Raw genomic sequence first — 115,343 nt, 5'->3', positions numbered from 1 at the left:
GACGCCTACGCCCAGCCCCTGGCCTCGGCAGGGTGGTGTGCTGTGACCACGCAGACCTCGTTCCCCGGCGCCGGTGCGCTGCGGGAGACCGGGAAGCTGTGCCAGCTCGGGATCGACGTCGTGCGGACGACCTTCCGGCGGCCGTTCCAGCTGCGGGAGTTCATTCAGCAGAGCTGGTTCATCGTCAGCGTGACGGTGTTGCCGACCGCGCTGGTGTCCATTCCGTTCGGCGCGGTCATCGCGTTGCAGCTGGGCAGTCTCACGCGGCAGATCGGTGCGCAGTCGTTCACGGGTGCGGCCAGTGTGCTCGCGATCATCCAGCAGGCCAGTCCGATCGTGACGGCGTTGCTGATCGCTGGAGCCGGCGGCTCTGCCATCTGTGCGGACCTCGGGTCGCGGAAGATCCGTGAAGAGATCGACGCGATGGAAGTGCTCGGCGTGTCGCCGATCCATCGGCTCGTGGTGCCGCGGGTGCTGGCGGCGATGCTGGTGTCCGTGCTGCTCAACGGCATGGTGAGCGTCGTCGGTGTGCTCGGTGGCTACTTCTTCAACGTGATCATGCAGGACGGCACGCCGGGTGCGTACCTCGCGAGCTTCAGCGCGCTGGCTCAGCTGCCGGACCTGTGGATCAGTGAGCTCAAGGCGCTGATCTTCGGGTTCATCGCGGGCATCGTCGCTGCGTATCGAGGCCTCAACCCCGCCGGCGGACCCAAGGGCGTGGGTGACGCGGTGAACCAGGCCGTGGTCATCACGTTCCTGCTGCTGTTCTTCGTCAACTTCGTCCTCACCACGATCTACCTGCAGGTCGTGCCCGCGAAGGGGAGCTGATGGCGAACAAGGTGCTGTCCACCCTGGACGGGTTCGGCGACCAGCTGGCGTTCTACATCAAGGCGCTGGCCTGGACGCCTCGTGCGCTCAAGCGGTACTCCAAGGAGACGTTGCGGCTGCTGGCCGAGGTCAGCTTCGGGTCGGGGGCGCTCGCGGTCATCGGCGGCACGATCGGCGTGATGGTCGGGCTGTCCGTGTTCACGGGCACCGTGGTCGGGTTGCAGGGCTTCACGGCGCTCAACCAGATCGGCACGTCCGCCTTCGCCGGGTTCGTGTCCGCGTACTTCAACACCCGCGAGATCGCGCCGTTGGTCGCCGGGCTGGCGCTGAGTGCGACGGTCGGGTCCGGTTTCACGGCTCAGCTCGGCGCGATGCGGATCTCCGAGGAGATCGACGCGCTGGAGGTCATGGGCATCCCCAGCCTGCCGTTCCTGGTCACCACGCGGATCATCGCCGGGTTCGTCGCGATCATCCCGCTGTACGTGATCGGGTTGCTGACGAGTTACCTCGCGGCGAGAACGATCACCGTGGAGTTCTACGGGCAGTCAGCGGGTACGTACGACCACTACTTCAACCTGTTCCTACCGCCGATCGACGTGCTCTGGTCGTTCGGCAAGGTGCTGGTCTTCGCGGTCGTGATCATCATGACCCACTGCTACTACGGCTACCGCGCGTCCGGCGGTCCGGCCGGCGTCGGTGTGGCGGTCGGGCGCGCGGTGCGGACCGCGATCGTCACGACGGCCCTGCTCGACTTCTTCCTCAGCCTCGCGATCTGGGGCGCGACGACGACGGTGAGGATCGCCGGATGAAGAAACGCGTGCTGGGCATCGCCTTTCTTCTCGCGATCGCCATGTTCCTGTCGCTCACGGTGGCGCTCTACAAGGACGCCTTCAGCGACTACGTGAAGGTCACTCTCAAGACCGACCACATCGGCAACCAGCTGCTGGCCGCGAGCGACGTCAAGGTGCGCGGGCTGATCGTCGGGTCGGTGAAGGCCATCCGCACCAGCGGCGACGGCGCCGAGCTGGAGCTGGCGCTGGAGCCGGACAAGGTCGACCAGATCCCGGCGAACGTCAGCGCGCGGCTGCTGCCCAAGACGTTGTTCGGTGAGCGGTACGTGAACCTCGTGCTGCCGCAGCAGAAGAGCGCGGCCATCACGCAGGGCGCCGTCATCGAGCAGGACCGGACGAGCAGCGCGATCGAGCTCGAACGCGTGCTGGACAACCTGATGCCGGTGCTGCAGGCGATCCAGCCGGAGAAGCTCGCCACCACGCTGACCGCGTTGTCGCAGGCGCTCGACGGCCGCGGCAAGCCGCTCGGCGAGACGCTGGTGTCGCTCGACTCCTACCTCGGTGAGCTCAACCCGCAGCTGCCCGCGTTGAAGGAGAACATCTCCAGGCTCGCGGACGTCTCGAACGTCTACGCGGACGCGGCGCCGGACCTGTTGCAGGCGCTCAACGACATGACCACGACGACCAAGACCGTCGTCGACCAGCGCGACAACCTGCTGGCGCTCTACGGGTCGCTGACCACGACGTCGCAGGACGTCACCAGCTTCGTCACGGTCAACAAGAACAACATCATCGCGCTTGCCGACACCAGCCGTCCGACGCTGGAGCTGCTCGCGAAGTACGCGCCCGAGTACCCGTGCCTGCTCAAGGGGCTCGCGGAGTTCGAACCGGTGATCAGCAAGGCGTTCGGCGAGGGCACCAACGAGCCTGGCCTGCACATCACGCTGGAGATCACCCAGAACCGCGGCAAGTACAAGCCGAACCTCGATGAGCCCGAGTACAAGGACAAGCGCGGGCCCCGTTGTTACGACCTGATCCCGCGGCCGAACCCGTTCCCGCAGTACCCGCCGGAGGGTCCGGTGCAGGACGGGTCGAGCTCGCCGCCGCCCGCCCGCGTTGCCAACGACGGGATCCTGCCGCCTGCCACCGCGGGCAACGTGACCGTGCCGCAGTCCGCTGACGTGCTGCGGCTCGCCAACTCGCCGGAGGAGGCCAGGTTGATCGCGGCGCTCTTCGGTCCGCGCATCGGCGTCGACCCGCAGGCGATGCCCGGCTGGTCGAGCCTGCTGCTCGGCCCACTCGTCCGCGGCACGGAGGTGACCGTCAAGTGAAGGGTCTGCTCTCCCCGCTGCTCAAGCTGATCGCCTTCGCGGTGGTCACGATCCTCGCCACGTCGCTGCTCGCGGTCACGATCGCCAACGTGAACCTGGCCAGCGCCACGGACTACAAGGCCCAGTTCACCGACGTCACCGCGCTGAACGAGGGTGACGACGTCCGCATCGCCGGCGTCCGCGTCGGGCAGGTCGACGACATCAAGGTCGTCGACCGCAAGACCGCGGAGGTGGCGTTCTCGATCGACGGCGACCGCAAGCTGCCGGAGGCCGTGACCGCGACGATCAAGTACCGCAACCTGGTGGGGCAGCGGTACATCGCGCTGGAGTCCGGCACCGGTGACACCAAGGCGGTGCTGGCCGAGGGCGGCACGATCCCGTTGGAGCGAACGAAGCCCGCGCTGGACCTGACGGTGCTGTTCAACGGCTTCAAGCCGCTCTTCCAGGCGCTCTCGCCCGACGACGTGAACAAGCTGTCGTTCGAGATCATCCAGGTGCTGCAGGGAGAAGGCAGCACGATCGACAGCCTGCTGCAGCACACGGCCTCGCTGACCAGCACGTTGGCCAGCAAGGACAAGGTGATCGGCGACGTCGTCGACAACCTCAACACCGCGCTGGAGACCGTGAACTCGCGCGACGAGGACTTCAACAACCTCGTGATCACGTTGCAGACGCTGGTCTCCGGGCTCGCGCAGGACCGCCAGCCGATCGGTGACGCGATCACCGCGCTCGGCGACCTGACGCAGGCCACCTCCGGGCTGCTGGAGCAGGGCCGCGAGCCGTTGAAGAACGACATCGCGCAGCTCGGCATCGTCTCGAAGACGCTGGGCGACAACGAGGTGCTCGTCGACCGCATGTTGCAGCGCCTGCCCAACAAGCTGGAGACGATCACGCGGACCGCGACCTACGGCTCGTGGTTCAACTTCTACCTGTGCGAGGCCAGCGGCCAGATCGCCGTCCCGCCGGTCATCAACAACCCGATCCCGATCACGGCGTTGCCGGTGACACAACAGAGGTGCCGCCGATGACCACGAGCAACCCGATCAGGACCGGCGCGGTCAGCCTGACGTTGATCGCCCTGCTGTTGCTGGCCGCGTTCTACTCCGACGACCTGCCGATCGTCGGTGGCGGCACGAGCTACGCCGCGGACTTCAGCGAGGCCGCGGGACTGGTGCCGGGCAACGAGGTCCGCGTCGCCGGCGTGAAGGTCGGCAAGGTCACCAAGGTCAAGCTCAACGGCGACAGGGTGCGGGTGACGTTCAAGGTCAAGGACGCCTGGGTGGGTGACCGGACGACCGCGATGATCCGCATCAAGACGTTGCTGGGCCAGAAGTTCGTGGCGCTGGACCCGCAGGGCACCCAGCCGCTCTCGCCAGGCGACCCGATCCCGAAGGAACGCACGCTCGCGCCGTACGACGTGAACGAGGCGTTCAACGGGCTCGCGACCACGGTCGGCCAGATCGACACGAAGCAGCTCGCGGACAGCTTCACGGTTCTCTCGGACACCTTCAAGAACTCGCCCGAGCACGTCAGGGGCGCGCTGGACGGACTGTCCGCGTTGTCCAAGACGATCTCCTCGCGCGACGAGCAGCTCGCGAAGCTCCTGGACAACACCAGGCAGCTGACCAAGACGCTCGCGGACCGCAACGCGGAGTTCGAGAAGCTGCTGTCGGACGGCAACCTGCTGCTCGGCGAGCTGCGCAAGCGCCGCGAGGCGATCAGCGCGCTGCTGACCGGCACGCGCGACCTGGCCCGTGAGCTGAGCGGTCTGGTGCAGGACAACCAGAACCAGCTCAAGCCTGCTCTGGAGCAGCTCGGCCGCGTCACCACGATCCTGCAGCGCAACCAGGACAACCTGGACCGAAGCCTCGCGCTGATGGCGCCGTTCTACCGGGTGTTCGCGAACACCCTGGGCAACGGCCGTTGGTTCGACACCTACATCTGCGGGCTGCTGCCGCCCTCGGTGAACCTCGGCGTCGTCGGGTTCAACGAGGAAGGCTGCCTGCCTCCGGGGGTGCAGCGATGACTACAGCAGCTCACAGCAAGGTCGGCCGGTTCATCGCGATCGCGTGCGTGCTGGCGCTGGTCGTGACGGCGGGCCTGTGGTGGGTCTTCGCCTCCATGAACGGGCGCAAGGTCACCGCGCACTTCGCGGCGGCCGTCGGCGTCTACCCCGGCGGTGACGTGCGGGTGCTGGGCGTGAAGGTCGGCACGATCGACGAGGTCACGCCGGAGGGCAAGACCGTGAAGGTCGTGTTCACCGTCGACCGCGACGTGCGGGTGCCGGAGAACGCGCAGGCCGTCGTGGTCTCGCCGAGCGTGGTCAGCGACCGGTACGTGCAGCTCGCGCCCGCCTACACCGGCGGGCCGACGATGGGCGACGACGCCGTGATCCCGCGCGAGCGCACCGCGACGCCGGTCGAGCTGGACGAGCTGTACTCGTCGCTCGACAAGCTCACGACGGCGCTGGGGCCGAACGGCGCGAACGCCGACGGGGCGTTGGCCGACCTGCTGAACTCAGCGGCGAAGAACCTCGAGGGCAACGGCCAGGCGCTCAACGACACGTTGCGCAACCTCGGCCAGGCCACCCGCACGCTGTCGGGGTCCAAAGAGGACCTGTTCGCGACCGTCGACAACCTGCAGAAGTTCACCGCGATGCTGGCGGCGAACGACAGCCAGGTGCGCGACTTCAACAGGCAGCTCGCGGACGTGTCGAAGATGCTCGCCGACGAACGCGGCGACCTGGGCGCGGCGTTGAACGAGCTCGCGACCGCGCTGGGGCTCGTGCAGGGGTTCATCAAGGACAACCGCGAGGTGCTCAAGTCCAATGTGGACAAGCTCGCCTCGATCACGCAGGTGCTGGTGAACCAGCGGGCGGCGCTGGCGGAGACGCTCGACGTCGCCCCGCTGGCCCTGGGCAACCTGCAGAACTCCTACAACGCGGCGTCCGGCACGCTCGACACCCGCGCGAACATCAACGAGCTGAACCAGCCGCCGATCGTGCTGATCTGCAAGCTGATCCAGCAGGCGACGCCGAACAACGTGCCGCCGGTGCTGTCGAGCACCTGCAAGCAGCTGGAGCCGCTGCTGACCGGCGCGATTCCGCTGAAGTCGCCGGCCGAGGTCATCAGCGACCTGAACGTGGGCAAGCTGCCGCTGCCCCTGCCGCTCGCGGGGGTGCCGCAGTGAGGAAGCTGGTCGTAGGGCTGACGGCGTTGTTGCTCGTGTCGGGCTGTGGTTCCGGCGGGTTCGACGGCGTCTACAACATGCCGTTGCCCGGTGGCGCCGACGTCGGTGATCACCCGTACCGGGTCAAGGCGCAGTTCAAGGACGTGCTGGACCTGGTGCCGCAGGCGGGCGTGAAGGTCAACGACGTGCCGGTCGGGCGGGTCGAGCGGATCGACCTCGGCTCCGACGGCTGGACGGCCGAGGTGACCATGCTGGTCAACGGCGACGTCCAGCTGCCGGCAAACGCTTTCGCCAAGCTGCGCCAGTCCGCGTTGCTGGGGGAGAAGTTCGTCGAGCTCGGGAAGCCTCCCAAAAATGATCAAACACAGGGGGATTCCGGGCGTCTGGCCGACAATGCCCTGATCCCGTTGGACAAGACCAACCGCAACCCCGAGGTCGAAGAGGTCTTCGGCGCGTTGTCGATGTTGCTCAACGGTGGTGGTGTCGCGCAGCTGCAGAACATCACCAAGGAGCTCAACGCGGCGATGGAGGGCAACGAGCAGGAGATCCGCTCGTTGCTGGGCAACCTCAACACGTTCGTCGGGGAGCTCGACAAGCACAAGGCGGAGATCGTCCGCGCGCTCGACTCGCTCAACCGCCTCGCCGGGACCCTGGCGCAGCAGCGGGAGAAGATCGCGGTCGCGCTGACGGACCTGGAGCCCGGCCTGAAGGTGCTGGCCGAGCAGCGCACCCAGCTCGTGACGCTGCTGCAGTCGCTGACCAAGCTCTCCGGCGTCGCGACGGACACGGTGAACAGGAGCCGTGACGACATCGTGGCGGACCTGAAGGCTTTGCAGCCGACGCTGACCAAGCTGGTCGAGTCGGGGCAGAACCTGCCGAAGTCGCTGGAGCTGCTGCTGACCTACCCGTTCCCGGACGAGGCGGTCGACGGCATCAAGGGCGACTACACCAACGCGTTCATCGATCTCGACCTGAACCTCGGCACGGTGCTGGACAACCTCGGGCGGTCGCGGCAGTCGCCGATCGACTCGCTGATCCCGTCGCAGGGCACGCCGTTGCCGATGCCGAACATCCCGCTGCCGAACCTCGGGCAGGGCACCGGGTCCGGGCTGGGCGACCTGCTCGGCGGGCTGCTGGGAGGTGGTCGCAAGTGATCCTGCGGTCGACGAAGCTCAAGATCGGCGCGTTCGTGCTGGTCGCGCTGCTGGGCATCTCCTACGTCAGTGCCACCTACGTCGGGCTGTTCAAGTCGGCGTCGACGGTCGTGACGATGCAGCTCGCGGATTCGGGCGGCATCTTCACCAACGCCGAGGTGACCTACCGCGGCGTGACGATCGGCCGGGTCGGGCAGCTGCGGCTGACGTCCGAGGGCGTCGAGGTCGACCTGGAGCTGGACGCGGACGCGCCGCGGGTGCCGTCCGCCCTGGAGGCCGTCGTGGCCAACCGGTCGGCCGTCGGTGAGCAGTACGTGGATCTTCGGCCGAAGAGCGACGGCGGGCCGTACCTGGAGGCAGGGGCGGTCATCCCTCGCTCGGCCACCAAGACGCCTCCGCCGGTCGACGGGCTGCTGTCCAATTTGGACGCCTTCGCGTCGTCGGTGCCGACGGACTCGTTGCGGACCGTCGTCGACGAGCTGCACACGGCGTTCAGCGGGACCGGCGGGGACCTGCAGGTGCTGATCGACAACACCGCGGCGTTCACGGCGGCCGCTCGCGAGCACCTGCCGCAGACCACGCAACTGCTCAAGGACGGGCGGATCGTGCTGGCCACGCAGGCCGCGTCCGGTGGCGCCATCCGGTCGTTCAGCGGTGACCTGCGGTTGCTCGCCGAGCAGCTCAAGGCCTCCGACGGCGACCTGCGGCGGTTGATCGTGGCGGTGCCGCCGGCGTCCGAGCAGGTGTCGGCGCTGCTCAAGGAGAGCGGGCCGAACCTCGGGGTGGTCTTCGCGAACCTGCTGACCACGTCGAACATCCTCGTGACCAGGCGTGATGGTTTGGAACAGATCGCGGTGACGTACCCCATCGCCGTCGGCGGCGGGTTCTCCGTGGCGCCGGGCGACGGATCGGCGCACTTCGGGCTCGCCCTGAACGTGTTCGACCCGATGCCGTGCACGGTCGGATACGAGGGCACGACCATCCGGCCGGGCGGCGACACGTCCGCCGCTCCGCTGAACACGCAGGCGTACTGCGCTCTCGCGCGCGGGTCCGCGACCTCGGTGCGAGGCTCGCAGAATGCGCCGTACGGCGGAACACCGACCACGCCCGTCGGCAACGCGACGACGCAGCCGGGCCAGGAACCGACCGGCCAGGCCGCTGCTCCCGAGTTGCCGTTGCTGACGTCGCTCGGTCAGCTGCTGGGTCTGCCAGAGGGGAAGAAGTAGTGCGGGTCTTCACGGTGGCCGCCACGGTCTTCGCGGTCGTGGCGTTCGTCTTCGCGGTGTTCAGCGGCTTCGTCTGGTACTCGTCGGCCAGTTCGTCGTCGGCCTCGTTCGCCGCGACCCGCGACGACGCCCTGCGCTCCGGCCAGGTGGGCATCACGAACTTCCTCACCCTCGACTACCAGAAGGTCGACGAGGACCTGCAGCGCTGGCTCAACTCGTCCACCGGCGACCTGCGCGCGGAGATCGACAAGGACAAGGACTCGCGCAAGAAGCAGCTGGTCGACGCCAAGTCCGTGACGACGTCGAAGGTCCTGGACGCCGCGATCACCGAGCTGGACGACCGTGCCGGCAGCGCGTCGATGATCGCCGTCGTGGAGAGCACCGTGACCCCCGCCGAGGGGCAGAAGGTCACCAAGATCAACCGGTACCTGACCAAGCTCACCCGCACCGAGGACGGCTGGAAGCTGAGCCAGCTCGGCCCGCTGCGGTAGGGCGTCTGAGTCCGCCAGAGCTGATTGGAACGAGTGCACGTGCCCCCATCCCGCCGCCGCCCCATCCCCACGCCGCCCGCAGGAGGCCGTCCCAAGGTCGCCGGGCTGAACCGGCGCGTCTCGTCGGAGCCCGCTGCCGAACCTGCGGTCGAGCCTGTCGTCGAGCCCGCGGCTGAGGACGTGGTCGAGGACGTGGCGCCGGAGGTCGTGCCGGAGGTCAGGCCGGAGCCGGAGGTCGGGGAGGCGAGGTTCAAGGCGCCGGATGCCATCGAGTGGACGCCGGCGGCCGCTTCGAAGAAGAAGGCCGCCGAGAAGCCTGCCGCCGCTGAGAAGGCCGAGCCGGTCGCTGAGACGGCCGCTGCGAAGCCCGGCGCCGCCTGGACGCTGCCGGTGGCCCTGGTGCTCGTGGGGCTCCTGATGGGCGGCCTGGGCACGTTCTTCCTGGTGAAGTCGCGCTCGGTGTCCTACGACGCCGCCCTGGTCGACACCGCCACCACCTCGGAGGTCAACGGCCAGATCCGCGAGGCCGTCGAGAAGTCGTTCTCGTACAACTTCGCCGACGTCGAGTCCACCGAGAAGGCCGCGAAGGAACTGCTCACCGGCAAGGCCCTGTGCCAGTACAACGCCGTGTTCGGCCCGGTGAAGGAGGTCGCGCCGCAGCAGAAGCTCGTCGTGACCGTCCGCGTCGTGTCCTCGGCCGTGTCGTCGCTCAGGGACGGCCGCGCCACCGTGCTGGTCTTCGCCGACCAGGTCACCACCCGCACCACCGACAACCAGTCGGGCGGCGGCACCGCCATGCTCCGCGTGAGCGCGGTCGACGACGGCGGCCGGTGGAAGATCGACAACATGGAGATGTTCGGGGCGACGGCGGAGCAGAACCGCCAGCTGCAGGACTGCTGACCGCACGCGGGGCCCTTTCGTACTGCATGTCAGTACGAAAGGGCCCCGCGTGCGGTCGGGGCATCCGCGGGGCAGGGGTCGTTTGGGGCAGGTCGGTGGCGGGTAACTGATCTCCGTCCCCTAAGATCAACTCCGCTGAGAGGTCGCAGAACCAGCCCCGGATGCACCGCTGAGACCCCCTCCGCCAGCCCCGACACGCGTGATCTCCGTCACAGCAAATCCTGTGGCGCTCTGTAAGTTCGCTTGAAGCCGCCAACTTCCCACCAAAACGGCCGCACACGTGTTTGTGCAGGTCAATTGGGTGACTTCGAGTGAACAGCGCTCCATCCAGAGGGTGGATCGGTCCGCAACATCTTGACTGCGCGCTCATGCAGGGTCACTCTGTCGGTGAGCAAGAGGAGGGTCCTTCCAGGTGCCTCTCGACAGTCGCCGTGCGCGTGGCTAGACTGCCCCTTTGCGCTGCCCATTTTCCGCTTGCCCTTCGCCGAGAGCGTGGATTATGCGGGCATCGCCGCACCCTTGACAGCCGTGCTAGTTCGCTCTAGCCAGCTACCTGTCCCTGGAAGGACGCATCTTGGCGATCTCTCGCGCGACCAAGGCCACTGCTGCGACCAACTCCACGTCGGGGATCCCTGGAGCGCCGAAGCGGGTCTCGTTCGCGAAGATTAACGAGCCGCTTTCGACGCCCAACCTGCTTGACCTGCAGATCCAGTCCTTTGAATGGCTCACCGGCGACGAGGCGTGGTTCCAGCGCCGCGTCGACGCCGGCGACGAGACTCCGACGGGCGGCCTCGAAGAGGTCCTCAACGAGATCTCGCCGATCGAGGACTTCTCCGGCTCCATGTCACTGTCCTTCTCCGACCCGCGCTTCGACGAGGTCAAGGCCTCGACCGAAGAGTGCAAGGACAAGGACATGACGTACGCGGCACCGTTGTTCGTCACGGCGGAGTTCACCAACCACACCACTGGCGAGATCAAGAGCCAGACGGTGTTCATGGGTGACTTCCCGATGATGACGAACAAGGGCACGTTCATCATCAACGGCACTGAGCGCGTGGTGGTCTCTCAGCTCGTGCGGTCCCCCGGTGTGTACTACGACACCGCGGTCGACAAGACGACCGACAAGGACGTCTTCAGCGTCAAGATCATCCCGTCCCGGGGTGCTTGGCTGGAGTTCGACGTCGACAAGCGCGACACCGTCGGTGTCCGCATCGACCGGAAGCGTCGCCAGCCGGTGACGGTGCTGTTGAAGGCTCTGGGCTGGAGCACGGAGCAGATTCGCGAGCGGTTCGCGTTCAGCGAGACGTTGCTGACCACGCTCGAGAAGGACCACACCGCGGGTACCGACGAGGCGTTGCTCGACATCTACCGCAAGCTGCGTCCGGGCGAGCCGCCGACGAAGGAGTCGGCGCAGGCCCTGTTGGAGAACCTGTTCTTCAAGGACAAGCGCTACGACCTGGCGAAGGTTGGCCGGTACAAGGTCAACAAGAAGCTGGGCCTGGACACCGAGATCAACACCGGTGTCCTGACCGAGGACGACATCGTCACGACGATCGAGTACCTCGTTCGCCTGCACGCCGGCGAGACGATGATGGACGCCGCCGCGGGTGGTGACGTGCCGGTCGAGGTCGACGACATCGACCACTTCGGCAACCGTCGTCTCCGCACGGTCGGCGAGCTGATCCAGAACCAGATCCGCGTCGGTCTGTCCCGCATGGAGCGCGTCGTCCGCGAGCGCATGACCACGCAGGACGTCGAGGCCATCACGCCGCAGACCCTGATCAACATCCGTCCCGTCGTGGCGGCGATCAAGGAGTTCTTCGGCACCTCGCAGCTGTCGCAGTTCATGGACCAGACCAACCCGCTCGCGGGTCTGACCCACAAGCGCCGCCTGTCGGCACTGGGTCCCGGCGGTCTGTCCCGTGAGCGCGCCGGCATGGAGGTCCGCGACGTCCACCCGTCGCACTACGGCCGCATGTGCCCGATCGAGACCCCGGAAGGCCCGAACATCGGCCTGATCGGTTCGCTCTCGAGCTACGCGCGGGTCAACCCGTTCGGCTTCATCGAGACGCCGTACCGCAAGGTCACCGACGGCCGGGTCACCGACCAGATCGACTACCTGACCGCGGACGAGGAAGACCGCTTCGTCAAGGCGCAGGCGAACTCGCCGACCGACGACGACGGCAACTTCACCGACGACCGCGTCCTGGTCCGCAAGAAGGGCGGCGAGGTCGAGTTCATCGACCCGACCGACGTCGACTACATGGACGTCTCGCCGCGCCAGATGGTGTCGGCCGCGACGGCCATGATCCCGTTCCTCGAGCACGACGACGCGAACCGCGCCCTGATGGGTGCGAACATGCAGCGTCAGGCCGTGCCGCTGCTCCGCTCCGAGTCGCCGCTCGTCGGCACCGGCATGGAGCTGCGTGCCGCCGTCGACGCCGGTGACGTCGTCGTCGCGAAGAAGACGGGTGTGGTCGAGGAGGTCTCCGCCGACTACATCACCGTCATGGCCGACGACGGTGCGCGCAACACCTACGCGCTGCACAAGTTCCGTCGCTCGAACCAGGGCACCTGCATCAACCAGAAGCCCATCGTCAACGAGGGCGACCGGATCGAGGCGGGTCAGGTCCTGGCCGACGGTCCTTGCACCGAGAACGCCGAGATGGCGCTCGGCAAGAACCTGCTCGTGGCGATCATGCCGTGGGAAGGCCACAACTACGAGGACGCGATCATCCTGTCGCAGCGCCTCGTGCAGGACGACGTTCTCACCTCGATCCACATCGAGGAGCACGAGATCGACGCCCGCGACACGAAGCTCGGCGCCGAGGAGATCACCCGGGACATCCCGAACGTCTCCGAAGAGGTCCTGGCCGACCTGGACGAGCGCGGCATCATCCGCATCGGTGCCGAGGTCCAGCCCGGCGACATCCTCGTCGGCAAGGTCACGCCCAAGGGCGAGACCGAGCTGACGCCGGAGGAGCGCCTGCTCCGCGCGATCTTCGGTGAGAAGGCGCGCGAGGTCCGCGACACGTCGCTCAAGGTGCCGCACGGTGAGTACGGCAAGGTCATCGGCATCCGCGTCTTCTCGCGTGAGGACGACGACGAGCTGCCTCCGGGCGTGAACGAGCTCGTCCGCGTCTACGTGGCCCAGAAGCGCAAGATCCAGGACGGCGACAAGCTCGCCGGCCGCCACGGCAACAAGGGCGTCATCGGCAAGATCCTCCCCGCGGAGGACATGCCGTTCCTCGAGGACGGCACGCCGGTCGACATCATCCTGAACACGCACGGTGTGCCGCGGCGTATGAACATCGGCCAGGTGCTGGAGACCCACCTCGGGTGGATCGCCAAGCAGGGCTGGAGCATCAACGGGGACCCGGACTGGGCGAAGAACCTGTCCGAGGACCTGATGGATGTCGAGCCCGGCACCAAGACCGCGACCCCCGTGTTCGACGGCGCGAAGGAAGAGGAGATCACGGGCCTGCTCGGCTCGACGATCCCGAACCGCGACGGCGAGCGCATGGTCAAGCAGAACGGGAAGGCGCAGCTCTTCGACGGCCGCTCCGGCGAGCCGTACCCGTTCCCCGTGTCGGTCGGCTACATGTACATCCTGAAGCTGCTGCACCTGGTGGACGACAAGATCCACGCGCGTTCGACCGGCCCGTACTCGATGATCACGCAGCAGCCGCTGGGTGGTAAGGCGCAGTTCGGTGGTCAGCGTTTCGGTGAGATGGAGTGCTGGGCGATGCAGGCGTACGGCGCCGCATACACCCTGCAGGAACTTCTCACCATCAAGTCCGACGACGTGCTCGGCCGCGTGAAGGTCTACGAGGCCATCGTCAAGGGCGAGAACATCCCGGAACCCGGTATCCCGGAGTCCTTCAAGGTGCTGCTCAAGGAGCTGCAGTCGCTCTGCCTCAACGTCGAGGTCCTGTCTTCGGACGGTGCCGCGATCGAGATGCGCGACGGCGACGACGAAGACCTGGAGCGCGCGGCCGCGAACCTCGGCATCAACCTGTCGAGGTCCGAGTCGCCCTCCGTGGACGACGTCGTCAACTAGTCACCTCGCCGGCCGGTGTTGGGGATGCCTCCCGCGTCCCCAACACCCGGCCCTCCGACCAGCTCCTTTGCCACCGATCTAAAAAGGGGAAGAGAGTAGACGTGCTCGACGTCAACTTCTTCGATGAGCTCCGCATCGGTCTCGCGACCGCGGACGACATCCGCCAGTGGTCTTTTGGCGAGGTCAAGAAGCCCGAGACCATCAACTACCGCACGCTCAAGCCTGAGAAGGACGGCTTGTTCTGCGAGAAGATCTTCGGTCCCACCCGGGACTGGGAGTGCTACTGCGGCAAGTACAAGCGCGTGCGCTTCAAGGGCATCATCTGTGAGCGCTGCGGCGTCGAGGTGACCCGCGCGAAGGTGCGTCGTGAGCGCATGGGCCACATCGAGCTCGCCGCTCCGGTCACGCACATCTGGTACTTCAAGGGCGTCCCCAGCCGGTTGGGCTACTTGCTCGACCTGGCCCCCAAGGACCTCGAGAAGATCATCTACTTCGCCGCCTACGTCATCGTGGGCGTGAACGCCGAGCTTCGCCACAACGACCTGCCGACGCTGGAAAGCGAGATGCAGGTCGAGCGCAAGCGCGTCGAGAACCGCCGCGACGCCGACGTGGAGGCCCGCGCCCAGAAGCTCGAGGCCGACCTGGCCGAGCTCGAGGCCGAGGGTGCCAAGTCCGACGTGCGCCGCAAGGTCAAGGAGGGTGGCGAACGTGAGATGCGCCAGCTCCGCGACCGCGCCCAGCGCGAGCTGGACCGCCTCGACGAGATCTGGTCCACGTTCACCAAGCTGGACAAGGCCCAGCTGATCGCGGACGAGCTGCTCTACCGCGAGCTCTACGACCGCTACGGCGACTACTTCACCGGTGCCATGGGCGCGGAGGCCATCCAGAAGCTGCTGGGTGACTACGACGTCGACGCCGAGTCCGAGGTGCTGCGCGAGACGATCCGCAGCGGCAAGGGCCAGAAGAAGCTGCGTGCGCTCAAGCGCCTCAAGGTCGTTGCCGCCTTCCAGGCGACCCGCAACAACCCGCAGGGCATGGTCCTGGACTGCGTCCCGGTCATCCCGCCGGACCTGCGCCCGATGGTGCAGCTCGACGGTGGCCGTTTCGCGACGTCCGACCTGAACGACCTGTACCGCCGCGTCATCAACCGCAACAACCGGTTGAAGCGACTGATCGACCTCGGCGCGCCCGAGATCATCGTCAACAACGAGAAGCGGATGCTGCAGGAGGCCGTCGACGCGCTGTTCGACAACGGCCGCCGCGGCCGTCCGGTCACCGGTCCCGGTAACCGCCCGCTGAAGTCGCTGTCCGACCTGCTCAAGGGCAAGCAGGGCCGGTTCCGTCAGAACCTGCTCGGCAAGCGCGTCGACTACTCCGGCCGTTCGGTCATCGTGGTCGGCCCGCAGCTCAAGCTGCACCAGTGCGGTCTGCCCAAGCAGATGGCGCTCGAGCTCTTCAAGCCGTTCGTGATGAAGCGGCTCGTGGACCTCAACCACGCGCAGAACATCAAGTCCGCCAAGCGGATGGTCGAGCGTGCGCGCCCGGCCGTGTGGGACGTGCTGGAAGAGGTCATCACCGAGCACCCGGTGCTGCTCAACCGCGCACCTACGCTGCACCGCCTCGGCATCCAGGCCTTCGAGCCCCAGTTGGTCGAGGGCAAGGCCATCCAGCTGCACCCGCTGGTCTGTGAAGCGTTCAACGCCGACTTCGACGGTGACCAGATGGCAGTCCACCTGCCGCTGTCCGCCGAGGCGCAGGCCGAGGCCCGCGTCCTGATGCTGTCGTCGAACAACATCCTGTCCCCGGCGTCCGGTAAGCCGCTGGCCATGCCGCGTCTGGACATGGTGACGGGCCTGTACCACCTGACGCGTCACAAGGTCGGCGACATCGGCGAGGGTCACTCGTACTCGTCGCCCGCCGAGGCGCTGATGGCGTTCGACCGCAAGGTCCTGGGCCTGCAGTCGATGGTGAAGATCCGCGTCTCCGACAAGAACCCGCCCAAGGGCCAGGAGCCCGAAGGCTGGGAGCCCGGTCAGCCGTGGCTTGCGGAGACCACGCTGGGTCGCGTGCTGTTCAACGAGATCCTGCCGCAGGACTACGCCTTCATCAACGAGGTCATGCCCAAGAAGCGGCAGGCCGTGATCATCAACGACCTGGCCGAGCGGTACCCGATGGTCACCGTCGCCCGGACGCTGGACAAGCTGAAGGACGCCGGTTTCCACTGGGCCACCCGCTCCGGCGTGACGGTCGCGATCTCGGACGTCCTCGTCCCCGCCGCGAAGCAGGACATCCTCGAGGAGCACGAGCGCCTCGCGGACGCGGTGGAGAAGCGCTACCAGCGCGGTCAGCTCTCGCACGACGAGCGCAACTCCGAGCTGGTCAAGGTGTGGACCAAGGCCACCGAGCAGGTCCACGAGATCATGGAAGACAACTTCCCCGAGGACAACTCGATCCGCGTCATCGTGCAGTCCGGCGCCGCCGGCAACATGACGCAGGTCCGTTCGCTCGCGGGTATGCGTGGTCTCGTCACCAACCCGAAGGGTGAGTACATCCCGCGCCCGATCAAGAACTCGTTCCGCGAGGGCTTGTCGGTGCTCGAGTACTTCATCGCGACGCACGGTGCCCGTAAGGGTCTGGCCGACACCGCGCTGCGTACCGCCGACTCGGGTTACCTGACCCGTCGTCTGGTGGACGTCTCGCAGGACGTCATCATCCGCGAGGTCGACTGCGGTACCACCCGTGGTGTGCAGATGGTCGTCGGCGAGCAGCTGGGCGACAAGGTCGGCATGCACGAGTTCGCGCAGACCTCGGTCTACGCCCGCACGGTGGCCGACGACATCACCGACGCCGCCGGCAACCTGGTGCTCAACCGCGGCGACGACCTCGGCGACCCGGCACTCGTGTCGCTGGTCGAGGCCGGCATCGTCCGCGTGAAGGTGCGCTCGGTGCTGACCTGCGAGTCCCCGGTCGGCGTGTGCGCGTCCTGCTACGGCCGCTCGATGGCCACCGGCCAGCTGGTCGACGTCGGCGAGGCCGTCGGCATCGTCGCCGCCCAGTCCATCGGTGAGCCCGGCACGCAGCTGACGATGCGTACGTTCCACCAGGGCGGTGTGGCCGGTGACGACATCACCACCGGTCTGCCCCGTGTCCAGGAGCTCTTCGAGGCCCGCGTCCCGAAGGGCAAGGCGCCGATCGCCGACGTCGACGGCCGCGTCCGCATCGAGGACGGCGACCGCTTCTGGAAGATCACGCTCATCCCGGACGACGGTTCCGAGGAGATCGTGTTCGAGAAGCTGTCCAAGCGTCAGCGTCTCGCCAACACGGCCACCGGCCCGCTGCAGGACGGCGACCACGTGTCCGTCGGCCAGCAGCTGCTGGAAGGTACTCCGGACCCGCACGAGGTCCTGCGCGTCATGGGCCCGCGCGAGGCGCAGCTGCACCTCGTGCAGGAAGTGCAGAAGGTGTACCGCGCCCAGGGTGTGGCGATCCACGACAAGCACATCGAGGTCATCGTCCGGCAGATGCTCCGCCGGGTCACGATCATCGACTCCGGCGCGACCGAGTTCCTGCCTGGTTCGCTGGTCGAGCGTGCGGACTTCGAGTCCGGCAACCGCGCGGTCGTCGCCGAGGGTGGCGAGCCGGCCGCTGGTCGTCCGGTGCTGATGGGTATCACGAAGGCTTCTCTCGCGACCGACTCGTGGCTGTCCGCGGCGTCGTTCCAGGAGACGACTCGTGTGCTGACCGACGCCGCCATCAACGGGCGTTCGGACAAGCTCATCGGTCTGAAGGAGAACGTGATCATCGGTAAGTTGATCCCGGCTGGTACCGGGATCAACCGCTACCGCAACATCCAGGTCCAGCCGACCGAGGAGGCGCGGGCTGCTGCCTACGCGATTCCTTCTTACGACGACGGGTACTACACGCCCGACGTCTTCGGGACTGGGACTGGTGCTGCGGTGCCGCTGGATGACTACGACTTCGGTCGGGACTACCGGTAGTTGATTTAGCTGAACGGCCCCTGGAGCTTTGGCTCTGGGGGCCGTTTTGTGTTTGTGGCGGGTTTCCCTGTTGCGCAGCGTTCCCCGGTTGCGTTGGCGGGGCTGTGGTTGCGTGCTTCCCCCTGGGGCTCTGCCCCCAGACCCCCGGCAATCTGATCGGGGGATAGCGCCACGCGCGGGTAGATGGCACGCCTGTTGCTTTGGGCGGCTGCCTGGTGCTTTGAGGGGTGCCGGTCTCGCCTGCTGAGGACGGCTCGCCTTCGGCTTCGCGGGACTGTCAGACCCGCTCTGTACGTTGAATCGCGGGGGACCCTGAACCCAAGGGGACGCCTGCCTTGGCCTGCCCTCGTCAGCGATTGGCGATGCCGTCCAGCCGGAGCGTTGCCGACTCGTCCCGGTGGCTGCCGGTGGTGCCCACGTGCTTCTCGCTGATCTGCACGCCGTTCTTCAGCACGTGGTAGAGCGCCATGCCGTGGCCTCGGCCCAGGTCGTAGTCGGTCTTCAGCCATTCCAGGAACACGCCTGCCTTGGTGGTGGCGTCGTATCCGCGGCCCGCCGCCTCCGCCAGCAGGTCGGCCGGGGTCTTGCCGGTCTTCTTCTCCGCGCCGTCGAGGTAGGCCTGGAAGGACATCGTGGTCTCCGTTCGTCTGGTGAACGAAGCGTAGGACAAGTCGAGCTGTCTTGACAATATTTTTTGTCGGTGAGGTCGCGGGGGACAGGGAGTCGCCGCGATCGTCGACGAGGGTCGCGCTCGGGGGCTAACGGCGGCGGGCTCTGGCCAGGGCTCTGGCGCGGATCACGAGGTCGTCCACCAGGTGTTCGTCGACCAGTGGTGGGATGCCGGACTCGTCGGTGCAGCAGCGGGGTTTGGTGCGCTTCTCCGACAGGCGGGGGCGGACGCCGGCCATCTCGTAGAGGGCCTCGTAGAGGTCCAGGCCCGGGTCGTCGTCGTGTGGGCCCACGAGGAGCACCCACACGACTTCGGGGGAGGGGAAGGCGACCACTACGCGGTCGGCGCCTCGCAGGTGTTTCACGCACAGGCGTGGAAGTGGTTCTGGGCCTGTCACGCGGTAGCCCAGGGCGGCGCAGCCGGAGTGTGCGAGTTCGTCCAGGAAGCGTTCGTAGGCCACGCGGGCACGGCCGCGCAGGCCGTTGGCCTGGGCGTGTGCGGTGTGGGTTTCTACTACCTCGATCAAACCGGGCGGACCACGCGTCCCTTGCCGCTGCGCATCTCGTCCAGGGAGTTGGCGAGGTCTTGGCGGTCCAGCAGTGACTGGTCGCTCAGGCGGCGGTGGACTTCGTCGATCAGGCCGCGGGTCTTGCCCGTGCGGCGGAGGTCGGAGACCAGGTGGAGGACCTCGTGCAGGCGCACGGTGTCGAGCAGCATGCGCGGTGCCTGGCTGTGGATGGCCAGCACGCCTTCCCTGGCCCAGGCCTTCACCGTCTTCTCGGTGAGGTCGAGGAGCTCGCCTGCCACCACGGGACGTACCGGCGGGGCCTGGCGGAGGGTCTTGGCCACGACGCCGTCGAGGCGGTGGCGGCGTTCGTCGTCTTCTGACAGGGATGACGCGACGGCTTCGAGTTCCTCGATCGTGTCGAAGAGGTCGCGGATGTGGGCGGCCTCGGTCGCGACAGACATGGCTACTCCTCCCGTTGACTACCGATTATCCACTACTTTTTCGGTAGTCGTCAACGGCCCCGGAGCAGGGATCCGGGGCCGTCGCACGATCAGGAGGAGAAGAAGAGGCCGGCCAGGCCGTGCTTCTTGCGGTGGCCGTAGCCGTACGGGGCGGCGTGGCCGCCGTGGTGGTGGTGGATCTGCTGCGGCGCGGCACCCCAGGCGGGCTGAGCCGGCTGCGGGTAGGCAGCGGGCGGCGGGGCGGCGACGGGCGGCGGAGCCTGCATCTGGGCCTCGAGGCGCGTGATCGACTCGAGCTCGCCGTAGTCGAGGAAGACCCCGCGGCAGCCGTCGCACTGCTCGATGTGGACGCCCATGCGGTCGAACGTGCGCATGTTCGCATGACACTTGGGACACTGCATCGTGGTGAGCCTCCTGCGGTGGGACCGGACAAATACGATATTAGCCGCGGTCACTGCTCTCGTGCGTCGTGGCGATCCGACGACAGGCTTCAACCAGCGGTTCCACTGCCTGCAACCCGGACACGAGTGCCCGCGCTGCCATCTGCACAACGTACGCCTGAGCGGGGATGTTGAGTGCTTCCCATTCCGATGTCGGCAGAGCCACACCTCCCGTTTCACGATAGGCGTTGAGGAACCTCGCCCAAAGATCACCAGGTAGCACCCCCGCGGCGAACAAAGCCGCAGGTCGCGCCAGGTCCCACACCGGATCGCCGACCCCGAGATCGTCCACGTCGATGAGCCGCCATGAACCCCGGTGCACGAGCTGTCCGAGATGCCAATCACCGTGGATCAACGCACGGCCGTTCATGTCGAGCGGCGGCAGGACTTCGAACGCGCGCAACACGACATCGGCGTGCGGCAACTCCGGCGGCAAGGCCCGAATAGCCCGAACAATCCGTTCTGGCGCACCCGCCGCAGGCCCTTGCACGGGCAATGCGTGCAGCTTTGCCAGCAGTGCCGCGCTCTCCTCCCACGGCGCCGCATCGGGATCGTCCTGACTCACCGGTGTCCCGTACGGCCACACGGTCACCGGCCGGTCGTCCACGAACTGCAACGGCTTCAACGGCGGCAGCAACAGCTCGGGATGGGCCTCCGCTATCTCCAGCCGTTGCCGCAGGGCCTCGACGTCGGTGTCCGCGGGCAGGGCCTTGGCCACCACGTCGCCCACACGCACCACGACGACGTCACCGCGGTCGCCGCCGAGCACCTCGGGGGTGGCGGAAGAACCGGTCAGCGAGGCCATCGCCGCGATCAGGTCGTCCACGCGCACAAGTGAATCAGGCGCGCTGCACAGAGAACCGAACGGCTCAGTCGGTGATGCAGATCGTCTTCACCGGCTGCGAGTACGTCCTCGAGTAGTCACCGTTGCACAGCGCCCGGTCGGACTTGCCGTCGACGACCTTCGTGACCCTGCGTGCCCCAGCCCCGCACTCCACCCGTTCGAAGTACTGGTTGACCGCCTTGAGGCAGTCGCCCTCCTGCACGTTGAGGACGTAGCAGAGCCGCGTCTTGCCGTTCGTGCGCGAACGCCCGGACGACTCGGTGAGGTAGTCGCCTTCCGGGCACATCGTGCGTCGCTCACGGGAAGACACGCGATATACGGCCTCCTGCGACGCACAGTCCACTTGGGTCATCTCGACGCTCGTGTTGTTGACGTCGACCTGTTTCGCGCACTCGCCGACGCCGGCCTGCTCCTGCCAGCCGGAGCAGCCGGACAGCACCAGGGCGAGCACGGCGGTCAGGGCGGCGACCACCCTGAGGTCACCGCCGCGGCACGCCCCCGACGTCTTCACGGCGACGGGCCCGGCCCTGTCGTCGTACTTCTGCGGCTTGACGCACATGTCCTTGCTCACATCCAGGAGGTAGCACGTCTTCTCGCCGGAGTCGGAGGTGACCAGGTAATCGCCCGGCGGGCACTCTGCGCCGGGCGCCGCCACCTCGAACATCGCCTGGCGGCTCGTGCATTTGAGCTCGTTCGGTTCCAGCTTGGCACTGCTCGCCCGCGGGGCGGCGCAGTCGCCGACATCGGGGCCTGCCAACAGATCCCGCGCGATGAAGACGCCGGCTCCCACGACGGTGAGGCCGTAGACCGGCAGGTTGAGCTTCAAGGCGCGTTCTCCGTCACACGAGTAGCCTGGGTGCCGAGGGCAATGTCTACTGCAGGCGCGGGTGCGGTACCCCCGTTTTGACCCAGGTAGACGTGGGCGGGTATCTTTGCTACTCGTGCCCGACCCATGTCGGGCCGCTCCGCGTGCCCTTGAGGCCGCGGTGTCCTCCACTCGCAGGGACAGTTGAGCTGTTGCTTGCGGACCTTGGGAGCGGGCGACACGCCCGACCTCGGGTGCAGAGAGGGATCAAGAAAAGCGTGGGTGCGCCGCGAGGAGCACCCGCAAAAGACGGAAGAAGCAGCCGGCGAATGCCAACGATCCAGCAGCTGGTCCGCAAGGGCCGCCAGGACAAGGTGGCCAAGCAGAAGACGGCGGCCCTCAAGGGCTCGCCGCAGCGACGCGGTGTGTGCACCCGCGTTTACACCACCACCCCCAAGAAGCCGAACTCCGCACTGCGCAAGGTCGCTCGCGTGAAGCTGACCAGCGGCATCGAGGTCACGGCCTACATCCCCGGTGAGGGTCACAACCTCCAGGAGCACTCGATGGTGCTCGTCCGCGGTGGTCGTGTGAAGGACCTGCCGGGTGTTCGCTACAAGATCATCCGTGGCTCTCTCGACACGCAGGGTGTCAAGAACCGCAAGCAGGCTCGCAGCCGCTACGGCGCGAAGAAGGAGAAGAGCTAATGCCCCGCAAGGGACCGGCCCCGAAGCGGCCGCTTATCTCTGACCCGGTCTACAGCTCGCCCCTCGTGACCCAGCTCATCAACAAGGTGCTGGTCGACGGCAAGCGCTCCGTGGCCGAGAAGATCGTGTACGAAGCCCTCGAGGGCGCTCGCGAGAAGACCGGCACCGACCCGGTCGTCACGCTGAAGCGCGCGCTGGACAACGTGAAGCCGTCGCTGGAGGTCAAGAGCCGCCGCGTCGGTGGTGCGACCTACCAGGTGCCGATCGAGGTCAAGCCGGGCCGCTCCACCACGCTGGCGCTGCGCTGGCTGATCACCTTCTCCCGGCAGCGCCGTGAGAAGACGATGGTCGAGCGTCTGATGAACGAGCTGCTCGATGCGAGCAACGGTCTCGGTGCGAGCGTCAAGCGCCGTGAGGACACTCACAAGATGGCCGAGTCCAACAAGGCCTTCGCCCACTACCGCTGGTGATGTGATGCCCGGCTCCGCGAGGAGCCGGGCTCTCCCAGCCCTAGTGAGCCCACAAGCTCAAGACAGGGGAAAGACCCGTGGCACAGGACGTGCTCACTGATCTTGCCAAGGTCCGCAACATCGGGATCATGGCCCACATCGACGCGGGCAAGACCACGACGACTGAGCGGATCCTCTTCTACACGGGGATCAGCTACAAGATCGGCGAGGTTCACGACGGCGCTGCCGTGATGGACTGGATGGAGCAGGAGCAGGAGCGCGGCATCACGATCACGTCGGCCGCGACGACCTGCTACTGGAAGAACCACCAGATCAACCTGATCGACACGCCGGGCCACGTCGACTTCACCGTCGAGGTCGAGCGCAACCTGCGCGTCCTCGACGGCGCCGTTGCCGTGTTCGACGGCAAGGAAGGCGTCGAGCCGCAGTCCGAGCAGGTCTGGCGGCAGGCGACCAAGTACGACGTCCCGCGCATCTGCTTCGTCAACAAGATGGACAAGCTCGGCGCGGACTTCTACTTCACGATCAAGACGATCCAGGACCGGCTCGGCGCCAAGCCGCTGCCGCTCCAGATCCCGATCGGCTCCGAGAGCGAGTTCATCGGTGTCGTCGACCTGATCGAGATGCGCGCGCTGACCTGGCGTGGCGAAGTCCAGAAGGGTGAGGACTACGCCATCGAGGAGATCCCCGCGGATCTGCTCGAGAAGGCCCAGGAGTTCCGCGAGCAGCTGCTCGAGGCCGTCGCCGAGACCGACGACGAGCTGACCGAGAAGTTCTTCGACCAGGGCGACCTGTCCGTCGAGGAGATCAAGGCCGGCCTCCGCAAGATCGTGGCCGCGGGCTCCGCGTACCCGATCCTGTGCGGCTCCGCGTTCAAGAACAAGGGCGTCCAGCCCATGCTCGACGCGGTGATCGACTACCTGCCGTCGCCGCTCGACCTCCCGCCGGTCGAGGGCACGCTGCAGGACGGCGAGACCGTCGTGAAGCGCAGCCCGTCCACGGACGAGCCGTTCTCCTCGCTGGCGTTCAAGATCGCCGTGCACCCGTTCTTCGGCAAGCTGACCTACATCCGGGTCTACTCGGGCAAGGTCGCTGCGGGCACCCAGGTCATCAACGCGACCAAGGACCGCAAGGAGCGCATCGGGAAGATCTTCCAGATGCACGCCAACAAGGAGAACCCGGTCACCGAGGCCATCGCGGGCCACATCTACGCCGTGATCGGTCTCAAGGACACCACGACCGGTGAGACCTTGTGCGACCCGCAGCACCCCATCGTGCTCGAGTCGATGACCTTCCCCGAGCCCGTCATCCAGGTGGCCATCGAGCCCAAGACGAAGGCGGACCAGGAGAAGCTCGGCACCGCGATCCAGAAGCTGGCCGAGGAGGACCCGACGTTCCGGGTCAACCTCGACCAGGAGACGGGCCAGACCATCATCGCCGGCATGGGCGAGCTCCACCTGGACATCCTGGTGGACCGCATGCGCCGCGAGTTCAAGGTCGAGGCCAACATCGGCAAGCCTCAGGTGGCGTACCGGGAGACCATCCGCCGTGCGGTGGAGAAGTACTCCTACACCCACAAGAAGCAGACCGGTGGCTCCGGCCAGTTCGCGAAGGTGCTCGTCACCGTCGAGCCGCTGGAGAAGAAGGAAGACGGAGCTCTCTACGAGTTCGTCAACGCCGTCACCGGTGGTCGCATCCCGCGTGAGTACATCCCGTCGGTCGACGCGGGTGCACAGGACGCGCTGCAGTACGGCGTGCTGGCGGGTTACCCGCTGGTCGGCGTGAAGGTGACGCTGCTCGACGGCGCCTACCACGAGGTCGACTCCTCGGAAATGGCGTTCAAGATCGCTGGTTCGATGGCCCTCAAGGAAGCCGCCCGTCAGGCGTCTCCCGCGATCCTCGAACCGCTGATGGCCGTCGAGGTCACGACGCCCGAGGAGTACATGGGCGACGTGATCGGCGACCTGAACTCCCGCCGTGGCCAGATCCAGGCCATGGAGGAGCGCAGCGGTATCCGTGTCGTCAAGGCACTGGTCCCGCTGTCGGAAATGTTCGGGTACGTGGGTGACCTGCGGTCCAAGACCCAGGGTCGTGCCAACTACTCGATGGTGTTCGACTCCTACGCAGAGGTTCCCGCGAACGTCTCGAAGGAGATCATCGCGAAGGCGACCGGGGAGTAGTCCCCAACCGGAGCACCGCAGTTCCACCGCGGGCTCTCCGGGGGTGAATCCCTGGGGTCCGCATTTTCCGACCCTGACGTGTAGTCCGGCGGGTGGCCACAGATACCCGCCGGACCAGCAAAAAAGAAGTCCAGGAGGACAATCCAGTGGCCAAGGCGAAGTTCGAGCGGACGAAGCCGCACGTCAACATCGGCACCATCGGTCACATCGACCATGGCAAGACCACGCTGACCGCGGCGATCTCCAAGGTTCTGCACGACGCGTTCCCCGATGTCAACGCTTCGTTCGCGTTCGACCAGATCGACAAGGCGCCGGAAGAGAAGCAGCGCGGCATCACGATCTCGATCGCGCACATCGAGTACCAGACGGAGAACCGTCACTACGCGCACGTCGACTGCCCCGGGCACGCCGACTACATCAAGAACATGATCACCGGTGCGGCGCAGATGGACGGCGCCATCCTCGTGGTCGCGGCGACCGACGGTCCCATGCCGCAGACGAAGGAGCACGTCCTCCTGGCCCGCCAGGTCGGCGTTCCCTACATCGTTGTCGCCCTGAACAAGGCCGACATGGTGGACGACGAGGAGATCCTGGAGCTCGTCGAGCTCGAGGTCCGCGAGCTGCTCTCCGAGTACGAGTTCCCGGGCGACGACCTGCCGGTCGTGCGCGTTTCGGCGCTGAAGGCGCTGGAGGGCGACGAGACCTGGGGCAAGTCCGTGCTCGAGCTCATGGCCGCCGTTGACTCGGCGATCCCGGAGCCGGAGCGCGACACCGAGAAGCCGTTCCTCATGCCCGTCGAGGACGTCTTCACGATCACCGGCCGCGGCACCGTGGTGACCGGTCGTATCGAGCGCGGCATCATCAACGTCAACTCGGAAATCGAGATCGTTGGTATCAAGGAGACGTCGAAGAAGACGACCGTCACCTCGATCGAGATGTTCAAGAAGTTCCTGGACGAGGGCCGCGCGGGCGACAACGCCGCGCTGCTGCTCCGTGGCATCAAGCGCGAGGAGGTGGAGCGCGGCATGGTCATCGTCAAGCCGGGCACCACGACCCCGCACACCGAGTTCACGGCGCAGGTCTACATCCTGTCCAAGGACGAGGGTGGCCGCCACACGCCGTTCTTCAACAACTACCGTCCCCAGTTCTACTTCCGGACGACGGACGTGACCGGCGTTGTGACGCTGCCCGAGGGCACCGAGATGGTCATGCCGGGTGACACCACCGGTATGGACGTCAAGCTGATCCAGCCGATCGCCATGGACGAGGGCCTCCGCTTCGCGATCCGCGAGGGTGGCCGCACCGTCGGCGCCGGCTCGGTCACCAAGATCATCAAGTGATCTAGCTCCACCAGTACGGCGTGAAGCCGGGCCAACGATCTTCGTTGGCCCGGCTTTCGTCGTCAAGAAGAAATTGTGCGACAGCTCACGTCGAACTGCCGCCGAAGTGCGAGTTCGGATTTGGCGCCGGGATTCTGTTGCTGGACAATGGAACCGGCGCGCCCGTCGCTCCACATGCGACGGACGACAGCGGCTCACCGGCCAAGATCCGCACGTGATCTGGGTCCGGATCGCCCACCCCGATTTGGATCGCCTCGCGCTCGTGTGGCATCCTTTACGGGTTGCTCGATGAAGGCCGGGTGCAGTTCGTGTGTGCCCGCGTTCTTCGATCGAGCGTCCGCGCCCTGTTAGTGAACGCCTCCTTGCGGAGATGGGCATCAGGGTGCATGGGCTGTGGTAGGCCCAATCCCACCGGGGAGACCTTGAGTGGGACCGGTATGCGCACCGGGCGCGACACGCCCGACCGCGTGGACCGGGCACCATGACACTTCAACAGGGGCGGAGCGCGCCAAGAGGCTGTAAAAGGCCTCATCCGAGGCACCGCACCGCAGCGGTTACGAGAAGCAGAGGAACGGCAAGCCATTATGGCGGGACAAAAGATCCGCATCCGGCTCAAGGCCTACGACCACGAGGCGATCGACGCGTCTGCGCGCAAGATCGTTGAGACCGTGACGCGCACCGGCGCTCGGGTTGTCGGGCCCGTGCCGCTGCCCACTGAGAAGAACGTGTACTGCGTCATCCGCTCGCCGCACAAGTACAAGGACTCGCGCGAGCACTTCGAGATGCGCACGCACAAGCGGCTGATCGACATCCTCGACCCGACGCCGAAGACGGTTGACGCGCTCATGCGCATCGACCTGCCGGCCAGCGTCGACGTCAACATCCAGTAAGCGTTGGGCGCGGAGAGTAACGGACCAATGTCTGACAGGCAGATGAAGGGCATCCTGGGCACCAAGCTCGGCATGACTCAGGTCTTCGACGAGAACAACCGGGTTGTCCCGGTGACGGTCGTCAAGGCTGAGCCCAATGTCGTGACCCAGGTACGCACCGAAGAGAAGGACGGCTACACCGCCGTCCAGCTGGCGGCCGGCGCGATTGACCCGCGCAAGGTCAACAAGCCCGTCGCGGGCCACTTCGCCAAGGCCGGGGTCACGCCCCGTCGCCACCTGGTGGAGCTGCGCACGGCGGACGCCAGCGAGTACACGGTCGGCCAGGAGATCACCGCTGAGGTGTTCGAGGCCGGCGCTGTTGTCGACATCACCGGCACCAGCAAGGGCAAGGGCACCGCAGGTGTCATGAAGCGCCACAACTTCAAGGGCCTCGGCTCCAGCCACGGCACCCAGCGCAAGCACCGCTCGCCGGGTTCCATCGGTGGCTGTGCCACGCCTGGTCGCGTCTTCAAGGGTCTGCGCATGGCTGGCCGCATGGGCCACGAGCGCGTCACGACCCAGAACCTGAAGGTGCACAAGATCGACGTGGAGAACGGGCTGCTGCTCATCAAGGGCGCGGTTCCCGGACCCAAGGGCGGTCTGGTGTTCGTCAAGACTGCTGCGAAGGGCGGTGCCTGATGTCGACTGTTGAGATCCGCACCCCGGACGGCAAGACCGCCGGCTCTGTCGAGCTGCCGGCTTCCGTGTTCGACGCGCAGGCCAACGTGGCGCTGCTGCACCAGGTCGTCGTGGCCCAGCAGGCCGCCGCGCGCCAGGGCACGCACTCCACGAAGACCCGCGGCGAGGTGTCCGGCGGTGGCAAGAAGCCTTACCGCCAGAAGGGCACCGGCCGTGCCCGCCAGGGTTCGACGCGTGCGCCGCAGTTCGCCGGCGGTGGCGTCGTCCACGGCCCGCAGCCGCGCGACTACTCGCAGCGGACGCCCAAGAAGATGAAGGCCGCCGCTCTGCGTGGCGCCCTCTCCGACCGGGCTCGCGCCAACCAGGTCCACGTCGTGTCCGGCCTGGTGGACGGGGACACCCCGTCGACCAAGACCGCGCGCAAGGTCCTGGAGTCGGTCACCCAGGCTCGTCGCGTTCTCGTGGTGCTCAACCGCACCGACGAGGTCGCGTGGGTCAGCGTGCGGAACCTTCAGCACGTGCACGTGATCGCGCCCGACCAGCTCAACACCTACGACGTGCTCGTCAATGACGACGTGGTGTTCACCAAGGACTCGCTCGACGTGTTCCTCGCCAGCAAGGCCCAGCAGGGTTCTGGCTCGGCTGAGGCCACGGCGACCGTCGTGGACGAGGAGGGTTCCAAGTGATCCCCGACCACAGGGACATCTTGCTCGCGCCGGTGATCTCGGAGAAGTCCTACGGGCTGCTCGAAGAGAACAAGTACACCTTCTTGGTGGCGCCGGGTTCGAACAAGACCCAGATCAAGATTGCCGTGGAGAAGGTCTTCGGCGTCAAGGTCGTCAGCGTCAACACCATCAACCGCCAGGGCAAGCGCAAGCGGACCAAGAGCGGTTTCGGCAAGCGCAAGGACACGAAGCGCGCGATCGTCACGTTGTCGGCTGACAGCAAGGCGATCGAGATCTTCGGCGGCCCTGCCGCCTGATGACGAGGACTGCGTAGAGATGGGCATTCGCAAGTACAAGCCGACGACGCCTGGTCGTCGCGGTGCGAGCGTCTCCGACTTCGCCGAGATCACTCGGTCGACTCCGGAGAAGTCGCTGATCCGCCCGCTGCACAAGCTGGGTGGGCGCAACGCGTCGGGCAAGATCACCACGCGTCACAAGGGCGGCGGTCACAAGCGGGCATACCGCCTGATCGACTTCCGTCGCAACGACAAGGACGGCGTGCCGGCCAAGGTCGCTCACATCGAGTACGACCCCAACCGCACCGCGCGCATCGCGCTGCTGCACTACGCAGACGGCGAGAAGCGCTACATCATCGCCCCGGAGAAGCTCAAGCAGGGTGACACGGTTGAGAACGGCCCCAAGGCCGACATCAAGCCGGGTAACAACCTGCCGCTGCGCAACATCCCGGTCGGTTCCGTGATCCACGCGATCGAGCTCCGCCCCGGTGGCGGCGCGAAGATGGCTCGCTCGGCTGGCGCCTCGGTCCAGCTCGTGGCGAAGGACGGTCCGTACGCCCAGCTGCGCTTGCCCTCGGGCGAGATCCGCAACGTGGACGTGCGCTGCCGCGCCACGCTCGGCGAGGTCGGCAACAAGGACCACCAGAACATCAACTGGGGCAAGGCCGGCCGCATGCGGTGGAAGGGCAAGAAGCCCACCGTCCGCGGTGTCGCCATGAACCCCGTTGACCACCCGCATGGTGGTGGTGAGGGTAAGACCTCCGGTGGTCGCCACCCGGTGAACCCGGCTGGTAAGCCCGAGGGTCGCACCCGCCGCCGCAAGCCAAGCGACAAGCTCATCGTCCGGCGTCGTCGCACCGGTAAGAAGCGCTGAGCAGGGAGGGAGTGAAGGATGCCTCGCAGCCTTAAGAAGGGTCCCTTCGTCGACGACCACCTGCTCAAGAAGGTGGACGTTCAGAACGAAGCGGGCAAGAAGACCGTCATCAAGACGTGGTCCCGCCGATCCACGATCATCCCGGACATGCTCGGCCACACCATCGCGGTGCACGACGGTCGCAAGCACGTCCCGGTGTTCGTGACCGAGGCGATGGTCGGGCACAAGCTGGGCGAGTTCGCCCCGACCCGGACCTTCAAGGGCCACATCAAGGACGACCGGAAGTCTCGTCGCCGCTAGGCGTCGAACTGAGAAGAGCAAGGGAAAAGCAGCGATGAACGCCCGTAAGGACGCTGAGGCGCAGGAGTTTCCGCGCGCCGTGGCTCGGGCTCGCTACGTCCGCGACACCCCCATGAAGGTCCGTCGCGTCGTCGAGCTCATCAAGGGTCGTAACGCAAGCGAGGCCCTGGCCGTGCTCCAGTTCGCGCCCCAGGCCGCTTCTGAGCCGGTCGCGAAGGTGCTCGCCAGCGCCATGGCCAATGCCGAGAACAACATGTCCCTGGACCCCTCGACCCTCTGGGTTGCGGTGGCCTACGTGGACGAGGGTCCGACCCTCAAGCGTTTCCGCCCGCGTGCCCAGGGCCGCGCGTACCGGATCCGCAAGCGGACGAGCCACATCACCATCGAGGTGGAGTCTCGTCCCAAGAAGACCAGCGTGAAGGGAACGCGGTAGTGGGCCAGAAGATCAACCCGCACGGCTTCCGGCTGGGGATCACCACCGACTGGAAGTCCCGCTGGTACGCAGACAAGCAGTACGCCGAGTACGTGGCGGAGGACGTCAAGATCCGCCGCCTGCTCAGCAAGGGCATGGAGCGTGCCGGCATCTCCAAGGTGGAGATCGAGCGGACCCGTGACCGGGTGCGCGTCGACATCCACACCGCCCGGCCGGGCATCGTCATCGGCCGTCGTGGTGCCGAGGCGGACCGCATCCGCGGTGAGCTGGAGAAGCTCACCAAGAAGCAGGTCCAGCTGAACATCCTCGAGGTCAAGAGCCCCGAGTCGGACGCGCAGCTCGTGGCACAGGGTGTCGCCGAGCAGCTGTCCAACCGCGTCGCCTTCCGGCGCGCGATGCGCAAGGCCATTCAGTCGGCCATGCGTTCGCCGCAGGTCAAGGGCATTCGCGTGCAGTGCGGCGGTCGCCTCGGCGGCGCCGAGATGTCCCGCTCGGAGCACTACCGCGACGGCCGCGTGCCGCTGCACACCCTCCGCGCGAACATCGACTACGGCTTCTTCGAGGCCCGCACCACGTTCGGCCGTATCGGCGTGAAGGTGTGGATCTACAAGGGCGACATCGTCGGTGGCATCTCGGCCAAGCGCGCACTCGACGCGGCCCCGGCCCAGGGTGCTGACCGCGCCCCGCGCCGTGACCGTGGCGAGCGTCCGAACCGTGCCCGCCGCTCCGGTGCCAGTGGCACCACCGCGACGAGCACCGAGGCCGGCCGCGCCGCCGCTGACGCCACCGCGTCGGCCGAGGCCCCGGCTTCTGCAGAGAAGACGGAGAGCTGAGTCATGCTCATCCCTCGTAGGGTCAAGCACCGCAAGCAGCACCACCCCAAGCGGTCGGGTGCTGCCAAGGGTGGCACGAAGGTCACCTTCGGTGAGTACGGCATCCAGGCTCTCGAGCCCGCCTACGTCACCAACAGGCAGATCGAGTCCGCTCGTATCGCCATCACGCGTCACATCCGTCGTGGCGGCAAGGTCTGGATCAACATCTTCCCGGACCGCCCGCTGACGAAGAAGCCGGCCGAGACCCGCATGGGTTCCGGTAAGGGTTCGCCGGAGTGGTGGGTCGCGAACGTCAAGCCGGGTCGCGTCCTCTTCGAGATGGCCTTCCCGAACGAGCAGGTCGCTCGCGAGGCGCTCCGCCGCGCGATCCACAAGCTCCCGATGAAGTGCCGCATCGTTACGCGTGAGGGTGGTGAGTTCTGATGGCAGCGGGTACTACCGCTTCCGAGCTGCGTGAGCTCACCGAGGAAGAGCTCGTGCTGCGTCTGAAGGAATCGAAGGAAGAGCTGTTCAACCTTCGTTTCCAGATGGCCACGGGCCAGCTCGACAACAACCGGCGTCTGCGCACGGTCCGGCATGACATTGCCCGGATCTACACCGTGATGCGGGAGCGGGAGCTCGGGCTCTCCGTCACGCCGGATTCCACTGGTGAGGGTGCGGCATGACCGAAAGCAACGAAGTTCAGACCGAGAAGCGCAACGACCGCAAGGTCCGTGAGGGCCTCGTCGTGTCCGACAAGATGGACAAGACGATCGTGGTCGCGCTCGAGGACCGCAAGAAGCACCCGCGTTACTCCAAGATCATGCGCTCCACCACCAAGGTGAAGGTGCACGACGAGGAGAACTCGGCCGGCGTCGGCGACCGCGTCCAGCTCATGGAGACCCGGCCCCTGTCGGCGACCAAGCGCTGGCGTCTCGTCGCCATCCTCGAGAAGGCCAAGTAGTCCTTTCTAGACAGACCGAGCCCGTCGGGTCGGAAATCCGGCGGGCCAGGAATGGTCAAGGAGCAAGTTAAGTGATTCAGCAGGAGTCGCGGCTTCGCGTCGCCGACAACACCGGTGCGAAGGAAATCCTTTGCATCCGTGTTCTCGGTGGCTCTGGCCGCCGCTACGCGGGCATCGGCGACATCATCGTCGCTACCGTCAAGGACGCGATCCCCGGTGCCGGCGTGAAGAAGGGTGACGTCGTGAAGGCTGTCATCGTCCGCACCGTCAAGGAGCGCCGTCGTCCGGATGGCTCGTACATCCGCTTCGACGAGAACGCCGCTGTGCTCATCAAGAACGACAACGAGCCCCGCGGTACCCGCATCTTCGGCCCGGTCGGTCGTGAGCTGCGCGACAAGAAGTTCATGAAGATCATCTCGCTGGCTCCGGAGGTGCTCTGACCATGAAGGTGAAGAAGGGCGACACGGTCGTCGTTATCGCCGGCAAGGACAAGGGCGCCAAGGGCAAGGTCATCCAGGCCTACCCGGAGAACGGCAAGGTCCTGGTCGAGGGCGTCAACCGGATCAAGAAGCACACCAAGATCACGCAGACCCAGCGGGGCGCGCAGTCTGGTGGCATCGTGACCCAGGAAGCCCCGATCAACGTCTCCAACGTGATGGTGGTCGACTCGGACGGCAAGCCGACCCGTGTTGGTTACCGGACGAACGACGAGGGCAAGCGGGTCCGCATTTCCCGTCGTAACGGGAAGGACATCTGATCATGACTACCGCAGAGAAGATCATCCCGCGGCTCAAGACGCGCTACCGCGACGAGGTGAAGGCCGAGCTGCAGAAGCAGTTCGACTTCTCCAACGTGATGCAGATCCCGGGCGTCGTGAAGGTCGTCGTCAACATGGGTGTCGGCGACGCCGCCCGTGATGGCAAGCTGATCGAGGGTGCCGTCAAGGACCTCTCGATCATCACCGGCCAGCGCCCCGAGGTTCGTCGGGCCCGCAAGTCCATCGCGCAGTTCAAGCTGCGTGAAGGCATGCCGATCGGCGCGCGCGTCACGCTGCGCGGCGACCGCATGTGGGAGTTCCTCGACCGTCTGCTGACGATCGCGCTGCCCCGTATCCGCGACTTCCGCGGCCTCTCGGGCAAGCAGTTCGACGGCAACGGCAACTACACGTTCGGTCTGAACGAGCAGTCGATGTTCCACGAGATCGACCCGGACGCTATCGACCGGCCTCGCGGCATGGACATCACCGTCGTCACCACCGCCACGAACGACGAGGAGGGCCGGGCGCTGCTGAAGCACCTGGGCTTCCCGTTCAAGGAGAACTGACTCGATGGCCAAGAAGGCGTTGATCAACAAGGCCGCGAAGAAGCCGAAGTTCAAGGTCCGGGGTTACACCCGGTGCCAGCGTTGCGGCCGCCCCCACGCGGTGTTCCGCAAGTTCGGCCTCTGCCGGATCTGCCTGCGCGAGATGGCTCACCGCGGTGAGCTGCCTGGCGTGAGCAAGTCCAGCTGGTAATTCAAAGCTCCATTACTTCGCTGTAGGCCCGCACACGACCGTCCTGTCCTCCCCTCGGGGAGGGCAGGTCTGGACCCTGAGCCGGTGAACCGCAGCGAGAAAGGTTGACCAGGTCACCATGACGATGACCGATCCCATCGCAGACATGCTCACTCGTCTGCGGAACGCGAACTCGGCATACCACGACAAGGTCGTGATGCCGCACTCCAAGATCAAGGCGAACATCGCCGAGATCCTCAAGCGCGAGGGCTACATCGCCTCGTACCGCGACGAGGACGGCGAGGTGGCCAAGAACCTGGTCGTCGAGCTGAAGTACGGCCCGAACCGTGAGCGCAGCATCGCCGGCCTCCGCCGCGTGTCCAAGCCCGGTCTGCGCGTGTACGCGAAGTCCACGGGCCTGCCCCGAGTTCTCGGTGGCCTCGGCGTGGCGATCATTTCGACCTCTGGCGGTCTCATGACCGACCGTCAGGCCAACAAGGCAGGCGTGGGCGGAGAAGTCCTCGCCTACGTTTGGTAAGGGGGAGTAGACATGTCGCGCATCGGTAAGCAGCCGATCATTGTCCCCTCCGGGGTCGACGTGAACATCGCCGGCCAGGACGTCAGCATCAAGGGCCCCAAGGGTCTCCTGACGCTCACGCTCGCTGAGCCGATCATCGTCGAGAAGGCCGAAGACGGCACTCTCGAGGTCAAGCGCCCGAACGACGAGCGCCGCAACCGCGCGCTCCACGGCCTGTCGCGCACGCTCGTGCACAACATGGTCGTCGGCGTCACCCAGGGCTACGAAAAGAAGATGGAAATCCACGGCGTCGGTTACCGCGTCGCGCTCAAGGGCTCTGAGCTCGAGTTCGCGCTCGGTTACTCGCACCCCGTCAAGGTGGAGGCCCCCGCGGGCATCACCTTCGCGGTCGAGACCCCGACCCGGTTCTCCGTCTCGGGTATCGACAAGCAGCTGGTCGGTGAGGTTGCCGCCAACATCCGCAAGCTGCGCAAGCCCGACCCGTACAAGGGTAAGGGCGTCCGGTACTCGGGCGAGAAGATCCGTCGCAAGGTCGGAAAGACGGGTAAGTGACATGAGCGAGTCGACTGTTACGAAGCGCAAGCCGGTGGGCAAGGACATCTCCACCAGGCGTCGTGTTGCGAAGGCCCGTCGCCACTTCCGCCTCCGCAAGAAGGTCAACGGCACCGCCGAGCGTCCGCGCCTGGCCGTGCACCGTTCGTCGAAGCACATCACCGTGCAGATCATCGACGACCTGAAGGGCCACACGATCGCGGCTGCCTCCTCCATGGAGGCCGACGTCCGTGCCCTGGACGGCGACAAGAAGGCCCGTGCGGCCAAGGTCGGCCAGCTGGCCGCGGCCCGCGCCAAGGACGCCGGCGTCACGGCGGTCGTGTTCGACCGCGGTGGCAACGCGTACCACGGCCGGATCGCTGCTCTGGCGGATGCCGCTCGCGAGGCGGGGCTGGAGTTCTGACAATGATCAACACCGGAATTGAGAGGGACGCCTGATGCCAGGACGTACGCGTCGCGAAGGCGGCGGGGGCGAGCGCGGAGAGCGCCGCGACCGTCGTGACGGCGGCCGCGGCGGCGCGGCCCAGGAGAAGACCCCCCACCTCGAGCGCGTGGTTGCGATCAACCGCGTCTCCAAGGTGGTCAAGGGTGGTCGTCGCTTCAGCTTCACCGCGCTCGTCGTGGTGGGTGACGGCGACGGCATGGTCGGCGTCGGTTACGGCAAGGCCAAGGAAGTTCCCGCGGCCATCGCCAAGGGTGTCGAGGAAGCGAAGAAGAACTTCTTCCGCGTGCCTCGCATCGCCGGCACCATCCCCCACCCGGTCCAGGGTGAGAAGGCCGCTGGTGTGGTCCTGCTGCGTCCGGCCTCGGCCGGTACCGGTGTCATCGCGGGTGGCGCTGTCCGCGCCGTCCTCGAGTGCGCCGGCGTGCACGACGTGCTGTCGAAGTCGCTCGGCTCCGACAACGCGATCAACATCGTGCACGCGACCGTGGCGGCCCTCAAGGGTCTGCAGCGTCCGGAAGAGGTCGCGGCCCGTCGTGGCCTGCCCCTCGAGGACGTCGCTCCCGCCGGCATGATCCGCGCTCGCGCGGGCCAGGGGGTCTGATCATGGCTCAGCTGAAGATCACCCAGGTCCGCAGCACCATCGGTACCAAGCACAACCACCGCGAGTCGATGCGCACCCTCGGGCTGCGCAAGATCCGCCAGTCGGTCGTGCGTGAGGACACCCCCCAGGTGCTCGGCCTGATCCACGCCGTGCGTCACCTGGTGAGTGTTGAGGAGGTCCAGTCGTGACCATCAAGATTCACGACCTGCGTCCGGCCCCCGGCGCCAAGACCGCCAAGACCCGCGTTGGTCGTGGTGAAGGCTCCAAGGGCAAGACCGCCGGCCGCGGTACGAAGGGCACGGGCGCTCGCAAGAACGTCTCGCCGCGCTTCGAAGGTGGCCAGATGCCGCTGCACATGCGGCTCCCGAAGCTCAAGGGCTTCAAGAACCCGTTCCGGACCGAGTACCAGGTCGTGAACGTCTCCGCCATCGCTGCCTCCTTCCCGGAGGGCGGCTCGGTGGACGTTCCCGCGCTGGTTCTGGCCGGGCTGGTCCGCAAGGGCTCGCTCGTCAAGGTCCTGGGCGACGGGGACGTCTCCGTCAAGCTGGATGTCACGGCTGACAAGTTCTCCAAGACCGCTGTGGAGAAGTTGGCTGCCGCTGGTGGGTCCTCCACCGTGGCTTCCTGAGGTTCTGCACTGCTCTGAAGGGCCCTGAGGCTTCGCCTCGGGGCCCTTTGGCGTTTCTTGGTGGCCGTGGACGCGGTCGCCTTGTTCGCTGCTGTGGCGGCTGATTCCTGGGGCTCCGCCCCCAGACCTCGCCAATCTGATCAAAAGCCGGGCCCGCGCCGTACGCGGTCAGACGGCACGCCTGTTGCTTTGGGCGGAGTTGCGTTGCGCAGGGGGCGCGGCCGTGGTGCGGGGTTCGCTTTGCGGGTATTTCTGCGGGAACTTTGAGGGCTCTGCTGACGTTCGCGGTCGGCGTAATTGCTGCTCGTAGCACGGATCCGCAGGGCGCGGTACCCCGGATGGACTAGTGGTTCGGTCAGAGATCAACCACTTGGAACCTGTGATTGGCCACTGGGTACGGGCAGGTCCTGGAGGGCTGTTAGAGTCGCGGGCTGAACCCGGATGTCCTCCGGGTTGCTTGGTCGTGGCTACCTGACTCGGCCTGCCAACTACCGCATGTGCCGGTCCCTGGGGGTCGGCAACGCTCAGGAGGTTCGCGTGCTCGGCGCATTCCGCTCGGCTCTCGCGACGCCGGATCTACGCAAGAAGATCCTGTTCACTCTCGGGATCATCATTGTGTACCGGCTTGGTGCGACCATGCCCGCGCCGGGCGTGTCCTTCAAGAACGTGCGCGCGTGTGCTGAACAGCTTGAAGGCCAGAACATCTACTCGCTGATCAACCTGTTCAGCGGCGGCGCGCTGCTGAACTTGTCCGTGTTCGCGCTGGGCATCATGCCCTACATCACCGCGAGCATCATCATTCAGCTGCTCACCGTGGTCATCCCGCGGTTCGAGCAGTTGAAGAAGGAAGGACAGGCTGGTCAGGGCAAGCTCACGCAGTACACGCGGTACCTGACCATCGGTCTGGCGATCCTGCAGTCCACCGGTCTCGTGGCGCTGGCCGTGCGCGGGCAGCTGTTCGGTGAGTGCGACCAGGACGTCATCCCGAACAAGGACAGCATCTTCACCCTCATCGTGCTGGTCATCACCATGACCGCCGGTACCTCGGTCATCATGTGGCTGGGTGAGCTGATCACCGAGAAGGGCATCGGCAACGGCATGTCGTTGCTGATCTTCACCGGTATCGCCGCCCGCATCCCGGCCGAGGGCAAGAACATCCTCGACAAGAGCCCGATCACCTTCGCGCTCGTCGTCGTCGCTGCTCTGATCATCATCGCGAGCGTCATCTACGTCGAGCAGGCCCAGCGTCGCATCCCGGTGCAGTACGCCAAGCGCATGATCGGCCGCCGCATGTACGGCGGTACGTCGACGTACCTTCCCCTCAAGGTGAACCAGGCCGGCGTCATCCCGGTCATCTTCGCCTCGTCGCTGCTCTACCTGCCGGACCTGATCGTGCGCCTCACCCAGGGCACGTCGACCGAGACGAACTGGTTCTCGACCTTCGTGTCGACCTACCTCGTCAAGCAGTCGAGCTGGGTGCACATCGCCTCGTACTTCCTGCTGATCGTCTTCTTCACGTACTTCTACGTCGGCATCACGTTCAACCCGGACGAGCGTGCTGACGAGATGAAGAAGTTCGGTGGCTTCATCCCCGGCATCCGTCCCGGACGTCCCACCGCCGAGTACCTCAAGTTCGTCCTGGGCCGCATCACGCTTCCCGGTTCGCTCTACCTCGGCATCGTGGCGATCCTGCCGAACCTGTTCCTGGACTTGACCGGCGACGGTCAGAATCAGAACTTCCCGTTCGGCGGCACCGCGGTTCTGATCATGGTCGGTGTCGGCCTCGACACCGTGAAGCAGATCGAGAGCCAGCTCATGCAGCGCAATTACGAAGGGTTCCTCCGCTAGATGCGACTCGTTCTCGTTGGCCCGCCGGGTGCGGGCAAGGGCACCCAGGCCGAAGTGTTGAGCCGCAAGCTCGGCGTGCCGCACATCTCGACGGGCGACCTCTTCCGGTCACACATCAGCAACCAGACCGAGCTCGGGCTGGAGGTGCAGAGCATCCTCGACGAGGGCGCTCTCGTGCCGGACTCCATCACGAACGAGATGGTGCGCAAGCGTTTGGCCGAGGCGGACGCGGCGGACGGGTTCCTGCTCGACGGGTTCCCCCGCAACGTCGCCCAGGCGGACAAGCTGGGTGAGTTCCTCGCTGTCGGTGGCCACTCGCTCGACGCGGTGCTGGAGTTCCGGGTCGACGAGGACGTCGTGGTGGAGCGGCTGCTCGCTCGCGGGCGCACGGACGACAAGGAAGACGTCATCCGGCACCGCCAGCAGGTGTACCGCAACGAGACCGCGCCGCTGCTGAGCTACTACGCGGAGAAGGTCATCTCCATCGACGCCGTCGGTGAGATCGACGAGATCAGCGAGCGGGCACTGGCCGCGCTGAACGAGAAGTGACTGGTGGACTGCTCGACCGGCTCCGCTCAGTCATCTCGGGCGCGAAAGTTAGTGAAGGCATGAGCAAGATCGAGATCAAGACCCCCGGCCAGCTGGAGGCCATGCGCGCCTCCGGCCTGGTCGTGGCGCGGGCGTTGCGCAACGTGGTCGACGCGGTGAAGCCCGGTGTGTCCACGTGGGAGCTCGACGAGATCGCCGAGCAGACCATCCGCGACGCCGGCGCCATCCCGTCGTTCAAGGGCTACAACGGGTTCCCCGCGAGCATCTGCGCGTCGGTGAACGACCAGATCGTCCACGGGATCCCGAGCAGGACGCAGGTGCTGGCCGAAGGGGACCTGATCTCCATCGACTGCGGTGCGATCCTCGACGACTGGCACGGCGACTCGGCCGTCACGGTCGGCGTCGGCGAGCTGTCTCCCGCGGACCACAAGCTGTCCGAGGCGACCAGGCTGTCGATGCTCGCGGGCATCGAGGCCGCGGTGCCCGGTGGCCGGCTCACGGACATCTCGTTCGCCATCGAGTCCTCGGCCATCGAGTCAGGTGAGCGCGACGGTATCGAGTACGGCATCGTCGCGGACTACGGCGGCCACGGCATCGGTACCAAGATGCACATGGACCCGTTCCTGCCGAACTTCGGCAAGCCCGGCAAGGGACCTCGGCTCAAGGTCGGCATGGCCATCGCGATCGAGCCGATGCTGACGCTCGGCACCGACGACTCCCAGGAGCTCGAGGACGGCTGGACCGTCATCACGCTCGACGGCACGCGTGCCGCGCACTGGGAGCACAGCGTCGCGATCACGGAGAACGGTCCCTGGGTGCTCACCGCGCCCGAGGAAGACTAAGCGCCCCAACGGTTTTCCGACCTAGCCCCGTTCGCCCTCCGGTGAACGGGGCTATTTCGTTTGCTCCCGTGGATATGGTCGGGGTGACGAACGAGTCCAATGCTTGGGGGCATTGTGGGGGTAACCCGTTTCGTCCTGTCCGCGCTTCTGATTCCAATTGCAGGCTGTGCTGCCTCTAAGCCGGCCACCGACTTCACCTACCAGGACGTGCCGGCGGAGCGCATCGCCGACCGGATCTTCCTGGCCGACGCCATCGCGGCGACCGAGGGCTGCTCACCGCCGTTCTCCGACGTCGTCGTCCGGCGTCCGAACTTCCTCGCTCCACCGGCTCCTGTCGACGGTGGGTGCGGGGGCAGCGTCCGCGCCGCCGCCTCGTGGGAGTACACCGACGCCGTGAGTCGCATCACGGTGCTGCACGAGATCGTCGTGCGGGAGTGGGACGTCCTGCTCCGGTCCGGACCGGAGGCCGCCGAGACGCGGTCGAACGCGGCGACGTTGCTGCACTGCCTCGACCGGGCGGGGTTCACCCAGCGCGGTCCAGGCGATCCGAGTCTGGAGAGCTACGGCGTCGGTTCTGGCGATCTAGCGCTCAACAACGCAGCTCAGAGGTGTTCTGACGAGTCCGGCTACGGGTCTCGGGTCGCGGCTCAACGGCTGCGCACGCTGAGATCGGTGCTCGGCAGGCACGAGTCGGAGATCAACGACATCGCCCGGCTCCGTCCCGTGATCGAACGGGGTGCCCAGCCGGATTCAGGCCCTGACCGGACCCGATTTGGGTTGCCGCAGTGAGCTGCGTACACTGGTCAGGTGGCGCACCAGTCGCGCCGGTTCAGTCGTGCCCTCCGAGGTGAGTCAGAGCCGGGGTGGCGCGCGTCCAAAGGTTATTACAACTGTCACGAAACGCGGAGGACATGGGCAAGAAGGACGGGGCCATTGAGGTCGAGGGCCGCGTAGTCGAGCCGCTCCCCAACGCGATGTTCAGGGTCGAGTTGGAGAACGGTCACAAGGTACTCGCGCACATCAGCGGCAAGATGCGACAGCACTACATCCGCATCCTCCCTGAGGACCGGGTTGTCGTGGAGCTCTCGCCCTACGACCTGTCCCGCGGGCGCATCGTCTACCGCTACAAGTGACCTCCAGTAGCAGGAGATCTCAGGCGTGAAGGTTCAGCCGAGCGTCAAGAAGATCTGCGACAAGTGCAAGGTGATCCGCCGTCACGGGCGGGTCATGGTGATCTGCGAGAACCTGCGCCACAAGCAGCGCCAGGGCTGAGCAGTTCCCCCATGCGCTCGTCGAGATCCTCGATGACGCAGTAACGAGAAACTCCTCGCACCTACCGCACGGGCACGACGCGTGCGGACACCCCCGGATTCCAGGCCGGGGCCGGGACACCGGCTGTGAGAGCAGCCGGAACGACACACAGCGAGTCAGTCACCGGAATTGGGCGAGGAGCAGACCTGGAAGTAATCGACAGGAGTTAATCGCCACATGGCACGACTCGCTGGCGTAGACCTCCCCCGCGAAAAGCGGATGGAGATCGCGCTCACCTACATCTTCGGCATCGGTCGTACGCGCTCCAAGGAGCTGCTCGCCGCCACGGAGATCTCCCCGGACCTCCGGGTGAAGGATCTGACGGACGACGACCTCGCCAAGCTGCGGGACCACATCGAGACGAACTACAAGGTCGAGGGTGACCTTCGCCGTGAGGTCGCGGCCGACATCCGTCGCAAGATGGAGATCGGTTGCTACGAGGGTCTTCGGCACCGTCGCGGCCTGCCCGTTCGCGGACAGCGCACGAAGACGAACGCCCGTACCCGCAAGGGTCCGAAGAAGACCGTCGCCGGCAAGAAGAAGGCCGGCAAGAAGTAAGACCTCGGGTCTGTTGTCCTCAACTTAGGAGTTCGTTTTGCCACCCAAGTCCCGCACGGGCGCCGGGGTCAAGAAAGTCCGGCGCAAGGAAAAGAAGAACGTCTCGCACGGCCAGGCGCACATCAAGAGCACGTTCAACAACACCATCGTGTCCATCACGGACCCGCTGGGCAACGTGATCAGCTGGGCGTCCGCCGGCCACGTGGGCTTCAAGGGCTCGCGCAAGTCGACGCCGTTCGCGGCGCAGATGGCTGCCGAGAACGCCGCCCGCAAGGCCGCCGAGCACGGCATGCGCAAGGTGGACGTGTTCGTCAAGGGTCCCGGCTCCGGCCGTGAGACCGCGATCCGTTCGCTGCAGGCCGCCGGTCTCGAGGTCGGCACCATCCAGGACGTGACCCCGCAGCCCCACAACGGCTGCCGCCCGCCCAAGCGGCGCCGGGTCTGAGGCACGGGGAGGAGTAAGAACTAATGGCTCGTTACACGGGACCTGCGACGCGCATCTCGCGCCGCCTCAAGGTTGACCTCGTTGGTGGGGACCAGGCGTTCGAGCGCCGTCCGTACCCGCCCGGCCAGCACGGCCGCGGCCGGGTCAAGGAGTCCGAGTACCTGCTGCAGCTCCAGGAGAAGCAGAAGGCTCGCTACACCTACGGCGTCCTCGAGAAGCAGTTCGTCCGCTACTACAAGGAAGCGGTTCGTCGCCCCGGCAAGACCGGCGAGAACCTGCTCCAGATCCTCGAGGCCCGCCTCGACAACGTGGTGTACCGCGCGGGCCTCGCCCGCACGCGTCGCCAGGCTCGCCAGCTGGTCAGCCACGGGCACTTTCTGGTCAACGGCCACAAGGTGAACATCCCGAGCTACCAGGTGTCGAAGTTCGACATCATCGACGTGAAGCCGAAGTCCATGCCCACGCTGCCCTTCGAGGCTGCGCGCGCGTCCTTCGGTGACCGCCCGATTCCCGCTTGGCTGCAGGTCGTCTCCTCGAACCTGCGCATCCTCGTGCACCAGCTGCCCGAGCGCGCGCAGATCGACACGCCTGTCACCGAGCAGCTCATCGTCGAGCTCTACTCGAAGTGATCCTCTCTCGGCGGCTGTCCCTTGTGGACGGCCGCCGAGGTCGGGTCCCGCATCGGCGCGAAGGGTGTGCCGAGTGCGTTTGCCGGTCTTCGTGACTGGCTGTTGTTGGCGGCGTCAAATAGCGGGCGTCGTTGATCGGAAAGGTAGAACCCAGTGCTGATTTCCCAGCGCCCCTCGCTCGCCGAGGAAGCGGTCTCCGAGACCCGTTCCCGGTTCGTCATCGAACCGCTGGAGCCGGGCTTCGGTTACACGCTCGGCAACTCGATCCGCCGCACGCTGCTCTCGTCGATCCCCGGTGCTGCTGTCACGAGCATCCGCATCGACGGCGTGCTGCACGAGTTCACCACGGTTCCCGGGGTGAAGGAGGACGTCACCGACGTCATCCTGAACCTCAAGGAGCTCGTCGTCTCGTCCGAGGAGGACGAGCCGGTGACCATGTACCTGCGCAAGCAGGGCCCCGGTGTGGTGACCGCGGGCGACATCGTGCCTCCGGCCGGTGTCACCGTGCACAACCCCGACCTGCACATCGCGACCCTGAACGGCAAGGGGAAGCTGGAGATCGAGCTCGTCGTCGAGCGCGGTCGCGGCTACGTCCCGGCTGTCCAGAACAAGCAGGCGGGCGCCGAGATCGGCCGCATCCCCGTCGACTCGATCTACTCGCCGGTTCTCAAGGTGACGTACAAGGTCGAGGCCACTCGTGTCGAGCAGCGTACGGACTTCGACAAGCTGATCCTCGACGTGGAGAGCAAGCCCTCGATCACCCCGAGGGACGCGGTTGCCTCCGCGGGTAAGACCCTGGTTGAGCTGTTCGGCCTCGCTCGCGAGCTGAACATCGACGCCGAGGGCATCGAGATCGGCCCGTCGCCGGCCGAGGCTGACACCATCGCCGCGTTCGCGATGCCTATCGAGGATCTGGACCTCACGGTCCGTTCCTACAACTGCTTGAAGCGGGAAGGCATCCACACCGTCGGCGAGCTCGTGTCGCGCAGCGAGGCGGACCTGCTGGACATCCGCAACTTCGGTGCGAAGTCGATCGACGAGGTCAAGATGAAGCTCGTCGGCCTCGGCCTCGCCCTGAAGGATTCGCCTCCTGGGTTCGACCCGTCCGCGGCTGCTGCCGACTACCACCCCGGTGACACGGGCTGGGGCGCCGGTACCGGCCTGGACCCGCACGACGACGGTCAGGACTACGCGGAGACCGAGCAGCTCTGACGCTCTGATTCAGAGCTAGAGGATCTCTTTCAGTTACAGGAGTAAGCGATGCCCACCCCTACCAAGGGCCCACGGCTCGGTGGGTCTCCGGCACACGAGCGGCTGCTGCTCGCCAACCTGGCGACGGCGTTGTTCGAGCACGGCCGGATCAAGACCACTGAGGCCAAGGCGAAGCGGCTGCGTCCGTACGCCGAGAAGATCATCTCGAAGGCCAAGGCCGGCGACCTGCACAACCGTCGCGAGATCATGAAGGTGATCCGCAACAAGGACGTCGTGCACAAGCTGATCGCCGAGATCGGTCCGTTCTTCAGCGACCGTTCCGGTGGCTACACCCGCATCACCAAGACGCTGGCGCGCAAGGGCGACAACGCCCCCATGGCCATCATCGAGCTGGTGCAGCAGAAGCTCGTCTCCACCGAGGCCGAGGCTGCGCGCAAGACCAAGTTCGCCAAGGACGAGAAGCCGGCCGAGACCGCCGCTGTCGTCGAGGCCGACGAGACCAAGGCCGAGGACGCTGTCGAGGTTGACGGCGAGCCGACCGCTGAGGCCGTCGAGGCTGAAGAGGCGAAGGACGAGGCCGCTGAGAAGGACAAGTCCTGATCAGTACGTCTGACGAGCCCGTCGTTCCCGGTTCCGGGGGCGGCGGGCTCGTTCGTGTGCGGTTCGACCTGGGGTACGACGGCACGGAGTTCTCCGGCTGGGCTCGGCAGCCTTCCCGTCGGACTGTCTGCGGGGTTCTCGAGGACACGCTTTCCATGGTGTTGCGCGAGGACGTGTCGCTGACCGTGGCTGGGCGGACCGATGCCGGGGTGCACGCCTCTGGGCAGGTTGCTCACGCTGATCTGCCTGCTTCTGTGGACGTTGCTGGGCTGCCCAAGCGGTTGGCTCGCGCGTTGCCCTCAGACGTTCGGGTGTTCGGGGCTCGGGTGGTGCCCTTCGCCTTTGACGCTCGGTTCTCCGCGTTGCGGCGGCACTACGAGTACCGGGTCTCGGATGCCGAGTTCGGTGCGCATCCGTTGCGGCGGTTGGACACTCTGGCTTGGCCTCGTCCGCTGGACGTTGGCGCCATGAATGTCGCTGCTGAGTTGTTGTTGGGGGAGCACGACTTTTGCGCGTTCTGCAAGCGGCGTGAAGGGGCTACCACCATCCGGGAGCTGCAGCGGCTCGAGCTGGTGCGGGACCCGTTGGACGGGGTTGTCACGGCGTTTGTGTCTGCTGATGCGTTCTGCCACTCGATGGTTCGGTCGCTGATTGGGGCGTTGCTGGCCGTTGGGGAGGGGCGGAAGGCGGTTTCGTGGCCTTCGTCGTTGTTGGCTCTTAGCGGGCGGGCCAGCGGGGTTACCGTGGCTCCTGCCCATGGGTTGTGTTTGGTTCGGGTGGACTTTCCTGGGGATGGGGAGTTGGCGGCTCGGGCTGAGGCGACTCGGCGGGTTCGTACTTTGGGTTGAGCCGCCTTCGGCGTTCGCGCAGGTTGAGTGGTTCGTCTCCCTGTTGCGTTGGCGGGCTGTGGTTGGTTGTTCGTAGGCGGTTGGGTTGCGTGCGTCTCGTGGCGGCTGATTCCTGGGGCTCCGCCCCACCTTGACCGCATTGGAAAGACGGCTCGCCTTCGGCATCGCGTGTGATCAGGTGTCTGGTTTCGGCTTCGCGGGACTGTCAGACCCGCTCGCTAGGTTGGGTCGCGGGGACTCCAAACCCGAGGGGACCCCTGCGCAAGCTTGCCCGGCAAAGGGAGGAGCCCCCGGCGCGGGCCGGGGGCTCCTGGTGGTGCGGCTTGGCTTGGGTCAGATGTCGAGCGTCCACGAGTCGATGTGGCCCGTGTCCTGGCGGTAGAGGTCGCGGACCCGCAGCTGCCAGGTGCCGTTGGCGTCCTCCGCCGCGACGTTCACGGCGTAGGTGGCGTTGAGGTCGTCCGCGCTGTCCGAGCCGTTGCTGACCTTCAGGACCTTCACGGCGCCCGAGGGGGAGATCAGGGACAGTTCCAGGTCGCCTCGGTAGGTGTGCTTGATGGCGACCTTCACGGAGCCGGTGGCGCTGGCCTTGCCGTTGCAGTCGGCGATGGTGATCGCGGACTTGACCTCGCTGGCGTCCGGGATGGCGGTGTCGGCGTCGTTGGTGACTGCGGGGCAGGCGCCGGGCGGGTTGCCGGGGGCGGTGCCGGTGATGTGGAGGAGCTTGTTCGGGGAGCCGGTGCCGGGAGTGGTGACAACGTCGGAGGTGGCGTTGTCAACGAGGGCGTCTCGGACCTGCTGCGGGGTGGCCGTCGGGGACGAGCCGAGGTAGACGGCCGCCGCGCCGACTACGTGCGGGGTCGCCATCGAGGTGCCGCTGATGGTGTTGGTGGCCTCGTCGTTCGTGAGCCACGCCGAGGTGATGTCGCGGCCAGGGGCGAAGATGTCCAGGCAGGTGCCCAGGTTCGAGAACGAGCTGCGGGAGTCGGTGCGGTCCGTGGAGCCCACGGTGATGGCTTCCGGGGTGCGGGCCGGGGAGGTGTTGCAGGCGTTGCCGCCGCTGTCGTTGCCTGCTGCCAGGCCGTACGTGACGCCTGCGGCGATGGAGCGGGTCACTGCGTCGTCGACGGTCTGGTTGGCGCCGCCGCCCAGGGACATGTTGGCCACCGCGGGCTTGCGGGCCGGGTTGGCCTGGACGTCCGCGGTGACCCAGTCGATGCCGGCGATGACGCCTGCGAAGGTGCCCGAGCCCGAGCAGTTCAGGACTCGGACGGCTACGAGCTTCACGTCCTTGGCGACGCCGTACTTCGTGCCGCCCACGGTGCCCGCGACGTGGGTTCCGTGGCCGTTGCAGTCGTTGGCGTCGGCATCGTTGTCAACGGTGTCGGTACCGGACACCGCTCGGCCGCCGAAGTCGGTGTGGGTGATGCGGATGCCGGTGTCGATGATGTACGCGGTGACGCCCGTGCCCTTGTTCGGGTACGTGTAGCTGTTGTCCAGCGGGAGTGCTCGCTGGTCGATCCGGTCCAGGCCCCAGGACGGGGTCGGGGTCTGCGTGTCCGAGATGCGGACCTCGCCGTCCTGTTCGACGTAGGAGACGGCCGGGTCTGCTGCCAGGCGCTTGGCCTGGGTCTCGGACATCTGCGCCGAGAAACCGCGCAAAGCGGACTTGTAAGAGTGCTTCACCTTCGCGCCGTACTTAGCGCTGAGGTTCTCCACGCTTGACGTGCTGACGTCCTTCAGCACGACGATGTAGTTGTCCTTGACCGCGTTGGACGCACCGAGGTTGCGAATCTCCCCCTCGGGCGCAGCGGTGGCGGAGACGGACGACAGGACGAGCGCAGTGCCCGCCACCAGTCCGATTCCGGCCGCTCGTCTGGCCCACGATTCTCCCATAGCAGCAAGCTCCCTCGTCGCAGGGTTGTGCAGGTGAGAGTTTTCTTAGTGGCGCGGACTGATTACGCACAAGAAGGTCCACGATATTGCCTTCTAATGGCGAATCAACAGATTTGGTGTGTCCTGTGAATTAGTTGGTGCAGCTGATCTCTTTACAAAACAATTGCGCCCCGAACGGTTGTCCGTTCGGGGCGCAAGTTTCGCCTATATTGCCGAGCGTCTCAATCGCCCCGGCGGACGGCTCCGAGGATCTGCTGTTCGGCCGGGGTCGTGTAGAGGCGCAGGTGCGCCCACATGTCCTGGCCCATCGCGATGACCTGGTCGTCCTTGAGCTGGGTCAGCTGCTGGAACATCTGCGGGCGCAGGCGCCACATCTGACCGGCGAGCTGTGCCTGGCCCATCGGGAGGCGCTGCAGGAGCACGAGGTCCGCGTTGTTCGCCGTGGACGACGCCTGCGGGTGCAGGTACGGCAGCACGTACATCGTGGTCTGCCACGGCGCGCGCGGCGGGAACAGCTCCTGCGGGACGTGGCCGCCGTCGTGGATCACGAGCAGCGGCATGTCCTCCGTCGGGCGCGGGAGGTCCGCCGGGGACAGCCGGCGCAGCTGCACCAACTGAGACGGACGGCCGTCCGGACCCTGGCCCGCTGCGCGCACGACCGGCTGCCACGCCTGCGGGCGGCCCGTCGCGATGATGATCCACGCTCCGGTCGCCATGGCGCGCAACGCGATCTGGCGGGCCAGGTACAGGCCGCCCACGACCACCATGCGGGTCGGCGTCGGGCGCAGGACGGACACGCTGAGCGGCTCGCCCTTCGTGCCCTGGCCGAGCATCATGCCGCCGCGGTCGCCGGACGGGCTGACCAGGTCGAGCATGGTCGGCGACACCAGGAACTCCGGTGCCACCGCGCCTCGGCCGCGCGAGTCGACCAGACGGGACGACGAGCTCATGCCACACCTCCCAGCGGCAGCGTCGCGGCGAGTCCCGCGAGCTGCATGCCCCGCAACGGGGTCAGCGTGATGTCGAGCTTGTCACCCAGCTTCGACAGCTGGTCCTCGGCCCTGTCGAGCTCGCTCGGCGTGCGGGCGCTGACCCGCACCAGGCCGCGCAGCGACACCTGACCGTCCTCGCGGGACGGTGAGATGGACATCGCGAGCGTCGACGAGAGAGCGCGCACACCGGTCAGCGCGTTGAGGTTGCCCTTGAGGCCCTTCGACGGCCAGCCGGTGATCGCGTAGCTCGCGTGGCCGACGCCGCCCGCGGTGACGCCCGACCACTTCTCCCGCAGCGACACGGGGTTCGTGTTGCCGACGGCCGCGGTGAGCTCGGCCGAGGAGATCGCCGCGCGCAGCAGTTCGTCCGAGTCGAGCGGGCGGATCGTGACGCCGGCGGACTCCAGGGCGTTGCGGACGCGGGACAACGCGCCGATCAGCGCCCGGTGCGCGCCGACGACGCCGCCGCCGCGCTCCCGGATCGCCTCGCCACAGCGGCGCGGGTCCAGCCGGACCGTGATCCACGTGGTGCGCCTGGCCGCCGCGGGCAGCGGGCCGAGCACCTCCATGTACGAGCTGATGGCTGGCGAGTTCGGCGGAAGCGCCGCGCTGCCGGGGTAGCAGTGCCAGATCACGGTGATCGCGTCGAGCACCACGCCGCGGTCCTCGAGGCACGGTGTGAGCGCTCCCAGTGGCAGCGACGGGGCCGAGCCGACCGCGGAGATCAACGGCGGCGTCGGGTCGACCAGCAGCACCGCGGTCCACACGCCGTCGTGCCACGACAGCGCGAGCGGGCGGCGTTCGTGGTCGACGCCCTTCGCGATCACCAGGTCCGGGATCGCGAGGCGCAGCAAAGCGACGCGCGGGTCCTCCGGGCCGAGCACCTGCAGCTCGTCGTCACCGGGCTTGGACTCCGTCTGCTCCTGGCGCTTCGCGGTGCGGCTGTGCGACCGGAAGTTGTAGCGCAGGCGGACGCCGATCCACTGGGTGAGCCAGCGACCACGCGATCGGGTGAAGGCCAGGATCAGTGCGATGAGGAGCACACCGCCGGCGATCGAGACGGAGACGACGTTCAGCGCGTCGCCCTGCTTCACGCCCATGATCGTGAGTACGAGGAGGGCGATGGCGAGACCGACCTCGATCGTGACTACGTTCGACACGGGCAACGAGCCGAGGCTGACGCCCGCGGCTCTGCGACGGACACGCCCGACCGGACGCGGAGGCGCGGGTGCCTGCTGGCCAGGACCTGCGGGTCCCTGCGGCCGTGCCATCCCTGGGTTGGGCCGGGGCGGATGTGGAGTGGTCACGGACATCCGTTGTGGTCTCTTTCCCCTCGATGGTCGGTGGGCTTGGCGAACCGGCCCACGGAGCAACCTGCGTCCGGCTATCCTGCCGAACCGTACCGCGACTGGGAGAGCAGCGAGCCGAGAATGGCATCAACACCCACCACCAAGGCACAGGTCCAGGCTTACCAATTCGTTCTGAAGCGGATGCAGTCAGCACTTGTCCGCAGAGACGCGGTGATGCTGCACGACCCTATGAGCATTCACTCGCGCGCTACTGCGGTGGGTGTGGTGCTGGGCGTCCTCGGTCTGATCGTGTTCCTCGTGATCGGGCTCTTCAGCCCGGCGCCGAGGCTCGACAACGAGACGCAGATCGCCATCAGCAAGGAGACCGGCCAGGTCTACGTCGTCGACAGCTCGCCGCGGCGGCTGATCCCGATGACGAACCTCGCGTCGGCCCGGCTGCTCTGGTACTCCCGCAACAACCCCGACGCGCAGCAGGGCCAGGGCGGCGGCGACGCACCGGCCGGCACCGCGGGCGTTCCGCAGGAGGCGGCCGGCGGCGCCCCGAAGCTCGTGAGCGAGTCGGCGCTGGCGAGCCTGCCGCGCGGCAGGCTCACCGGTCTGCCGGACGCGCCGGACGTGCTGCCCAAGCAGAACCTCCGCATCGACGCGCAGTGGTCCGTCTGCGACACCCTCAACCTGGACGAGTTCCGCGAGAACCAGGCGGCGGAGAACCAGATCAAGACCTCCGTGATCGCGGGCGTCAGCGAGGGCAACCCGCAGCTGGGCGACGAGGCGGTGCTCGTGCAGCAGCGCACCGGCGCCAAGAAGGCGTACCTGATCTACCGCAAGCCCGACAGCCGCACCGACATCTCGTCGTCGACTGTCCGCGCCGAGGTGGACCTCAAGAACGACAAGGTCGTCAACGCCCTCAAGCTGGGCGGCAAGCAGGCGCGCTCGATCAGCACGGCGCTGCTCACGACGATCCCCGAGGTCTCCGCGCTGGCCGCGCCGATCATCCCGAACCAGGGCAAGCAGGCCACCTACGTCACCGAGACCAACGTCAAGATCGGTGAGGTCATCCAGGTCGAGCGGCAGAACGGCTTCGAGTCCATGGTCGCGCTGGAGGACGGGTTCCAGACAGTCGAGGAGACCGTCGGCGACCTGCTGCGCTGGGCGTACTCGAACAACAACAAGTCGGTCAGGCTCTCGCCGAGCGCGATCGCGAACCACAAGGACCCGAAGAACCCGCTGAAGCTCGACTCGTACCCGAAGCAGATCCCCTCCACGCTCGAGGCGAACGCCGGCAACACCGTGCTGTGCCTGGGCTGGAAGGCCGACAACTTCACCGAGCAGACCAAGGCCGAGCACACCACGGTCACGATCGGCTCGAAGCTGCCCGGCCCCAAGGAGATGACCCCGGTCGAGCTGAACGCGCCGGGTGCGGCGGGCGAGATCATCGACCAGTTCCTGATGCTGCCGGGCAAGGCCGCCGTCGTGCGGGCGAGCCAGGGCAAGGGCGACTTCGGCACCGGTCCCGTGCAGATCGTCACGGGTCGTGGCGTCCGCTACGGGGTTCCCGACGGCGGCACCGCGTCGGCGCTGGGTCTCGACGGGACGTTCCCGCCGGCACCGAACCAGATCCTGAGCCTGCTGCCGATGGGGCCGCAGCTCAACAAGAACGAGGCGAACCGCAGTTACGACTCGATCCCGGCGCCCAAGGGCACGATCAAGGATCCGCAGGCGGCCGTTCAGAAGTAGCGGAACCACTCCGGGTGCATCACCGTCGAATCGGACGAATGCACCCGGAGTTGTCGTTTGGGGGACTTGTTGTGGCCGGTCGGATCAGCGTCGATGCCGCTTGGTTGGAGAAGTACGCCGACCGCATCGACGGGACCACGGACGACCTGAGGCGGTTGCGGGACGCCATGAAGGTGTCCCCGCTGCGTCCCGAGTCGTTCGGCGAGATCGGCAGAACCGTCGGTACGGCCCAGGGCTACGCGCGTGCGGCCGAGCTGCTCAACTCGCAGCTCGCCCGCGCCTGTGACGCCCTGGACTCGGCCTCCCAGGGTCTGCACGCCGTCGCCGAGCAGTACGGGCAGGGCGACGAGGAGAGCTTGCAGGCGATCAAGAAGGCCGATCGGCGGGAGCACTGATGGCCAAGGACGGCAAGCAGATCGCGGCCGAGGTCGGTCCCGAGCTCGACTACCTCTCGCGGGTCAGCCGCAAGCTCGGTGTCGTGGACCTCGTGCACGACTTCTTCGACCCGCTGGTGGGCGACTGGAACGACCTGCGCGAGGAGGCCGAGCGCTGGCGCAAGGCCGCGAAGGTGACCGAGGCGGTCAACGGGCACGTCGCGGCGCCGCTGGGCGGGGTCGACGCGCGGTGGGAGGGCAAGGACGCGGACGCGTTCCTCGATCACATGCGCAAGGTGGGTCTCGCGGGCGGCGACATGGCCGACGCGATGAACGCGATGGCGGACGCGCTGGAGGAGACCGCGGACGGCGTTCGCGTCATCGTGCAGGACATGGCGCACGTGCTCGCCGACGCCGCCGACTCGGTGTCCGGCACGGCCGCGCTGCCGCTGGACGGTGACCAGCGCGCGATCAAGCACATCGAGGAGCTCAAGCATCCCGTGCGCGAGCTGCACGAGTCCGCGCGGCAGGTGCTGGAGGCGTTCCTCAAGCTGTGCGACGGGGTCTCCGGTGAGGCCGGCGGTTTCGGTGCCGTGCGGATGGAGCACAAGTACCCCGACCAGAACTGGACCTACACGGCGCCCGCCAAGCCCGAGACGAAGGTGCCCGAACCGGCCAAGGCCTCTGCCACGGCCGCCGCGGGCAGCGCTTCGTCCGGTGGCGGTGGTGGCGCGGTCGGTGGAGGCGGCGGAGGGGTCGGTGCGGGCGGCGTCGGCTCCGTCGGCGCTCCGGCTGCCGCAGCGGCGCCGCAGCCGATGCAGTTCGGCGGCGCCACAGGCGTCGCTGAGCAGGTTCCACTGGCGGACAAGGGTGCTGGGGCCGCCCAGCCCGCCGCGGCCGCTGGTGGCCGTCCTGGGGCCGCTTCCGGCGGTGGCGGCATGATGGGCGGCATGGCGCCGATGATGGGTGGCGGCATGGGCGGCGGGCAGCAGAGCGGCGACAAGGAGCACAAGCCGAAGCAGCGGCTCACCGGCTCGATCGACGACCTGCTCGGCAAACCCAAGAAGGCCGCGCCGAAGACGATCGGCGACGACGACTGAGAATCTTGTCGAACAACGAATCGGGCCCCGCCGGAATTCCGGCGGGGCCCGATTCGTTGTGGTTCAAACGCTATGCGGTGCTCCCGCGTTTGCGGTTCAGAGAGTTGCGCACGAACAACGTCAGCGCCAGCAGCAGACCACCGGCACCGATGCCGCTCAGCGCCACGATGATCGGCGGCCAGTCGAGGCCCGGCGGCGGGGTGACGTCGGTGTTGAGCTCTTTCGGCACCGGGGCCTTGAACCCGGCCGCCTCGCCCGGCAGCACCGCGGTCAGCGCGGCGACCGGGTTGACCATGCCGAAGCCGACCTTGTTGTCCTTGCCGGACACGTTGCCGGGGTGCAGGGCCGTGGTCTTGAGGCGCTCCATCACCTGACGCGCCTTGAGGTTCGGGAACCGCTCGCGCACCAGCGCGGTGATGCCCGCCACGTACGGCGACGCGAAGCTCGTGCCCTTGATGTCCTGCACGCCCTGCGCGGTGACGTTCGCGTTCGTCAGGCCGGTGCCCTTGGGGTCGACGGAGATGATCTCCTCGCCCGGCGCGGCGATGCTGACCCACGGGCCCCAGACGCTGAACCCCGAGACCTCGCCGGAGCGGGCGATCGAGCCCACCGACAGCACGTCGTTCGCGAACCACGCGGGCGACGAGACCGAGTTGACGGTGGTCGGGTCCATGTTGTTGTTCTGGGCGGCGCACCCGGTGCCCTGGTCGCTGAGGTTGCCGGCCGCGGTGACGATCACCACGTCCTTGACGTCCACCGCGTACCTGATGGCGGCCTGCAGCTTCTGGTCGTCCGCGCTGAAGCCCTTGGGAGAGCTGCAGTTCGTCAACGAGATGTTGATGACCTTGGCGTCCTGGTTCGCCGCGCGCACGATGGCCATCGCCAGCGTGCCGACCTTGCCTGCGGAGGCGCGCTTGTCCGGGTTGGCCGCGTCGCCCTTGAACTCGAACCGGTCGCTGGTCTGGCGGATCGCCAGGATCGTCGCTTCCGGTGCGGCGCCGACGAAGTCGCCCTCGGTCTTGGCCGCGGCGGCGACGCCGGCGACCTCGGTGCCGTGGCCGTCGCAGTCGTCGGTGCCGTTCGCGTTGCCGAAGACGTACTCACCGCCGCCCTTGACCCTGCCGCCGAAGCGGGGGTTGCGGGGGTCGACACCGGTGTCGATGATCGCGATCTTGATGCCCTTGCCCTTGGCGAACCGGTGCGCCTGCTCCAGGTTCAGGTAGACCTGGCCCCAGGGCATGTACTCGATCAGTTCGCTCTTGGTGTCGGACTCCACGCACCCCTTCGAGGTGCGCTCGTACTTGACGTCCGGTGCGCCGGTGTCGGCGGGCGGCGGGGTGCCGGCCGGCAGGTCCGGCGGCACCGAGTTCGGCCGCACGGTCGCCGGCGTGGACGACGGCTGAGCGGAGGCCTGCGGCAGCGTCCCCGTCAGCAGAAGCAGTCCGGCGGTCGCGGCCGCCGTGGTGCGCCTGATGCCGGTCCTCATAGCGTGATCAGACCTCGGAACACCTGGTACATGTCCATGACCGCCAGCGCCAGCGGCAGCACGGAGGCGATCAGGATCGCCTCGATGATGTCGACGGTGCGGCGCAACGGCGGCGAGAACTTCTGGCCGGGGAAGATCACACCGAGCACCAGCGCGAGCGCGCCCAGCAGCAGCAGCGCGCCGAAGACGAACGCGAGCCGGTTGAACGACGTCGACGAGATCAGCCAGCCGATCAGGATGCCCGCGCTGGCGAACATGCCGGTCGACAGCAGTGCGACGGCCTGCGCGCCGTTGGCGTACGCCCGGCCGCGCATCATCAGCACGATCGCGACGACGACGCCGTAGATCGGGCCCCAGAAGGTGTCGGCGGACGCGGCGACGATGGCGGCCAGAGCCGCGACGATGCCGGTGCCGATGATCATGCCCGTCAGGTACTCGTGCGCGACGGCCGTGCGACGCTCGATGACCGCGTACTCCGGGAAGCCGCTGTCCTCCTTGAGGTCCTCGGCGTTCGTCGGCACGACGGGCGGCGGGATCTTGGCCAGCCGCAGCGTGAGGCTCGGCAGCATCGACAGCGCGGCGAGCGCCACGGCACCGGTCGCGGCGGCCACGCCGGACAGCGGGTGCTCGACGAACGTCGCCACCAGGAACGCCAGCGCCACCAGGGTGCCGCCGGTCGCCGCGGCGATGAACACCGTGATGCCCTGCCCGATCAGCAGGATCCCGCCCCACGCGAAGATCATCATCAACGCGGAGGCGAGCAGCATCTTCGGGTTGAAGCCCACACCGGGCACGGCGTGGAAGCCCGCGACGAACGCCAGCGGCAGCGAACCGCACGCGGCGATCAGCACACCCGTCGACGCCGCGCTGTAGGCCCGCGCGATGGTCGCGCCCGCCGCCAGCATGGCGATCGCACCGACACCGCCGGCGATCGCGGCGGCGAGCCCGCTGCCGGAGTCGCCCTGCGAGATCGGGCCGGACAGGAACAACGCCACCGCGGACGCGATCAGCGCGAGCGAGCCGGCCAGGTGACCGAACCGCTGCGCGGTCTCCTTGGTCCACGGCCGGAACGAGTCCGGATCGGACTCCGCGATCGCGTCGACGACGTCGTCGTACAACGGCGGAGGCGGATTCTCGTTGCGGCGCCGCAACTGCAGCAACTCGCCGTCCACGACGCCCAGCGATGCCAGCGTGCGGGCGGGGTCGAGCGGGTTGTCGCCGAGCTTGGCGATGCACCAGCCACCGTGCCGCACGCCACCGTCCGGAGTGGCCTCTCTCGCCATGTCGAGCAGCATCGGCAGGAGATCGGCCACCGCCACGTCGGCAGGCAGCGCGACGTCGATACGCGTTCGAGGTGCCACCACCGTGACACGGCTGAACACCGTCGTACCGGTCGCCACCAGGGCCCCCTAAGTCAGATCAGCGCTTGAAAACAATGTGCCCGACCTTATTGGTCCACTCGGACGGTTGCCGGGCGGCCCTAGTATGGCCGCACCGGCGTCTCTTGCACGTGTCGTTTGCAGAACACGTTCGGTCAGGTTTTTTCCTGACCCACCTTCGCGGTGCGCGTGGATGCGCAATAGTGTCGGTTGCTACTGGTGGCGTAACGAGTCGAAGAGGTGCCTGTCAGTTGAGCACGCTGCAGTTCAAGCGAACGGCACGCCTTGCTGCTCCCCGGCCTCCTGGCGGTGAGGTCCACCTCGAGCCGCCACCCGAGGTCCCCCGGATCATCCCCGGCAACATCATGATGAAGGCGATGCCCGTCGTCATGATCGTCGCGTCCATGGGCATGATGGGCATGATGCTCGTGTTCATGCCGCGGCAGCCCGCGGCGATGATCATGCCGGGCATGATGATGATCTCGACCATCGGCATGATGGCGAGCGGCATGGGCTCGGGCAAGGGCCAGAAGAAAGCCGAGATGAACGAGGACCGCAAGGACTACCTGCGGTACCTCGGCCAGATGCGCGACCGCGCCCGCGAGGCCGCCGACGAGCAGCGCGCCGAGCGCGAGTGGGTGCACCCCGACCCGCAGATGCTGTGGTCGCTCGCCACCACCCGCCGCATGTGGGAACGCCGCCAGAACGACCCTGACTTCTGCCACCTGCGCGCGGGACGGGGCTCGCAGCGCCTCGCCACCCGCCTGGTGCCGCCGCAGACCGGTCCCGTCGAGGAGCTCGAGCCGATCGCGACGCTGGCCCTGCGCCGGTTCGTGCGCGCCCACTCGCTCGTGCCCGACCTCCCGATCTCCATCGCACTGCGCGGGTTCGCCGCGGTCGGCCTGCTCGGCGAGATCGAGGACCGCCGCGATGTCGCGCGCGCCCTGCTCGCCCAGCTCGTCACCTTCCACGCCCCGGACGACCTGCTGATCGCGGTCGTCAGCGCGGGCCGCACCAAGCAGCTGTGGGAGTGGGTGAAGTGGCTCCCGCACGCCCAGCACCCCACCGACATCGACGGCATCGGCCAGCGCCGCATGATGGCGAACTCGCTCGCCGAGATCGAGGCGATGCTGGACGAGAACCTGCGCGACCGGCAGCGGTTCACCCGCAACGCCCCGCCACCGCCCGACCAGCCGCACATCGTGATCGTCATCGACGACGGCGACATCAGCCGCGAAGAGATGATCATCCTCGAGGAGGGTCTGGTCGGCGTCACGCTGCTGGACCTGTCCGAGTGCCTGGGTAACCTGACGGCCCGCCGCGGCCTGCGTCTCGTCACCGAGAACAACCAGCTGGGCGCCCGTTCCGCGACCGGCGTCGAGTGGTTCGGCGCGCCGGACCGCCTGTCGATCGTGGAGGCCGAGGCCCTGGCCCGCAGGCTGTCGCCGTACCGCATGGGCGCCGCCGGTGAGGCCGGTGGCGACTCGGGCGAGGACCCGTTGGCGATGACCAACAACCCGCCGCTGCTCGAGTTCATGGGCATCCCCGGCGACCCGATCACGTTCGACGTGCAGCAGGCGTGGCGGCCGAGGCCCAAGCGCGACCGCTACCGCATCCCGTTCGGCATCGGCGAGCACGGCCAGGCGGTCGAGCTCGACATCAAGGAAGCGGCAGAGGACGGCATGGGCCCGCACGGCCTGTGCATCGGCGCGACCGGTTCCGGTAAGTCGGAGTTCCTCCGCACCCTGGTGCTCGGTCTGCTGGCCTCGCACTCGTCGACGGCGCTCAACATGATCCTCGTCGACTTCAAGGGTGGTGCGACGTTCCTCGGCCTGGACAAGGCACCGCACGTCGCCGCGACGATCACCAACCTCGCCGGCGACCTCAGCCTCGTCGACCGCATGAAGGACGCCATCGAGGGCGAGGTGTCCCGGCGCCAGGAGGTCCTGGCGAAGGGCAACTACAAGAACGTCTGGGACTACGAGAAGGCCCGTGAGAACGGCGCCCAGCTCGACCCGCTGCCCGCGCTCTTCATCTGCATCGACGAGTTCTCCGAGATGCTGACGGCGAAGCCGGACTTCATCGACATCTTCCTCCAGATCGGTCGTGTCGGCCGGTCGCTGCAGATGCACATGCTCCTCGCGTCGCAGCGACTGGAGGAGGGCAAGCTCCGCGGTCTGGACACGTTCCTCTCGTACCGGATCGGTCTGAAGACCTTCAACGCGGCGGAGTCCCGTGCGGCGATCGGTGTGCCCGACGCCTACGAGCTGCCGCCGATCCCGGGCTCGGGTTACCTGAGCGTCCAGGGCATGCCGCTGACCAGGTTCAAGGCGCTCTACGTCTCGGGCACCTACCGTCCCGCCGGCATGCAGTCCGCCGGTGAGTCGGTGGCCGTGCGCAGCGACAAGCGGCCGCGGTTCTTCGTGCCGGACTTCATCGAGATCCCGAAGGAGCCCGAGCGCCCGGTCGAGCCGGTCCAGGTCGTGGCCGCGCCGGTCAAGGAGGACGCGAACGAGCCGACCCAGCTCGAGCTCATCGTCGACCGCCTCGTCGGTCAGGGCCCGCCCGCGCACGAGGTGTGGCTGCCGCCGCTCAACGAGCCGCCGACGATGGACACGATGCTGCCGCCGCTCGACGTGACGCCGGACCGCGGTCTGACGTCGCCGGGCTACCCGGCCAACAGCACGCTGCAGATCCCGATGGGCGTGGTCGACAAGCCGTTCGAGCAGCGCCGCGACCTGCTGTGGGCGGACTTCTCCGGTGCGGCGGGCCACGGCGCGATCGTCGGCGGCCCGCAGTCCGGCAAGTCGATGATGCTCAGGACGCTCGTCGCGTCGATGGCGCTCACCCACACGCCGGAGGAGGTGCAGTTCTACCTCATCGACCTCGGTGGTGGTTCGCTCGCCGCGATGGAGGACCTGCCCCACGTCGGTGGCTTCGCCGGTCGTCTCGACGTCGACAAGGTCCGCCGCATGGTGGCCGAGCTGCAGACCCTGATCGCCGAGCGCGAGCTCCGCTGGCGCGACGCACGCATCGAGCTGGGCGAGTTCCGCGCCCGCAAGCGTCGCGGTGAGATCAAGGACGACGCCTTCGGCGACGCGTTCCTGATCATCGACGGCTGGATGAACTTCCGCCAGGAGTTCGAGATGGTCGAGCCGCAGATCCAGGCGCTCGCCGCGCAGGGTCTGTCCTACGGCGTGCACGTGATTGTCGGCGCGAGCCGGTGGGCGGAGATCCGCCCTGCCATGAAGGACCTCCTCGGCACGCGCTTCGAGCTGCGGCTCGGTGATCCGAGCGAGTCCGAGGTCGACCGCAAGGTGGCGGTCAACGTGCCGCCGGGCCGCCCAGGCCGCGGCATCACCATCGACGGTGCCACGGGCCGCAAGCTGCACTACCTCGTCGGCCTGCCCCGCATCGACACCTCGCAGGACGCGACCACGGTCGTGGCGGGTGTGCAGGACCTCAGCCACAAGCTCAACCAGGGCTGGCAGGGGCAGCGCGCCCCGCAGGTCCGGATGCTGCCCGACCTGCTCGACCACGGGCAGTTCATGGCGCACGTCCAGCAGATCCTGCCCAACCGCGGCCACCTGGTCCCGGTCGGTGTCAACGAGGACGAGCTCGCGCCGGTCTACCTGGACTTCGACGCGGACCCGCACTTCGTGGCGCTGGCCGACGGCGAGTCGGGCAAGACGAACCTCCTGCGCACGATCGTCCGCGGCATCATGCAGAGCTACACCTCGTCCGAGGCGTTGATCCTGCTCGCGGACTACCGCCGCACGATGCTCGGCTTCATCGACACCGACCACCTGCTCAGCTACGCGGTGTCCGGCCCCCAGTTCACGCAGAACGTGCAGGAGGTCCGCGGCTCGCTCGCGAACCGCATGCCCGGCCCGGACGTGACGCAGGAGCAGCTCAAGACCCGTTCCTGGTGGAAGGGGCCCGAGGTCTTCGTCATCGTCGACGACTACGACCTGGTCGCCCCGCAGGGTGGCGCGAACCCGATGGCGCCGCTGGCCGAGTTCATCCCGCAGGCGAAGGACGTCGGTCTGCACGTCGTCGTCGCCCGCCGCATGGGTGGTGCCTCGCGTGCGATGTACGACCCGATCATCGGCAAGCTGAAGGAGATCTCGGCGCCGATCTTCGTGGGTTCCGGTTCGAAGGAGGAGGGCAACATCGTCGGCAACCTGAAGCCGTCGCCGCAGCCTCCCGGCCGGGGCACGCTGGTGACCCGCAAGCACGGTCAGCAGCGCATCCAGTTCGCCTGGATCTCGCCGGACTAGAGCACTGAACGAGAAGGGGCCCGCGGCTGATGCCGCGGGCCCCTTCTCGTTGTGCCGCCACATGAAAAAGGCCCGCAGCCGAAGCCGCGGGCCTTAACCGAACAGCAGGGGACTGTCCGGTTCCCCCATGACCGGGGTTCCGTCCTGACCGCACCACTGGGGAGGGGCTGTCCGGACGGAACATCGGCGATCGTGACGTCCCCCCAGGAACTTCAACGTCACTCTCGTCGTTCCGGCTGATGCTCACTCTGCCCGGCTGCGCTCACACTTCGGTCACACCGAGTCCACGCCCCTACACTCGGCGCTCGGCCACCGGGCGGAGAGGGGCGACGTGCGAGTCGAGTACCGCGTGCTGGGGCCGCTCGAGGTGCTGCTCGACGGCGTGCCGGTCGCCGTCCCCGCCGGTCGCTGCCGGGTCCTGCTCGCCACACTCCTGTTGCACGCCAACAAGTCCGTGCCGGTCGCGGAGATCGTCGAACGGCTGTGGGACGGGACGCCGCCCACCTCGGACCGTGCGGGCAAGACGCTGCACATGGTCGTGACCAGGCTGCGGCAGGCGCTCGGCGAGGCGAGCTGCGTGCGGACGCGTGCGGGCGGCTACGTGGCCGTGGTCGAGCCGGAACAGCTCGACCTGTTCCGGTTCCGCGCCCACCTGAACGCCGGTGAGCACACCGAGGCGACGGCGTTGTGGCGTGGCCCGGTGCTGGCGAACGTCACGTCGGAGTCGTTGCACCGAGATCTCGTGCCGGCGCTGGCGGAGGAACGGCTGGGCGCGCTGGAGAAGCGGATCGACGCCGACCTGGAGCTGGGCGTCGCTGCGGAGCTGGTGCCGGAGCTGCGGGCGCTCACCCGGCAGCACCCGTTGCGCGAGGTGTTCTGGGCCCAGCTGATGCTCGCGTTGCACCGCAGCGGTCAGCAGGCGGACGCGCTCGCGGCCTACCAGGAGGTCTCGGCGGTCCTCGGTGAGCAGCTCGGTGTCATGCCCGGCGCTCGCCTGCGGGAGGCGCAGCAGCAGGTGCTGGCGGGAGGACTGCCTGCGGCGCCACCACACCACCACGTTCCCCGGCAGCTGCCGACCGCGTTGCCGCACTTCGTGGGCCGTGAGCTGGAACTCGACCGGCTCGATGCCGTGCACGCGTCCGGGCAGCTGGTGATCAACGGCAGCGGAGGCATCGGCAAGACCTCGCTCGCGGTCCAGTGGGCGCACCGGATCGCCGGCCGGTTCCCGGACGGGCAGCTCTACAGCGACCTGCGCGGGTTCGACCCGACGGGCGCCCCGGTGAACCCGGTCAGCACGGCCCGCGACTTCCTGCTGGCCCTCGGCGTGCCCGTGGCCGAGATCCCGTCCGGTACCGAGGCGATGCTGGAGTGCTATCGCTCGCTGCTGGCCCGGCGGCGGGTGCTGGTGCTGCTCGACAACGTCCGCGACGTCGCCCAGGTGCGGCCGCTGCTGCCGGGCGGGTCGCGGAGCCTGGCCGTGATCACCTCTCGCAACCGTTTGCGCGGTCTGGTCACGCAGGACCGCGCGTTCCAGCTCGACGTGCTCGGGCCGCAGGAGTCGATGGTGCTCTTCGCGGGCAGGGTCGGCACGCAACGGGTCGCGGCGGAGCACGTCGCGGCCGCCAGGCTCGTCGAGCTGTGCGCCGGTCTGCCGCTGGCGCTCGCCGTGGTGGCGGCACGGGCCACGCTCGACCAGCACCCGCTCGGCATGCTCGTGGAGGAGCTCGAACACGCCGCGCTCGACGCACTGGACACCGACGATCCGCTCACGAGCGTGCGGGCGGTGTTCTCGTGGACCTTCGGGTGGCTGAGCGACGAGGCAGCGCGGTTGTTCGTGTTGCTGGGCCTGCACCCCGGCCCGGACGTGACCGAGCCCGCCGCGACCAGCCTGATGGCGCACGCGTCGGCGGAGGCGCTGGACGAACTGGTCCGCTACAGCCTGATCAACAGCCAGAACGGCCGCTACCGGTTGCACGACCTGATGCGTGCGTACGCGGCGGAGGAGGCGGCCCATCGGCTGTCCGCCGCCGAACGGACGGCCGCCCAACAGCGGTTCTTCGACCACCTCATGCACTCCGCGCTGGCCGCCACCCTGAAGTCGGACCCGTTGCGCCAGCCCATCACCACACCGGACCCGGCACCCGGCGCCGTCGTGCTCGCGTTCGGCGTGAGCACCGACGCCGACCGCTGGTACGCCGGCGAACGAGCGGTCTTCGGTCCCGCGGTCGAGGCGGCGGGCGAGGAGGGCTTCGACGGGCACGTGTGGCGCACGGTGTGGGCGATCCGGCACTTCCTGCTGGCCACCGGACGGGCCCGCGAGGGCGAACGCCTGCAGCGGCTGGCCGTGGCGGCGGCAGTGCGGGCGGGAGACCTCGAAGGCGAGTGCAGGGCCCGCCGCGGCCTGGTGTCGTGCCTGATCCCCGCGCAGGAGTTCGACGAGGCCGAGCACCAGCTCCGCGAGGCGGTGGCGCTGGACGAACGGCTGGGCGACCTCGTCGGGCTGTCGAACGACCTGCGCGGCCTCGCCTACCTGCTGGCCAGGCAGGGCAGGTACGTGCACGCGCTCGACCCGTTGCGGCGGGCACTCGACGTGGCGAGGCGCAGCGGCGACCGGATCGAGCTGGCGAGCGTCGCGGCGTCGCTGGCGTTCGTGCACCACGAGCTCGGCGACCACCTCGAAGCGGCGGCGCGCGCCGAGCAGGCCCGTGACATGTACCTGGAACTGGTGCCGGACGAGCGGGACACCGTGGTGGCCTCGAACCGCGACACCCTCGGCAGCATCTACCGGGCGCTGGGCCGCTACGAGGAGGCGGAGGCGAACTACCTCAGGTCGGTCGAGCTGCAGGCGACGTTGTCGTACCGCCACCACCAGGCGGACACGCTCGTGCGGCTGGCCGACATGAAACGGGAGCTGGGCGAGCTGGACACGGCCCGCGACTACTACCTCGCGGCGCTGGACGTCTACGACGACCTGGGCCACGACCAGGCGGACGACGTGCGCGAGCTGCTGTCCTCGCTGGGGTGAGCGACCGGTCCCCGCGCGATGAAGAGGGAGGTTGTCGCGGGGGAACCGGCCGTTCGTAGATTCCCGCGGCGTGCTCACACTCCGCTCACGGGTGGGTGGAGCCGCCGGGAAAGTGATCAGCGGTGCTGGTGGCCCCCCAGGAAACTTTGCCACCAGCACCGCTGAGGAGCACTCTGCCCTGCGCCGCTCACACTTTGCTCACACACCGATCACACAGCGTCTAAACTGGTCACGGACCTGGGGGGACCATTGCGAGCCGAGTACCGCGTGCTGGGGCCGTTGGAGGTGCTGCTCGACGGCGAACCGGTGCCGCTTCCAGGTGGCCGGTGTCATGTGCTGCTGGCGACGTTGTTGTTGCGGCCCAACCGGTTGGTTCCCGTCGACGAGCTGGTCGACCACGTGTGGGACGGCGAACCGCCGACGGCCGGCCGTGCGCACAAGTCCCTGCAGATGGTGGTGCGGCGGCTGCGAGTAGCTCTGGGCGACGCCGACTGCGTGCGCACCCTGCCCGGCGGTTACCAGGCGGCTCTCGATCCTGATCAGCTCGACCTGCTGCGGTTCCGCGCGCTGGCGAGCTCGGGCGATCTCGGGGTGGCCTCTGCGTTGTGGCGTGGACCGGCGCTGGTCAACGTGCGGTCCGATCGCCTGCATCGCGACGACGTGCCCTTGCTGGTGAACGAACGGCTCTCCGTGCTCGAGCGGAGGCTGGAGGCCGACCTCGACCGAGGGCTCGCGGGTGAGCTGGTGGCCGAGCTGCGCTCGCTCGTCGCCGAGCACCCGTTGCGGGAGACGTTCTGGCGTCACCTGATGCTGGCGTTGTACCGGTCGGGACGCCAGAGCGAGGCGCTCAAGGCATACCACGAGGTCAGAGCCGTCCTGGTAGACGAACTGGGCGTCGATCCAGGCCCGGAACTGAGGGAGCTGCACGAACAGATCCTTCGCGCGGACGTGCCGGTGGGCGGTCGAGGGGTGGTGCCCCGGCAGCTGCCGGGGGTGGTGCGCAGCTTCGTCGGGCGCGACGCGGAGCTCGACCTGCTCGACGAACCGGGCGGGCTCACGGTCGTGCACGGAGTCGGCGGTATCGGCAAGACCGCGATGACGCTGAAGTGGGCGCGGGCGGCGCGAGACCGTTTCCCGGATGGCGACCTGTACCTGAACCTGCGGGGGTTCGATCCGGACGCTGCTCCCGTCGAGCCGGCCGCGGCGGCGGAGATCCTGCTCATCGGCCTGGGCCTGGAGGAGATTCCGGCGAATCCGGAGGCGCGGTTCGCGTCGCTGCGCACGATCCTGCACGACCGGCGGCTCCTGCTCGTGCTGGACAACGCCGCGTCCAGCCGCCAGGTCGTGCCGCTGCTGCCGGGTGCGGCCGGGGTGCGCGTGGTGGTCACCAGTCGCAACCAGCTCCGCGCACTCGTTTCACGGCACGACGCGACCACGATCGAGTTGCGGCAGCTGGACTTTCCCGCGGCACGGTTGCTGCTCGCCGCGGTGCTGGGCGGAGGGCGCCTCGACGCGGAGCCGGACGCGGCACGAGACGTCGTCGAGCTGTGCGGTGGGCTTCCGCTGGCGTTGCGCGTCGTCGCCGAGCGGGTGGCCCGGTTCCCGGACACGTCGTTGCGGGAATTCGCCGCGGAGCTGGAGAACACGCGGCTGGACGCGCTGAGCGACTTCGACGACGTGGACGTCCGTGCCGTGTTCAGCTGGTCCTACCAGGCGCTCGACCCCGAGTCGGCCAGAGCCTTCCGGTTGTTGTCGGTCCACTTCGGACCGGACTTCGACGTGAGCGCCGCCGCGGTCCTGGCTGAGGTGCCGATCGCCCAGGCGCGGCGGCTGCTGGAACGACTGGTGGCCGACCACCTCGTGCAGTCCCGTTCACCCGGCCGTTACGACCTGCACGACCTGTTGCGCGCCTACTCGGCCGAGCTGTGCGGCGACGACGAGAAGTCTGCGTTGCGGCTGGCGGAGTGGTACGTCCACACCCTGGTGAACGCCGCGGACGCGGTGCAGGGCACGAAGCACATGGTGCAGGCCGGTGAGATCACGTCAGGCGTGGTGCCGCGAGGGTTCTCGTCGTCGTCCGAGGCGTTGTCCTGGATCCGCGACGAGTGGCGCAACCTCAAGGCGCTCGTGCCGGCGGCGATCGCGCACGGCTGGACCCGGCTGGCCCTGCTCGTACCGGCGTACCTCTCCCGCTACCTCAACATCGACACGGGACGCCGTCCGGAAGCCGTCGAGCTGCACGAGCAGGTGCTGACCTTCGGCACGGACCGGGAACAGGCGATGCTGCAGATCAAGCTGGCCTCGCTGTACTGCCACTGCGCACGGTTCGACGAAGCCCTGGGCGCCTACGAGTTCGCGCTGCGGTACGCGCGCGAGTCCGGCGATCGGCGTGCGGAGGGCGTGGCGCTGCTCAACGTGGTGGGCGCCTACGAACGCCTGGGTGATCTGGAGAACGCTCTGGCGACCAGCAGGGAAGGGGCCGCTGTGATCAGCGAGCTCGGCGAGCCCTACCTGGAGTGCACCTCGCGTGCGAACGTCAGCCTGATCCTCAACGAACTCGGGCGGTACGAGGAGGCGCTGCCGGAGATCACCGCGGCCATCGCGATCGCAGCGGACATGGGTGAGGAGTACGTGCACTCACGGATCCACACGATGTACGGCCATTCCCTCGCCGGGGTCGGCCGGCTCGACGAGGCGGAGCGGGCGCTGGGGATTGCACTCGAAGGAGCAGTCAGGTTCGGCGATCGAGAGAACGAGGGCGACGCGCTGCGCCACCTCGGTGGCGTCCTGGTGAGGCTGGAACGGCGAGATGAGGCGGTGACCGCCTGGCGGCGTGCCGCGGAGTTGTGGCGCGATCTCCGCGACGACCGGCTCGGCGAACTGGTCGCACAACTGGCAGAACTGGAGGAGGGATGACGGCCGAGTGCCGGGCGAGGTGAAAACGAATCTTTCGCCACAGGGCAACGCGGTGCGGATGGAGGGCGTGATCATCGCGACGGACGGGCGGGTGACGTCACCGCGCGGCAGGTCTGCGTGGAACAGCCGGGGCGCCGCCGCGGGGGTGTCCCGCGACGGCGCCGGACCACAGCGGCCCCCCAGGCGAATTCCTGTCGCTGTCGTCCTCGGCTGGTGACGAGTCTGCCGGCCACCGCTCACACTCCGGTCACATCAGAGATCCACTGTGGACGAGCAGGTGAAGGAGCCCATGAACGTCGAGTACCGCGTCCTCGGGCCGGTGGAGGTGCTGTGCGACGGAGTGCCGGTCGGGGTGCCCGCCGGGCGCGGTCGTGTGTTGCTGGCGACGTTGTTGTTGCGGCCCAACCGGTTCGTGTCCGTGGACGAGTTGGTCGAACGGCTGTGGGACGGCTCCCCGCCCACGATCGACCGCGCCCACAGGACGTTGCACATGGTCGTGCGGCGGCTGCGGATGGCGTTGGGGGAGGCCAACTGCGTGCGCACGGCCACCGGTGGCTACCTGGCGGAGGTCGATCCCGAGCGGCTCGACCTGACTCGGTTCCGGCGGTTCGCCGCCGAGGGTGAGTTCGGTGCGGCGCTGGCGCACTGGCGCGGCGAGGTGGCGTCCAACGTCGACTCCCCGCACCTGCACCGCGAGGACGTGCCGCCGCTCGTCGAGGAACGGCTCGTGGTGCACGGCAGGCGGATCGAGGCCGACCTGGCGCGCGGGCGCGGTGCCGGGCTCGTGGCGGAGCTGCGCGAGCTGACCGGTGAGCACCCGTTGCGCGAGGGGTTCTGGGCGCAGCTCGTGCAGGCGTTGCACCAGGCGGGCCGGCCGGAGGAGGCGCTCGCCGCGTACGAGCAGATCCGCGACCACCTCGATGCCGAGCTGGGAGTCGAGCCCGGCCAGCCGTTGCGCGACCTGCACGCACGGCTGCTCGATCGTGCCGCGGGCGCTCCGCGGCAACTGCCTGCGGCGGTCGCGCACTTCGCCGGCAGGGACGCCGAGCTGGCCAGGCTGACCGAGGCCACGACGGACGGCGCGGCGGTGGTGATCACCGCGGTCGACGGCACCGCGGGGATCGGCAAGTCGGCGCTGGCGGTGCGGTGGGCGCACACGGTCGTGGACCGGTTCCCCGACGGGCAGCTCTACGTGGACCTGCGCGGTTTCGACCCGGCCGCGGCACCCGCCGACCCGGCCGAGGTGCTGGCCGCGTTCCTCGGCGCGTTCGGGGTGTCCGGCGGCAGGGTTCCCGTGGACCTGCCCGAACGGGCCGCGCTCTACCGCAGCGTCGTCGCCGACCGCCGGGTGCTGGTGCTGCTCGACAACGCCCGCGACGTCGAACAGGTCCGCCCGCTGCTGCCCGCCGGTCGCGGCTGCCTGGTCGTGATCACCAGCCGTAACCGGTTCACCGGGCTTGTCGTCCGCGAGGGCGCGGTGCCGGTGACGCTCGGCCTGCTCGGAGACGAGGACGCCGTCGCGCTGCTCACAGCCCGCCTCGGTGCCGCACGGGTCGCCGCCGAACCGGACGCCGTCGCGGACCTGGTCGCGTTCTGCGGTGGCCTGCCGCTGGCCCTCGCCGTCGCCGCCTCCACAGCGGCGGACGACCCCGGCCTGACCCTGCGCTCGCTCGTCGATGAGTTCGCGGACGGGCCGGTCTTCGAGGCGGTCCTCGCCGCGTCCCGCAGCCGCCTGGACGACGGCACGGCGCGGCTCTTCCGGTTGCTGGGCCTGACGAAGGGCCCGGACATCTCGCTGGAAGCGGCCACCGCGCTCGACGGCCGCCATCGCGCCGAGGTGCGCAGGTCGTTGCAAACGCTGACGCGCGCGCAGTTGCTCGGCGAACGCACGCCGGGCCGGTACTCCTTTCACGACCTGCTGCGCGCGTACACGTGCTCGTTGCAGGAGACCGATCCTGCGGTCGTGCGGCGGCTGCTGGAGTTCTACCTGCACTCGGTGGACAGCGCCGACCGGCTGCTGCGGCGCAGCCGGATCGACCTGACGTTGCTCCCGCTCTCCGCCGGCGTGCTGCCGGTGCTGTTCGAGGACTCGGCGGTGGCCGCCGCCTGGTGCGAGGCCGAGCACGAGAACCTCCAGGCCGCCGTCCGGCTCGCCGGCGAGCACGGCCTGCACCAGCACGCCTGGCAGCTCGCGACCGTCATGGCCGGCTACCTCTCGCTGCGCCACCGCCCGTCGGAGCGGATCGCGCTGTACCGGGTCGCACTCACGGCCGCCCGTGCGAGCGGGGACAGGTACGCCGAGGGCGTCACCCTGCACTCGCTCGGCAACGCGCTCTCCACGCTGGGCGACTTCGCCGGCGCCGCCGGCTGTTACGCCGAGGCGCTGCGGGTGCGCGAGGAGATCGGTCACCTGCACGGCATCGCCGTCACCCTCGACCAGTGGGCCATCAACCACGCGATGAGCGGCGACCTGGAGTCGGCGAAGGCCCTGCACGAACGCGCCCTCGTGCGGCTCAGGGAGCAGGGCTCGCCGTTCGGCCTGGCCGTCGCGCTGAACAACTACTCGATGACGTTGGTGAGCCTCGAGGAGTTCGACGCCGCACTCGCCGCGAACGACGAAGCCCGCGCGGTCGTGGCGGAGGCGGGGATGACCGGCCTCGTGGCCTCCACTTTGGACACTCGCGGCAGGTTGCACCTGGAACGGGGCCACCTCGCCGAGGCCGTCGCGACGTTCCAGCGGGTGCTCGCCCTGCCCGGCGACCAGCTGTCCGACGCCCTCAGGGCCGTCGTGGTGGAGAACCTCGCCGACGCGCACACCCGAGCCGGCCGGACAGAGGACGCCGTGGCCGCGTTGAAGGAGGCTTTGCTGTTGCGGGAGGAACTGGGCGACGAGAAGGTGGCGGCGGGGCTCCGGCTCCGAATCGCCGGGTTGCGGGGGTGAACGTGCACGTCGAGTTCCGGGTGCTCGGTCCGCTCGAGGTGCTGGCCGACGGCGAACCGATCTCCGTCCCCGCCGGTCGAGGCCGCGTTCTGCTGGCGACGTTGTTGTTGCGCCCCAACCGGTTCGTGTCCGTCGACGAGCTGGTCGACCGGCTGTGGGACGGTGAGCCGCCGACCGCCGACCGTGCGCACAAGACGTTGCAGACGACGGTGCTGCGGTTGCGGCAGGCCCTGGGCGCGGCCAACCGGGTGCGCACCACCGCCGGTGGTTACCTGGTGGAGGTGGAGCCGCAGGAGCTCGACCTGCTGCGGTTCCGCGAGTTCGTGCGCGCCGGCGACTTCGCCTCGGCGACCGAGCTGTGGCGCGGGCGGGCGCTGGCGAACGTGGCCTCGGACGCGTTGCACCGCGAGGAGGTGCCGCGGCTCGAGGACGAGCACCTCAGCGCGCTGGAGCGCCGGATCGACGCCGACCTGGACCGCGGCCAGGCGGGCCGGCTGGTCGCCGAGCTGAGCGCGTTGATCGGGCAGCACCCGTTGCGGGAACGGTTCTGGGCGCAGCGGATGACGGCGCTGGCCCGGTCCGGACGGCAGGCGGAGGCGCTCGCGAGCTACCGCGAGCTCACCGCGCTGCTGGCCGACGAGCTGGGCGTGGATCCGTCACCGGAACTGAGCCGGCTGCACCTCGCGCTGCTCAACGGCGAGACGGACACGCCAGAGCACAAGGAGATCTGCCAGCTGCCGCCCGACACCGCCGACTTCGTGGGCAGGGCGGAGATGTTCCACCAGGTCGAGGAGAGGCTCGACGCCCCTGGTGTCGCGGTGGTCGTGCTGACCGGTGCCCCCGGTGTGGGCAAGAGCGCGTTCACGATCAAGGCCGCGCATCGGCTGCGGCGGCGGTTCCCCGACGGTCAGCTCTTCGTCCGCCTCAACGGTGCCGGCGGGACTCCCCGCGACCCGGCCGAGGTGCTCGCCGAGCTGCTCGTCGCCCTGGGCGTGCACACGTCCGCCATGCCGGACGGCGTGCAGGCGCGCAGTGCGACGTTCCGCGCCCAGCTCGCTGACCGCTCGATGCTGGTGGTGCTGGACGACGCGGCCGGAGCCGAGCAGGTCAGGCCGCTGCTGCCGGGAACGGCGGGATGCGCGGTGCTGATCAGCAGCAGGCAGCAGCTCGTGCAGGTCGAGGGCTCGCGAAACCTGCGGCTCCCGCCGCTGGCCCCCGAGGACGGCGTGGCGTTGCTGTCGAACATCCTCGGCGCTCGGCGGGCCGCCACCGACCAGTCCGCGGTGAGTGAGATCGCCGGTGCGTGCGGCGGTCTGCCGCTCGCGCTGAGGGTCGCCGGGGCGCGCCTGGCCGCCCGTGAGTCGCTGCCGCTGCGGTCGCTGGCCCGCCGGCTGGCCGACGAACGTCACCGCCTCGACGAGCTCACCATGGGCGACCTGGAGGTGCGCGCGACGTTCGGACCGAGCTACGAGGCACTGCCGGCCGACGCCGCGACGGCGTTCCGCAGGCTCGGTCTGCTCGGTGCCACGGACGTGGCGTCGTGGACGGTCGGCGTGCTGGCGGGCGGTGACGGCGAACGGCTCGTCGAACGGCTGGTGGAGGCCAACCTGCTGGACGAGGTCGGCCTGGACGTGACGGGGGAGCCCCGGTACCGCCTGCACGACCTGCTCGCGGTGTACGCGGCCGAGCTGGTGCGCGAGGAGGACGACGAGGTGGTCGCGGCGGCCATGCGCGACTACGTCGGCCTGCTGCTGACGCTCGTGGATCTGGCGGTGGATTACTGGACCGTGGCTGACGAGCTGCCGTTGCAGCCTTTCGTCGCGTCCACCGCGCTCGACCGCTCCGAGATGGAGCGGCTCGCCGTCGGAGAGACGTTCCTGTTGGCGGAGAAGGTCAACATCGACCGCGCGATCACGTTCTGCCTGCGGGAGAACTGGGTCCAGGAGGCGGCCCGCCTCGTCGACCGCGCGTTCCGCTACCTCGACATCGCCTACTCCCACGACCGCGTCGTCCAGGTGCGCGAGCTCGTCCGGGAGGCTGCGTTCGCCGAGGGCGACGAACTGGTCGCGTGGCGATCACAGCTGGACCTGGTGACCCAGAGGATCACTCGCGGTGTCACCGAGGAAATTCTCGCCGAGTACACGCGCTGTGCCGAAGCGTTCGAGGCGATGGGGGCTCACGCAGAGCTCGCGACCGTGCTGGGCGCGTTGACCTTCTTCACGATGGTGCACACCGGACAGCCACAGGTCGAGCTCGCCGAACGCGCGGTGGTCGCGGCACGAGCGAGCGGGGTGCAGGGCCTGTACGCGAACAACCTGCGTGAGCTGGGCACCGTGCTCTCCTCCGCGGGCGACTACGCGGAGTCCGTGCGGGTGTTGGAGGAGGCGCTGGAGATCGGCCTGGACGGGAAGCGGCCTGGCGATGTCGCGTTGGTGCTCAGCAGGATGACGGCGGGCGCGCTGGTCCACGGTGACCTGGAACGGGCGAGCGCGTGGTGCCGCCAGGCGCTGGACGTCATCACCGAGTTCGGCGACATTCGTGGCGTCGGCTACTGCACGGTTCAGCTGTCCCAGGTCGACCTCGCACTCGGTGACGCGGGTTCCGCGCTGGCCAGTGCGGAGAAGGCGCTGTCGATCTTCGAAGGGCTCGGCGAACGGCGCGGGACCGCGCGTGCGCTGCCCGCGGTCGCCGAGGCGAACCTCGCGCTCGGCCTGACGGCCAAGGTGATCGAGGTGGCCACCGCCGCCCTGGAGGACCAGGCCGTCACGGGTGACGCCGACGCGGAGGAACGGCTGCGGGCCGCGCTGGAGCAGGCCCGGCGCCGAGCCTGAGGTGAACTCGTGGTGGCGACCTTCGTCATCCGTGTCGTCCACGTCAGTCGCATCGGGTAAGCATGTGCGCGGAAGAGGGGAAGGTGCATGAGCCTGCACGTCGCGGTCGACTTCGGCACGTCGAGCACCTGCGTGGCGATCTCCGCGCACGGGCGGGAGCCGCAGGTCGTCGTGTTCGACGGCCAGCCGCTGGTGCCGTCCGCCGTGTTCGCCGCCGCCGACGGCACGTTGTTCGTCGGTCAGGAGGCCGAACGCCAGGCGGCGGTCGACCCCGCGCGCTACGAGCCGCACCCGAAGCGCCGCGTCGACGAAGGGGAGTTGCTGCTCGGCAGCACCGTGCTGCCCGTTGTGGACGTTGTGCGCGCGGTGCTGGCACGGGCCGTGGGCGAGGCACGGCGCGTTGGTGGCGGGGCTCCTGTCGACCTTCTCGTGCTCACCCACCCCGCGGACTGGGGCACGGTCCGCACGCGCGTTCTTCTTCAAGCAGCACGCGGGCTCGGCCGCGAACTGGTGCTGGTGCCCGAACCCGTCGCCGCCGCCGTCTTCCACTCCGCGAGCCACTCCATTCCCGACGGTGCCGCGCTCGCCGTGCTCGACCTCGGCGGCGGCACCGTCGACGCCAGCGTGGTGGCGCGTGCGGGCAAGAGCTTCCGGGTGCTGTCCGCCAAGGGAGATCCGAGCTTCGGCGGCGCGGATGTCGACCAGGCGTTGCTGGAGCACGTCGGAAGCCTGGTCTCGGCCAAGGACCCCGAGGCGTGGCGGCAGCTCGTCGAGGGCAGGGAGATGGCCGACCGGCGCAAGCGGCGGGTGCTGCGGCAGGACGTGCGCGGGGCCAAGGAGACGTTGTCCCGGCACGCCTACACCGACGTGCCGATGCCGCCGCCGTTCCCCGACGCGCACGTCACGCGGTCGGACCTGGAACAGCTGATCACCGCGCCGCTGAGCAGGGCGGCCGCGCTGGCCGCCGCCGCCGTCCGCGACGCCGGCCTGCAGCCCCACCAGCTGGCCGGGGTGTTCCTGGTCGGCGGGTCGAGCCGGATCCCGCTCGTCGCGCGCATGGTGCACGAGCAGATCCGCGTGGTGCCGACGAGCATCGACCAGCCGGAGACGGTGGTGGCCCGCGGCGCGCTGCGGGCCGTCAGCCTCGATCCGGAACGGACCGGCGGCGTCGCGCAGCAGAAGGGCCCGTCGGGTGAGGTCACTCACAACCTCCGGGTCGGCGACGAGACCACCCGCAAGATCACCCGCCGGATCACGCCCCCGCCGTCCGGGCACTTCCCCGCCGCGTTCCCTCAGGCCTCGGCTCCGCCTCCGCGCAAGAAGAGCAAAACGCCGCTGTTCGTCGCGATCGGTGTCGTGGTGGTGCTCGCGGCGGCCGGCGTGGGCGGCTACTTCTGGTTCAAGGCCAAGGACGCGCCGCAGCAGCCGAACCCGCCGGTCGACCGGATCGCCGTCTACGACTACAGCTTCGCGCTGCCGGACGGCTGGGAGCAGACAGGTGGCGCTCCCGTTGACCGGCAGGTGCTTTTGCAACCGATTGAGCGCGTGAATTCCGATAGCAAACAACCGGAAGCGCGCATTGCTGTGCAGGAGCAAACTCTTAAGTACAACAGTGACTCAGATCGCCCTCGTGCGTTGAGCGAGTTGAAGAGCACCTATGAGCAACGCAAGGAGAAAGGCGACAAGGTCGCCGACTTCTCCGACACCACCACATTCGCGGGGAAGTCTGTTGTTCACTATCGCGAAGTGGTCGAAGCGACCGAGGTCGAGTGGTACATCCAGTTCGCCGGGAAGGCTCAGGTGAGCGTGGGCTGCCAGGCGACGGAGGGCGCGAAGGCCCAGGTCCGCGCCGCGTGCGAGCAGATCGTCCGCACGCTGGTCATCAAGTAGTTCAGCAACGTCAGGGGAGTCGCCGATGTCCGCCACCGAGGTCCTCGCCCGGTTCCGCGCCGAGGTCGGAGCAGCGGTCACCCGCGCCCGCCGCGCGTCGGGTGAGATCGGTGAACGCAACGCCAAGCTGCGGGAACGCACGCGTGACCTCGCCGCGCAGGCGCGCGAGCGCAAGGTCGAGCCCGGGGCCCGGGCCACCTCGGCCGACGTCAGGGAGGCCGCCACGGGGTTCCGCGCCGACCGCGGGCTGGCAGTCGAACAGGTGCCGGAGGCCGCCGAGCTCACCGCGCCCGTTCCAGTTGAGACGGAACGGGTGACTCTCGGTTCTGTCGCCGTCGCCGGTCCGAGTGGCCAGCTTCCCCGTGTGAGTGACGATGACGAGGACTTTTCGCAGTCGCGAATCCTCTACTGACTCCTGGTTTCACCCGTGGCCGTTTACTAGCGCAACTACTTCCAAAGAAGTCGCGACAGAACGGAACCGACGTGGCAGGGTCCTCGTCGGAAGAGGCGTACGAACCAAGAAGTACGCAACCTGAAGTTCTCTGAAGGGGGATCTCCCAATGGCATTGACCGTTACTGCAGCCGAGCTCGACGCCCTGGCCAAGCGGATCATCGCGGTCGACGAGTCGACGCAGGGCACCCTTCGCCAGGTGGCCGCCGCTGTCGACCAGGTCGGCGCCTCCTGGAAGGGTGACTCGGCCGTCGCCTTCAGGACGCTGATGGAGCGCTACAACGAGGACGCCCGCAAGGTGTCCCAGGCGCTCAACACGATCGCCGAGTCGATCGCGAGCTCCGCGGACGTCTACGCCCGCCAGGAAGAGGACAACAAGTCCTCCATCTCCGGCATCGGCGCGCGCCTCGGCAGCTGATCTGCCGCACCGCTGACGTTCTCGCAGTTCCGCAAGACTTTCTGAACTTTCTCGACATTCAAGGGGAGATGAAAATGGTTCTTCAGGTCACGTTCGCCGAGATCGCGCAGGCGTCCAGCACGATCAGCAGCTCGGCCACGCAGGTCGACAGCCAGCTGGACGAGCTCCGCGCCGAGGTCGTCAAGACCCTCCAGGGCTACGAGGGTGCAGCCGCCGAGGCCTACCAGGCCGCGCAGAAGCAGTGGGACGACGCCGCCGCCGACCTGCAGAAGGTGCTCGCCGCCATCGGTACCGCCGTCGGCCAGGCCGGCGAGGCCTACGAGGCCGCTGAGAAGGCGAACACGGGCCGCTGGTAACCCAGCCCGGTCTCAGCTAGACCTTCGCGAGCCCCGGAACCACGTGGTCCGGGGCTCGCGTACGTCCATCCCGAGGTGCCTTCGGAGGGGCCGTTTTGGTCCCGGAGCCACCCATCCGGTATCTTCTGACGTTGTTGTGCGGTAGCTGGCACCCCTATGTGCCGCGCCTGTCTCGGAACCACCGCTTGGTTCGTCCAAGATCGGTCTGGGGCAACCGCCGCAGTGACCCCAGACGCAAGTGACGACGAGGTAGATCCGTGCGCACGTACAGCCCGAAGCCCGGTGAGGTGACCCGCACCTGGCACGTGATCGACGCCCAGGACGTGGTGCTCGGCCGGCTCGCCACCCAGGCCGCGACGCTGCTGCGCGGCAAGCACAAGCCGACTTATGCGCCTCACGTTGACACTGGTGACTTCGTTGTCATCATCAACGCTGACAAGGTCGCTCTGACCGGCGCGAAGCGCGACCAGGCGTTCCAGTACCGCCACTCCGGCTTCCCCGGCGGTCTGCGCAAGCAGTCCTTCGGCGAGGTCCTGGACACCCGTCCGGACCGCCTGGTGGAGAAGGCGATCAAGGGCATGCTGCCCAAGAACCGCCTGGGCCGTCAGATCGCGAACAAGCTCAAGGTCTACGCAGGCCCGAGCCACCCGCACGAGGCGCAGCAGCCGCAGGCCTTCGAGATCAAGAAGATCGCCCAGTGAGCGACGAGTACACCGAGGAAGTTCCTGTGACCACCCCTGAGAACGAGACCCCTGAGGTCGAGACCCCCGAGGTCGAGGCCGAGGTTGTCGAGGCCGAGGTCGTCGACGCTCCTGAGGCCGATGAGGCACCCGAGGCCGACCAGGCCGAGGTCGTCGCCGAGGCTGACGCCGACGAGGCCGAGGTCGAGGAGACCTCCGCGCCGGTGGTCGCGCCCTCGCTGAACGGCGCCGCGCACCTCGCGCAGACCGTCGGCCGCCGCAAGGAGGCCGTCGTCCGCGTCCGCCTCGTGCCCGGCACCGGCAAGTTCACGCTGAACGGCAAGACCCTCGAGACCTACTTCCCGAACAAGGTGCACCAGCAGCTCATCAAGGAGCCGCTCGTCACCACGGAGAAGCCCGAGACGTTCGACGTGATCGCCAACCTGCACGGTGGCGGCATCACCGGCCAGGCCGGTGCGCTGCGTCTCGCCATCGCGCGTGCGCTGATCGCCGTCGACTCCGAGGACCGCCCGGTCCTCAAGAAGGCCGGCTTCCTCACTCGTGACCCGCGGGTCAAGGAGCGCAAGAAGTACGGTCTGAAGAAGGCCCGCAAGGCGCCTCAGTACTCCAAGCGCTGACGGGTTCGTCGCTGGGTGCGCTGTGTCTGCTTCGTCAGACCACTGCTCCAACCCGGTGACTGCGGGGACACCCCGCACCCCGAGTGCGCACCAGCTGTACCTGCGGGAGCAGCAGTTCACTTCGAACTGCTGCTCCCGCAGTGTTTTCCGGGTTTCTCCGGGTCAGTCCCCGCCGCCTCGCAGTGTCCAGTTCGGAGGTTCCATGGCCCGCCTGTTCGGCACCGACGGAGTACGCGGTCTCGCCAACGCCGATCTCACCCCCGAGCTCGCGATGTCCGTTGCCGCCGCGGCGGCACGGGTGCTCGCCGAGCACGACCGCACCCACCGCCCCGTCGCCGTCGTCGGCCGCGATCCCAGGGCGAGCAGCGAGATGCTCGACGCCGCCGTCACCGCGGGCCTCACCTCGGCCGGTGCGGACGTGCTGCGCGTCGGCGCCCTGCCCACACCCGCCGTCGCGTACCTGGTCGCCGCGCTCGGCGCCGACATCGGCGTGATGATCTCCGCCTCGCACAACGCGATGCCGGACAACGGGATCAAGCTCTTCGCCGCCGGTGGCCACAAGCTGCCCGACGCGGTCGAGGACGAGATCGAGCAGCACATGGGCACCGGTTTCGACCGGCCGACCGGTGCCGCGATCGGCCGGGTGCGTGACGTTCCCGACGCCGAGACCCAGTACGTCGAGCACCTGCTCAAGGTCACACCGCACCGCCTCGACGGCCTCAAGGTCGTGGTGGACTGCGCGAACGGTGCCGCGTCGGTGGCCGCACCGGACGCGTACCGCCGCGCGGGGGCCGAGGTGATCGCGATCAACGCGAACCCGGACGGCCTGAACATCAACGCCGGCTGTGGTTCCACCCACATCGAGGTCGTCGCCGCGGCCGTCCGCGAGCACGGTGCCGACCTCGGCATCGCGCACGACGGTGACGCCGACCGCTGCCTCGCCGTGGACGCCGAGGGCAACCCGGTCGACGGCGACCAGATCCTCGCGGTCCTCGCGCTCGCCATGCGCGACGCGGGTGAGCTGTTCGAGGACACGCTCGTCGCCACGGTGATGAGCAACCTCGGCCTGCACATCGCCATGCGCGAGTCCAAGATCCAGCTGCGCACCACCGCGGTCGGGGACCGCTACGTGCTGCAGGACCTCAAGGCCGGCGGGTACTCGCTCGGCGGTGAGCAGTCGGGCCACGTCGTGCTGCCCGCGCACGCCACCACCGGCGACGGTCTGCTGACCGCGCTGCGTCTGATGGCCCGCATGGCCGAGACCGGCAAGTCGCTCGCCGACCTCGCGTCCGTCATGCGCCGCCTGCCGCAGGTCCTGATCAACGTGAAGGTCACCGACAAGGCCGCCGTCGCCAAGGCCGCCACGGTCAGCGAGGCCGTCGCCGCCGTCGAGGCCGAGCTCGGCGACACCGGCCGCGTGCTGCTGCGCCCGTCCGGCACCGAGCAGCTCGTGCGGGTGATGGTCGAGGCCACGAGCCACGAACAGGCCCAGTCCGCCGCGCAGCGCCTCGCGAGTGTGGTTTCCTCGGTGCACTGAGGACGGTTGGGGGCTGGGGATGACCATGCTGATGTTGCTCGTACTCCTGGTGCTGCTGGGAGGTGTGACCGCGGTCGTCGTCGCCGTCGTCGCGACGACGAAGCGCAAACCCGTCGCCCAGCCCCCGTTCCCTCCTGGTCACGGCTACCCGCAGCAGCCGTACCCGCAGCAGCCTCTCCCGCCGCAGGGATTTCCCCAGCAGCAGCCGTACCCGTCTCCCGGGTACCCGCCGCAGCAGCCTCCGCCCGGCCAGCGGCCGCCCGCGCCCGGTGGCCGGTGACCCGCCACCACCCGATCAAGTGGTGATCATCGGCGTCTTGCGCCGAATGGCTGTTTACTAAGGCAACCGACATCGTGGAGCTCCGGTCACCGAGTGATCCGAGCTGGCACTGTATGGCGGAACCCGATGAGGCCGAATTGCGTCAGATCGGGGACAAGGGGAGGCGAGCGAATGTCTGGGTTCGGCGTACAGTCCGGCGATTTGACCAAGACGGCGGGGACGTACGAGGCAGAGGGATCAGCACTGGTCCAGATGAAGCCCTCGATCGTGCCGGGTGTGGGGGCCGGGCAGGTCGGCCGCAAGTTCCAGGCCGTAGCCGCCACCTACAAGACGCACTTCGACAAGTTCGGCACGAGCCTGGAGAAGTTCGGCAAAGAGGCGACCGGCATCGCCACGCGCCTGAAGGACGTCGCCAAGACGTACGAGTCGAACGAGGCGCAGACCTCGAGCCAGTTCAAGGGGTAACGAGTCGTGGCGGATCAGACCGAGATCAAGAAGCTCCTCGACGACCCGAACGTCACGCCGGAGACCAAGAAGCAGCTCGTGCGCGCCCTCGCCGGCGCCGGCGCTCCCCAGGAAGAGGTCGAGCGCTACGGCAAGGCGAACGGCGTCGAGGTCCCGGACGACCCGAGTGTGGGTGACCACATCGTCGGCACCGTCCTGGCGCCGTTGACGCTGGGCATCAGCGAGGCCAACAACATCCGCAAGGAAGGCCAGCACGCCGCCTTCACCATGGAGGGCGAGGACGCGGACGACCTCGTCAAGAAGGCGGGCGAGGAACGCGAGCTCGGCTCCACCCAGAAGGTCCTGAACGAGCAGGGTGACGTCCCGAACAGCAACACGCTGCTCGACGCGGGCGCCCCCGGCCTCAGGTTCTTCGAGAAGTTCATCCCCGTCTACACCAAGGCCGCGCAGGCCTGCGGTCACCAGGGTGCCGCCCCGAACCTCCAGGGCGACATCTACCGCAAGTACGACGAGGTCCGCGACATCGACTTCGCGAAGTTCCGCGAGGACGCGCACAAGATCACCGAGAACGTGAAGAAGGCGGAGGCGCACGACAACGCGCTGGGTTCCGCCTGGAACGGTCTCGGTTCGTGGGAGGGCCCCGCGGCGCAGGCCGCGCGCGGCTACCACGACAAGTTCGCGTCGACCTCGAAGCAGTTCGTGCAGACGTCGGGCACGGCCCCCGGTGCGATCACCGGCGGCGTGACCAACATGCAGAAGCACGTCAAGGAGTTCGCGCAGCAGATCCACGACCAGTACTCGGAGAAGTGCGGCGGTCTCACGGTCGAGGAGGCCGAGACCGCGATCCGCCACGCGAACGGCGACCTCTACGAGAACGACGGCGGCGTCCTCGACTGGCTCGTCGGCGTGCCCGGCCCGATCTTCGGCGCCGTGACCGGTGCGATCTGCGGCGGTCCGCTCGGCATGCTCGCCGGCCTGGGCTGGGGCAGCTGGATCTCGAGCACCCGCGACAACATCATCAACGACGCCAAGGCGAAGCTGAAGGCGCTCTGCGAGGAGTTCGACAACAAGAAGAAGGCCTTCGACGGCTACTGCCAGGCCGTGCAGACCGGTGTCCAGGGCGACTACGACGCGATGTTCAAGGGCCTCGAGGCCGCGTTCGGCAACGACCCGTTCCAGCAGGTCGGCGACCCGCCCCCGTTCGCGGAGCAGGGCGGTGACCGCAAGCCCGTCAACAACGGCGGCGGTGGCGGTGGCAGCCCGAACGGCGGCGGTGGTGGCGGCAGCCCCAGCGGTGGCGGCGGCGGTGGCACGCCGGAGATCCCGAAGCCGGAGAACCCGCTCGACAAGGACGGCGACGGCAAGCCGGACGTTCCCGGTGACACCGACGGCGATGGCAAGCCAGACGACCTCGACGGCGACGGCAAGCCGGACCAGCCCAAGCCGGAGGAGGAGCTCGAGACCGTCACGGTCACGGCGGGCGACAACACGATCAAGGTCACGGAGCCCGACTCGAACGGGCACGTGAAGATGACGATCGACACGCCGAAGGGCGAGCCGAAGACCTACGACCTGGACTTCAGCAAGAACCCCGAGGCCGCGAAGGCCCTGATGGGGCAGAACGGCACGCAGGCCATCACCGCCATGGCCAACACGCTCACCGGCTCGAACCCGACGGCGGGCGCAGCGGCCCCCGGCGCGACCGGTGGCACGCCGGCACCCGGCGGCGGCGCGGCCCCGACGGCAGGCCCGCTCGGCTCGGAGTCGAACCCGATCCCCGTCGAGGTGGGCGAGGACGGCAAGATCCACATCGAGCAGGACGGCGTCAACTTCACCGCCGAGGTCAACACCGAGACCGGCGAGATCAACCTGACCGCGGACAACGGCGACGGCACGCCCGACAAGATCGGCGTGGGCTTCGGCGAGGACGAGAACCCCGCCGCGCAGACCCCTGGTTCCGAGTCCGGTCCCGGTGGTGGCGGCGCCGACGGCGGCAGGCTCGAGGACGGCCTGCGCACGCCGGAGGCGGACTTCCCGCAGCCGGCGGAGGACGTCATCAGGACGCTGCCGGCCGAGGCTGACTTCCAGACGATGCCGGCACCCGCCGGTGAGCAGGTCTGGAGCCCGCCGGGCGAGTCCGCGCCGAACGTGGCCGAGCGCTTCCAGGACTCGATGGCGCGCAGCTACATCGAGGACAACGGCATCATGCCGAGCCTCGGCGAGCCCAGGATCTCCGCGGAGGGCAGCCCGCAGTTCGCCCAGGCCTCGGACAGCACGTCGACCTCCGGCGTCTCGTTCACCGGCGGCGCGGGCGGCGGCAGCGAGTCCGTGCTCGGCGGCTCGAACGCCGACAGCGCGTGGAGCAGCCCGAACTCGAGCGACAGCAACGGCGGTTCGTTCAACACGAACCCGTCCGAGGCCGGCCAGCCGGGTTCCGCGAACCTGCCGTCCCTGCAGGACGCCCAGGGTCAGGCACCGAGCGGTGCGACCTCCGGCGGCATGATGGGTGGCGGCGGCATGATGGGCGGTGGCGCCGGAGCCGGTGCCGGTGGTCAGCAGGGCGGCGACTCCGAGCGCGGGGCCAGCCAGTGGCGCACGACGGGCACGTTGTTCGACGATGACAACAACAACCCGCTGAGCGCCATGCAGACCACGCTGGGCGACGACCGAGGAGAGGCCGCCAACCCATGGCGATGATCGGGGAAGTGGACCCGCGCGTCCAGGCGCTGTTCGACGACAACCTCGCCAGGACGCGCCGCGCCACCGCCGAGGTCTCGGCCGAGCTCAAGGCGGGCCAGGACAAGGTGGCCGCGGACATCGAGGCGCGCGAGGAGAAGCACAAGCGCGACCTCGCCGCCGCACAGGCGAGCGCCGAGAACCTCGGCAAGCAGGGCGAGCCGCCGCGCAAGCCGCAGTGGGAACGTCCCGACCGCGGGACGGGCGAGATGGCGTTCGGCCCGGAGGACGACGACGGCGGCTACGCACCGCAGGCGTCCGCTCCACCGCCCCCGCCCGTGCAGCCGGTCGCGCCACCACCTCCGCCCACCCGCCCGCGCCGCCCGGCGCCGGTGGACGACGATGACGACCTGAGCGGCCAGACCTGGCTCAGCTGACCCGGACCTCCCCCCGCTTACAGACCGCACGCGGGGACCTTTCGTACTGCAAGTGAGTACGAAAGGTCCCCGCGTGCGGTCTAGCGCTGAGGCAGGGCCTCTCGTTGGAAGATCAGGTTCGCGGTCTTGAGGTCGCTGTCGAGCAGGTCGTCGTAGGTCCGGTCCCCGGTCAGCACCCGCAACAGGAACGCCGTCACGAACGCACGGCCGAGCTTCTGCGAGCCACGCTCACCGTGGCCGTCCAGCATGAGCTCGCTCCAGTGCCTGCCCTCGGTGAACCCGAGGTGCGAGGCCTTGGGCAGCAACCGCAGCTGCACGGGCCCGCCCCACGCCTGGGCGATCGCCTCGGCGTGCCCGACCGGCGGTGCGATGCGGTCCTCGCCTGCCGCGAGGTGCAGTCCGGGCGCGCGGACGTCCCGCGCCGCGTCCAGCGCGGAGGGCCGCGTCTCCGTTGCGGCCAAAGTCACAACGGCCCGGATCCGGTCCGACCCGGACGCCGCCAGCACGGCAGCGCCGCCCCCCATCGAGTGCCCGGCGAGTGCCAGGCGTGAGGGGTCGACGCTGATCTCCCCGGTGCCGAGCCGCACGCCGGTGGAGAGGTCCAAAGTGGTCAGCAGGTTCGCCGCCAGCACCCGTGACGACAGCAGCGGGCCGCGCTCCACGGCCGGTGCCGCGGCGACCACGCCCCACGACGCCAGGTGCCGCAAAAGGCCGTGATAGCGGCGTACGGGCTGCATCCAGCCGTGTCCGAACGCGACGGCGGGCAGACCCAGGCCGGACTGGGGCGTGAAGATCACGCCCGGCAGGCCGACGAGCGCGAGGTCGCCGCGCAGCACGGGATGCGGGCCGGGCCTGCTGAGCTGCTCAAGGGCCTGTTTCGCGGTCAGCGTGATCACGCGGCGAGCCATGTGGTGAACCGTAGTCGATCCTGTCGCGCACACCACATCCGAGATTGGTCTACACCACATGGCGGTGTGACCTGCGCAAACACAGGCCCCTCACTCATTAGGGTTAGTGGCGTGGTCTAGCTAGTCTGTTTTCCGTGTGCGGAATCGTGGGATACGTGGGTCACCAGTCGGCGCTCGACGTCGTGCTGGACGGGCTGAGGCGCCTCGAGTACCGGGGTTACGACTCGGCGGGTGTCGCGGTCGTGACGGGCGATGACCTCGCCGTCGAACGCAAGGCCGGACGGCTGCAGAACCTGGAGACGAGGCTCGACGAGGTGGGCCGCGACAACTTCGTGGGCACCGTCGGCATGGGCCACACGCGGTGGGCGACGCACGGCGCGCCGGTCGACAAGAACTCGCACCCGCACCGCGACGCCACCAGCCGCGTCGCCGTGGTGCACAACGGCATCATCGAGAACTTCCTCGCGCTGCGCGCCGAGCTCGAAGGCCTCGGCGTCGAGATGGCGTCCGACACGGACACCGAGACGGTCGCGCACCTCGTGGCGTTCGCCTACGCGGACGGCGACACGAAGGGTGACCTGCCTGCCAGCGTGCGCAAGGTCGCGCGCAGGCTCGAGGGCGCGTTCACGCTCGTGATCACGCACGCCGACGAGCCCGACCAGGTCGTCGCCGCGCGCCGCAACTCGCCGCTGGTCGTCGGTGTCGGCGAGAACGAGTACTTCGTCGCGAGCGACGTGGCCGCGTTCATCGCGCACACCAAGGAAGCCGTCGAGCTGGGCCAGGACCAGATGGTCGTGCTGACCCGCGACGGTTACGAGGTCACCGACTTCGACGGCGAGGTCGCCGAGGCCAAGCCGTTCACGGTCAACTGGGACCTCAGCGCCGCCGAGAAGGGCGGCCACGAGTACTTCATGCTCAAGGAGATCGAGGAGCAGCCGGAGGCGCTGGCGAACACGCTGCGCGGCCACTTCGCGAACGGCCGGATCGTCCTCGACGAGCAGCGTCTGTCCGACCAGGACCTGCGTGACGTCGACAAGGTCTTCGTCATCGCCTGCGGCTCCGCCTACCACTCGGGTCTCGTCGCGAAGTACGCGATCGAGCACTGGACCCGCCTGCCCGTCGAGGTCGAGCTGGCCTCCGAGTTCCGCTACCGCGACCCGGTGCTCGACCGCGACACGCTCGTCGTCGCCGTGTCGCAGTCCGGCGAGACCGCGGACACGCTGGAGGCCGTGCGCCACGCCCGTGCGCAGAAGGCCCGCGTTCTGGCCGTGTGCAACACGAACGGCGCGCAGATCCCGCGCGAGTCCGACGCCGTGCTCTACACACACGCCGGCCCGGAGATCGGTGTCGCGTCGACGAAGGCGTTCCTCGCCCAGATCGCCGCGAACTACCTGGTGGGCCTGGCCCTGGCGCAGGCGCGCGGCACCAAGTACCCGGACGAGGTCGCCCGCGAGTTCCACGAGCTGGAGGCCATGCCCGACGCCGTGCAGCGCGTGCTCGGCACGGCCGACCAGGTCCGTGCACTGGGCCGTGAGCTGGCCGACTCGAAGGCGGTGTTGTTCCTCGGCCGTCACGTCGGCTACCCGGTGGCCCTGGAGGGCGCGCTCAAGCTCAAGGAGCTCGCCTACATGCACGCCGAGGGCTTCGCGGCGGGTGAGCTCAAGCACGGCCCGATCGCGTTGATCGAGGAGAACCTCCCGGTCGTCGTGGTCATGCCGTCGCCGAAGGGCCGTGCCGTCCTGCACTCGAAGCTGGTGTCGAACATCAGCGAGATCCAGGCCCGCGGCGCCCGCACGATCGTGATCGCGGAGGAGGGCGACGAGACGGTGCGCCCGTTCGCCGACCACCTGATCGAGATCCCGGCCGTTCCGACGCTGCTGCAGCCGCTCATCTCGACGGTGCCGCTGCAGATCCTCGCGGCCGAGATCGCGTCCGCCCGCGGCTACGACGTGGACAAGCCTCGCAACCTGGCGAAGTCCGTTACCGTCGAGTGAGTGAGAGGCGTCTGGCACACCGAACGCGTCAAGTCCGCTGAAGAGGAGCTCATGGCGGTCGTCCCGCCGGGCTCGTTGATGCGCAAGGCCGCGTTCGGTGTGGCCACCCACGCCCTCAGGCTTCTTTCCGGACGTCGCCGCGTCACATTGCTCGTGGGTGCGGGCAACAACGGCGGCGACGCCCTGTGGGCCGGCTACTTCCTGCGCCGGCGCGGGGTCGCGGTGTCCGCGGTGCTGCTCAACCCTGCCAAGGCCCACGCCGAAGGTCTTCGGGCCTTCCGCAGGGCAGGCGGCCGGATCGTCGACGAGGTCGGCTCTCCAGACCTCGTCATCGACGGCATCGTCGGCCTGTCCGCGCGCGGCCCGTTGCGCCCTGCCGCCGCCGCGCTGGTCTCCTCGGTCTCCGCACCGATCCTGGCCGTGGACCTGCCGTCCGGCATCGACCCGGACACCGGTGAGATCTCCGGGCCCCACGTACAAGCGCACACCACCGTCACGTTCGGCTGCTTGAAGCCGGTGCACGCGCTGGCAGACTGCGGCGAGGTGCACCTGGTCGACATCGGCCTGCGCCCGGTGGATCCCGACTTCGTGCTGCTGGACCGGGCGGACGTCGTCTGGCCGGTGCCGGGCCCGTCCGACGACAAGTACACCCAGGGCGTCACGGGGGTGGCGGCCGGCAGCGCGACTTATCCAGGCGCCGCAGTGCTTTCCACCGGTGCCGCGGTGCTGGCGACGTCCGGCATGGTCCGCTACGCCGGTCCGGCCGCCGACGCGATCCGCGCCCGCTGGCCGGAGACGATCTGCACCGGTTCGATCACCGACGCCGGCCGCGTCCAGGCCTGGGTCGTCGGCCCCGGCATGGGCACGGGCACCTCGTCCGCCGAGGTGCTGCGGTTCGTGCTGGACGCCGGTGTCCCGGTGATCGCCGACGCGGACGCCATCACGCTGCTCGCCTCGACCCCGTCGCTCTGGGACGCCCGTGATCCCGACGCGGCCCTCGTGCTGACCCCGCACGACCGCGAGTTCGCCCGCCTGGCCGGTCCCGTCGGCACGGATCGTGTTGCGGCAGCGAGGAAAGCCGCCCAGCGCTTCAACGCCGTGGTGCTGCTCAAGGGCCATCGAACGGTCGTGGCGGCGCCGGACGGACGGGCCCTGGTCAACTCGGCGACGTCGTCGTGGCCCGCGACGGCGGGATCGGGCGACGTGCTGTCCGGAATCATCGGCGCGCTGCTCGCGAGCGGGATGGACCCGTTCCTGGCGGCGGGTCGCGGCGCCTACCTGCACGTGCTGGCCGCCGAGTTGGGTGCCGACGGCGCACCGCTGCCCGCGTCCGGGTTGATGGCGGCGATCCCGGACGCGATCCGCGCGATCCGCTGACCTCAGATCACCGAGAACCCGGCCGCGAGCTCCCGTCTGCCGGTCAGCGCCAGCAGGACGGACTGACCGTCGCCGGTCACCGCGGCGATCCGGGCGGCCAGTGCGGCCGACTCGGCGAGCGCGTCGACGGGCGGATCGAACGGCAGGTCCGCCGCGGCCGCGATGTCCATGCCGTGCACGACCAGTTCGAACGTCCTGGTGGGCAGCCACCGGGACAGCCGCATGCCACCGGCCGCCGTGGTGACCAGCGCCTCCGGGTCGGTCGAGGAGACGGCGGCGACGGCCTGGTCGACGAGCCGCCGGACCGCGTCGGCGGGGTGGTCGCCCAGGGCCGCACCCCGTTCGCGGGCGTCCGTGGAGGACAGGGCGACAACGGCCTGGTAGACGGCGGGATCGACGGTCTTCGCCAGGGCGTAGTAGCCCTCCGGCGTGGTGATGTCCTCGGTGGTGGCCTGCCGGTCGAGCGCCTCGACGACGTTGGCCAGTCCTGCCGAGACGGTGTGGCCGATCAGGTCGCGCACCGTCCACTCGCCGAGGCCCTGCTCGGCGAGGCGGCCGGCGGGCAGCGCGCCGACCAGGTCGGCGAAGGTGCGTGCGGTTGCGGCGAACGTGCTCTGTGCGGCCATGCCGTCAGCCTGACAAGGCTTGTACCCCAACGGTCCGCGCTTCACGCTGGGCGAACACCGGGCATCTGTGCGAGCTGCGCCATAGCCCCTGTGCGCGGCAGCCATGGCACGATGAACAGGTTATGGCCCGTTCAGAAGTTGTCGTCGACCTAGGCGCGCTGCGGCACAACGTCGCCCTGCTCGCCGGCCTCGCGCCGTCCGCGGAGACGATGGCCGTCGTCAAGGCGGACGGTTACGGCCACGGCGCGGTGGAGGTCGCCCGCGCGGCCCTCGAAGCCGGTGCGACGTGGCTCGGTTCCTGCTCGACGCAGGAAGCCCTCGCGTTGCGGTCGGCCGGCATCCGGGCACCGATCCTGGCCTGGCTCGACGCACCGGACGAGGACCTGGCCGCCGGTCTCGCGGCCGATGTGGACATGTCGGTGTCTTCGCTCTCCGACCTGCGTCGCGTCGAGGCCGCCGCCGAGGAGGCCGACGCCAGGCCGCGGCTCCACCTGAAGATCGACACAGGCCTGAGCCGCAACGGCTGCCAGCCGCACGACTGGCCGGAGCTCGTCGAGGCTGCTCGAAAGCACCAGGTGGTGGCCGTCTGGTCGCACCTCGCGTCCGCGGACGAGATCGGCGACCCGTCGATCGACCTGCAGGCCAAGAGGTTCGACGACGCCTACGAGGTGGCGAAGAGCTTCGGCCTGACCCCGAAACGGCACATCGCGAACTCCGCGGCGTTGCTGACCAGGCCCGACCTGCACTTCGACCTCGTCAGGCCCGGCATCGCGATGTACGGGCTGAACCCGGTGCCGACGGACCACGACCTGAGGCCGGTCATGAGCTACCGGTCGCACGTGGCGCTCACGAAACGTATCCCCGCGGGTGAGTCCGTCTCCTACGGGATGACATGGACGGCGCAGACGGACACGACGCTGGCACTGGTGCCGGCGGGGTATGCGGACGGTGTTCCCAGGGCTCTCTCCGGCCGGATGGAGGTGCTCCTGCAGGGGAGGCGCCGCCCGGTGGTCGGCCGTGTCTGCATGGACCAGATCGTCGTGGACTGCGGGGACGACGAGATCGCGGAGGGTGCCGAGGTCGTCCTGTTCGGCGACGGGCGCCGGGGGGAGCCGACGGCGACGGAGTGGGCGGAGCTGACCGGGACGATCGACTACGAGATCGTCTGCGGGATGTACCGGCCGCGGGTGCGGAGGATCTACACGTGAAGCCGGTGTGGAAGGTCGTCGGGTGGGTCGGTGGCGCGGTCGGTGCCGTCGTCGCCGGCGCGGCCGTGGCGCAGACCGCGAAGGTCTCGCACGAGCGCAAGACCGCGTCCGACAGCCTCGCTGACGAGCCGCTGGGGCTGCTGCAGCCCGATCGCGAGTCGACGGTCGCCGCAGAGGACGGCGTGCCGATCTCCGTCGAGGAGGTCGATCCCGCGGACGGCGGCGAGCCCGACATCACCGTCGTGCTGGTGCACGGGTTCGCACTGGACCGCCGCTGCTTCCACTTCCAGCGCCGCGACCTCGCCGAGCTGATCGATCCCCGTGTCCACCAGGTCCTCTACGACCAGCGCGGCCACGGCCGTTCGGGCACCTCCTCCGCGGAGAACAGCACGATCGACCAGCTCGCGCTCGACCTCGACTCGGTGATCCGCTCGGTCGTGCCGGAGGGTCCGCTGGTGCTCGTCGGTCACTCCATGGGCGGCATGACGATCATGGCGCTGGCCGAGAAGCACCCGGAGCTCTTCGAGGAACGGGTGCGCGGCGTCGCGTTGATCGGCACGGCCGCCGGGGCCGTGGGCGGTGCCGGGCTGCCGAAGTCCGTGCTGTCGCGGTACAACCCGGTGACGCTGGGCGTCGGCCGGCTCGCGGGCCTCCAGCCGGGGTTCGTCGAGTGGGTCCGCAAGGGCACGAAAACCCTGACGTGGGGCGGCATCCGCGCGCTGGCGTTCGGTGACCGCAAGGTCGCACCGTCCCTCGTGGACCTGATGGAGAAGATGATCAACGGGACCACGGTGAAGGTGCTCACCGACTTCCTGGAGACCCTCGGCACGCACGACCGCTACAAGGCGCTCGCCGGGCTGCGGCACTGCGAGGTGCTGATCCTGAGCGGCGACGCGGACAAGCTCACGCCGTTCTCGCACGCCGAGCGGATGGCCGAGGAGATGCCGCACGCCACCCTCGTCAGGGCACCCGGTGCCGGGCACATGGTGATGATGGAGCAGGCTGATCTCGTCAACGACCACCTGGTCGCGCTCGTCGAACGCTGCGCGACCGATCGCGGAGAGAGTCGGAAGAAGTGGTGGCGGCGAGCGTGAAGACCGTCGAACTGCCCCTGGTGGAGGACACCGAGGAGTTCGGCCGCAAACTGGGTGAGCTGGTGCGGGCGGGCGACCTGTTGCTGCTCGCCGGGCCGTTGGGAGCCGGGAAGACGGCGTTGGTGCGCGGGCTCGCGCGCGGACTCGGTGTGCAGGGCCGCGTGTCCTCGCCGACGTTCGTGGTCGCGCGCGTGCACGAGCCGTCCGACGACGGGCGGGGCGTGCGGCTGGTGCACGTCGACGCGTACCGGCTCGGGGGTCACCTGGACGAGTTGGACGACCTCGACCTGGACACGGACCTCGTCGACGCCGTGGTGGCCGTCGAGTGGGGCGAGGGTGTCGCGGAACGCCTGAGCGAAGATCATCTGCTGATCCGCCTCGAACGCGGAATCGACGACGTTCGCACAGCTCAGCTCATCCCGCACGGCGAGTGGAGCTCACGTCCCCTGCCGGTGTGACGTTGTGCAACGGATGGGGTGACGTCCATTAAGGACAGAGCGTGACGGGCCGATGAACCCCGCATGATCAAGAAGACGCTCTTCGCAACCGCAGTCATCGGTGGCGCCCTGCTGGCTGCCGCTGCTCCCGCTTCCGCCGGCGAGCACGACCGGTCCGGCGGCATCAGCGTTGCCGACAACCTCTGCGCCGCGCCGTGGCAGTGGAACGGCCCCTTCTCGCTGCTGCACGAGGGTCACGCCCCCGGCTACGCCGCGTGCAACGACAACCACGCCGCCGGTGGTCACGGCATCAGCGTGCTGAACAACGCCTGCGTCGCGCCGTGGCAGTGGAACGGCCCGCTGGAGATCTTCACGGTCGACCACTCGCCGTCCTACGTCGCCTGCAACGGCAACACGTCCGGCCGCTAGTCCGGAACGTCATGGGGGATGGCCGAACGAGCCCTTCGGCCATCCCCCAGGACAGTCCTCTCAGGACAGCTCCCGCTTGAGGACCTTGCCCATCTCGTTGCGCGGCAAGGACTGCAGGTAGCGCACCACTCGCGGCCTCTTGTGCGGCGACAACAACCTGGCGACGTGATCGCTCAGGGCCGATGGTTCCGGCGCTTCGCCCGCTGGAACCACCCAGGCCACGATCCGCTCGCCCAGGTCGTCGTCCGGCTCGCCCGTCACCGCCACCTCGGCCACCGACGGATGTTCGAGCAGGACGTTCTCGATCTCGCCCGCGCCGATCTTGTAGCCGCCGCTCTTGATCAGGTCCGTGGCCCGCCGCCCGACGATGCGGACGTACCCGTCGGGATCGCGCACCGCCATGTCGCCGGTCCTGAACCACCCGTCCCGGAACGCCGCCGCGGTCGCGTCGGGACGGTTGAGGTACTCCAGGAACAGGTTCGGCCCGCGCACCTCGATCTCCCCGATCGCGTCGCCCGCGTCGTGGCCCTGCTCGTCCACCACCCGCACCTCGACGCCGTCCACCGGCAGCCCGACCGCGCCCGGCCTGCGGTCGCCGTCGAACCGCACGCTGACGTTCATCAGCGTCTCGCTCATCCCGTACCGCTCGACGATGCCCTGCCCGGTGGCCTTGGCGATCCGCTCGTGGTCGCTGGCGGGGAGCGCGGCACTGCCGGAGACCAGCAGCCGAGCCGTGCGGAACCGGTCGGCCAGGGCGCTGTCGTTCTCCACGGCCTCGGCGATGCGGTGGTACATCGTCGGGACGCCGAACATCATCGTGGCGCCGGTCGCGAGCTCTTGGCCGATGGCCTCCGGCGAGAACCTCACGTGCCGCACCGACCCGCCGAGCCGCAGCGGGCCGAGGATGCCGACGCCCAGGCCGTGCACGTGGAACAACGGCAGCCCGTGCACCAGCACGTCGGCGCTCGTCCACTGCCAGGCCTTCGCCAGCGCGGCGATGTTCGAGGTCAGCGAGCGGCGGGGCAGCACCACGCCCTTGGGCGGGCCGGTCGTGCCCGAGGTGTAGATGACCAGCGCTGGAGTCTCGGGGCCCGGCTCGTCGAACGCGCCCGGTGCGCCGAACACGATCGGTTCGTCGCGCAGGACCAGGTCGGGCCGGCTGTCGCCGAGGATGTGCTCGAGCTCGCGCTCGCCGAGCTTGGGGTTGAGCGGCACGATCGCGACGCCGGCCAGCAGTCCTGCGACGACCGACACGCACGTTTCGAGTGTGGACGTCGCCCAGACGGCGACTCGCGTGTGGCCTTTCAGCCGTTCCGCCAGAGTGCCCGCGGCCTGGTGCAGCTCGGCGTAGGTCAGGGACTTCTCGCCGAAGCGCAGGGCCTCGCGATCACTCGGTTCAGCGAACATGGATCCAGCCTGATGCGAGTGCCTTGAGGACGCATCGGAAGTGTGGGTTCAGACACGTACTACTCTGGACAATCGTGCTAGTGCTCGCCGTCGACACGGCCACCCCCGCAGTCACCGCCGGTGTGGTCGAACTCGTGCCAGACTCCCCGCCGCGCCTGCTCGCGAAGCGGGTGACGTTCAACGCCAAGGCGCACGGCGAGCTGCTCACCCCGCACATCACCGACGCGCTCGCGGAGGCCGGGAAGACGTTCGCCGACCTCGACGCCATCGTCGTCGGCGCGGGCCCTGGGCCGTTCACCGGCCTGCGGGTCGGCCTCGCCACCGCCGCCGCGCTCGGCCAGGCGCTCAACCGCCCGGTCTACCCGGTCGCCACCACCGACGCCATCGCCAGGGACGCGGCCAGCGGCCACCCGCTGCTCGTCGCGACCGACGCGCGGCGCAAGGAGGTCTACTGGGCCGCCTACGACGCCGCCGGTCGCCGCACGGACGGCCCGCACGTCGAGCGCCCGCAGGACCTCGCGGAGAAGCTGCCGAAGATGGGCGTGCACCAGGCCACCGGCGAGGGCGCCGAGATCTACGCCGAGGTCCTCGGCCTGGAGCTGCTGCAGGCCAAGCACCCGAGCCCGGAGGGTCTGGTCGCCGCTGCGGCCGCCGAGGTGCTCGCGAAGGCCCGCCCCGCCGCGCTCACCCCCCTCTACCTGCGCCGTCCCGACGCCGTCGAGCCCACCGGGCGCAAGCGGGTGACCAGGGCATGACCACCGGCACCGTCGCGCTCGCGCCGCTGCGGCACGCCGACGTGCCGAGGTGCCACGAGATCGAGCTGGCGCTGTTCCCCGGTGACGACCCGTGGAGCGAGAACGCGTTCCGCACCGAGCTCGACAACGGCAACTACTACATCGGCGCGTACGCCGACGGCGAGCTGATCGGGTACGCCGGGCTCGCCGCGTCGCAGTACGAGGCCAGCGTGCACACGATCGCCGTCGTCGCGCACTGGCAGGGCAGGGGCGTCGGCAAGATGCTCCTGCGGGACCTGCTGGCCCGCGTCGACGAGATCAGCGTGCCGGTCTACCTCGAGGTCCGCACGGACAACGAGCCCGCGATCGCGATGTACAAGGCGCACGGTTTCGAACAACTCGGCCTGCGCCGCCGCTACTACCAGCCGTCGGGTGCCGACGCGTACACGATGGGAAGGCCTGCTCAAAGTGTCTGATCGTTTGATTCTGGGCATCGAGAGCTCGTGCGACGAGACGGGCTTCGGCATCGTCCGCCTCGGACCGGACGGCTCGCTCGAACTGCTCGCCGACGAGGTCGCCTCGAGCGTCGAGGAGCACGCCCGCTTCGGCGGCGTCGTGCCGGAGGTCGCCTCGCGCGCCCACCTCGAGGCGCTGGTCCCGACCATGCGCCGCGCACTCGACACCGCGAAGGTCGAGCTCTCCCAGATCCACTCCATCGCCGTCACCGCAGGACCGGGTCTCGCCGGCGCGCTGCTGGTCGGCGTGTCCGCCGCGAAGGCGTACGCGGCCGCGCTCGGCAAGCCGCTCTACGGCGTGAACCACCTCGCGGGCCACGTCGCCGCGGACACGTTGCAGCACGGCCCGTTGCCGCAGCGCTGCCTCGCGCTGCTGGTCTCCGGCGGCCACTCGCAGCTGCTGCTGATCGAGGGCGGCCTCGCGAACTCGATCACCGAGATCGGGTCCACCGTGGACGACGCGGCCGGCGAGGCCTACGACAAGGTCGCGCGGCTGCTCGACCTGCCGTACCCCGGCGGCCCGCCCATCGACAAGCTTGCCAAGCAGGGCAACGGCTGCGCGATCGCGTTCCCGCGCGGCCTCACCGGCCCGCGCGACGCGAAGTACGACTTCTCGTTCTCCGGCCTGAAGACCTCGGTCGCCCGCTGGGTCGAACGCGCGGAGCGGGCAGGCGAGGAGATCCCGCTGGCCGACGTCGCCGCGTCGTTCCAGGAGGCCGTCGCGGACGTGCTGACCGCCAAGGCGATCCGTGCCGCGAAGGACCTGGACGTCGGCACGCTGGTGATCTCCGGCGGCGTCGCGGCGAACTCGCGGCTGAGCGGGCTCGCCGCCGAACGCTGTGCCGAGGCGGGCATCGAGCTGCGCGTGCCGAGGCCGCGGCTGTGCACCGACAACGGCGCGATGATCGCGGCGCTCGGCGCCCACCTCGTCGCGGCGGGCGCCAAGCCGTCCCGGATGGACATCAGCACCGTCCCCGGCCTTCCGGTCGGGACCGTGCAGATCCTCTGATCTGACCGCACGCGGGGCGCCTTCGTACTGCATGACGGTACGAAAGCGCCCCGCGTGCGGCTGGCTAGACGCGGTTGAGGCCGGGGGTTCGGTCTTCGATGACGAAGGACGCCTTCGTGGTCACCGGGGCTCCGGGCGTGCGCACGTAGTCGAGGCCGCGGAAGTCCGCCCGCACCTCACGCGCGGTGAACCTGGTCCGCACGTACCCGCGCCGGTTGTTGAAGTACTTCACGTGCGGGTTCTCGGCCAGGATCGCCGGCGTCTCCGGCCGGGTCTCCGAACCGTCACCGCCGGACGTGATCGACGTCGACACCAGCTCGGTCGCGACCGTGCGCGAAGTCGGGTCGTTCCAGCGTTCCTTCACGTCGGCCGCCCACGCCGCGTGCACGTCACCGGTGAGCACGACGGTGTTGCGCGTGTGGGAGAACCCGGCGGCCACACGGTCGCGGTTCGCGGCGTAGCCGTCCCACGCGTCCATGTTGTTGGTCTCGCCGGCACCGGGCGTGAAGTCGAGCTGCGAGAAGAACACCTGCTGCCCCAACACGTCCCAACGCGCGCGTGAGCGCCTGAGTCCGTCCAGCAGCCACTTCTCCTGCGCGGCACCGGTGATCGTGCGCGTCGGCTCCAACCGCTCCGGACACGCCTTCAGGCCGTCACCGCACGCCTGGTCGTCGCGGTACTGCCGGGTGTCGAGCATGTGGAAGTTCGCGAGCCCACCCCACTGCAGACGCCGGTAGAGCTGCAGGTCGATGCCCTGCGGACGGGTCCGGATCGGCATGTTCTCGTAGTAGGCCTGGAACGCCGCCGCCCGCCGCGCCAGGAAGTTCGGTTGCGGGATCTGGGGCTTCTCGTAGACCTCGTCCGCCCAGTTGTTGTCGACCTCGTGGTCGTCCCACACAACGGCCCACGGCGCCACGGCGTGCGCCTCCTGCAGGTCGAGGTCGGTCTTGTACTGCGCGTGCCGCTGCCGGTAGCCGGCCAGCGTCTCGGTCTCCGGGCCCTCGTGGTCGCGCGGGTTGCCGCCCGGCGCCACGTACGCGCCCTTCGTGTACTCGTACTGGTAGTCGCCGAGGTGCAGCACCAGGTCCGGCTGGTCCTCCGCCAGGCGCCGGTACGCGGTGAAGTAGCCGTGCTCGAACTGCGAGCAGGAGGCGAACGCCATCGTGAGCCCGCTGCCCAACGCCCACGGGGCCAGTGCCGTGCGCGTCCGGCCGGTCCGCGACACGTGCCCGTCCGCGGAGAAGCGGTAGAAGTACTCGCGGCCAGGCAGAAGCCCGCGCACGTCCACGTGCACGCTGTGGCCTTCCTCGGGCCGTGCGTGGGCCTTGCCGCGTCGGACGACGAGCCGGAACCGCTCGTCCAGTGCGATCTCCCACTTCACCTCGACGACGCGGGACGGCATGCCGCCCCTGCCGTCCTCCGAGAGCGGGGTGGGTGCCAGGCGGGTCCACAGGACCACGCTGTCGAAGGTCGGGTCGCCGGAAGCGACGCCGAGCGTGAACGGGTCGGTCAGGCGATCCGACCCCGCGCCGACAGTGGTGAGCGCAAGTCCCCCGACGAGGAGCGTGCGTCGCGTCACTCGAGTCATGGTCCGACCCTCACCCACCAGGGTGGATACCAGGTGAACGCTTCCCCTAGAGCCTGTGAAGCCCTGGCACGCGGTCTTCCACGGCGAACGACGCCCTGGTGCGGACAGGCGAACCCGGCCGCGTCACGTAGTCCAGCCCGCGGAAGTCCGTGCGCAGCTCATCGGCCGTGAACCGCGACAACGTGTACCCGCGCCGGTTGTTGAAGTACTTCACGTGCGGGTTCTCGCGCAGCCACAGCGGTGTCTCCGCGTACTCCTCCGATCCGTCGCCACCGGCCGTGATCGACGTGGTGACCAGTTCGGTCGCGAGGGTCCGCGACGACGGGTCGTCCCACCGCTCCTTGACCTCCGCGCCCCACGCCGCGTGCACGTCCCCGGTCAGCACGATCGGGTTCCGCACGTCCGCGAGCCCCGCCACGACCCGGTCCCGGTCGGCGACGTAGCCGTCCCACGCGTCCAGAAGGAACTTGTCGACCTCGCCGGGGATGTAGTCGTACTGCGAGAAGAACACCTGCTGCCCGAGCACGTCCCAGCGCGCCCGTGAGCCGCGGAAGCCGTCGAACAGCCACTCCTCCTGCGCGGCGCCGAGCATCGTGCGTTCCGGCTCCAGCCGTTCCGGGCAGAGCTGCAACCCGTCCCCGCAGGCCTGGTCGGTCCGGTACTGGCGGGTGTCGAGCATGTGGAACGTCGCGAGCGAGCCCCACCCGATCCGCCGGTACAGCCTTGGTGACCTGCGCAAAGGCATGTTCTCGTAGTAGGCCTGGATGGCCGCCGCACGGCGCGCGGGGAAGTTCGGCTGCGGTTTGTCCGGCAGCAGCCCCGCCCAGTTGTTGTCGACCTCGTGGTCGTCCCAGATCACCGCCCACGGCGCCACGGCGTGCGCTTCCTGCAGGTCGGGGTCGGTCTTGTACTGCGCCTGCCGCCGCCGGTAGCCCGCGAGCGTCACGGTGGTCGGGCCCTCGACCTCCCGGACGTTGCCGCTCGGGGCGACGTGGATGCCGCTCTCGTACTCGTACGTGTAGTCGCCGAGGTGCAGCACCAGGTCGGGTTCGTCCTCCGCGAGTCTTCGGTAGGCCGTGAAGTAGCCGTGCTCGTACTGGGCGCACGACGCGAAGGCCATCGTCAGCGGTACCTGCAACGAGTCGGGAGGCGGTGTCGTGCGCGTACGGCCCGTCCGCGAGAGGTGGTTGAGGGCCTTGAAGCGGTAGAAGTACTCGCGGCCGGGCTCCAGCCCGACGAGCTCCACGTGGACGCTGTGCGCCTCCTCGGGTCGAGCCGTGGTGGAGCCGCGTTGAACAATTCGGGTGAACCGTTCGTCCTCCGCGACCTGCCACAGCACCTCGATCGGGCGGTCCGGCATGCCTCCCAGGCCGTCCTCGGCGAGGGGTTCGACGGCCAGCCGGGTCCACAGGACCACTCCGTCGGGTGCCGGGTCGCCCGAGGCCACACCGAGTGTGAAAGGGTCGCTGGGCCGGGCGGATGCGGCAGTCGAGAGCGCTGTGACTCCTGCCACGCCTGCGAGCAGCAGCGTTCGGCGCGTCAACGGGGACATGCCCCTGAATACGGCTCCCGGATGGTGATCGGTTCGGGGGTCTCGTTGAAGGCTTGGCACTCTCGTGGGTAGAGTGCCAATTGCACGGCACCAGCACCGCCCCGACCCCCGCGACGGCGGGGTGGCAGGAGCCGTTAAACAGACGAACCTGCCATAGACCCGTGGAGGTCATCCCGGTGAGCGTGAACATCAAGCCGCTTGAGGACAAGATCGTGGTCCAGGCCTCGGAGGCCGAGACGACGACCGCCTCCGGCCTCGTGATCCCGGACACCGCGAAGGAGAAGCCCCAGGAGGGCAAGGTCCTCGCGGTGGGCCCCGGCCGCATCGACGACAAGGGCAACCGCGTCCCGCTGGACGTTGCTGTCGGCGACGTCGTCATCTACTCGAAGTACGGCGGCACCGAGGTCAAGTACAACGGCGAGGAGTACTTGATCCTCTCCGCTCGCGACGTGCTGGCCGTCGTCAACTAGTCGACGCTCGGCTGTCATGCCTGACGCCCCGGCGCCCCATCCGGGGTGTCCGGGGCGTTTCGCTACCCAGAGAGGCTTTGAGTTAAATGCCCAAGCAGATCAGCTTCGACGAGGACGCTCGTCGGGCCCTCGAGCGCGGCGTGAACAAGCTCGCGGACACGGTCAAGGTCACCCTTGGCCCGCGCGGGCGCCACGTCGTCCTCGACAAGAAGTTCGGTGGCCCGACGGTCACCAACGACGGTGTCACCATCGCTCGCGAGATCGAGCTGGACGACCCGTTCGAGAACCTCGGCGCACAGCTCGCCAAGTCGGTCGCCACCAAGACCAACGACGTCGCGGGTGACGGCACCACCACCGCCACCGTGCTGGCGCAGGCGCTGGTCAAGGAAGGCCTGCGCAACATCGCCGCGGGTGCGAACCCGACCGCGCTCGGCCGTGGCATCCAGGCCGCCGCCGACGCCGTCGTGGACGCGCTCAAGGCCAAGGCCACCCCGGTCAAGGGCCGCGAGAACATCGCGCAGGTCGGCACCGTCTCCTCGCGTGACGAGTCCATCGGCGCCCTGCTCGGCGAGGCCATCGAGCGCGTCGGCGAGGACGGTGTCATCACCGTCGAGGAGTCGTCCACGCTCGCGACCGAGCTGGTCATCACCGAGGGCGTGCAGTTCGACAAGGGTTACGTGTCGACGCACTTCTCGACCGACCTCGAGGCGCAGGAGGCCGTCTACGAAGACGTCCGCATCCTGCTGCACCGCGAGAAGATCTCGGCGCTGGCCGACGTGCTCCCGATCCTCGAGAAGGTCGCGGAGTCCGGCAAGCCGCTCCTGATCGTCGCCGAGGACGTCGAGGGCGAGGCCCTGTCCACCCTGGTGGTCAACGCCGTCCGCAAGACCCTGAAGGTCGTCGCCGTGAAGGCGCCGTTCTTCGGTGACCGCCGCAAGGCGTTCCTCGACGACCTCGCGGTCGTCACCGGCGGCGAGGTGGTCTCCTCGGAGATCGGCCTCAAGCTGTCCGAGACCACGCTGGAGCAGCTGGGCACCGCCCGCCGCGTCGTCGTGACCAAGGACGACACCACGATCGTCGACGGTGGCGGCACCAAGGCCGACATCGCCGGTCGCGCGGAGCAGCTGCGCCGCGAGATCGAGAACACGGACTCCGACTGGGACCGCGAGAAGCTCCAGGAGCGCCTCGCGAAGCTCTCCGGCGGCATCGCCGTGATCAAGGTCGGCGCCGCCACCGAGACCGAGCTCAAGGAGCGCAAGCACCGCATCGAGGACGCGGTCGCCGCTACCAAGGCCGCGGTCGAGGAGGGCATCGTCCCCGGCGGTGGCTCCGCTCTCGTGCACGGCGCCAAGGTGCTCGACGGTGGCCTCGGCCTCTCGGGTGACGAGGCCACGGGTGTCGCGCTCGTCGCGAAGGCCCTGTCCGCGCCGCTGTTCTGGATCGCCGCGAACGCCGGCCTCGAAGGCGCCGTCGTGGTGAACAAGGTCCGCGAGGGCGAGTGGGGCTTCGGCATCAACGCCGCCTCGCTGGAGTTCGGCGACCTGCTCGAGCAGGGCATCATCGACCCGGTCAAGGTCACGCGCTCCGCCGTGTCGAACGCAGCCTCCATCGCGCGCATGGTGCTCACGACCGAGAGCGCCATCGTCGAGAAGAAGGCGGACGAGCCCGCTTCCGCCGGTGGCCACGGCCACGGCCACGGGCACGGCCACTGATGTGACGCGCTGAGTTCTTCGAACTCAAATAAAGCCGGGGTCGGCACCATTTCGTTTGGTGCCAACCCCGGCTTTGTTGTTCAGACTATTGCCAGTTGTCGCTTTCGTGCCTTGATGATGTGGTCGCGCTCCGATTCCGAGAGTCCGCCCCAAATTCCGTAGGGCTCCTGCACTGCCAGCGCGTGTTTGCGGCACAACTCCAGCACGGGGCAGGCGAGACAGACAGCCTTGGCGCGAGCTTCCCGCCGTGCTCTCGCCGGACCCCGTTCACCGTCGGGGTGGAAGAAGAACGCACTGTCCATGCCCCGGCACGAACCGCGCATCTGCCAGTCCCACAGGTCTGCGTTGGGACCGGGGAGCCTTCGGGTGTCCGCCATCGAGACCGCCTCCGTGACGACTGCTCCATTCGGCTTAACGATGATCCACCGTAGAACCGCGTCAAAACTTGTTCAAGAGGCTGAAGACCCTTATCAACTGATGGGTGACGGCACGCGTGTTCGATCACTCACCGCCCGGAGTTGCCGCCCGGATGAGGTGAACGGAACATGGCTCTCGTGATGACACCGCCGGAGCACACCTCTGCCGGGAGTCACACGAGTGAGCCCCTTCTCTCAGTGGCCGCGGTGGCCAGGCGACTCGGCGTGGCACCCGCCACCCTGCGCACCTGGGACCGCCGCTACGGACTGGGTCCGACCGGCCACACCGTGGGCCGGCACCGGAAATACGGCCCTCCGGACGTGGCCAGACTGGAATTGATGCAACGCGCTCTTCTGCGCGGCGCCTCGTCCGCGGAAGCGGCCCGTTTCGCGCTCGACTCGAAATCGTCGATGACACACGGAGTGGTCCCCGTAGCACCATCGGGTGGACGTGGACTGAAAATGCCCGGAGCGTCTCGATTGGCGCGCGGACTGGGCCGCGCCGCGGTCGCCATGGACTCCATCGCCGTCCAGGAAATGCTCGCCGACTCACTCGCCTCGGACGGCGTGATCGCCACCTGGAACGAGGTCGTGCGCCCCGTCCTGACCGCCGTGGCCGCCCGCTGGCAGCTCTCCGGCGCCGGTGTGGAGGTGGAGCACCTGCTGAACGAGTGCGTGCTCGCGGCGTTCGTGCGCGCGACACCGCTCGTCACCCTCGGCCGCAACCACCGGCCCGTGCTGCTCGCCTGCATGCCGGAGGAGCGCCACAACCTCCCGCTCTACCCACTGGCCGCGGAGTTGGCCCACCGGGGCGTGGTCGTCCGGCAGCTGGGTGCCGCGTTGCCCCTGGACGCCCTGGCCGCCGCCGTGCGCCGTACCGCGCCCTCCGCGGTGGTGCTGTGGGCGCAGCTGCCGCGGTACGCCGATCCGGGGGTGTTGTCCGCTCTGCCGCGCACCCGGCAGCAGGTGAGGTTGTTCGTGGGTGGGCCTGGGTGGCGCAGGGGAGTGGTGACGGCACCGGCGGAGCGGGTGGAGGACCTCGCGGCCGCGGTGGACGCCGTCGAAGCGGCTGTCACCTGACGCCCCGCCTCCCAGCGGCTCCTCCATCGCGGCAGACTCCCCCACCGTGATGGAAGAGGAGCTGCGCCGAGCCGCCTTCGGCGACTCACCCGATCTCGACGTCTGGCCCGCACTGGCGTCCTCCAGCTCCCGGACCCGATGGCTCGCCGCCGTCGTCCTGGGCGGCCAGGGCCACTACGCGGCAGCGGCCACCACGCTGGACGCGCTCCGTCACGACCCCGACCCGGTGATCGCGTCCCTCTCCCTCTCGACTCGCGCGTCGCACCACCGTCAGCTAGGAGCCCATCACCTGGCTCGCCCACTGGACGGCGCCGCCCTCGCCCGCATCGAGTCCGCGGCCCCCGGCGACCAGGACGGCGTCGACGCCGCGGGCGCCAGGACGGACGCCTTCCTGGGCCTGGCCGCCGATTCCCTGGGTGCTCAACGTCTGGGCGAGGCCCGCAGGTTGCTCGCACGGGCTGAGACGCACTCGTGGAGGAGTGAGGTCCGCAAGGGCTGGGTATCCGCAGAGATTGAGCTGGCGTCCGGCGACGCCCAGGCCGCGGTGGCTCCCGCCGAGGCGGCCCACACCGTGGCGACGAGCAGAAAGGCGCTCCGGCACGAGCTCAAGTCGGCACTCGTTCTGGGCACCTCGTTGGTCGTGTGGGGGACACCCGACGGCCTGAATCGCGGGGGTGAACTGGTCGAGTGTGAGCTAAATCACAGTGCTGCGAAGGGTCTTCATCCGTTGATCTGGCCGAGCGCTCTTGTCCTGGTGGGCCATGCCCCCACAGTGGGCGCAGTCGCCATCGACCGGGCGACGGAGGCTCTGAGCTGCGTGTTACGCAGAGCTGATGCCGTCAGCCGACAGGTCGCCCTTGATTCCCCGTGGGTGCCCAGTGGGCTGCTCCGTTCCGGGGAACCCCCGAACGCAGACCCTCAGACGAACTTCTTGACGGATTAAGCACCGGATCGTGTCAAGGTTGGGCCGCCAGCGTCCGATAGGGGAGATGGAACGTCACTCGGCTGCAGGAAAGGAGTCCCCGTGACCACGGTCCTTATTTGCGACGACCGGCGCAGTGTGCGGGAGGGTCTCACCCGCGTGATGTCGGCTGTCCCCGGGGTTAGCCGCATCGACTGCGTAGCGCACGGTGACGAGTTGTTGGCTCGCTTTTCAAGGCAGCCGGTCGACGTCGTGCTGGTGGGAACCCAGCGCGCTGTCCCGACCGGGGTTGAAGCTACCCGTCGGCTCGTCTCCGCCAACCCTCAGGCAAACGTCATCGTCTTCGGTGCGCCTGACGACGCCGGGAGCATCGCCGCGGCGATCGCCGGCGGTGCACGTGGCTACCTGAGGTGGGACGCGTCGCGTCCCGAGCTTGTGGCAGCCCTCGCGCACACGCTCGCCAGCACCTCGGTGCCGGCGCCTCGTCAGCCCTCCGACCCCGGCGTGCAGCTCACGGAGCGCGAGCTCCAGGTGCTGCGTGGCATGAGCCAGGGCAAGAGCAACGGCCAGATCGGCCGCGAGCTCTACCTGTCGGAGGACACGGTGAAGACCCACGCGCGTCGGCTCTTCCGCAAGCTCGGTGTTCGTGACCGCGCTCAGGCGGTCGCACACGGCTTCCGGCGAGGCCTGGTCCAGTAAGCCGGTCTTGCCGCACCGGCCCCGCGTCCTCATATGCCGCATGTGGGGAAGCGGGGCCGGTGGCGTGAGTCGGCTCACCCGTGCAACTGGTGATCCTTCAGGTCGCGCGTTTAGCCCAGCCCGGTGACAATGTCACCGGGCTGTAATCCGTTCGGGCGTGTCTGCTGTTCACGCGGGGTGTCCATACCCCACCTATGAACAGAACGCTTGAAGACCGGTACGGTGAAGCTGCTGCAACGGGTCGCTGTGAGTGACTCGTGCTGTTTCATGTCGGTACGCCAACAAGTAACACCAGGGCTGTTGTCTGCGATGACCAACTTGGGGGACGGACTGGACGCCGAAGTGGGCGCGGCCGTCGACGGCGACCGCCAGGCGATCGAACGCCTGCTGGCCTCCATTCGTCCTCTTGTGGTGCGGTACTGCCGCGCCAGGGTTGGAAGGCAGGAACGAAGCTTCGCTTCGGCGGACGATGTGGCCCAGGAGGTGTGTCTCGCGGTGCTCACGGCATTGCCCAGCTACCGCGATCAGGGTCGGCCCTTCCTCGCGTTCGTGTACGGGATCGCGGCACACAAGGTCGCCGATGCACATCGGTCTGCCGCCAGGAACCGCTCGGAGCCCGTTCCCGAAGTGCCCGACGCGCCGGAGACCGAGGCTGGTCCAGAGCAGCGTGCGATGCAGGGCGAACTCTCCGGTCGGATGGCCGTCCTGTTGCGCGTCCTGCCGGAGAAGCAGCGGGAGATCCTGCTGTTGAGGGTGGTGGTCGGGCTGTCTGCTGAGGAAACTGCCGAGGCGGTTGGTTCGACGCCGGGTGCGGTCCGGGTGGCGCAACATCGTGCGCTGGCTCGGCTCCGCAAATCGCTGGCAGCGGAGGAGGTGGTCTGAGTGGCCGACGAACACGGAAAGGACGACGAGGAAGTGCGCGGACAGGACGATAGAGCCCCGCACGAACCCGTCGCAGATGATCTTTCGGCTGTACAGGCCGATGACAGGTTGCTGGACGCGCTGGGGTCTGCGACTCCGGGTGCGGCCGGCTCGCTTGGCGACGACGACCTGAACGCGTTGCTGCTCGCGTGGCGCAACGAGGTGGAGACGGAGCCGTTCGGCGAACTCGTCGACACCGACACCGCCATCGCCACGATCCAGGCTGCCCGTCCGCAGCCGGTGAGCAGGCACCGCTTCCTGATTCCGCTGGCCAGCGCCGCTGCGGTGATCGCGATCGCCTTCACCGGCGTGAGCCTGGTCGCCCGCGACGCCCAGCCCGGCGACGCTCTCTGGGGTCTCACGCAAGTGCTGTACTCCGAGCACGCGAAGTCCATCGAGGCCGCGGCGATCATCAACACCGACCTCGAGTCGGCCCGCCTCGCCCTGCGCGAGGGCAAGGTCAACGAGGCCCGCGAGAAGCTGAACAAGATCGAGGCCAGCCTGGGCTCCGTGTCCACGGCCGACGGCAAGCAGCAGCTCGAGGAGAAGCACAAGGAGCTCGAGAAGGAGCTCGACACCAACACCTCGACGGCGCCGCCGACCCCGACGACCCCGCCGGTGACGCAGCCGAGCCAGCCGTCGCAGCCCTCGACGACGCCTTCGACGCCGTCGACCGAGCCGTCGACGACCCAGCCGTCCACGCCGCCGTCGTCGGAGACTCCTCCGCCGCCGACGTCGAACGAGGAGAACCCGCCGCCGCCCCCGCCGCCGGATCCCGGCACTGGCGAGAACCCGGGGTCGACGGGCACGAACGGTGAGACCACCGGGCAGTCGGTCGAGACCACCGGCTCCAACTGAGACGCAGTGTGAACGGCCCCTGATCTTTCGAGGTCAGGGGCCGTTCACATGCTCGGGTATTCACACGTCAGGTGGAATGTGACCGGAGTGCGTCCGACCTCACACCCGCGTCACGAGATCAGCGAGCCGACTCGGTAGCCGTCACGCCGTCCGCGTATCCGCGGCAGTACTCCCAGCTCACGTAGGCGCCGGGGTTCGGATCGAAGGCAGGCTCGTGCGGGCGCATGCGGCCGTCGGCGAGCAGCTGTTCGAGTGAGGCTCGCAACAGTGCCCAGTCGTGGTAGTGCGGTTCCTGGCACTCCCCGCAGTCGACGACGATGCCGCGCACGCCTCTGTGTTCCAGCAGCGCTTGGTAGACGGCGAGGTCGCTCAGGTCGCTGACCAGCTCCGTCCGTTCGTCGTCGTCCATCGGGGGATGGTCGTGGTCGGGCTCGCCCAGAGAGAGTGCGGGGTCTTCTGGGTCGCCTGCGAAGGGGTCTGGTGGCAAACCGTCGTGCGGCACGACCCCGCACGGTACCCGCCGTACCCCCTCGGTCGTCCAGATACCATGGGTCGCACCGCCTCCGCCTGCGGAAACTGGACACGCAGGACCCCAAAAGGGCAGGCAGAGCGCAGACCGCACGACGGAAGGCATGTCACCCGCTATGACCAGCGAGCTCAACGCTGACGGAGTCCCGAGCAAGTTCGCCATGCTGGGGCTGACCTTCGACGACGTGCTCCTGCTGCCTGCCGAGTCCGACGTCGTCCCGAGCGGCGTCGACACGAGCACCAGGATCTCGCGCAACATCACTCTCAAGATCCCGCTGGCCAGTGCCGCGATGGACACGGTCACCGAGGGCCGGATGGCGATCTCGATGGCCCGCCAGGGCGGCATCGGCGTGCTGCACCGCAACCTGAGCATCGAGGACCAGGCCCGTCAGGCCGAGACCGTCAAGCGGTCAGAGGCCGGCATGGTCACCGACCCGGTCACGTGTTCGCCGGAGGCCACTCTGGCCGAGGTGGACGCGCTGTGCGCCCGCTACCGCATCTCCGGCGTGCCGGTGACCGACGCGAACAACAAGCTGGTGGGCATCATCACGAACCGCGACATGCGGTTCGAGCTCGACCACAGCAAGCGCGTCAGCGAGGTCATGACCAAGGGCCCGCTGATCACCGCCCAGGTCGGGGTGTCGGCGGAGGCCGCGCTCGGCCTGCTGCGCCGGCACAAGGTCGAGAAGCTGCCGATCGTCGACGGCGACGGCAAGCTCAAGGGCCTGATCACGGTCAAGGACTTCGTCAAGACCGAGCAGTACCCGATGGCCACCAAGGACCCGGACGGCCGCCTGCTGTGCGCCGCCGCCGTGGGTGTGGGCGAGGACTCGTTCGTCCGCGCGATGACGCTGGCCGAGGCCGGTGTCGACGTGCTGATGGTCGACACGGCGCACGGCCACTCGCGCGGCGTGCTGGAGATGGTCGCCCGCATCAAGAAGGAGCTCGGCGACTCGGCGGACGTCGTCGGCGGCAACGTCGCGACGCGGGCCGGTGCCCAGGCGCTCGTCGACGCGGGCGCGGACGGCGTGAAGGTCGGCGTCGGTCCCGGCTCGATCTGCACCACGCGCGTCGTCGCCGGTGTCGGTGTGCCGCAGATCTCCGCGATCTACGAGGCCTCGCTGGCCTGCACCCCGGCCGGCGTGCCGGTGATCGGTGACGGCGGCATCCAGTACTCCGGTGACATCGCCAAGGCCATCGCGGCCGGCGCGTCCGCCGTGATGCTCGGCTCGCTGCTCGCGGGCACCCAGGAGGCGCCCGGAGACCTGATCCTGGTCAACGGCAAGCAGTTCAAGACCTACCGCGGCATGGGCTCGCTGGCCGCCATGCAGTCGCGTGGCGAGAACAAGTCGTTCTCGAAGGACCGCTACTTCCAGGACGACGTGCTCAACGAGGACAAGCTCGTGCCCGAGGGCATCGAGGGCCGCACGCCGTTCCGCGGTCCGTTGTCGCAGGTCGTGCACCAGCTCAACGGCGGTCTGCGTGCGGCGATGGGCTACACGGGCTCCCACACGATCGCCGAGCTGCAGAACCAGCAGCTCGTGCGCATCACCGCGGCGGGCTTGAAGGAGAGCCACCCGCACGACATCACGATGACCGTCGAGGCCCCGAACTACACCACCCGTTAGGGTGTTCGGGCTGGCTGAAGGCTCGTTCTAAAGCTTTGGAGAGGAACCACAGGTGCGCGATCTGGTCGAGATCGGCATGGGCCGGACCGCGAGGCGGGCCTACGAGCTGGACGACATCGAGATCATCCCGTCGCGTCGGACGAGGTCGTCCAAGGACGTCTCCACGACGTGGCAGATCGATGCCTACCGCTTCGACATCCCGCTGATCACCCACCCGACCGACGCCATCGTGTCGCCGGGCACGGCGGTCGCGGTCGGCGAGCTCGGTGGTCTCGGTGTGCTGAACGCCGAGGGCCTCTGGGCCCGGCACGGCGACGTGGACGAGGCGCTGTTCCGCCTGGTCCAGGCGACCGAGGACAACGAGGACCCGGCTGCCGCGGTGAAGGTGCTGCAGGAGCTGCACGCCGCCCCGCTGCGGATGGACCTGGTCGCCGAGGCGATCAAGCAGGTCCGCGAGTCGGGCGTCACCGTGGCGGTCCGCGTCAGCCCTCAGCGCGCTGCGGAGCTCACGCCGGACCTGCTGGCCGCGGGCGTCGAGATCCTCGTCGTGCAGGGCACGATCATCTCGGCCGAGCACGTGTCCCGCGGCGGCGAGCCGCTGAACCTGAAGTCGTTCATCGCGGACCTCGACATCCCGGTGATCGCCGGCGGTGTCGGTGACTACCGCACCGCCATGCACCTGATGCGCACCGGCGCGGCGGGCGTGATCGTCGGCTACGGCTACACGCCCGGCGTCACCACCACCGACTCGGTCCTGGGCATCGGCGTGCCGATGGCCACCGCGATCGCCGACGCCGCGGCCGCGCGCCGCGACTACCTCGACGAGACCGGCGGCCGCTACGTGCACGTCATCGCCGACGGCGGCGTCACGACCTCGGGCGACGTGGCGAAGTCCATCGCCTGCGGTGCCGACGCCGTGATGCTCGGCGAACCGCTGGCCGCCGCGACCGAGGCACCGGGCCAGGGCCTGTACTGGACGGCGTCGTCCGCGCACCCGTCCGTGCCGCGCAGCCTCGTCGCCGAGGCGGTGGACCAGGAGCTCGACCTGCGCAAGCTGCTGTTCGGCCCGTCCGCCGACCCGCGCGGCGTGACGAACCTGTTCGGCGCTTTGAAGAGGGCCATGGCCAAGACCGGCTACTCGGACCTCAAGGAGTTCCAGAAGGTCGGCCTGACGATCCGCGGCTGAACCCCGATCGACCAGTTGGGCGCGTTCCCGAGGGAGCGCGCCCTTCTGCTTTGCTGGAGGACGTGCCGCTCGTCGAGATCAACTACGCACCCCACGTCCCCCACGCACTGCTCAAGGAGCTGGCGGCGATGCTCCCGCACGCCGTCTCGGTGGCGGTCGAGTGCCCGGAGGAGCCCTACGACGGCGACCTCCGCCCGGGCGACGTGGAACTGCGCTTCCGCCCGCGCGGCCCGTTCGACGTCAGCGGCATGGACATCGTTGTCGAGGTCCGCTCGAAGTGGTTCGAGAGCCGCGCCGCCACCCGCCAGAACCGCGCCGACGACCTCTGCAAGGCCGTCGCCGACGCCACGGGCCTCGCCGAGGTGGGCGTTTACCTCAGTCTTCCGGTCGCCGCGTGGGCGCAGACCTGATCTTGCAACCGAACGACTACTCCGCGCGTCCTCTTGAGCGTGGATTTGGATGCCTTGTTCGGCGACGGCAAGAACAGTGATGTGGACACGCTCAACCCGGACGCCGAGGTCCAAGAGTTCGAGATCGAGGAAGCGCCCGAGGAGGACGAGGAAGGCGTCGGAGGCATCGGCTGGAAGATGCTGACCCTGTTCGTCTGCGGTGGGCTGGTGATCACGGCGCTGGCCGTGGCGTTCATGGTGTGGGTGATCGAGGGCCTGGTGCTCTGAGGCGACGGGTGCGCCTGCCCGCGCACCCTCGACCTCGCTGTGTAGGTTCTCCACGCATGAGCGCACGCCGTTCGGCGACGTGCTGACGGCATTCGGGCATACCCCGGCGTCGCTGGCGGCGGCGGAAGACGACTCGCTCGGCATCTGAGTCCTGTCAGCAACGCGGCTGTTGACGACCTGCGCCGCCTTGAGCCTGAGGTTCTTCAAGAACATGCGGTTGCTGTTCGACCCTCGCCGGCGACGTGGTCGCTGAGGACGCCCCGCCCCAGAGCCGGTTCCAGACTGGCTGGCGCACCGCCTCGTGCACACCGCGGGAATCCCTCTGGCCCAGGTCGCGGCACTGAGCCTGGAACAGGCAGTCGACCTCTGGACCGATTACATGGCCACCCATCGCCCCTCTGAACCGATCGGGGACTAGGCGTTACCGGAAGTAACGCCTACTCTCCGATCCATGGGTGAACTCGCCGGTAACTTCGATGTCGTCATCGTCGGCTCCGGGTTCGGTGGCAGCGTCGCCGCGCTCCGCCTGACCGAGAAGGGCTACCGCGTCGCCGTGCTGGAGGCGGGGCGCAGGTTCGCCGACGACGAGTTCGCGAAGACCAGCTGGAACCTGCGCAAGTACCTGTGGGCGCCGCAGCTCAAGTGCTTCGGCATCCAGCGCATCCACCTGCTGCGCAACGTCATGGTGCTGGCCGGTGCGGGTGTCGGTGGCGGCAGCCTCGTGTACGCGAACACGCTGTACCGGCCGCTCAAGCCCTTCTACGAGGACCGGCAGTGGGCGCACATCACCGACTGGCAGGACGAGCTGGAGCCGTTCTACGACCAGGCGAGCCGGATGCTGGGTGTCGTCACGAACCCCACGACGACCCCGAGCGACGTCGTCATGCAGAAGGTCGCGAAGGACATGGGGGTCGAGGACAGCTATCACGCGACGCCCGTCGGCGTGTTCTTCGGCGAGCCCGGGCAGAAAGTGGCGGACCCCTACTTCGGTGGCGCCGGGCCGGAGCGCACCGGGTGCACCGAGTGCGGCGGCTGCATGTCGGGGTGCCGGGTCGGCGCGAAGAACACGCTGGTCAAGAACTACCTCTACCTCGCGGAGAAGCTCGGTGCGAAGGTCTTCCCGCTGACCACGGTCACGCGGCTCAACGAGCACAACGGCACCTGGACCATCGACACGAAGATGACCGGCGGGAGGGCCACACGGACCTTCACGGCGGACCAGGTCGTGGTCGCCGCCGGCACGTGGGGCACGCAGCAGCTGCTGCACCAGGCGAAGGCGAGCACGTTGCCGAAGATCTCCGGCAAGCTCGGCGAGCTCACGCGCACCAACTCCGAGTCGATCATCGGTGCCGCGCGGTACACGGTCGACCCGGACAACGACTTCACGCAGGGTGTCGCGATCACGAGCTCGATCCACCCCGACGAGATCACGCACATCGAGCCCGTGCGGTACGGCAAGGGCAGCAACGCCATGGGCATGCTGCAGACCCTCGCCACCGACGGCGCGATGAGCACGCCGCGGTGGCTGCAGTTCATCAAGCAGGCGGTCCGGCATCCGCTCCGGCTCCTGAGGCTGCTCAGCGTGCACCGGTGGAGCGAGCGGACCGTGATCCTGCTGGTCATGCAGAGCCTCGACAACTCCATCACGACGTTCCTCAAGCGCGGCAAGCTCACCAGCAAGCAGGGGCACGGCGAGCCGAACCCGGCGTTCATCCCCGCCGGGCACGAGGCGAACCTGCTGGCGGCCAAGCACATCGACGGCATGGCCGGCGGCACGTGGGGCGAGCTGTTCAACATCCCGCTGACCGCGCACTTCATCGGCGGCTGCGCGATCGCGGACGACGAGAGCAACGGCGTCATCGACCCCTACCACCGGGTCTTCAACTACCCCGGACTGTCCGTTGTGGACGGTTCGGCGATCAGCGCGAACCTCGGGGTGAACCCGAGCCTCACGATCACCGCGCAGGCCGAACGGGCGTTCTCGCTGTGGCCGAACAAGGGCGAGCAGGACCAGCGGCCGGCCCAGGACCAGGCGTACAAGAGGATCAACCCGACGAAGCCGAAGAACCCGGCGGTTCCCGATCAAGCTCCAGCCGCATTGCGGTTGCCGATCGTGAAGGCGTCCTGACACGGTGGAGGCATGGCCAAAAAGCCTTTCGCCTCCAGCGCCGACCTCGCCCCCAAGGACGAGGTCTTCGTCGAGCTCGCCGACGGCGTCTACACCCTGACCGCCGAAGGTGACCCGAACGTCGCGGCCATCGAGGCCGAGGACTTCCTGATCTGCTTCGAGGCGCGCGCGACACCCGCGGCCGCCCGCAGATGGCTCGAGCAGCTCCGCAAGCACACCAAGAAACCCGTCCGGTACCTCGTGCTCAGCCACTACCACGCCGTCCGCACGCTCGGGGCCAGTGCGTTCGAGGCCGAGGAGATCGTCACGCACGAGATGACGCGCGTGTTGATCGCCGAACGCGGGCAGCAGGACTGGGAGAGCGAGTTCGGCCGCATGCCGCGGCTGTTCGAGAAGCCAGAGGAGATTCCCGGGCTGACCTGGCCGACGCTGACGTTCTCCGACCGCATGACGATCCCGCTCGGCGACGAGCGCGGCGACCTGGTGCTGCAGTTCCTCGGCCGCGGGCACACGGCGGGCGACATCGTGGCGTGGCTGCCGCAGCAGCGGATCCTGTTCGCGGGCGACCTGGTCGAGTCGCAGGCCGCGCTCTACACCGGTGATGCGTTCCACGACGAGTGGGCGACGTCCACTTTGGACGAGATCGAGGACCTCGGCGCCGAGGTGCTGGTCGGTGGGCGGGGCAAGGTCGCGCGCGACCGCATCGAGGTCGAGGCCGCGATCAACCAGAGCAGGCACTTCCTCAACGAGCTGCGTCGCACGGTCGGCGGGGTGCACGCCGAGGGCGGCACGCTCAAGCAGGCCTTCGAACTGGCGCACACGACGCTCGTCGGCCGCTACGGGCGCTGGCCGATCTTCGAGCACTGCCTGCCGTTCGACGTGAAGCGCTACTGGGACGAGTGCGACGGCAAGGACTGGCCGGAGATCTGGACCGCCGAACGCGACCGCGCCGTCTGGGACGCCCTGCAGTGACGGTCCTGGTGGCCGGCGCCGGACCGGTGGGGCTCACCGCCGCGTTGTTGCTGGCCAGAGCCGGTGTGCCGAGCGTCGTCCTGGAGAAGGAGCCACGACGCGCGCAGACGGGCAGCCGATCGATCTGCGTCCAGCGCGACGTCCTGGAGATCCTCGAACGGATCGGCGTCGGCCAGGCCGTCGCCGACGCGGGCGTCACCTGGTACACCGGCCGCACCTACCACCGCGACCGCGAGGTCCTGACCCTGACCTTTCCGGAGGTCCAGGGTTTCCCGCCGTTCGTGAACACCCCGCAGACCGTCGTCGAACAGCTGCTGGAGGAACGGGTCCGCGCCGAACCGCTGATCGAGCTCCGCTACGGCCACGCGCTGGAAGGCCTGACCCAGGACGACGCCAGAGTGTCCACACAGGACGGAATCAGGGCGACCCACTGCATCGCCGCGGACGGCGTGCACTCAACGGTGAGACAGCTCCTGGGCATCCCGTTCGAGGGCTTCTCGTTCGACGACAGGTTCATCATCGCGGACGTTCGCGTCGACCTGGACTTCGAGACGCCCGAACGCCGTTTCTACTTCGACCCGCCCTGGAACCCCGGCCGCCAGGTGCTCCTGCACCCGCAGCCGAAGGGCGTCTGGCGGATCGACTGGCAGGTCGCCGAGGACGTCCAGCTCACCGACGACCACGTCCGCGCGATCGTCGGCGACCGGCCGTACGAGATCGTCTGGCAGTCCACCTACCGCTTCCACCAGCGCAGGGCGAAGACGCTGCGCGACAACAGGGTCCTGCTCGCGGGCGATGCGGCACACGTGATGAGCCCGTTCGGTGCGCGAGGCCTGAACTCCGGGATCTGCGACGCCGACAACGCGGCCTGGAAGATCGCCGCCGACCGCGCCGGCGAGGCGGGCCCGCACCTCCTGGCCTCCTACGACGTCGAACGCGGTGCCGCCGCCGACGAGAACCTCCGCATCACCGGCGACACCATGCGTTTCCTGGTGCCCGGCACGCCGGAAGAACGCGCGCACCGGCAGCGAGCGCTCGAAACCGGCGAGGGCATCGACTCCGGCAGGCTCTTCACCCCGTTCTCCTACGAGAACTCCCCGCTCACCACGGACGGCGGCGAGCTGGTTCCGGGCTCCCGCACCGCAGGGCCGGGCTTCTCGACGCGGGACGGTCGCTTGATCAGACCGGACGGGCACGTCGCCGCGGACCGTTGCGACGATCAGGTGAAGCGTCGGGCACTCGGCTGGTAGGGACAACCTCGGAGCAAGGGCGGGCGTGTTCACGCAATGAGACGGCCACCGCCGCCGACGTCGACTGGACGAAGCTGCGCCGGCGCCTCGGCAGCCGGCTGGTGCTGCCCCAGGACACGGGCTACGACCAGTTCCGGCTGCCGTACAACACGGTCTACGCGCACCGCAGGCCCGCCGGATCGTGGCGTCGTTGCGCGACGGCCTCGGCCTGGGCACCACCGGGTACGTGAACCACATCGACCCGGAGATGCCCGACTGGCCGTCCGCCTACTACGGCCGCAACCTCGCGCGACTCAGGAAAGTCGCGCGACGCCACGACCCTGGCCGCGTGCTGGCGTTCCCGCAGGGGCTATAGCTGGATGCCCGTCAGCACGGTCACGCGTTCCTCGGTGAAGTCCTCCATCGCGGACCGCACGCCCTCACGTCCGGTGCCCGACCCCTTCACACCGCCGTAGGGCATCTGGTCGGCGCGGTAGGACGGCACGTCGCCGATGATCACGCCACCGACCTCCAGCTCCGCGGCCGCCTCGAACGCCACCTGCACGTCACGGGTGAACACCCCGGCCTGCAGCCCGTACTTGGAGTCGTTGGCCTGCGCGAACGCGTCCTCGACGCCGTCGGAGACCGACACCACGAGCACCGGCCCGAAGATCTCCTCGGTCCACACCTTGGCGGTCTTCGGCACGTCGGTGAGCACGGTCGGCTCGACCGTCGTGCCGGTCCGCTTGCCGCCGAGCAGCACCTTCGCGCCCACGTCGGTGGCCATGTTGACCCACTCCTCGACGCGCCGGGCGTTGTCCTCGTCGATCAGCGGCCCGACCTCGACCTCGGGGTCGTGCGGGTCGCCGGTTTTGAGCGCTGCCACGGCTTCCAGGAGCTTCGGCACGAACTCGTCGGCCTTCGAGCGGTCCACGATCACCCGCTGCACGGCGATGCACGACTGCCCGGCCTGGTAGTTGCCGAACGTCGCGATGCGCTGCGCCGCGTGGTCCAGGTCCGTCCAGTCAGGACAGATAATCGCGGCCGCGTTGGAACCCAGCTCCATCACGACGTGCTTGCGCGGCGCGGCCTCCATCAACGACCAGCCGACCTTCGTGGACCCGGTGAACGAGATGACCGGCAGCCGATCGTCGCGCACCAGGGCGTCCATGTCCTTGCCGCGCACGGGAAGGATCGAGAACGCGCCCTCCGGCAGATCGGTCTCGGCCAGGATCTCGCCCAGCAGCAACGCGCTGAGAGGCGTCGCGGAAGCAGGCTTCACGATCACCGGCGCACCGACCGCGAGCGCGGGCGCGACCTTGTGCGCCACCAGGTTCAGCGGGAAGTTGAACGGCGCCACGGCCAGCACCGGACCGCGCGGCACGTGCCGGACGATCGCCATCCGCCCCACGTCACCGGCCTCGGTGTCGAGCCGCTGCAGCTCACCGGTGAACCGGCGGGCCTCCTCGGCGGCGAAGCGGAAGGTGTTGACCGCGCGCGAGACCTCGATCTCGGCCCACTTCAGCGGTTTGCCGTTCTCCGCGGTGATCGTCTCGGCGATCTCCTCAGCGCGTTCGGCCAGCGTCCGCGACACCTGCAGCAGTGCCTCGGCCCGCACGTGCGCGGGTGTTCGCCGGAACTCCTTCGCGACGGACGCGGCCGCGGCGACCGCGCGTTCCACCTGATCTCTGCCCGGTACGGCGACCGAGGCGACCTCGGTGCCGTCGAACGGGTGGAGGACCTCCAACGCCTGCTCGCCCTGCTCGGGGCGACCGGCGACCCAGCACGGCCGGGGTTGCGGTGTGAACGCGTCCATGAGATCCACGTTAAGCCCTATTGGCCTGCACGTACCTGACGAGTCCCAAGTAGTAAGCGTCATGCCGTTCAGCCCGCTGAAGCACGAACCGCGGATCCTCCCGAATCGTTTGGATCATGTCGTCCAGGCGGGTCAACACGTGCTCCGCCACGTACTCGATCCCGTACGTCTCGCAGAACAGCCGGGTGCGCCGTTCGCGGTCGTCCGGCAGCGCCAGCACGAACTGGATCAGCGCCCAGCTGACGTCCCACCAGCGCGGACCCGGATGCGCGCCGTCCCAGTCGAACACGCCTGTCGGATGCCCGTCCGCGAACACGATGTTGTACGGAGCGAAGTCACCGTGCAGCACCACCTCGACGGGCTCACGGGCCGGGAACTGCCACCCGTTCAGCTCGCCGACGAGAGGGGCCGTCGCGTCGTGCAGCCGTCGCAGCAGCAGTGCCGACTCGATCAACGTCGCGTCGCTCGAAGGGGGCACGTGGCCAACGTCACCGGGCAGGTAGCTGAGCAGCTCGTGCTCCGCGTCGAGCCCGAGCGGGACCGGCGCGATCCCCAGCGGTGCCAAGCGACGCAACAGGTCGTGCACCCGAGGCGCCCACGGCCCTGCCGGTCGCCGCACCGCGTCACCCACCCTGAACACCTGGTTCAGCCCGCCACCGGTCAGCAGTTCGTCGTCCACGCATGAGATCCTTGGCGGCGTGTCCGACACCAGCAACCGCCCTGTTCTCGTCGTCGACTTCGGTGCCCAGTACGCGCAGCTGATCGCCCGCCGCGTCCGCGAGGCCCAGGTCTACTCCGAGGTGGTCCCGCACACGGCGACCGTGAGCGAGATCCTCGACAAGAACCCGCTGGCCATCGTTCTGTCCGGTGGCCCGTCGAGCGTGTACGAGGAGAACGCCCCGCAGGTCGACCCGAAGCTGTTCGAGACCGGCGTCCCGGTCTTCGGCATCTGCTACGGCTTCCAGGCGATGGCGCGCGCACTTGGTGGCGCGGTTGAACAGACCGGCACCCGCGAGTACGGCCGCACGGACCTGAGCGTGCCCACCGAGGGCGGCGCGCTGCACCAGGAGCTCCCGGCGAGCCACCCGGTGTGGATGAGCCACGGCGACGCCGTCACCAAGGCGCCCGAGGGCTTCACCGTCACCGCGACCAGCGAGGGCGCGCCGGTCGCCGCGTTCGAGAACAAGGAACGCCGCTTCGCCGGTGTGCAGTACCACCCGGAGGTGCACCACTCGCCGCACGGCCAGGAGGTGCTGCGCCGGTTCCTGCACGACATCGCGGGCATCCGTCCGCAGTGGACGACGTCGTCCATCCTGGACGAGCAGGTCTCCCGCATCCGCGAGCAGATCGGTGACGGCAAGGCGATCTGCGGCCTGTCCGGCGGCGTCGACTCCGCCGTCGCGGCCGCCCTGGTCCAGCGCGCCATCGGCGACCGCCTCACGTGCGTGTTCGTCGACCACGGCCTGCTGCGCTCCGGCGAGCGCGCCCAGGTCGAGCGCGACTACGTGGCCGCCACGGGCATCCGCCTGGTGACGGTCGACGCGCGCGAGCGGTTCCTGAACGCCCTGGCCGGCGTCACGGACCCGGAGGAGAAGCGCAAGATCATCGGCCGCGAGTTCATCCGCGTCTTCGAACAGGCCGAGCGCGACCTCAAGGCAGAGGGCGACTACAAGTTCCTCGTGCAGGGCACGCTCTACCCGGACGTCGTCGAGTCCGGCGGCGGCGCGG

The 115,343-nt window shown here is 68.5% G+C and carries 114 protein-coding genes (2 of these 114 only partly in view); 94 read left to right on the top strand and 20 right to left on the bottom strand.

The window, feature by feature from the left end; translation table 11 throughout:
* From ACSHWB_RS10785 to ACSHWB_RS10725, 13 genes are all read left to right on the top strand, one after another.
* Nucleotides 1–46, top strand: the 3' portion of a protein-coding gene (locus ACSHWB_RS10785) for an ABC transporter ATP-binding protein (RefSeq protein WP_439661915.1). Its footprint begins 1,016 nt before the window's first position; the window shows 46 of its 1,062 coding nt (coding positions 1,017–1,062); the start codon falls outside the window, past its left edge; the stop codon is at nt 44–46.
* Nucleotides 43–828: an MlaE family ABC transporter permease gene (locus ACSHWB_RS10780; RefSeq protein WP_093606337.1), complete on the top strand. Its 786-nt coding sequence runs from the start codon at nt 43–45 to the stop codon at nt 826–828. The genes ACSHWB_RS10785 and ACSHWB_RS10780 overlap by 4 nt, the downstream gene beginning before the upstream one ends.
* Nucleotides 828–1,637, top strand: a complete 810-nt coding sequence (locus tag ACSHWB_RS10775) for an MlaE family ABC transporter permease (protein WP_439661914.1) — start codon at nt 828–830, stop codon at nt 1,635–1,637. Before ACSHWB_RS10780 ends, ACSHWB_RS10775 begins: the two co-directional genes overlap by 1 nt.
* Nucleotides 1,634–2,950: an MCE family protein gene (locus tag ACSHWB_RS10770; RefSeq protein WP_439661913.1), complete on the top strand. Its 1,317-nt coding sequence runs from the start codon at nt 1,634–1,636 to the stop codon at nt 2,948–2,950. The genes ACSHWB_RS10775 and ACSHWB_RS10770 overlap by 4 nt, the downstream gene beginning before the upstream one ends.
* Nucleotides 2,947–3,978 carry an MCE family protein gene (locus tag ACSHWB_RS10765; protein WP_439661912.1) on the top strand — a complete coding sequence of 344 codons (1,032 nt, stop codon included), beginning with the start codon at nt 2,947–2,949 and terminating at the stop codon, nt 3,976–3,978. The genes ACSHWB_RS10770 and ACSHWB_RS10765 overlap by 4 nt, the downstream gene beginning before the upstream one ends.
* A complete protein-coding gene (locus ACSHWB_RS10760; protein WP_439661911.1) occupies nt 3,975–4,976 on the top strand; it encodes an MCE family protein in 1,002 nt (333 codons plus the stop codon). The genes ACSHWB_RS10765 and ACSHWB_RS10760 overlap by 4 nt, the downstream gene beginning before the upstream one ends.
* Nucleotides 4,973–6,139, top strand: a complete 1,167-nt coding sequence (locus ACSHWB_RS10755; protein ID WP_439661910.1) for an MCE family protein — start codon at nt 4,973–4,975, stop codon at nt 6,137–6,139. The genes ACSHWB_RS10760 and ACSHWB_RS10755 overlap by 4 nt, the downstream gene beginning before the upstream one ends.
* Complete coding sequence (locus ACSHWB_RS10750; protein WP_439661909.1) at nt 6,136–7,293, top strand: MCE family protein; 1,158 nt, start codon at nt 6,136–6,138, stop codon at nt 7,291–7,293. The genes ACSHWB_RS10755 and ACSHWB_RS10750 overlap by 4 nt, the downstream gene beginning before the upstream one ends.
* A complete protein-coding gene (locus tag ACSHWB_RS10745; RefSeq protein ID WP_439661908.1) occupies nt 7,290–8,519 on the top strand; it encodes an MCE family protein in 1,230 nt (409 codons plus the stop codon). Before ACSHWB_RS10750 ends, ACSHWB_RS10745 begins: the two co-directional genes overlap by 4 nt.
* Nucleotides 8,519–9,010 carry a hypothetical protein gene (locus ACSHWB_RS10740; RefSeq protein WP_439661907.1) on the top strand — a complete coding sequence of 164 codons (492 nt, stop codon included), beginning with the start codon at nt 8,519–8,521 and terminating at the stop codon, nt 9,008–9,010. The genes ACSHWB_RS10745 and ACSHWB_RS10740 overlap by 1 nt, the downstream gene beginning before the upstream one ends.
* A gap of 39 nt (nt 9,011–9,049) precedes the next feature.
* Nucleotides 9,050–9,910, top strand: coding sequence for a hypothetical protein (locus ACSHWB_RS10735; RefSeq protein WP_439661906.1), 861 nt, complete (start codon nt 9,050–9,052; stop codon nt 9,908–9,910).
* A gap of 574 nt (nt 9,911–10,484) precedes the next feature.
* Nucleotides 10,485–13,970: a DNA-directed RNA polymerase subunit beta gene (rpoB, locus tag ACSHWB_RS10730; RefSeq protein ID WP_439661905.1), complete on the top strand. Its 3,486-nt coding sequence runs from the start codon at nt 10,485–10,487 to the stop codon at nt 13,968–13,970.
* Nucleotides 13,971–14,071: 101 nt separating this feature from the next.
* Nucleotides 14,072–17,968 (top strand): DNA-directed RNA polymerase subunit beta', encoded by a 3,897-nt coding sequence (locus ACSHWB_RS10725; RefSeq protein WP_439661904.1) that lies wholly within the window; start codon nt 14,072–14,074, stop codon nt 17,966–17,968.
* A 349-nt stretch (nt 17,969–18,317) separates the two neighbouring features.
* On the opposite strand, the gene ACSHWB_RS10720 is transcribed toward ACSHWB_RS10725, so the two are convergent.
* The 6 genes from ACSHWB_RS10720 to ACSHWB_RS10695 form a co-directional block, all read right to left on the bottom strand.
* A complete protein-coding gene (locus tag ACSHWB_RS10720; protein ID WP_439661903.1) occupies nt 18,318–18,599 on the bottom strand; it encodes a DUF4287 domain-containing protein in 282 nt (93 codons plus the stop codon).
* Nucleotides 18,600–18,726: 127 nt separating this feature from the next.
* Nucleotides 18,727–19,164, bottom strand: coding sequence for a hypothetical protein (locus ACSHWB_RS10715; protein ID WP_439661902.1), 438 nt, complete (start codon nt 19,162–19,164; stop codon nt 18,727–18,729).
* On the bottom strand, nt 19,161–19,607 hold the full coding sequence (locus tag ACSHWB_RS10710) for a hypothetical protein (protein ID WP_439661901.1): 447 nt from the start codon (nt 19,605–19,607) through the stop codon (nt 19,161–19,163). Before ACSHWB_RS10710 ends, ACSHWB_RS10715 begins: the two co-directional genes overlap by 4 nt.
* Before the next feature lie 89 nt (nt 19,608–19,696).
* Nucleotides 19,697–20,008, bottom strand: a complete 312-nt coding sequence (locus ACSHWB_RS10705) for a zf-TFIIB domain-containing protein (RefSeq protein WP_093593477.1) — start codon at nt 20,006–20,008, stop codon at nt 19,697–19,699.
* 40 nt (nt 20,009–20,048) lie between these two features.
* Nucleotides 20,049–20,873: a phosphotransferase family protein gene (locus ACSHWB_RS10700; protein ID WP_439661900.1), complete on the bottom strand. Its 825-nt coding sequence runs from the start codon at nt 20,871–20,873 to the stop codon at nt 20,049–20,051.
* A gap of 43 nt (nt 20,874–20,916) precedes the next feature.
* The gene (locus tag ACSHWB_RS10695; protein ID WP_439661899.1) at nt 20,917–21,717 is read right to left on the bottom strand and encodes an LppU/SCO3897 family protein; all 801 of its coding nucleotides are present in this window, start codon (nt 21,715–21,717) and stop codon (nt 20,917–20,919) included.
* A 308-nt stretch (nt 21,718–22,025) separates the two neighbouring features.
* Between ACSHWB_RS10695 and rpsL the strand changes: the two genes are divergently transcribed.
* From rpsL to truA, 37 genes are all read left to right on the top strand, one after another.
* Nucleotides 22,026–22,400, top strand: coding sequence for a 30S ribosomal protein S12 (rpsL, locus tag ACSHWB_RS10690; RefSeq protein ID WP_030473471.1), 375 nt, complete (start codon nt 22,026–22,028; stop codon nt 22,398–22,400).
* Nucleotides 22,400–22,870, top strand: a complete 471-nt coding sequence (gene rpsG / locus ACSHWB_RS10685; protein WP_030478293.1) for a 30S ribosomal protein S7 — start codon at nt 22,400–22,402, stop codon at nt 22,868–22,870. The genes rpsL and rpsG overlap by 1 nt, the downstream gene beginning before the upstream one ends.
* 77 nt (nt 22,871–22,947) lie before the next feature.
* Complete coding sequence (gene fusA, locus ACSHWB_RS10680; RefSeq protein ID WP_439661898.1) at nt 22,948–25,050, top strand: elongation factor G; 2,103 nt, start codon at nt 22,948–22,950, stop codon at nt 25,048–25,050.
* Between the two features lie 146 nt (nt 25,051–25,196).
* Complete coding sequence (tuf, locus tag ACSHWB_RS10675; protein WP_439661897.1) at nt 25,197–26,390, top strand: elongation factor Tu; 1,194 nt, start codon at nt 25,197–25,199, stop codon at nt 26,388–26,390.
* A gap of 584 nt (nt 26,391–26,974) precedes the next feature.
* The gene (gene rpsJ, locus ACSHWB_RS10670) at nt 26,975–27,280 is read left to right on the top strand and encodes a 30S ribosomal protein S10 (RefSeq protein ID WP_003938093.1); all 306 of its coding nucleotides are present in this window, start codon (nt 26,975–26,977) and stop codon (nt 27,278–27,280) included.
* 27 nt (nt 27,281–27,307) lie between these two features.
* Nucleotides 27,308–27,958: a 50S ribosomal protein L3 gene (rplC, locus tag ACSHWB_RS10665; RefSeq protein ID WP_093591178.1), complete on the top strand. Its 651-nt coding sequence runs from the start codon at nt 27,308–27,310 to the stop codon at nt 27,956–27,958.
* Nucleotides 27,958–28,644: a 50S ribosomal protein L4 gene (gene rplD / locus ACSHWB_RS10660; protein ID WP_319989703.1), complete on the top strand. Its 687-nt coding sequence runs from the start codon at nt 27,958–27,960 to the stop codon at nt 28,642–28,644. The genes rplC and rplD overlap by 1 nt, the downstream gene beginning before the upstream one ends.
* Nucleotides 28,641–28,940, top strand: coding sequence for a 50S ribosomal protein L23 (rplW, locus tag ACSHWB_RS10655; RefSeq protein ID WP_045309807.1), 300 nt, complete (start codon nt 28,641–28,643; stop codon nt 28,938–28,940). Before rplD ends, rplW begins: the two co-directional genes overlap by 4 nt.
* 19 nt (nt 28,941–28,959) lie before the next feature.
* Nucleotides 28,960–29,793 carry a 50S ribosomal protein L2 gene (gene rplB / locus ACSHWB_RS10650; protein WP_030478299.1) on the top strand — a complete coding sequence of 278 codons (834 nt, stop codon included), beginning with the start codon at nt 28,960–28,962 and terminating at the stop codon, nt 29,791–29,793.
* Nucleotides 29,794–29,811: 18 nt separating this feature from the next.
* Nucleotides 29,812–30,093 (top strand): 30S ribosomal protein S19, encoded by a 282-nt coding sequence (rpsS, locus tag ACSHWB_RS10645; protein WP_030478300.1) that lies wholly within the window; start codon nt 29,812–29,814, stop codon nt 30,091–30,093.
* A 34-nt stretch (nt 30,094–30,127) separates the two neighbouring features.
* Nucleotides 30,128–30,526, top strand: a complete 399-nt coding sequence (rplV, locus tag ACSHWB_RS10640; protein ID WP_030478301.1) for a 50S ribosomal protein L22 — start codon at nt 30,128–30,130, stop codon at nt 30,524–30,526.
* On the top strand, nt 30,526–31,359 hold the full coding sequence (rpsC, locus tag ACSHWB_RS10635; protein ID WP_189160161.1) for a 30S ribosomal protein S3: 834 nt from the start codon (nt 30,526–30,528) through the stop codon (nt 31,357–31,359). The genes rplV and rpsC overlap by 1 nt, the downstream gene beginning before the upstream one ends.
* Nucleotides 31,360–31,362: 3 nt before the next feature.
* Nucleotides 31,363–31,782, top strand: a complete 420-nt coding sequence (gene rplP / locus ACSHWB_RS10630; protein WP_030473461.1) for a 50S ribosomal protein L16 — start codon at nt 31,363–31,365, stop codon at nt 31,780–31,782.
* On the top strand, nt 31,782–32,024 hold the full coding sequence (rpmC, locus tag ACSHWB_RS10625) for a 50S ribosomal protein L29 (protein ID WP_030478304.1): 243 nt from the start codon (nt 31,782–31,784) through the stop codon (nt 32,022–32,024). Before rplP ends, rpmC begins: the two co-directional genes overlap by 1 nt.
* Nucleotides 32,021–32,302 (top strand): 30S ribosomal protein S17, encoded by a 282-nt coding sequence (gene rpsQ / locus ACSHWB_RS10620; RefSeq protein WP_439661896.1) that lies wholly within the window; start codon nt 32,021–32,023, stop codon nt 32,300–32,302. The genes rpmC and rpsQ overlap by 4 nt, the downstream gene beginning before the upstream one ends.
* A 71-nt stretch (nt 32,303–32,373) precedes the next feature.
* Complete coding sequence (gene rplN, locus ACSHWB_RS10615) at nt 32,374–32,742, top strand: 50S ribosomal protein L14 (protein WP_030478306.1); 369 nt, start codon at nt 32,374–32,376, stop codon at nt 32,740–32,742.
* A 2-nt stretch (nt 32,743–32,744) separates the two neighbouring features.
* Nucleotides 32,745–33,059, top strand: a complete 315-nt coding sequence (rplX, locus tag ACSHWB_RS10610) for a 50S ribosomal protein L24 (protein ID WP_090065866.1) — start codon at nt 32,745–32,747, stop codon at nt 33,057–33,059.
* A gap of 2 nt (nt 33,060–33,061) precedes the next feature.
* Entirely contained in the window at nt 33,062–33,625 is a 564-nt protein-coding gene (rplE, locus tag ACSHWB_RS10605) for a 50S ribosomal protein L5 (RefSeq protein ID WP_439661895.1), read from the top strand.
* Between the two features lie 4 nt (nt 33,626–33,629).
* Nucleotides 33,630–33,815, top strand: a complete 186-nt coding sequence (locus ACSHWB_RS10600; protein WP_030473455.1) for a type Z 30S ribosomal protein S14 — start codon at nt 33,630–33,632, stop codon at nt 33,813–33,815.
* Nucleotides 33,816–33,933: 118 nt separating this feature from the next.
* The gene (gene rpsH / locus ACSHWB_RS10595; RefSeq protein ID WP_030478309.1) at nt 33,934–34,332 is read left to right on the top strand and encodes a 30S ribosomal protein S8; all 399 of its coding nucleotides are present in this window, start codon (nt 33,934–33,936) and stop codon (nt 34,330–34,332) included.
* Between the two features lie 12 nt (nt 34,333–34,344).
* On the top strand, nt 34,345–34,884 hold the full coding sequence (rplF, locus tag ACSHWB_RS10590; RefSeq protein ID WP_045309814.1) for a 50S ribosomal protein L6: 540 nt from the start codon (nt 34,345–34,347) through the stop codon (nt 34,882–34,884).
* 1 nt (nt 34,885) lies between these two features.
* Nucleotides 34,886–35,287, top strand: a complete 402-nt coding sequence (rplR, locus tag ACSHWB_RS10585) for a 50S ribosomal protein L18 (protein ID WP_030478311.1) — start codon at nt 34,886–34,888, stop codon at nt 35,285–35,287.
* 34 nt (nt 35,288–35,321) lie between these two features.
* Nucleotides 35,322–35,930, top strand: coding sequence for a 30S ribosomal protein S5 (gene rpsE / locus ACSHWB_RS10580; protein WP_030473451.1), 609 nt, complete (start codon nt 35,322–35,324; stop codon nt 35,928–35,930).
* A gap of 2 nt (nt 35,931–35,932) precedes the next feature.
* On the top strand, nt 35,933–36,118 hold the full coding sequence (rpmD, locus tag ACSHWB_RS10575; protein WP_053733139.1) for a 50S ribosomal protein L30: 186 nt from the start codon (nt 35,933–35,935) through the stop codon (nt 36,116–36,118).
* Complete coding sequence (gene rplO, locus ACSHWB_RS10570) at nt 36,115–36,558, top strand: 50S ribosomal protein L15 (protein ID WP_086669037.1); 444 nt, start codon at nt 36,115–36,117, stop codon at nt 36,556–36,558. Before rpmD ends, rplO begins: the two co-directional genes overlap by 4 nt.
* 537 nt (nt 36,559–37,095) lie before the next feature.
* A complete protein-coding gene (secY, locus tag ACSHWB_RS10565; RefSeq protein ID WP_439661894.1) occupies nt 37,096–38,406 on the top strand; it encodes a preprotein translocase subunit SecY in 1,311 nt (436 codons plus the stop codon).
* Nucleotides 38,407–38,955 carry an adenylate kinase gene (locus ACSHWB_RS10560; RefSeq protein WP_359757727.1) on the top strand — a complete coding sequence of 183 codons (549 nt, stop codon included), beginning with the start codon at nt 38,407–38,409 and terminating at the stop codon, nt 38,953–38,955.
* 59 nt (nt 38,956–39,014) lie between these two features.
* The gene (gene map, locus ACSHWB_RS10555) at nt 39,015–39,797 is read left to right on the top strand and encodes a type I methionyl aminopeptidase (RefSeq protein WP_439661893.1); all 783 of its coding nucleotides are present in this window, start codon (nt 39,015–39,017) and stop codon (nt 39,795–39,797) included.
* Nucleotides 39,798–40,004: 207 nt separating this feature from the next.
* Nucleotides 40,005–40,586 (top strand): hypothetical protein, encoded by a 582-nt coding sequence (locus tag ACSHWB_RS10550; RefSeq protein WP_439661892.1) that lies wholly within the window; start codon nt 40,005–40,007, stop codon nt 40,584–40,586.
* A gap of 122 nt (nt 40,587–40,708) precedes the next feature.
* Complete coding sequence (infA, locus tag ACSHWB_RS10545; RefSeq protein ID WP_005166804.1) at nt 40,709–40,930, top strand: translation initiation factor IF-1; 222 nt, start codon at nt 40,709–40,711, stop codon at nt 40,928–40,930.
* Between the two features lie 25 nt (nt 40,931–40,955).
* Complete coding sequence (gene rpmJ, locus ACSHWB_RS10540; protein WP_010148647.1) at nt 40,956–41,069, top strand: 50S ribosomal protein L36; 114 nt, start codon at nt 40,956–40,958, stop codon at nt 41,067–41,069.
* 216 nt (nt 41,070–41,285) lie between these two features.
* Nucleotides 41,286–41,666, top strand: a complete 381-nt coding sequence (rpsM, locus tag ACSHWB_RS10535; protein WP_045309821.1) for a 30S ribosomal protein S13 — start codon at nt 41,286–41,288, stop codon at nt 41,664–41,666.
* A gap of 37 nt (nt 41,667–41,703) precedes the next feature.
* Complete coding sequence (rpsK, locus tag ACSHWB_RS10530) at nt 41,704–42,111, top strand: 30S ribosomal protein S11 (protein ID WP_015105236.1); 408 nt, start codon at nt 41,704–41,706, stop codon at nt 42,109–42,111.
* 23 nt (nt 42,112–42,134) lie between these two features.
* Nucleotides 42,135–42,740: a 30S ribosomal protein S4 gene (gene rpsD / locus ACSHWB_RS10525; RefSeq protein ID WP_090074346.1), complete on the top strand. Its 606-nt coding sequence runs from the start codon at nt 42,135–42,137 to the stop codon at nt 42,738–42,740.
* Between the two features lie 153 nt (nt 42,741–42,893).
* Nucleotides 42,894–43,952, top strand: a complete 1,059-nt coding sequence (locus ACSHWB_RS10520) for a DNA-directed RNA polymerase subunit alpha (RefSeq protein ID WP_030478322.1) — start codon at nt 42,894–42,896, stop codon at nt 43,950–43,952.
* A 48-nt stretch (nt 43,953–44,000) separates the two neighbouring features.
* Nucleotides 44,001–44,552, top strand: a complete 552-nt coding sequence (rplQ, locus tag ACSHWB_RS10515; RefSeq protein WP_439661891.1) for a 50S ribosomal protein L17 — start codon at nt 44,001–44,003, stop codon at nt 44,550–44,552.
* A gap of 56 nt (nt 44,553–44,608) precedes the next feature.
* Nucleotides 44,609–45,400: a tRNA pseudouridine(38-40) synthase TruA gene (truA, locus tag ACSHWB_RS10510; protein WP_439661890.1), complete on the top strand. Its 792-nt coding sequence runs from the start codon at nt 44,609–44,611 to the stop codon at nt 45,398–45,400.
* Nucleotides 45,401–45,733: 333 nt separating this feature from the next.
* Here truA and ACSHWB_RS10505 read toward each other — a convergent pair whose 3' ends face one another.
* The 3 genes from ACSHWB_RS10505 to eccE form a co-directional block, all read right to left on the bottom strand.
* Entirely contained in the window at nt 45,734–47,296 is a 1,563-nt protein-coding gene (locus ACSHWB_RS10505; RefSeq protein WP_439661889.1) for a S8 family serine peptidase, read from the bottom strand.
* Between the two features lie 221 nt (nt 47,297–47,517).
* The gene (locus tag ACSHWB_RS10500) at nt 47,518–48,246 is read right to left on the bottom strand and encodes a hypothetical protein (protein WP_439661888.1); all 729 of its coding nucleotides are present in this window, start codon (nt 48,244–48,246) and stop codon (nt 47,518–47,520) included.
* Complete coding sequence (eccE, locus tag ACSHWB_RS10495; RefSeq protein ID WP_439661887.1) at nt 48,243–49,448, bottom strand: type VII secretion protein EccE; 1,206 nt, start codon at nt 49,446–49,448, stop codon at nt 48,243–48,245. The genes ACSHWB_RS10500 and eccE overlap by 4 nt, the downstream gene beginning before the upstream one ends.
* Nucleotides 49,449–49,718: 270 nt before the next feature.
* Here eccE and eccB point away from each other — a divergent pair, with 270 nt between their 5' ends.
* The 3 genes from eccB (at nt 49,719) to ACSHWB_RS10480 (ending at nt 52,809) form a co-directional block, all read left to right on the top strand.
* Complete coding sequence (gene eccB / locus ACSHWB_RS10490; RefSeq protein ID WP_439661886.1) at nt 49,719–51,335, top strand: type VII secretion protein EccB; 1,617 nt, start codon at nt 49,719–49,721, stop codon at nt 51,333–51,335.
* A gap of 71 nt (nt 51,336–51,406) precedes the next feature.
* A complete protein-coding gene (locus ACSHWB_RS10485; protein WP_439661885.1) occupies nt 51,407–51,730 on the top strand; it encodes a type VII secretion target in 324 nt (107 codons plus the stop codon).
* Nucleotides 51,730–52,809, top strand: coding sequence for a WXG100 family type VII secretion target (locus ACSHWB_RS10480; protein ID WP_439661884.1), 1,080 nt, complete (start codon nt 51,730–51,732; stop codon nt 52,807–52,809). Before ACSHWB_RS10485 ends, ACSHWB_RS10480 begins: the two co-directional genes overlap by 1 nt.
* A gap of 70 nt (nt 52,810–52,879) precedes the next feature.
* Here the strand turns inward: ACSHWB_RS10480 and mycP are convergent, their stop codons facing one another.
* A complete protein-coding gene (gene mycP, locus ACSHWB_RS10475) occupies nt 52,880–54,295 on the bottom strand; it encodes a type VII secretion-associated serine protease mycosin (protein ID WP_439661883.1) in 1,416 nt (471 codons plus the stop codon).
* The gene (gene eccD, locus ACSHWB_RS10470) at nt 54,292–55,695 is read right to left on the bottom strand and encodes a type VII secretion integral membrane protein EccD (RefSeq protein ID WP_439661882.1); all 1,404 of its coding nucleotides are present in this window, start codon (nt 55,693–55,695) and stop codon (nt 54,292–54,294) included. The genes mycP and eccD overlap by 4 nt, the downstream gene beginning before the upstream one ends.
* 230 nt (nt 55,696–55,925) lie before the next feature.
* On the opposite strand from eccD, the gene eccCa reads away from it, so the two are divergent.
* The 16 genes from eccCa to ACSHWB_RS10390 all read left to right on the top strand — a co-directional run bounded on the left by eccCa (nt 55,926) and on the right by ACSHWB_RS10390 (nt 81,495).
* Nucleotides 55,926–59,954 carry a type VII secretion protein EccCa gene (gene eccCa, locus ACSHWB_RS10465; RefSeq protein ID WP_439661881.1) on the top strand — a complete coding sequence of 1,343 codons (4,029 nt, stop codon included), beginning with the start codon at nt 55,926–55,928 and terminating at the stop codon, nt 59,952–59,954.
* A gap of 331 nt (nt 59,955–60,285) precedes the next feature.
* A complete protein-coding gene (locus tag ACSHWB_RS10460) occupies nt 60,286–62,979 on the top strand; it encodes a BTAD domain-containing putative transcriptional regulator (RefSeq protein WP_439661880.1) in 2,694 nt (897 codons plus the stop codon).
* Nucleotides 62,980–63,228: 249 nt separating this feature from the next.
* A complete protein-coding gene (locus ACSHWB_RS10455; protein ID WP_439661879.1) occupies nt 63,229–65,895 on the top strand; it encodes a BTAD domain-containing putative transcriptional regulator in 2,667 nt (888 codons plus the stop codon).
* 277 nt (nt 65,896–66,172) lie between these two features.
* On the top strand, nt 66,173–68,836 hold the full coding sequence (locus tag ACSHWB_RS10450; RefSeq protein ID WP_439661878.1) for a BTAD domain-containing putative transcriptional regulator: 2,664 nt from the start codon (nt 66,173–66,175) through the stop codon (nt 68,834–68,836).
* Nucleotides 68,833–71,667: a BTAD domain-containing putative transcriptional regulator gene (locus ACSHWB_RS10445; protein ID WP_439661877.1), complete on the top strand. Its 2,835-nt coding sequence runs from the start codon at nt 68,833–68,835 to the stop codon at nt 71,665–71,667. The genes ACSHWB_RS10450 and ACSHWB_RS10445 overlap by 4 nt, the downstream gene beginning before the upstream one ends.
* 87 nt (nt 71,668–71,754) lie before the next feature.
* Nucleotides 71,755–73,557 (top strand): type VII secretion-associated protein, encoded by a 1,803-nt coding sequence (locus ACSHWB_RS10440; RefSeq protein ID WP_439661876.1) that lies wholly within the window; start codon nt 71,755–71,757, stop codon nt 73,555–73,557.
* A 25-nt stretch (nt 73,558–73,582) separates the two neighbouring features.
* The gene (locus tag ACSHWB_RS10435; RefSeq protein WP_439661875.1) at nt 73,583–73,969 is read left to right on the top strand and encodes a hypothetical protein; all 387 of its coding nucleotides are present in this window, start codon (nt 73,583–73,585) and stop codon (nt 73,967–73,969) included.
* Between the two features lie 148 nt (nt 73,970–74,117).
* Nucleotides 74,118–74,426, top strand: a complete 309-nt coding sequence (locus tag ACSHWB_RS10430; protein WP_439661874.1) for a WXG100 family type VII secretion target — start codon at nt 74,118–74,120, stop codon at nt 74,424–74,426.
* A gap of 74 nt (nt 74,427–74,500) precedes the next feature.
* Entirely contained in the window at nt 74,501–74,782 is a 282-nt protein-coding gene (locus tag ACSHWB_RS10425) for a WXG100 family type VII secretion target (RefSeq protein ID WP_439661873.1), read from the top strand.
* A 257-nt stretch (nt 74,783–75,039) separates the two neighbouring features.
* Nucleotides 75,040–75,483 carry a 50S ribosomal protein L13 gene (gene rplM, locus ACSHWB_RS10420; RefSeq protein WP_189160352.1) on the top strand — a complete coding sequence of 148 codons (444 nt, stop codon included), beginning with the start codon at nt 75,040–75,042 and terminating at the stop codon, nt 75,481–75,483.
* A gap of 26 nt (nt 75,484–75,509) precedes the next feature.
* On the top strand, nt 75,510–76,100 hold the full coding sequence (gene rpsI / locus ACSHWB_RS10415; RefSeq protein ID WP_439661872.1) for a 30S ribosomal protein S9: 591 nt from the start codon (nt 75,510–75,512) through the stop codon (nt 76,098–76,100).
* Between the two features lie 202 nt (nt 76,101–76,302).
* On the top strand, nt 76,303–77,637 hold the full coding sequence (gene glmM / locus ACSHWB_RS10410) for a phosphoglucosamine mutase (RefSeq protein ID WP_439661871.1): 1,335 nt from the start codon (nt 76,303–76,305) through the stop codon (nt 77,635–77,637).
* A 19-nt stretch (nt 77,638–77,656) separates the two neighbouring features.
* Entirely contained in the window at nt 77,657–77,917 is a 261-nt protein-coding gene (locus ACSHWB_RS10405) for a hypothetical protein (RefSeq protein ID WP_439661870.1), read from the top strand.
* Between the two features lie 201 nt (nt 77,918–78,118).
* A complete protein-coding gene (locus ACSHWB_RS10400) occupies nt 78,119–78,382 on the top strand; it encodes a hypothetical protein (RefSeq protein WP_439661869.1) in 264 nt (87 codons plus the stop codon).
* Between the two features lie 6 nt (nt 78,383–78,388).
* Entirely contained in the window at nt 78,389–81,079 is a 2,691-nt protein-coding gene (locus ACSHWB_RS10395) for a hypothetical protein (protein ID WP_439661868.1), read from the top strand.
* Nucleotides 81,070–81,495 carry a hypothetical protein gene (locus ACSHWB_RS10390; protein WP_439661867.1) on the top strand — a complete coding sequence of 142 codons (426 nt, stop codon included), beginning with the start codon at nt 81,070–81,072 and terminating at the stop codon, nt 81,493–81,495. Before ACSHWB_RS10395 ends, ACSHWB_RS10390 begins: the two co-directional genes overlap by 10 nt.
* Nucleotides 81,496–81,575: 80 nt before the next feature.
* On the opposite strand, the gene ACSHWB_RS10385 is transcribed toward ACSHWB_RS10390, so the two are convergent.
* Nucleotides 81,576–82,403, bottom strand: a complete 828-nt coding sequence (locus ACSHWB_RS10385; protein WP_439661866.1) for a dienelactone hydrolase family protein — start codon at nt 82,401–82,403, stop codon at nt 81,576–81,578.
* A 134-nt stretch (nt 82,404–82,537) separates the two neighbouring features.
* Between ACSHWB_RS10385 and glmS the strand changes: the two genes are divergently transcribed.
* Both glmS and ACSHWB_RS10375 read left to right on the top strand, forming a co-directional pair.
* Nucleotides 82,538–84,397, top strand: coding sequence for a glutamine--fructose-6-phosphate transaminase (isomerizing) (gene glmS / locus ACSHWB_RS10380; RefSeq protein ID WP_439661865.1), 1,860 nt, complete (start codon nt 82,538–82,540; stop codon nt 84,395–84,397).
* Complete coding sequence (locus ACSHWB_RS10375; protein WP_439661864.1) at nt 84,398–85,774, top strand: NAD(P)H-hydrate dehydratase; 1,377 nt, start codon at nt 84,398–84,400, stop codon at nt 85,772–85,774. It begins immediately after the preceding gene.
* 2 nt (nt 85,775–85,776) lie between these two features.
* On the opposite strand, the gene ACSHWB_RS10370 is transcribed toward ACSHWB_RS10375, so the two are convergent.
* Nucleotides 85,777–86,400: a maleylpyruvate isomerase N-terminal domain-containing protein gene (locus ACSHWB_RS10370; protein WP_439661863.1), complete on the bottom strand. Its 624-nt coding sequence runs from the start codon at nt 86,398–86,400 to the stop codon at nt 85,777–85,779.
* 122 nt (nt 86,401–86,522) lie between these two features.
* Between ACSHWB_RS10370 and alr the strand changes: the two genes are divergently transcribed.
* From alr to ACSHWB_RS10350, 4 genes are all read left to right on the top strand, one after another.
* The gene (gene alr / locus ACSHWB_RS10365) at nt 86,523–87,608 is read left to right on the top strand and encodes an alanine racemase (protein ID WP_439661862.1); all 1,086 of its coding nucleotides are present in this window, start codon (nt 86,523–86,525) and stop codon (nt 87,606–87,608) included.
* Entirely contained in the window at nt 87,605–88,702 is a 1,098-nt protein-coding gene (locus tag ACSHWB_RS10360; RefSeq protein WP_439661861.1) for an alpha/beta fold hydrolase, read from the top strand. Before alr ends, ACSHWB_RS10360 begins: the two co-directional genes overlap by 4 nt.
* Nucleotides 88,699–89,160 (top strand): tRNA (adenosine(37)-N6)-threonylcarbamoyltransferase complex ATPase subunit type 1 TsaE, encoded by a 462-nt coding sequence (tsaE, locus tag ACSHWB_RS10355; RefSeq protein ID WP_439661860.1) that lies wholly within the window; start codon nt 88,699–88,701, stop codon nt 89,158–89,160. Before ACSHWB_RS10360 ends, tsaE begins: the two co-directional genes overlap by 4 nt.
* Before the next feature lie 63 nt (nt 89,161–89,223).
* Nucleotides 89,224–89,568: a hypothetical protein gene (locus ACSHWB_RS10350; protein ID WP_093591284.1), complete on the top strand. Its 345-nt coding sequence runs from the start codon at nt 89,224–89,226 to the stop codon at nt 89,566–89,568.
* A gap of 60 nt (nt 89,569–89,628) precedes the next feature.
* Here the strand turns inward: ACSHWB_RS10350 and ACSHWB_RS10345 are convergent, their stop codons facing one another.
* Nucleotides 89,629–90,975 carry an acyl-CoA synthetase gene (locus ACSHWB_RS10345; RefSeq protein ID WP_439661859.1) on the bottom strand — a complete coding sequence of 449 codons (1,347 nt, stop codon included), beginning with the start codon at nt 90,973–90,975 and terminating at the stop codon, nt 89,629–89,631.
* A gap of 74 nt (nt 90,976–91,049) precedes the next feature.
* On the opposite strand from ACSHWB_RS10345, the gene tsaB reads away from it, so the two are divergent.
* From tsaB to tsaD, 3 genes are read left to right on the top strand one after another with little or no spacing between them, the layout of a single operon-like run.
* On the top strand, nt 91,050–91,730 hold the full coding sequence (tsaB, locus tag ACSHWB_RS10340) for a tRNA (adenosine(37)-N6)-threonylcarbamoyltransferase complex dimerization subunit type 1 TsaB (RefSeq protein WP_439661858.1): 681 nt from the start codon (nt 91,050–91,052) through the stop codon (nt 91,728–91,730).
* Nucleotides 91,727–92,185: a ribosomal protein S18-alanine N-acetyltransferase gene (gene rimI / locus ACSHWB_RS10335; RefSeq protein ID WP_439661857.1), complete on the top strand. Its 459-nt coding sequence runs from the start codon at nt 91,727–91,729 to the stop codon at nt 92,183–92,185. The genes tsaB and rimI overlap by 4 nt, the downstream gene beginning before the upstream one ends.
* Nucleotides 92,178–93,233 carry a tRNA (adenosine(37)-N6)-threonylcarbamoyltransferase complex transferase subunit TsaD gene (gene tsaD, locus ACSHWB_RS10330; protein ID WP_439661856.1) on the top strand — a complete coding sequence of 352 codons (1,056 nt, stop codon included), beginning with the start codon at nt 92,178–92,180 and terminating at the stop codon, nt 93,231–93,233. The genes rimI and tsaD overlap by 8 nt, the downstream gene beginning before the upstream one ends.
* A 64-nt stretch (nt 93,234–93,297) precedes the next feature.
* On the opposite strand, the gene ACSHWB_RS10325 is transcribed toward tsaD, so the two are convergent.
* Nucleotides 93,298–94,821 carry an alkaline phosphatase D family protein gene (locus tag ACSHWB_RS10325; protein WP_439661855.1) on the bottom strand — a complete coding sequence of 508 codons (1,524 nt, stop codon included), beginning with the start codon at nt 94,819–94,821 and terminating at the stop codon, nt 93,298–93,300.
* A gap of 46 nt (nt 94,822–94,867) precedes the next feature.
* Nucleotides 94,868–96,373 carry an alkaline phosphatase D family protein gene (locus ACSHWB_RS10320; protein WP_439661854.1) on the bottom strand — a complete coding sequence of 502 codons (1,506 nt, stop codon included), beginning with the start codon at nt 96,371–96,373 and terminating at the stop codon, nt 94,868–94,870.
* A gap of 176 nt (nt 96,374–96,549) precedes the next feature.
* Here ACSHWB_RS10320 and groES point away from each other — a divergent pair, with 176 nt between their 5' ends.
* Both groES and groL read left to right on the top strand, forming a co-directional pair.
* Nucleotides 96,550–96,843, top strand: a complete 294-nt coding sequence (gene groES / locus ACSHWB_RS10315; RefSeq protein ID WP_030478362.1) for a co-chaperone GroES — start codon at nt 96,550–96,552, stop codon at nt 96,841–96,843.
* An 86-nt stretch (nt 96,844–96,929) separates the two neighbouring features.
* Nucleotides 96,930–98,555 (top strand): chaperonin GroEL, encoded by a 1,626-nt coding sequence (gene groL, locus ACSHWB_RS10310; protein WP_439661853.1) that lies wholly within the window; start codon nt 96,930–96,932, stop codon nt 98,553–98,555.
* An 80-nt stretch (nt 98,556–98,635) separates the two neighbouring features.
* Here the strand turns inward: groL and ACSHWB_RS10305 are convergent, their stop codons facing one another.
* Nucleotides 98,636–98,932 (bottom strand): WhiB family transcriptional regulator, encoded by a 297-nt coding sequence (locus ACSHWB_RS10305; protein WP_030471991.1) that lies wholly within the window; start codon nt 98,930–98,932, stop codon nt 98,636–98,638.
* A 180-nt stretch (nt 98,933–99,112) separates the two neighbouring features.
* Between ACSHWB_RS10305 and ACSHWB_RS10300 the strand changes: the two genes are divergently transcribed.
* The 5 genes from ACSHWB_RS10300 (at nt 99,113) to ACSHWB_RS10280 (ending at nt 103,451) form a co-directional block, all read left to right on the top strand.
* On the top strand, nt 99,113–100,051 hold the full coding sequence (locus ACSHWB_RS10300; RefSeq protein ID WP_439664564.1) for a MerR family transcriptional regulator: 939 nt from the start codon (nt 99,113–99,115) through the stop codon (nt 100,049–100,051).
* A gap of 49 nt (nt 100,052–100,100) precedes the next feature.
* Nucleotides 100,101–100,994, top strand: a complete 894-nt coding sequence (locus ACSHWB_RS10295; protein WP_439664563.1) for a hypothetical protein — start codon at nt 100,101–100,103, stop codon at nt 100,992–100,994.
* 81 nt (nt 100,995–101,075) lie between these two features.
* Complete coding sequence (locus ACSHWB_RS10290; protein WP_030471988.1) at nt 101,076–101,672, top strand: response regulator transcription factor; 597 nt, start codon at nt 101,076–101,078, stop codon at nt 101,670–101,672.
* Between the two features lie 309 nt (nt 101,673–101,981).
* Nucleotides 101,982–102,554 (top strand): sigma-70 family RNA polymerase sigma factor, encoded by a 573-nt coding sequence (locus ACSHWB_RS10285; RefSeq protein WP_030478366.1) that lies wholly within the window; start codon nt 101,982–101,984, stop codon nt 102,552–102,554.
* Nucleotides 102,555–103,451 (top strand): anti-sigma-D factor RsdA, encoded by an 897-nt coding sequence (locus ACSHWB_RS10280; RefSeq protein ID WP_439661852.1) that lies wholly within the window; start codon nt 102,555–102,557, stop codon nt 103,449–103,451.
* Between the two features lie 118 nt (nt 103,452–103,569).
* Here the strand turns inward: ACSHWB_RS10280 and ACSHWB_RS10275 are convergent, their stop codons facing one another.
* Nucleotides 103,570–103,953, bottom strand: coding sequence for a DUF5319 domain-containing protein (locus ACSHWB_RS10275; RefSeq protein WP_439661851.1), 384 nt, complete (start codon nt 103,951–103,953; stop codon nt 103,570–103,572).
* Nucleotides 103,954–104,095: 142 nt separating this feature from the next.
* Between ACSHWB_RS10275 and guaB the strand changes: the two genes are divergently transcribed.
* From guaB to ACSHWB_RS10235, 8 genes are all read left to right on the top strand, one after another.
* Nucleotides 104,096–105,607, top strand: a complete 1,512-nt coding sequence (gene guaB / locus ACSHWB_RS10270) for an IMP dehydrogenase (RefSeq protein WP_439661850.1) — start codon at nt 104,096–104,098, stop codon at nt 105,605–105,607.
* 52 nt (nt 105,608–105,659) lie between these two features.
* On the top strand, nt 105,660–106,793 hold the full coding sequence (locus tag ACSHWB_RS10265; protein WP_439661849.1) for a GuaB3 family IMP dehydrogenase-related protein: 1,134 nt from the start codon (nt 105,660–105,662) through the stop codon (nt 106,791–106,793).
* Between the two features lie 50 nt (nt 106,794–106,843).
* Nucleotides 106,844–107,203 (top strand): hypothetical protein, encoded by a 360-nt coding sequence (locus ACSHWB_RS10260; RefSeq protein ID WP_439661848.1) that lies wholly within the window; start codon nt 106,844–106,846, stop codon nt 107,201–107,203.
* A 39-nt stretch (nt 107,204–107,242) separates the two neighbouring features.
* On the top strand, nt 107,243–107,470 hold the full coding sequence (locus ACSHWB_RS10255; RefSeq protein ID WP_439661847.1) for a hypothetical protein: 228 nt from the start codon (nt 107,243–107,245) through the stop codon (nt 107,468–107,470).
* A gap of 451 nt (nt 107,471–107,921) precedes the next feature.
* The gene (locus ACSHWB_RS10250; RefSeq protein ID WP_439661846.1) at nt 107,922–109,598 is read left to right on the top strand and encodes an FAD-dependent oxidoreductase; all 1,677 of its coding nucleotides are present in this window, start codon (nt 107,922–107,924) and stop codon (nt 109,596–109,598) included.
* A gap of 12 nt (nt 109,599–109,610) precedes the next feature.
* The gene (locus tag ACSHWB_RS10245) at nt 109,611–110,570 is read left to right on the top strand and encodes an MBL fold metallo-hydrolase (RefSeq protein WP_439661845.1); all 960 of its coding nucleotides are present in this window, start codon (nt 109,611–109,613) and stop codon (nt 110,568–110,570) included.
* Nucleotides 110,567–111,820: an FAD-dependent monooxygenase gene (locus tag ACSHWB_RS10240; protein WP_439661844.1), complete on the top strand. Its 1,254-nt coding sequence runs from the start codon at nt 110,567–110,569 to the stop codon at nt 111,818–111,820. Before ACSHWB_RS10245 ends, ACSHWB_RS10240 begins: the two co-directional genes overlap by 4 nt.
* Before the next feature lie 190 nt (nt 111,821–112,010).
* Nucleotides 112,011–112,175 (top strand): BBE domain-containing protein, encoded by a 165-nt coding sequence (locus tag ACSHWB_RS10235; RefSeq protein WP_439661843.1) that lies wholly within the window; start codon nt 112,011–112,013, stop codon nt 112,173–112,175.
* On the opposite strand, the gene ACSHWB_RS10230 is transcribed toward ACSHWB_RS10235, so the two are convergent.
* The gene (locus tag ACSHWB_RS10230) at nt 112,170–113,615 is read right to left on the bottom strand and encodes an aldehyde dehydrogenase family protein (RefSeq protein ID WP_439661842.1); all 1,446 of its coding nucleotides are present in this window, start codon (nt 113,613–113,615) and stop codon (nt 112,170–112,172) included. The two genes, ACSHWB_RS10235 and ACSHWB_RS10230, sit on opposite strands and share 6 nt — an antisense overlap.
* Nucleotides 113,616–113,625: 10 nt before the next feature.
* Nucleotides 113,626–114,294 (bottom strand): phosphotransferase family protein, encoded by a 669-nt coding sequence (locus tag ACSHWB_RS10225; protein WP_439661841.1) that lies wholly within the window; start codon nt 114,292–114,294, stop codon nt 113,626–113,628.
* A 19-nt stretch (nt 114,295–114,313) separates the two neighbouring features.
* Here ACSHWB_RS10225 and guaA point away from each other — a divergent pair, with 19 nt between their 5' ends.
* Nucleotides 114,314–115,343, top strand: the 5' portion of a protein-coding gene (guaA, locus tag ACSHWB_RS10220; protein WP_439661840.1) for a glutamine-hydrolyzing GMP synthase. 530 nt of this gene lie beyond the right edge of the window; only the first 1,030 of its 1,560 coding nucleotides appear in the window; it begins with the start codon at nt 114,314–114,316; the stop codon falls past the right edge of the window.

It is taken from the genome of Lentzea sp. HUAS TT2 (genome assembly GCF_051853195.1).
GTDB lineage: Bacteria > Actinomycetota > Actinomycetes > Mycobacteriales > Pseudonocardiaceae > Lentzea.
Note: the sequence above shows the minus strand (reverse complement) of the source record. Positions and strands in the feature narration are given on the sequence as shown.

Coding starts and splice junctions, on each gene's coding strand:
- rpsM (WP_045309821.1), top strand. CDS start 41,286: ATGGCACGACTCGCTGGCGTAGACCTCCCCCGCGAAAAGCGGATGGAG.
- rpsE (WP_030473451.1), top strand. CDS start 35,322: ATGCCAGGACGTACGCGTCGCGAAGGCGGCGGGGGCGAGCGCGGAGAG.
- ACSHWB_RS10480 (WP_439661884.1), top strand. CDS start 51,730: ATGGCCAAGGACGGCAAGCAGATCGCGGCCGAGGTCGGTCCCGAGCTC.
- rpsS (WP_030478300.1), top strand. CDS start 29,812: ATGCCTCGCAGCCTTAAGAAGGGTCCCTTCGTCGACGACCACCTGCTC.
- rpsQ (WP_439661896.1), top strand. CDS start 32,021: ATGACCGAAAGCAACGAAGTTCAGACCGAGAAGCGCAACGACCGCAAG.
- ACSHWB_RS10505 (WP_439661889.1), bottom strand. CDS start 47,296: ATGGGAGAATCGTGGGCCAGACGAGCGGCCGGAATCGGACTGGTGGCG.
- ACSHWB_RS10440 (WP_439661876.1), top strand. CDS start 71,755: ATGAGCCTGCACGTCGCGGTCGACTTCGGCACGTCGAGCACCTGCGTG.
- ACSHWB_RS10435 (WP_439661875.1), top strand. CDS start 73,583: ATGTCCGCCACCGAGGTCCTCGCCCGGTTCCGCGCCGAGGTCGGAGCA.
- eccB (WP_439661886.1), top strand. CDS start 49,719: ATGGCATCAACACCCACCACCAAGGCACAGGTCCAGGCTTACCAATTC.
- ACSHWB_RS10755 (WP_439661910.1), top strand. CDS start 4,973: ATGACTACAGCAGCTCACAGCAAGGTCGGCCGGTTCATCGCGATCGCG.
- ACSHWB_RS10710 (WP_439661901.1), bottom strand. CDS start 19,607: ATGTCTGTCGCGACCGAGGCCGCCCACATCCGCGACCTCTTCGACACG.
- ACSHWB_RS10720 (WP_439661903.1), bottom strand. CDS start 18,599: ATGTCCTTCCAGGCCTACCTCGACGGCGCGGAGAAGAAGACCGGCAAG.
- ACSHWB_RS10385 (WP_439661866.1), bottom strand. CDS start 82,403: ATGGCTCGCCGCGTGATCACGCTGACCGCGAAACAGGCCCTTGAGCAG.
- ACSHWB_RS10770 (WP_439661913.1), top strand. CDS start 1,634: ATGAAGAAACGCGTGCTGGGCATCGCCTTTCTTCTCGCGATCGCCATG.
- rpsG (WP_030478293.1), top strand. CDS start 22,400: ATGCCCCGCAAGGGACCGGCCCCGAAGCGGCCGCTTATCTCTGACCCG.
- ACSHWB_RS10390 (WP_439661867.1), top strand. CDS start 81,070: ATGGCGATGATCGGGGAAGTGGACCCGCGCGTCCAGGCGCTGTTCGAC.
- ACSHWB_RS10500 (WP_439661888.1), bottom strand. CDS start 48,246: ATGAGCTCGTCGTCCCGTCTGGTCGACTCGCGCGGCCGAGGCGCGGTG.
- ACSHWB_RS10370 (WP_439661863.1), bottom strand. CDS start 86,400: ATGGCCGCACAGAGCACGTTCGCCGCAACCGCACGCACCTTCGCCGAC.
- ACSHWB_RS10300 (WP_439664564.1), top strand. CDS start 99,113: ATGACACCGCCGGAGCACACCTCTGCCGGGAGTCACACGAGTGAGCCC.
- glmM (WP_439661871.1), top strand. CDS start 76,303: ATGGCCCGCCTGTTCGGCACCGACGGAGTACGCGGTCTCGCCAACGCC.
- ACSHWB_RS10245 (WP_439661845.1), top strand. CDS start 109,611: ATGGCCAAAAAGCCTTTCGCCTCCAGCGCCGACCTCGCCCCCAAGGAC.
- ACSHWB_RS10760 (WP_439661911.1), top strand. CDS start 3,975: ATGACCACGAGCAACCCGATCAGGACCGGCGCGGTCAGCCTGACGTTG.
- ACSHWB_RS10345 (WP_439661859.1), bottom strand. CDS start 90,975: ATGTTCGCTGAACCGAGTGATCGCGAGGCCCTGCGCTTCGGCGAGAAG.
- rpmC (WP_030478304.1), top strand. CDS start 31,782: ATGGCAGCGGGTACTACCGCTTCCGAGCTGCGTGAGCTCACCGAGGAA.
- rpmD (WP_053733139.1), top strand. CDS start 35,933: ATGGCTCAGCTGAAGATCACCCAGGTCCGCAGCACCATCGGTACCAAG.
- map (WP_439661893.1), top strand. CDS start 39,015: ATGAGCAAGATCGAGATCAAGACCCCCGGCCAGCTGGAGGCCATGCGC.
- ACSHWB_RS10325 (WP_439661855.1), bottom strand. CDS start 94,821: ATGACTCGAGTGACGCGACGCACGCTCCTCGTCGGGGGACTTGCGCTC.
- rpsD (WP_090074346.1), top strand. CDS start 42,135: ATGGCTCGTTACACGGGACCTGCGACGCGCATCTCGCGCCGCCTCAAG.
- rplC (WP_093591178.1), top strand. CDS start 27,308: ATGTCTGACAGGCAGATGAAGGGCATCCTGGGCACCAAGCTCGGCATG.
- ACSHWB_RS10775 (WP_439661914.1), top strand. CDS start 828: ATGGCGAACAAGGTGCTGTCCACCCTGGACGGGTTCGGCGACCAGCTG.
- infA (WP_005166804.1), top strand. CDS start 40,709: ATGGGCAAGAAGGACGGGGCCATTGAGGTCGAGGGCCGCGTAGTCGAG.
- rplP (WP_030473461.1), top strand. CDS start 31,363: ATGCTCATCCCTCGTAGGGTCAAGCACCGCAAGCAGCACCACCCCAAG.
- rimI (WP_439661857.1), top strand. CDS start 91,727: ATGACCACCGGCACCGTCGCGCTCGCGCCGCTGCGGCACGCCGACGTG.
- rplX (WP_090065866.1), top strand. CDS start 32,745: ATGAAGGTGAAGAAGGGCGACACGGTCGTCGTTATCGCCGGCAAGGAC.
- rplD (WP_319989703.1), top strand. CDS start 27,958: ATGTCGACTGTTGAGATCCGCACCCCGGACGGCAAGACCGCCGGCTCT.
- ACSHWB_RS10350 (WP_093591284.1), top strand. CDS start 89,224: ATGATCAAGAAGACGCTCTTCGCAACCGCAGTCATCGGTGGCGCCCTG.
- rplR (WP_030478311.1), top strand. CDS start 34,886: ATGAGCGAGTCGACTGTTACGAAGCGCAAGCCGGTGGGCAAGGACATC.
- alr (WP_439661862.1), top strand. CDS start 86,523: ATGGCCCGTTCAGAAGTTGTCGTCGACCTAGGCGCGCTGCGGCACAAC.
- rpsH (WP_030478309.1), top strand. CDS start 33,934: ATGACGATGACCGATCCCATCGCAGACATGCTCACTCGTCTGCGGAAC.
- mycP (WP_439661883.1), bottom strand. CDS start 54,295: ATGAGGACCGGCATCAGGCGCACCACGGCGGCCGCGACCGCCGGACTG.
- ACSHWB_RS10600 (WP_030473455.1), top strand. CDS start 33,630: ATGGCCAAGAAGGCGTTGATCAACAAGGCCGCGAAGAAGCCGAAGTTC.
- ACSHWB_RS10560 (WP_359757727.1), top strand. CDS start 38,407: ATGCGACTCGTTCTCGTTGGCCCGCCGGGTGCGGGCAAGGGCACCCAG.
- guaB (WP_439661850.1), top strand. CDS start 104,096: ATGACCAGCGAGCTCAACGCTGACGGAGTCCCGAGCAAGTTCGCCATG.
- ACSHWB_RS10230 (WP_439661842.1), bottom strand. CDS start 113,615: ATGGACGCGTTCACACCGCAACCCCGGCCGTGCTGGGTCGCCGGTCGC.
- rplV (WP_030478301.1), top strand. CDS start 30,128: ATGAACGCCCGTAAGGACGCTGAGGCGCAGGAGTTTCCGCGCGCCGTG.
- rplE (WP_439661895.1), top strand. CDS start 33,062: ATGACTACCGCAGAGAAGATCATCCCGCGGCTCAAGACGCGCTACCGC.
- ACSHWB_RS10320 (WP_439661854.1), bottom strand. CDS start 96,373: ATGTCCCCGTTGACGCGCCGAACGCTGCTGCTCGCAGGCGTGGCAGGA.
- rplF (WP_045309814.1), top strand. CDS start 34,345: ATGTCGCGCATCGGTAAGCAGCCGATCATTGTCCCCTCCGGGGTCGAC.
- rpsL (WP_030473471.1), top strand. CDS start 22,026: ATGCCAACGATCCAGCAGCTGGTCCGCAAGGGCCGCCAGGACAAGGTG.
- rplQ (WP_439661891.1), top strand. CDS start 44,001: ATGCCCACCCCTACCAAGGGCCCACGGCTCGGTGGGTCTCCGGCACAC.
- ACSHWB_RS10705 (WP_093593477.1), bottom strand. CDS start 20,008: ATGCAGTGTCCCAAGTGTCATGCGAACATGCGCACGTTCGACCGCATG.
- ACSHWB_RS10405 (WP_439661870.1), top strand. CDS start 77,657: ATGACCATGCTGATGTTGCTCGTACTCCTGGTGCTGCTGGGAGGTGTG.
- rpsJ (WP_003938093.1), top strand. CDS start 26,975: ATGGCGGGACAAAAGATCCGCATCCGGCTCAAGGCCTACGACCACGAG.
- groL (WP_439661853.1), top strand. CDS start 96,930: ATGCCCAAGCAGATCAGCTTCGACGAGGACGCTCGTCGGGCCCTCGAG.
- ACSHWB_RS10430 (WP_439661874.1), top strand. CDS start 74,118: ATGGCATTGACCGTTACTGCAGCCGAGCTCGACGCCCTGGCCAAGCGG.
- ACSHWB_RS10425 (WP_439661873.1), top strand. CDS start 74,501: ATGGTTCTTCAGGTCACGTTCGCCGAGATCGCGCAGGCGTCCAGCACG.
- ACSHWB_RS10295 (WP_439664563.1), top strand. CDS start 100,101: ATGGAAGAGGAGCTGCGCCGAGCCGCCTTCGGCGACTCACCCGATCTC.
- ACSHWB_RS10250 (WP_439661846.1), top strand. CDS start 107,922: ATGGGTGAACTCGCCGGTAACTTCGATGTCGTCATCGTCGGCTCCGGG.
- ACSHWB_RS10305 (WP_030471991.1), bottom strand. CDS start 98,932: ATGGCGGACACCCGAAGGCTCCCCGGTCCCAACGCAGACCTGTGGGAC.
- ACSHWB_RS10285 (WP_030478366.1), top strand. CDS start 101,982: ATGACCAACTTGGGGGACGGACTGGACGCCGAAGTGGGCGCGGCCGTC.
- rplB (WP_030478299.1), top strand. CDS start 28,960: ATGGGCATTCGCAAGTACAAGCCGACGACGCCTGGTCGTCGCGGTGCG.